116 protein-coding genes and 3 tRNA genes (1 of these 119 running past the window's edge) are annotated in these 114857 nt (G+C 38.4%); 56 read left to right on the forward strand and 63 right to left on the reverse strand.

What is annotated here, in order from left to right; translation table 11 throughout:
* Nucleotides 1-853, forward strand: partial view of a P83/100 family protein gene (locus EHQ47_RS11380; protein WP_135777213.1) — the 3' portion only. It extends 824 nt beyond the left edge of the window; the window shows 853 of its 1677 coding nt (coding positions 825-1677); the start codon falls outside the window, past its left edge; its stop codon occupies nt 851-853.
* A gap of 112 nt (nt 854-965) precedes the next feature.
* Here EHQ47_RS11380 and EHQ47_RS11385 read toward each other — a convergent pair whose 3' ends face one another.
* Nucleotides 966-2072, reverse strand: a complete 1107-nt coding sequence (locus EHQ47_RS11385; protein ID WP_135746664.1) for a tetratricopeptide repeat protein — start codon at nt 2070-2072, stop codon at nt 966-968.
* Between the two features lie 111 nt (nt 2073-2183).
* On the opposite strand from EHQ47_RS11385, the gene ilvB reads away from it, so the two are divergent.
* From ilvB to EHQ47_RS11400, 3 genes are all read left to right on the forward strand, one after another.
* Complete coding sequence (ilvB, locus tag EHQ47_RS11390) at nt 2184-3890, forward strand: biosynthetic-type acetolactate synthase large subunit (protein ID WP_135694956.1); 1707 nt, start codon at nt 2184-2186, stop codon at nt 3888-3890.
* Complete coding sequence (gene ilvN, locus EHQ47_RS11395; protein WP_135777214.1) at nt 3887-4375, forward strand: acetolactate synthase small subunit; 489 nt, start codon at nt 3887-3889, stop codon at nt 4373-4375. The genes ilvB and ilvN overlap by 4 nt, the downstream gene beginning before the upstream one ends.
* Before the next feature lie 65 nt (nt 4376-4440).
* Entirely contained in the window at nt 4441-6192 is a 1752-nt protein-coding gene (locus EHQ47_RS11400) for a peptidase MA family protein (protein ID WP_135777215.1), read from the forward strand.
* On the opposite strand, the gene trxB is transcribed toward EHQ47_RS11400, so the two are convergent.
* Nucleotides 6189-7130, reverse strand: a complete 942-nt coding sequence (gene trxB / locus EHQ47_RS11405; protein WP_135777216.1) for a thioredoxin-disulfide reductase — start codon at nt 7128-7130, stop codon at nt 6189-6191. The two genes, EHQ47_RS11400 and trxB, sit on opposite strands and share 4 nt — an antisense overlap.
* A 60-nt stretch (nt 7131-7190) precedes the next feature.
* Nucleotides 7191-7712 (reverse strand): tetratricopeptide repeat protein, encoded by a 522-nt coding sequence (locus EHQ47_RS11410; protein WP_135746660.1) that lies wholly within the window; start codon nt 7710-7712, stop codon nt 7191-7193.
* Between the two features lie 97 nt (nt 7713-7809).
* Between EHQ47_RS11410 and xerD the strand changes: the two genes are divergently transcribed.
* Genes xerD through hslU form a run of 4 tightly spaced genes read left to right on the forward strand, consistent with a single transcriptional unit; the run spans nt 7810 to nt 11149 of the window.
* Nucleotides 7810-8718, forward strand: coding sequence for a site-specific tyrosine recombinase XerD (gene xerD, locus EHQ47_RS11415; RefSeq protein WP_135746659.1), 909 nt, complete (start codon nt 7810-7812; stop codon nt 8716-8718).
* The gene (locus EHQ47_RS11420; protein ID WP_135746658.1) at nt 8718-9149 is read left to right on the forward strand and encodes an ATP-binding protein; all 432 of its coding nucleotides are present in this window, start codon (nt 8718-8720) and stop codon (nt 9147-9149) included. Before xerD ends, EHQ47_RS11420 begins: the two co-directional genes overlap by 1 nt.
* Nucleotides 9150-9195: 46 nt before the next feature.
* Nucleotides 9196-9729, forward strand: coding sequence for an ATP-dependent protease subunit HslV (gene hslV, locus EHQ47_RS11425; RefSeq protein ID WP_100744608.1), 534 nt, complete (start codon nt 9196-9198; stop codon nt 9727-9729).
* Nucleotide 9730: 1 nt separating this feature from the next.
* Complete coding sequence (gene hslU / locus EHQ47_RS11430) at nt 9731-11149, forward strand: ATP-dependent protease ATPase subunit HslU (RefSeq protein WP_135777217.1); 1419 nt, start codon at nt 9731-9733, stop codon at nt 11147-11149.
* Between the two features lie 56 nt (nt 11150-11205).
* On the opposite strand, the gene EHQ47_RS11435 is transcribed toward hslU, so the two are convergent.
* Both EHQ47_RS11435 and EHQ47_RS11440 read right to left on the reverse strand, forming a co-directional pair.
* Nucleotides 11206-13062 carry a chorismate-binding protein gene (locus EHQ47_RS11435; RefSeq protein WP_135777218.1) on the reverse strand — a complete coding sequence of 619 codons (1857 nt, stop codon included), beginning with the start codon at nt 13060-13062 and terminating at the stop codon, nt 11206-11208.
* Nucleotides 13059-13895 carry a hypothetical protein gene (locus tag EHQ47_RS11440; RefSeq protein ID WP_135694963.1) on the reverse strand — a complete coding sequence of 279 codons (837 nt, stop codon included), beginning with the start codon at nt 13893-13895 and terminating at the stop codon, nt 13059-13061. Before EHQ47_RS11440 ends, EHQ47_RS11435 begins: the two co-directional genes overlap by 4 nt.
* 87 nt (nt 13896-13982) lie before the next feature.
* Between EHQ47_RS11440 and EHQ47_RS11445 the strand changes: the two genes are divergently transcribed.
* The 6 genes from EHQ47_RS11445 (at nt 13983) to EHQ47_RS11470 (ending at nt 19233) form a co-directional block, all read left to right on the forward strand.
* A complete protein-coding gene (locus EHQ47_RS11445; RefSeq protein ID WP_100744612.1) occupies nt 13983-14225 on the forward strand; it encodes a biotin/lipoyl-containing protein in 243 nt (80 codons plus the stop codon).
* Nucleotides 14222-15085, forward strand: coding sequence for a metallophosphoesterase family protein (locus tag EHQ47_RS11450; RefSeq protein WP_135777219.1), 864 nt, complete (start codon nt 14222-14224; stop codon nt 15083-15085). The genes EHQ47_RS11445 and EHQ47_RS11450 overlap by 4 nt, the downstream gene beginning before the upstream one ends.
* An 11-nt stretch (nt 15086-15096) precedes the next feature.
* Entirely contained in the window at nt 15097-16149 is a 1053-nt protein-coding gene (locus EHQ47_RS11455) for an Mrp/NBP35 family ATP-binding protein (protein WP_100718354.1), read from the forward strand.
* Between the two features lie 47 nt (nt 16150-16196).
* The gene (locus EHQ47_RS11460) at nt 16197-16889 is read left to right on the forward strand and encodes a hypothetical protein (RefSeq protein ID WP_135694966.1); all 693 of its coding nucleotides are present in this window, start codon (nt 16197-16199) and stop codon (nt 16887-16889) included.
* A 104-nt stretch (nt 16890-16993) separates the two neighbouring features.
* Entirely contained in the window at nt 16994-17326 is a 333-nt protein-coding gene (locus EHQ47_RS11465) for a peptide chain release factor family protein (RefSeq protein ID WP_244290324.1), read from the forward strand.
* Nucleotides 17308-19233, forward strand: a complete 1926-nt coding sequence (locus EHQ47_RS11470; RefSeq protein ID WP_135777220.1) for a PP2C family protein-serine/threonine phosphatase — start codon at nt 17308-17310, stop codon at nt 19231-19233. Before EHQ47_RS11465 ends, EHQ47_RS11470 begins: the two co-directional genes overlap by 19 nt.
* A 95-nt stretch (nt 19234-19328) precedes the next feature.
* Here EHQ47_RS11470 and groL read toward each other — a convergent pair whose 3' ends face one another.
* From groL to EHQ47_RS11485, 3 genes are all read right to left on the reverse strand, one after another.
* Nucleotides 19329-20975 carry a chaperonin GroEL gene (groL, locus tag EHQ47_RS11475; RefSeq protein ID WP_135777221.1) on the reverse strand — a complete coding sequence of 549 codons (1647 nt, stop codon included), beginning with the start codon at nt 20973-20975 and terminating at the stop codon, nt 19329-19331.
* A 22-nt stretch (nt 20976-20997) separates the two neighbouring features.
* Nucleotides 20998-21288: a co-chaperone GroES gene (gene groES / locus EHQ47_RS11480; protein ID WP_004784852.1), complete on the reverse strand. Its 291-nt coding sequence runs from the start codon at nt 21286-21288 to the stop codon at nt 20998-21000.
* 137 nt (nt 21289-21425) lie between these two features.
* Entirely contained in the window at nt 21426-23009 is a 1584-nt protein-coding gene (locus EHQ47_RS11485; RefSeq protein WP_135777222.1) for a helicase HerA-like domain-containing protein, read from the reverse strand.
* 163 nt (nt 23010-23172) lie between these two features.
* On the opposite strand from EHQ47_RS11485, the gene EHQ47_RS11490 reads away from it, so the two are divergent.
* Entirely contained in the window at nt 23173-25590 is a 2418-nt protein-coding gene (locus tag EHQ47_RS11490) for a hybrid sensor histidine kinase/response regulator (protein ID WP_135777223.1), read from the forward strand.
* Here EHQ47_RS11490 and EHQ47_RS11495 read toward each other — a convergent pair.
* A complete protein-coding gene (locus tag EHQ47_RS11495; RefSeq protein WP_004785732.1) occupies nt 25587-26207 on the reverse strand; it encodes a response regulator transcription factor in 621 nt (206 codons plus the stop codon). The genes EHQ47_RS11490 and EHQ47_RS11495 overlap by 4 nt on opposite strands.
* A 187-nt stretch (nt 26208-26394) precedes the next feature.
* On the opposite strand from EHQ47_RS11495, the gene EHQ47_RS11500 reads away from it, so the two are divergent.
* The 5 genes from EHQ47_RS11500 to greA all read left to right on the forward strand — a co-directional run bounded on the left by EHQ47_RS11500 (nt 26395) and on the right by greA (nt 31960).
* The gene (locus EHQ47_RS11500) at nt 26395-26865 is read left to right on the forward strand and encodes a cyclic nucleotide-binding domain-containing protein (RefSeq protein ID WP_004786276.1); all 471 of its coding nucleotides are present in this window, start codon (nt 26395-26397) and stop codon (nt 26863-26865) included.
* Nucleotides 26866-27017: 152 nt separating this feature from the next.
* On the forward strand, nt 27018-27254 hold the full coding sequence (locus EHQ47_RS11505; protein ID WP_002975368.1) for a DNA-binding protein: 237 nt from the start codon (nt 27018-27020) through the stop codon (nt 27252-27254).
* Between the two features lie 11 nt (nt 27255-27265).
* Entirely contained in the window at nt 27266-27982 is a 717-nt protein-coding gene (gene flaA2 / locus EHQ47_RS11510) for a flagellar filament outer layer protein FlaA2 (protein WP_004786860.1), read from the forward strand.
* Between the two features lie 16 nt (nt 27983-27998).
* On the forward strand, nt 27999-28985 hold the full coding sequence (gene flaA1, locus EHQ47_RS11515) for a flagellar filament outer layer protein FlaA1 (protein WP_135746649.1): 987 nt from the start codon (nt 27999-28001) through the stop codon (nt 28983-28985).
* A 209-nt stretch (nt 28986-29194) separates the two neighbouring features.
* Nucleotides 29195-31960 (forward strand): transcription elongation factor GreA, encoded by a 2766-nt coding sequence (gene greA / locus EHQ47_RS11520; RefSeq protein ID WP_135746648.1) that lies wholly within the window; start codon nt 29195-29197, stop codon nt 31958-31960.
* Here greA and EHQ47_RS11525 read toward each other — a convergent pair.
* The gene (locus EHQ47_RS11525) at nt 31933-33744 is read right to left on the reverse strand and encodes a M23 family peptidase (protein ID WP_135777224.1); all 1812 of its coding nucleotides are present in this window, start codon (nt 33742-33744) and stop codon (nt 31933-31935) included. The genes greA and EHQ47_RS11525 overlap by 28 nt on opposite strands.
* 123 nt (nt 33745-33867) lie before the next feature.
* Here EHQ47_RS11525 and EHQ47_RS11530 point away from each other — a divergent pair, with 123 nt between their 5' ends.
* From EHQ47_RS11530 to EHQ47_RS11560, 7 genes are all read left to right on the forward strand, one after another.
* Complete coding sequence (locus tag EHQ47_RS11530) at nt 33868-34422, forward strand: LPS assembly lipoprotein LptE (RefSeq protein ID WP_135746646.1); 555 nt, start codon at nt 33868-33870, stop codon at nt 34420-34422.
* Nucleotides 34423-34487: 65 nt separating this feature from the next.
* Nucleotides 34488-34925: a Fur family transcriptional regulator gene (locus EHQ47_RS11535; RefSeq protein ID WP_238838654.1), complete on the forward strand. Its 438-nt coding sequence runs from the start codon at nt 34488-34490 to the stop codon at nt 34923-34925.
* A complete protein-coding gene (gene tgt, locus EHQ47_RS11540) occupies nt 34925-36040 on the forward strand; it encodes a tRNA guanosine(34) transglycosylase Tgt (protein WP_135777225.1) in 1116 nt (371 codons plus the stop codon). Before EHQ47_RS11535 ends, tgt begins: the two co-directional genes overlap by 1 nt.
* A 93-nt stretch (nt 36041-36133) precedes the next feature.
* The gene (locus tag EHQ47_RS11545; protein ID WP_002975418.1) at nt 36134-36469 is read left to right on the forward strand and encodes an STAS domain-containing protein; all 336 of its coding nucleotides are present in this window, start codon (nt 36134-36136) and stop codon (nt 36467-36469) included.
* Between the two features lie 66 nt (nt 36470-36535).
* Entirely contained in the window at nt 36536-37939 is a 1404-nt protein-coding gene (locus EHQ47_RS11550) for a lipoprotein LipL71 (protein ID WP_135746644.1), read from the forward strand.
* 71 nt (nt 37940-38010) lie between these two features.
* Nucleotides 38011-38874, forward strand: coding sequence for a carboxylating nicotinate-nucleotide diphosphorylase (gene nadC, locus EHQ47_RS11555; RefSeq protein WP_135746643.1), 864 nt, complete (start codon nt 38011-38013; stop codon nt 38872-38874).
* The gene (locus EHQ47_RS11560) at nt 38874-40928 is read left to right on the forward strand and encodes a RelA/SpoT family protein (RefSeq protein ID WP_135746642.1); all 2055 of its coding nucleotides are present in this window, start codon (nt 38874-38876) and stop codon (nt 40926-40928) included. The genes nadC and EHQ47_RS11560 overlap by 1 nt, the downstream gene beginning before the upstream one ends.
* On the opposite strand, the gene EHQ47_RS11565 is transcribed toward EHQ47_RS11560, so the two are convergent.
* The gene (locus tag EHQ47_RS11565) at nt 40918-42246 is read right to left on the reverse strand and encodes an alpha-amylase family protein (RefSeq protein WP_135746641.1); all 1329 of its coding nucleotides are present in this window, start codon (nt 42244-42246) and stop codon (nt 40918-40920) included. The genes EHQ47_RS11560 and EHQ47_RS11565 overlap by 11 nt on opposite strands.
* A gap of 54 nt (nt 42247-42300) precedes the next feature.
* On the opposite strand from EHQ47_RS11565, the gene EHQ47_RS11570 reads away from it, so the two are divergent.
* From EHQ47_RS11570 to EHQ47_RS11585, 4 genes are read left to right on the forward strand one after another with little or no spacing between them, the layout of a single operon-like run.
* A complete protein-coding gene (locus EHQ47_RS11570) occupies nt 42301-44148 on the forward strand; it encodes an extracellular solute-binding protein (RefSeq protein WP_208727429.1) in 1848 nt (615 codons plus the stop codon).
* A gap of 30 nt (nt 44149-44178) precedes the next feature.
* On the forward strand, nt 44179-45240 hold the full coding sequence (locus EHQ47_RS11575; protein ID WP_244290332.1) for a hypothetical protein: 1062 nt from the start codon (nt 44179-44181) through the stop codon (nt 45238-45240).
* Between the two features lie 3 nt (nt 45241-45243).
* Nucleotides 45244-46800: a hypothetical protein gene (locus EHQ47_RS11580; RefSeq protein ID WP_135746640.1), complete on the forward strand. Its 1557-nt coding sequence runs from the start codon at nt 45244-45246 to the stop codon at nt 46798-46800.
* Nucleotide 46801: 1 nt separating this feature from the next.
* Nucleotides 46802-47551 carry a purine nucleoside phosphorylase YfiH/LACC1 family protein gene (locus EHQ47_RS11585; RefSeq protein WP_135777227.1) on the forward strand — a complete coding sequence of 250 codons (750 nt, stop codon included), beginning with the start codon at nt 46802-46804 and terminating at the stop codon, nt 47549-47551.
* Here EHQ47_RS11585 and EHQ47_RS11590 read toward each other — a convergent pair.
* Genes EHQ47_RS11590 through EHQ47_RS11605 form a run of 4 tightly spaced genes read right to left on the reverse strand, consistent with a single transcriptional unit; the run spans nt 47532 to nt 52004 of the window.
* On the reverse strand, nt 47532-47942 hold the full coding sequence (locus EHQ47_RS11590; RefSeq protein ID WP_004785265.1) for a response regulator: 411 nt from the start codon (nt 47940-47942) through the stop codon (nt 47532-47534). The two genes, EHQ47_RS11585 and EHQ47_RS11590, sit on opposite strands and share 20 nt — an antisense overlap.
* A 17-nt stretch (nt 47943-47959) precedes the next feature.
* Nucleotides 47960-49039, reverse strand: coding sequence for a 3-isopropylmalate dehydrogenase (gene leuB, locus EHQ47_RS11595; RefSeq protein ID WP_135746639.1), 1080 nt, complete (start codon nt 49037-49039; stop codon nt 47960-47962).
* Complete coding sequence (locus EHQ47_RS11600) at nt 49036-50253, reverse strand: aspartate aminotransferase family protein (protein WP_135746638.1); 1218 nt, start codon at nt 50251-50253, stop codon at nt 49036-49038. Before EHQ47_RS11600 ends, leuB begins: the two co-directional genes overlap by 4 nt.
* The gene (locus EHQ47_RS11605) at nt 50250-52004 is read right to left on the reverse strand and encodes a phospho-sugar mutase (protein WP_135746637.1); all 1755 of its coding nucleotides are present in this window, start codon (nt 52002-52004) and stop codon (nt 50250-50252) included. The genes EHQ47_RS11600 and EHQ47_RS11605 overlap by 4 nt, the downstream gene beginning before the upstream one ends.
* A gap of 46 nt (nt 52005-52050) precedes the next feature.
* Here EHQ47_RS11605 and EHQ47_RS11610 point away from each other — a divergent pair, with 46 nt between their 5' ends.
* Both EHQ47_RS11610 and EHQ47_RS11615 read left to right on the forward strand, forming a co-directional pair.
* Nucleotides 52051-53139, forward strand: coding sequence for a pyridoxal phosphate-dependent aminotransferase (locus EHQ47_RS11610; protein WP_135746636.1), 1089 nt, complete (start codon nt 52051-52053; stop codon nt 53137-53139).
* On the forward strand, nt 53121-53879 hold the full coding sequence (locus EHQ47_RS11615) for a ribonuclease H-like domain-containing protein (RefSeq protein ID WP_135746635.1): 759 nt from the start codon (nt 53121-53123) through the stop codon (nt 53877-53879). Before EHQ47_RS11610 ends, EHQ47_RS11615 begins: the two co-directional genes overlap by 19 nt.
* Here EHQ47_RS11615 and EHQ47_RS11620 read toward each other — a convergent pair.
* From EHQ47_RS11620 to hemW, 4 genes are all read right to left on the reverse strand, one after another.
* Complete coding sequence (locus tag EHQ47_RS11620; protein ID WP_004786810.1) at nt 53876-54307, reverse strand: CBS domain-containing protein; 432 nt, start codon at nt 54305-54307, stop codon at nt 53876-53878. The two genes, EHQ47_RS11615 and EHQ47_RS11620, sit on opposite strands and share 4 nt — an antisense overlap.
* Before the next feature lie 74 nt (nt 54308-54381).
* Nucleotides 54382-54454, reverse strand: a tRNA-Ala gene (locus EHQ47_RS11625).
* A gap of 9 nt (nt 54455-54463) precedes the next feature.
* A tRNA-Ile gene (locus EHQ47_RS11630) sits at nt 54464-54537 on the reverse strand.
* An 80-nt stretch (nt 54538-54617) separates the two neighbouring features.
* Nucleotides 54618-55790: a radical SAM family heme chaperone HemW gene (gene hemW, locus EHQ47_RS11635; protein WP_135746634.1), complete on the reverse strand. Its 1173-nt coding sequence runs from the start codon at nt 55788-55790 to the stop codon at nt 54618-54620.
* A gap of 19 nt (nt 55791-55809) precedes the next feature.
* On the opposite strand from hemW, the gene EHQ47_RS11640 reads away from it, so the two are divergent.
* The 5 genes from EHQ47_RS11640 to EHQ47_RS11660 all read left to right on the forward strand — a co-directional run bounded on the left by EHQ47_RS11640 (nt 55810) and on the right by EHQ47_RS11660 (nt 58880).
* Nucleotides 55810-56277, forward strand: a complete 468-nt coding sequence (locus tag EHQ47_RS11640; protein WP_244290326.1) for a hypothetical protein — start codon at nt 55810-55812, stop codon at nt 56275-56277.
* Between the two features lie 61 nt (nt 56278-56338).
* Nucleotides 56339-56412, forward strand: a tRNA-Ile gene (locus EHQ47_RS11645).
* Between the two features lie 26 nt (nt 56413-56438).
* Nucleotides 56439-57014 (forward strand): bifunctional nuclease family protein, encoded by a 576-nt coding sequence (locus EHQ47_RS11650; protein ID WP_100719440.1) that lies wholly within the window; start codon nt 56439-56441, stop codon nt 57012-57014.
* Between the two features lie 132 nt (nt 57015-57146).
* Complete coding sequence (locus tag EHQ47_RS11655; RefSeq protein WP_004785784.1) at nt 57147-57512, forward strand: phasin-related domain-containing protein; 366 nt, start codon at nt 57147-57149, stop codon at nt 57510-57512.
* An 87-nt stretch (nt 57513-57599) separates the two neighbouring features.
* Nucleotides 57600-58880 carry an MFS transporter gene (locus EHQ47_RS11660; protein WP_135746632.1) on the forward strand — a complete coding sequence of 427 codons (1281 nt, stop codon included), beginning with the start codon at nt 57600-57602 and terminating at the stop codon, nt 58878-58880.
* Here the strand turns inward: EHQ47_RS11660 and EHQ47_RS11665 are convergent.
* Both EHQ47_RS11665 and EHQ47_RS11670 read right to left on the reverse strand, forming a co-directional pair.
* Nucleotides 58877-59500: a hypothetical protein gene (locus EHQ47_RS11665; RefSeq protein ID WP_135694994.1), complete on the reverse strand. Its 624-nt coding sequence runs from the start codon at nt 59498-59500 to the stop codon at nt 58877-58879. The two genes, EHQ47_RS11660 and EHQ47_RS11665, sit on opposite strands and share 4 nt — an antisense overlap.
* 122 nt (nt 59501-59622) lie before the next feature.
* Nucleotides 59623-60780, reverse strand: a complete 1158-nt coding sequence (locus EHQ47_RS11670; protein ID WP_135777229.1) for an Lsa36 family surface (lipo)protein — start codon at nt 60778-60780, stop codon at nt 59623-59625.
* A gap of 108 nt (nt 60781-60888) precedes the next feature.
* On the opposite strand from EHQ47_RS11670, the gene EHQ47_RS11675 reads away from it, so the two are divergent.
* The 3 genes from EHQ47_RS11675 (at nt 60889) to thiC (ending at nt 64744) form a co-directional block, all read left to right on the forward strand.
* Nucleotides 60889-61260 carry a PilZ domain-containing protein gene (locus EHQ47_RS11675; protein ID WP_135777230.1) on the forward strand — a complete coding sequence of 124 codons (372 nt, stop codon included), beginning with the start codon at nt 60889-60891 and terminating at the stop codon, nt 61258-61260.
* 166 nt (nt 61261-61426) lie between these two features.
* Nucleotides 61427-62944 (forward strand): hypothetical protein, encoded by a 1518-nt coding sequence (locus tag EHQ47_RS11680; protein ID WP_135750077.1) that lies wholly within the window; start codon nt 61427-61429, stop codon nt 62942-62944.
* A gap of 288 nt (nt 62945-63232) precedes the next feature.
* The gene (gene thiC / locus EHQ47_RS11685; RefSeq protein WP_135748460.1) at nt 63233-64744 is read left to right on the forward strand and encodes a phosphomethylpyrimidine synthase ThiC; all 1512 of its coding nucleotides are present in this window, start codon (nt 63233-63235) and stop codon (nt 64742-64744) included.
* A gap of 405 nt (nt 64745-65149) precedes the next feature.
* On the opposite strand, the gene EHQ47_RS11690 is transcribed toward thiC, so the two are convergent.
* From EHQ47_RS11690 to EHQ47_RS11705, 4 genes are all read right to left on the reverse strand, one after another.
* Nucleotides 65150-66280 (reverse strand): acyl-CoA dehydrogenase family protein, encoded by a 1131-nt coding sequence (locus EHQ47_RS11690; RefSeq protein WP_135694998.1) that lies wholly within the window; start codon nt 66278-66280, stop codon nt 65150-65152.
* A 51-nt stretch (nt 66281-66331) separates the two neighbouring features.
* Complete coding sequence (locus EHQ47_RS11695; protein ID WP_135748461.1) at nt 66332-68485, reverse strand: cAMP/cGMP-dependent 3',5'-cyclic-AMP/GMP phosphodiesterase; 2154 nt, start codon at nt 68483-68485, stop codon at nt 66332-66334.
* A gap of 18 nt (nt 68486-68503) precedes the next feature.
* Nucleotides 68504-68815, reverse strand: a complete 312-nt coding sequence (gene trxA, locus EHQ47_RS11700) for a thioredoxin (protein ID WP_004786415.1) — start codon at nt 68813-68815, stop codon at nt 68504-68506.
* 73 nt (nt 68816-68888) lie between these two features.
* Nucleotides 68889-69698 (reverse strand): hypothetical protein, encoded by an 810-nt coding sequence (locus EHQ47_RS11705; RefSeq protein ID WP_135748463.1) that lies wholly within the window; start codon nt 69696-69698, stop codon nt 68889-68891.
* A gap of 86 nt (nt 69699-69784) precedes the next feature.
* Here EHQ47_RS11705 and EHQ47_RS11710 point away from each other — a divergent pair, with 86 nt between their 5' ends.
* Complete coding sequence (locus tag EHQ47_RS11710; RefSeq protein WP_004787634.1) at nt 69785-69997, forward strand: hypothetical protein; 213 nt, start codon at nt 69785-69787, stop codon at nt 69995-69997.
* A 70-nt stretch (nt 69998-70067) separates the two neighbouring features.
* Here the strand turns inward: EHQ47_RS11710 and EHQ47_RS11715 are convergent, their stop codons facing one another.
* The 3 genes from EHQ47_RS11715 to EHQ47_RS11725 all read right to left on the reverse strand — a co-directional run bounded on the left by EHQ47_RS11715 (nt 70068) and on the right by EHQ47_RS11725 (nt 71874).
* Nucleotides 70068-70922, reverse strand: a complete 855-nt coding sequence (locus tag EHQ47_RS11715; protein WP_135748464.1) for a hypothetical protein — start codon at nt 70920-70922, stop codon at nt 70068-70070.
* A 65-nt stretch (nt 70923-70987) separates the two neighbouring features.
* Nucleotides 70988-71344, reverse strand: coding sequence for an aspartate 1-decarboxylase (gene panD / locus EHQ47_RS11720; RefSeq protein ID WP_004785828.1), 357 nt, complete (start codon nt 71342-71344; stop codon nt 70988-70990).
* Complete coding sequence (locus EHQ47_RS11725) at nt 71341-71874, reverse strand: type II toxin-antitoxin system antitoxin SocA domain-containing protein (protein WP_135748465.1); 534 nt, start codon at nt 71872-71874, stop codon at nt 71341-71343. Before EHQ47_RS11725 ends, panD begins: the two co-directional genes overlap by 4 nt.
* Here EHQ47_RS11725 and lipB point away from each other — a divergent pair.
* The 4 genes from lipB to murJ are packed head-to-tail and all read left to right on the forward strand — an operon-like array spanning nt 71857 to nt 76061.
* Nucleotides 71857-72516, forward strand: a complete 660-nt coding sequence (lipB, locus tag EHQ47_RS11730) for a lipoyl(octanoyl) transferase LipB (RefSeq protein WP_135748466.1) — start codon at nt 71857-71859, stop codon at nt 72514-72516. The genes EHQ47_RS11725 and lipB overlap by 18 nt on opposite strands.
* A gap of 60 nt (nt 72517-72576) precedes the next feature.
* On the forward strand, nt 72577-73557 hold the full coding sequence (locus tag EHQ47_RS11735) for an LIC_12071 family protein (RefSeq protein WP_135748467.1): 981 nt from the start codon (nt 72577-72579) through the stop codon (nt 73555-73557).
* Between the two features lie 3 nt (nt 73558-73560).
* A complete protein-coding gene (locus tag EHQ47_RS11740) occupies nt 73561-74424 on the forward strand; it encodes an STAS domain-containing protein (protein WP_135748468.1) in 864 nt (287 codons plus the stop codon).
* Between the two features lie 11 nt (nt 74425-74435).
* Nucleotides 74436-76061 (forward strand): murein biosynthesis integral membrane protein MurJ, encoded by a 1626-nt coding sequence (murJ, locus tag EHQ47_RS11745; protein ID WP_135748469.1) that lies wholly within the window; start codon nt 74436-74438, stop codon nt 76059-76061.
* 164 nt (nt 76062-76225) lie between these two features.
* On the opposite strand, the gene ileS is transcribed toward murJ, so the two are convergent.
* The 3 genes from ileS to EHQ47_RS11760 are packed head-to-tail and all read right to left on the reverse strand — an operon-like array spanning nt 76226 to nt 81842.
* A complete protein-coding gene (ileS, locus tag EHQ47_RS11750) occupies nt 76226-78967 on the reverse strand; it encodes an isoleucine--tRNA ligase (RefSeq protein WP_135748470.1) in 2742 nt (913 codons plus the stop codon).
* Between the two features lie 57 nt (nt 78968-79024).
* Nucleotides 79025-79654 carry a leucine-rich repeat domain-containing protein gene (locus EHQ47_RS11755; RefSeq protein ID WP_135748471.1) on the reverse strand — a complete coding sequence of 210 codons (630 nt, stop codon included), beginning with the start codon at nt 79652-79654 and terminating at the stop codon, nt 79025-79027.
* A gap of 13 nt (nt 79655-79667) precedes the next feature.
* A complete protein-coding gene (locus EHQ47_RS11760) occupies nt 79668-81842 on the reverse strand; it encodes a hypothetical protein (protein ID WP_135748472.1) in 2175 nt (724 codons plus the stop codon).
* 196 nt (nt 81843-82038) lie between these two features.
* Here EHQ47_RS11760 and EHQ47_RS11765 point away from each other — a divergent pair, with 196 nt between their 5' ends.
* Entirely contained in the window at nt 82039-83568 is a 1530-nt protein-coding gene (locus tag EHQ47_RS11765) for a methyl-accepting chemotaxis protein (RefSeq protein WP_135748473.1), read from the forward strand.
* Complete coding sequence (locus tag EHQ47_RS11770; protein ID WP_167483283.1) at nt 83555-84118, forward strand: hypothetical protein; 564 nt, start codon at nt 83555-83557, stop codon at nt 84116-84118. Before EHQ47_RS11765 ends, EHQ47_RS11770 begins: the two co-directional genes overlap by 14 nt.
* Nucleotides 84119-84124: 6 nt before the next feature.
* Here EHQ47_RS11770 and speD read toward each other — a convergent pair whose 3' ends face one another.
* A complete protein-coding gene (gene speD, locus EHQ47_RS11775; RefSeq protein WP_135748474.1) occupies nt 84125-84886 on the reverse strand; it encodes an adenosylmethionine decarboxylase in 762 nt (253 codons plus the stop codon).
* An 81-nt stretch (nt 84887-84967) separates the two neighbouring features.
* Between speD and EHQ47_RS11780 the strand changes: the two genes are divergently transcribed.
* A complete protein-coding gene (locus tag EHQ47_RS11780; RefSeq protein WP_208727430.1) occupies nt 84968-86599 on the forward strand; it encodes a glycoside hydrolase family 13 protein in 1632 nt (543 codons plus the stop codon).
* Here the strand turns inward: EHQ47_RS11780 and EHQ47_RS11785 are convergent.
* The 7 genes from EHQ47_RS11785 to EHQ47_RS11815 all read right to left on the reverse strand — a co-directional run bounded on the left by EHQ47_RS11785 (nt 86588) and on the right by EHQ47_RS11815 (nt 94712).
* Nucleotides 86588-86881 carry an STAS domain-containing protein gene (locus EHQ47_RS11785; RefSeq protein WP_135748476.1) on the reverse strand — a complete coding sequence of 98 codons (294 nt, stop codon included), beginning with the start codon at nt 86879-86881 and terminating at the stop codon, nt 86588-86590. The two genes, EHQ47_RS11780 and EHQ47_RS11785, sit on opposite strands and share 12 nt — an antisense overlap.
* A gap of 119 nt (nt 86882-87000) precedes the next feature.
* On the reverse strand, nt 87001-87759 hold the full coding sequence (locus EHQ47_RS11790; protein ID WP_135748477.1) for a polyprenol monophosphomannose synthase: 759 nt from the start codon (nt 87757-87759) through the stop codon (nt 87001-87003).
* 26 nt (nt 87760-87785) lie between these two features.
* A complete protein-coding gene (locus tag EHQ47_RS11795; RefSeq protein WP_135695015.1) occupies nt 87786-88100 on the reverse strand; it encodes a hypothetical protein in 315 nt (104 codons plus the stop codon).
* Nucleotides 88097-89704: an ArnT family glycosyltransferase gene (locus EHQ47_RS11800; RefSeq protein ID WP_135748478.1), complete on the reverse strand. Its 1608-nt coding sequence runs from the start codon at nt 89702-89704 to the stop codon at nt 88097-88099. The genes EHQ47_RS11795 and EHQ47_RS11800 overlap by 4 nt, the downstream gene beginning before the upstream one ends.
* Before the next feature lie 432 nt (nt 89705-90136).
* On the reverse strand, nt 90137-91657 hold the full coding sequence (locus tag EHQ47_RS11805) for an SDR family oxidoreductase (RefSeq protein ID WP_135748479.1): 1521 nt from the start codon (nt 91655-91657) through the stop codon (nt 90137-90139).
* 69 nt (nt 91658-91726) lie between these two features.
* Nucleotides 91727-92851 carry a methyl-accepting chemotaxis protein gene (locus tag EHQ47_RS11810; protein WP_135777232.1) on the reverse strand — a complete coding sequence of 375 codons (1125 nt, stop codon included), beginning with the start codon at nt 92849-92851 and terminating at the stop codon, nt 91727-91729.
* A gap of 58 nt (nt 92852-92909) precedes the next feature.
* Nucleotides 92910-94712, reverse strand: a complete 1803-nt coding sequence (locus tag EHQ47_RS11815; protein ID WP_135777233.1) for an ABC transporter ATP-binding protein — start codon at nt 94710-94712, stop codon at nt 92910-92912.
* Nucleotides 94713-94829: 117 nt separating this feature from the next.
* On the opposite strand from EHQ47_RS11815, the gene EHQ47_RS11820 reads away from it, so the two are divergent.
* On the forward strand, nt 94830-95561 hold the full coding sequence (locus tag EHQ47_RS11820; protein WP_135777244.1) for a pseudouridine synthase: 732 nt from the start codon (nt 94830-94832) through the stop codon (nt 95559-95561).
* Here the strand turns inward: EHQ47_RS11820 and EHQ47_RS11825 are convergent.
* Both EHQ47_RS11825 and EHQ47_RS11830 read right to left on the reverse strand, forming a co-directional pair.
* A complete protein-coding gene (locus tag EHQ47_RS11825; RefSeq protein ID WP_135777234.1) occupies nt 95551-96381 on the reverse strand; it encodes a thioesterase family protein in 831 nt (276 codons plus the stop codon). The two genes, EHQ47_RS11820 and EHQ47_RS11825, sit on opposite strands and share 11 nt — an antisense overlap.
* 79 nt (nt 96382-96460) lie before the next feature.
* On the reverse strand, nt 96461-96901 hold the full coding sequence (locus EHQ47_RS11830; RefSeq protein ID WP_135748500.1) for an LIC_13387 family protein: 441 nt from the start codon (nt 96899-96901) through the stop codon (nt 96461-96463).
* 92 nt (nt 96902-96993) lie between these two features.
* Between EHQ47_RS11830 and EHQ47_RS11835 the strand changes: the two genes are divergently transcribed.
* Nucleotides 96994-97818 (forward strand): helix-turn-helix transcriptional regulator, encoded by an 825-nt coding sequence (locus EHQ47_RS11835; RefSeq protein WP_135750079.1) that lies wholly within the window; start codon nt 96994-96996, stop codon nt 97816-97818.
* Here EHQ47_RS11835 and EHQ47_RS11840 read toward each other — a convergent pair.
* Both EHQ47_RS11840 and EHQ47_RS11845 read right to left on the reverse strand, forming a co-directional pair.
* Nucleotides 97798-98328 carry a MepB family protein gene (locus tag EHQ47_RS11840; protein ID WP_135748589.1) on the reverse strand — a complete coding sequence of 177 codons (531 nt, stop codon included), beginning with the start codon at nt 98326-98328 and terminating at the stop codon, nt 97798-97800. The two genes, EHQ47_RS11835 and EHQ47_RS11840, sit on opposite strands and share 21 nt — an antisense overlap.
* Before the next feature lie 9 nt (nt 98329-98337).
* Nucleotides 98338-98664, reverse strand: coding sequence for a DMT family transporter (locus tag EHQ47_RS11845; protein ID WP_135748590.1), 327 nt, complete (start codon nt 98662-98664; stop codon nt 98338-98340).
* A gap of 222 nt (nt 98665-98886) precedes the next feature.
* On the opposite strand from EHQ47_RS11845, the gene EHQ47_RS11850 reads away from it, so the two are divergent.
* From EHQ47_RS11850 to EHQ47_RS11860, 3 genes are read left to right on the forward strand one after another with little or no spacing between them, the layout of a single operon-like run.
* Nucleotides 98887-99267: an ArsR/SmtB family transcription factor gene (locus tag EHQ47_RS11850; protein ID WP_135748591.1), complete on the forward strand. Its 381-nt coding sequence runs from the start codon at nt 98887-98889 to the stop codon at nt 99265-99267.
* Nucleotides 99230-99709 (forward strand): SRPBCC family protein, encoded by a 480-nt coding sequence (locus EHQ47_RS11855; protein ID WP_135777235.1) that lies wholly within the window; start codon nt 99230-99232, stop codon nt 99707-99709. Before EHQ47_RS11850 ends, EHQ47_RS11855 begins: the two co-directional genes overlap by 38 nt.
* 45 nt (nt 99710-99754) lie before the next feature.
* Nucleotides 99755-100225, forward strand: a complete 471-nt coding sequence (locus EHQ47_RS11860; RefSeq protein WP_135748593.1) for an SRPBCC family protein — start codon at nt 99755-99757, stop codon at nt 100223-100225.
* Nucleotides 100226-100292: 67 nt separating this feature from the next.
* On the opposite strand, the gene EHQ47_RS11865 is transcribed toward EHQ47_RS11860, so the two are convergent.
* Entirely contained in the window at nt 100293-100688 is a 396-nt protein-coding gene (locus EHQ47_RS11865; RefSeq protein WP_135748594.1) for a DoxX family membrane protein, read from the reverse strand.
* 61 nt (nt 100689-100749) lie between these two features.
* On the opposite strand from EHQ47_RS11865, the gene EHQ47_RS11870 reads away from it, so the two are divergent.
* Nucleotides 100750-101187, forward strand: coding sequence for a MarR family winged helix-turn-helix transcriptional regulator (locus EHQ47_RS11870; protein ID WP_135748595.1), 438 nt, complete (start codon nt 100750-100752; stop codon nt 101185-101187).
* Between the two features lie 125 nt (nt 101188-101312).
* Nucleotides 101313-101930 (forward strand): glutathione S-transferase family protein, encoded by a 618-nt coding sequence (locus EHQ47_RS11875; RefSeq protein ID WP_208727431.1) that lies wholly within the window; start codon nt 101313-101315, stop codon nt 101928-101930.
* Here EHQ47_RS11875 and EHQ47_RS11880 read toward each other — a convergent pair whose 3' ends face one another.
* The 19 genes from EHQ47_RS11880 to EHQ47_RS11970 form a co-directional block, all read right to left on the reverse strand.
* Nucleotides 101931-102584, reverse strand: a complete 654-nt coding sequence (locus EHQ47_RS11880; RefSeq protein WP_135748213.1) for an SOS response-associated peptidase family protein — start codon at nt 102582-102584, stop codon at nt 101931-101933. It lies immediately after the preceding gene.
* A gap of 39 nt (nt 102585-102623) precedes the next feature.
* Entirely contained in the window at nt 102624-103187 is a 564-nt protein-coding gene (locus EHQ47_RS11885; protein ID WP_135748212.1) for a DUF4256 domain-containing protein, read from the reverse strand.
* 411 nt (nt 103188-103598) lie between these two features.
* Nucleotides 103599-104174 carry a YdeI/OmpD-associated family protein gene (locus EHQ47_RS11890; protein WP_135777236.1) on the reverse strand — a complete coding sequence of 192 codons (576 nt, stop codon included), beginning with the start codon at nt 104172-104174 and terminating at the stop codon, nt 103599-103601.
* A 509-nt stretch (nt 104175-104683) separates the two neighbouring features.
* The gene (locus tag EHQ47_RS19965) at nt 104684-104851 is read right to left on the reverse strand and encodes a restriction endonuclease (protein ID WP_135777245.1); all 168 of its coding nucleotides are present in this window, start codon (nt 104849-104851) and stop codon (nt 104684-104686) included.
* A gap of 155 nt (nt 104852-105006) precedes the next feature.
* On the reverse strand, nt 105007-105135 hold the full coding sequence (locus EHQ47_RS19925; protein ID WP_279638207.1) for a hypothetical protein: 129 nt from the start codon (nt 105133-105135) through the stop codon (nt 105007-105009).
* A gap of 254 nt (nt 105136-105389) precedes the next feature.
* Nucleotides 105390-107267: a DUF262 domain-containing protein gene (locus EHQ47_RS11900; RefSeq protein ID WP_135777237.1), complete on the reverse strand. Its 1878-nt coding sequence runs from the start codon at nt 107265-107267 to the stop codon at nt 105390-105392.
* Between the two features lie 319 nt (nt 107268-107586).
* A complete protein-coding gene (locus EHQ47_RS19850; RefSeq protein ID WP_341867460.1) occupies nt 107587-107772 on the reverse strand; it encodes an integrase core domain-containing protein in 186 nt (61 codons plus the stop codon).
* A gap of 1713 nt (nt 107773-109485) precedes the next feature.
* A complete protein-coding gene (locus EHQ47_RS11915; RefSeq protein ID WP_135603138.1) occupies nt 109486-109686 on the reverse strand; it encodes a toxin-antitoxin system, antitoxin component in 201 nt (66 codons plus the stop codon).
* A 1-nt stretch (nt 109687) separates the two neighbouring features.
* A complete protein-coding gene (locus EHQ47_RS11920) occupies nt 109688-109981 on the reverse strand; it encodes a BrnT family toxin (protein WP_135746756.1) in 294 nt (97 codons plus the stop codon).
* 238 nt (nt 109982-110219) lie between these two features.
* Entirely contained in the window at nt 110220-110501 is a 282-nt protein-coding gene (locus tag EHQ47_RS11925; RefSeq protein WP_135750083.1) for a BrnA antitoxin family protein, read from the reverse strand.
* Nucleotides 110473-110787, reverse strand: coding sequence for a BrnT family toxin (locus EHQ47_RS11930; RefSeq protein ID WP_167483284.1), 315 nt, complete (start codon nt 110785-110787; stop codon nt 110473-110475). Before EHQ47_RS11930 ends, EHQ47_RS11925 begins: the two co-directional genes overlap by 29 nt.
* Before the next feature lie 303 nt (nt 110788-111090).
* Nucleotides 111091-111351: a toxin-antitoxin system HicB family antitoxin gene (locus tag EHQ47_RS11935; protein ID WP_135636116.1), complete on the reverse strand. Its 261-nt coding sequence runs from the start codon at nt 111349-111351 to the stop codon at nt 111091-111093.
* Nucleotides 111344-111781: a putative toxin-antitoxin system toxin component, PIN family gene (locus EHQ47_RS11940; RefSeq protein WP_135748507.1), complete on the reverse strand. Its 438-nt coding sequence runs from the start codon at nt 111779-111781 to the stop codon at nt 111344-111346. The genes EHQ47_RS11935 and EHQ47_RS11940 overlap by 8 nt, the downstream gene beginning before the upstream one ends.
* A 210-nt stretch (nt 111782-111991) precedes the next feature.
* Nucleotides 111992-112417 (reverse strand): type II toxin-antitoxin system HicB family antitoxin, encoded by a 426-nt coding sequence (locus tag EHQ47_RS11945; RefSeq protein WP_135748508.1) that lies wholly within the window; start codon nt 112415-112417, stop codon nt 111992-111994.
* Nucleotides 112414-112593 carry a type II toxin-antitoxin system HicA family toxin gene (locus EHQ47_RS11950; protein ID WP_135750085.1) on the reverse strand — a complete coding sequence of 60 codons (180 nt, stop codon included), beginning with the start codon at nt 112591-112593 and terminating at the stop codon, nt 112414-112416. Before EHQ47_RS11950 ends, EHQ47_RS11945 begins: the two co-directional genes overlap by 4 nt.
* Before the next feature lie 263 nt (nt 112594-112856).
* Entirely contained in the window at nt 112857-113294 is a 438-nt protein-coding gene (locus EHQ47_RS11955; RefSeq protein ID WP_135747084.1) for a type II toxin-antitoxin system VapC family toxin, read from the reverse strand.
* Nucleotides 113294-113572 carry a type II toxin-antitoxin system Phd/YefM family antitoxin gene (locus EHQ47_RS11960; RefSeq protein ID WP_135747083.1) on the reverse strand — a complete coding sequence of 93 codons (279 nt, stop codon included), beginning with the start codon at nt 113570-113572 and terminating at the stop codon, nt 113294-113296. Before EHQ47_RS11960 ends, EHQ47_RS11955 begins: the two co-directional genes overlap by 1 nt.
* 292 nt (nt 113573-113864) lie before the next feature.
* A complete protein-coding gene (locus tag EHQ47_RS11965) occupies nt 113865-114341 on the reverse strand; it encodes a PIN domain-containing protein (protein WP_135747082.1) in 477 nt (158 codons plus the stop codon).
* 7 nt (nt 114342-114348) lie between these two features.
* Entirely contained in the window at nt 114349-114603 is a 255-nt protein-coding gene (locus tag EHQ47_RS11970; RefSeq protein WP_135747081.1) for a UPF0175 family protein, read from the reverse strand.
* Nucleotides 114604-114857: the final 254 nt, after the last annotated feature.

The following is a 114857-nucleotide window of genomic DNA, read 5'->3' on the forward strand; positions in this document are numbered from 1 at the left end:
CAGTCTTAATGAGTTAAAAAAAGACCCGGTCAAAAACAAAGCAGAAATCGAAAAGAAAACAGAAGAAGTCAAACAAATCGAACAAGAAAAAAAAGACACTGAGAAAAAGTCGGAAGCGGTAGAAGCCAAAAAAGAGGAACTCAGTAAAAAAGAAGAACAAATCGCTAAAAAAGAAGAAGCAAGAACCGGAACCACTTCAGGTGACACAGCTAAAAAAGAGGATACTGTCCAAAAAGCGGAAGCAAAAGTAGAAGAGTTAAAAACGGAACTCACACAAGCCAAAGAAGAACTGAAGAAAAAAGAAGAACAAAGTGACAATGTTGTGAACAACAAAATTCTTTTTATGAAGTTTATTAAATATGATACAGATGGTCACTATTCGAATGAACTTTGGGCCATTGATCCTGCAAAAGATGATGCTCTTTATAAAAGTTCCTATAACAATATTTGTTCCAAGGAATTTAAAGAAATCGCCAACCAAGGAGTGCTTGTTCTAGGTTATGACGGAGAAAAAGTCGAAAACAGAAAACACAAACTAGTGTTACTTGATCCAGATAAACTCGGTGTGAAAAAAACAAGTGAGTCTGCGGATATTTTTTGGAGAACACCAATGATCAATCGCGAAGATAAAATCTATGTGATTGAAAAGGTAAAAGACAAATACCATGTTTCCCGTTTTAAATCAGACTTAACCTTTGAAAAAAGAACGGAAGAAGCAGTAGAAGAAAACTCAGAACTCACTTTTTTTGGGGACAAAATTTATGTGACCGGCAAACCAAAAGAAGGTGATAAAACCACCATTAAGGTATTTAAAAAAGAAGATTTAAGCCTACTCAAAACCATCGCTCCGTAAGGAGGGTGGTTCCCTTCGTTTTTGAAATTCATATCAAAAACAGTTTGGGAGTGTTTACTCTTTTTGTTTTTTTATACTTTTTAACGACAAAGATTTCCGAAAATTCAGAATCTTAATCTTTTAAGTATTCGATTCTTTCTCGGATGGCTTCGTTAGATGGATTTTTCTTCGCTAAATCTTCCAGGAGTTTCACGGCTTGTGTTTTTTTACCCATAATGTCCCAAAGATCCGATAACTCCAATGCAGGCCTTGGATCGCTTGGAGATTTGGTGAGAAGTCCTAAATAAATTTCTTCTGCTTTCTCAAGGTCACCAATCAAACGTAAGGCGGCAGCTTTTCCTAATAGGGCAAAGTAATCGTCGCCGCTGGCAAGAATTTTGTTAAAACATTCCAAAGCTTTGTCGTAATTTCCAAGACCTCGGAGGGAATCCGCATACCGGTTGATGATGAGTTTGTTTTCAGGATCGGACTCAAGAATTTTTTCCCAATAGGTGATGGCAGTTTTAAAATCTTTTTTACCACGGTAAGATTCGGCAAGGCCATAGAGGGCAAAGAAGTTTTTTGGGTCGAGATCTTTGGCGCGATCGTAATAGAGAATGGCTTTATCGAAGTCTTTAATTTTGCGGTAACTGTTTCCAATCTCTGTTAGGATTTTGATATTGTTTGGTTGGCTTGAAAGTAATTTTTCCCACCACTGGATGGCATCCACATATCTTTGGCATGCAAAGTATAAATGTCCAAGTCCCACAATTACATACTGGTCATTTGGATTGATTTGAAGTGCTTCCATATAATACACTTCAGATTCTTTGAAGTTTTTTAATTTTCTATGTGCATCGGCCACTCGGGAAAGAATACTAGCGTCTGTGATTGTTATGTGGTGAAATTCTTCCGCTACTTCAATGATTCGTTTGAGGCTATTTAAATCTCTGTAGGCATTCATAAGTCCCATAAGTGAGAACTTATTGGTTGTATCTCCTGCCAAACATTTGCGGTAGTATTGGATTGCCTGTTCTGGTTGTTTGGTTTTTGCGTAATAATCACCAAGGCCAACAAGGCCGTATGTATTGGAAGGGTCTTCATCAAGTAATATGTCTAATCGTTCTTTTGCTTCTTTGAAACGTCCCTGATCAAGAAAACGATAGGCCTCTTTTGCAAGGGCTTTTATTTTTGTGAACTTTTCATCTTCTTGTGGCTTTTCAATATCTGTATTTTCCATATCCCTGTCCAATTTTCAGCATTCTTTTTTAGACAGTAAAAATCGACTCAAAAACGTGAGAACATTGACAACAGGCTCTTTTTTGCAGAAATGACAAAGAGGGGGAAACGTATGTCATCTACAACCGAAGCAATTACTGGCGGCCGACTGATGGTCGAATTATTGGAAGAAGCGGGTGTGGAAATCGTCTTCGGATACCCTGGTGGGGCCATCCTCCCTTTTTACGACGAACTCTATCATAGTAAAAAAATTAAACATATCCTGGTTCGACACGAACAGGGTGCCATCCATATGGCAGAAGGGTATGCTCGGTCTACAGGTAAGTTAGGTGTTTGTATTGCCACTTCCGGTCCCGGTGCTACCAACTTGATCACAGGCCTTACCGATGCAAAATTAGATTCCATTCCCATCCTCGCCATCACAGGCCAAGTGGCAACAGATGCCATTGGAACCGATGCCTTTCAAGAAGCTGATATTTTTGGAATCACAATCCCCATTACCAAATACAATGCACTGATCAAAAAAGCTGACGATCTTTCTCGTCATTTCGAAGAAGCCATTAAAATTGCAATGGGAGGAAGACCAGGTCCTGTGCTTTTGGATTTTCCAAAAGATGTGCAATTAGAAAAAACAACTGTCAGAAAAGCAACTTCGCTCAAAATTGCTCCCCATCATTATGAAAGGCCAAAAGTAAAAGGGGATCCACAAGAATTTGCGGAGGCTCTAAATGGGGCCAAACGCCCGTTACTCTATGTTGGTGGTGGTGCTATCAATTCTTTTGCGTCTGCAGAAATCAAGGCACTCGCAGAAAAGGCAAATGCCCCGGTCACTACCACTCTTATGGGTCTTGGTGCTTTTCCTGGAACTCATCCACTTTCTGTAGGTATGCTTGGAATGCATGGAACTGCTTATGCCAACAAAGCAGTGTTAGAATGTGATTATATTTTAAATTTAGGTGCCAGGTTTGATGACCGTGTTGCCAAATACCAAGACTTTGCACCGAATGCAGTTCGTGCGCACGTAGACATTGATGCAGCTGAGTTCAACAAACGAATCAATGTGGATTATATCCTTCATGGAGATTTAAAAGATGCCATTCGTGAAATCCTTCCATTTGTGAAAGGGGGGGACCGAACTTCTTGGATTGAAAACATCCAGTCCTTAAAGAAAAACCATCCACTTGATTTTGACAATAGTGGGGACAGCATCAAACCACAAGATTTTTTACAAAGAGTGTATGCCAAAACCAAAGGAGAAGCCATTGTTTCTACCGATGTGGGCCAACACCAAATGTGGGCTGCGCAGTATTATTTATTTGATAAACCAAATACTTGGTTAACCTCAGGGGGACTCGGTACAATGGGGTATGGACTTCCTGCAGCCATTGGTGCTAAATTTGGAAACCCAGATAAAATGGTCATCTGTGTGACGGGAGACGGGTCCTTTCAAATGTGTATCCAAGAGTTGGCTACTATCGCACAATCTCAGTTAGGTGTGAAGATTTTACTTTTTAATAATAACTTTCTTGGAATGGTTCGCCAATGGCAGGAACTATTTTATGAAGAGAGATTCAGCGAATCACAATGGACCTACAATCCAAACTTTGTCAAATTAGCTGATGCATATGGGATTCCAGCCATGCGAATCGAACATAAATCAGAAATTGATAAGGGTGTTGAATTTTTCTTAAAAGACAATGGATCTGCTCTCATTGAAGTAATGATCCCCGCAGAAGAAAAAGTTTTTCCAATGATCCCTGCAGGAAAATCTCAACAAGATCTAATCGAATTCAAAGACTTGGGGAAAATGAAAAAATGAAACACACTCTAAGTATTTTAGTAAATAACCATCCAGGTGTGATGAGCCATGTTTCTGGACTTTTTACACGTCGCGGATACAATATTGATTCCATTGCTGTTGGTGTGACTGACAACCCTGATGTTTCGTCTATGACCATTGTATTGAATGGAGATGATTTTATCGTTGGTCAGGTAAAAAACCAACTCCTTAAACTTCCAGACGTTCTAAAAGTCCAAGATATGGCTTATGCTAGTTCCGTACAAAGAGAACTGGTGCTCATTTCATTTTCGATTACCGAAGTCAATCGAAGTGAAGCTCTTACGATTTGTAATGGATTTGATGTCAAAATTTTAGAAATGACAGAAGACTCCCTTCTCATTGAATTTTCTGGAAATTCAAGACAAGTAAGTAATATCATCTCAGTTCTCAAACCCTTTGGAATTCGGGAGATTTCTCGTACTGGCCAAATTGCCATTGCCTATCGAAACCAAAACTCCGTTTAGAATCCACTTGACAGTGGCCAAATTTGGGGAAAACATTGGGTCGTTAAGTGGGTCAATGTTTCTCCATGGTTCGCAAATCAATTGTATTTTGTCTTCTTCTCCTAACTATTGTTATCTACGCTGAATCTGAACGTCTGACCATTCCTCTCAAACGAGGGCAAGGTTCCGATGTTTTGTATTTTGACTTCGGAGAAACGGCTCCTACCTCGTTTCTGGCAGTGGAAAGACTCCAAGAACCAAAACTAGAAGATTTAAAACTAGGTTTTTTAGATCCAACTCCCGGATACTTCAACGGACCAGACGGTGGGGAAGTATACCAATGGTCTAAAAACCACTACCAATGGAAACGTGCGGATGGAAGTGTTTACACCGAATGGGCCAACGGAACTTTTAAGTTGGATTTTCCTTCTGGTATTGGTTTTATTTCAGCACCCATGTCTTGTAACGGATGTTTGTCGACTCTCGTATGGAATTATCCGGATTTAACCAAAATCACAAAGTATTGGATTTCGCATCGAAAGGAATACGATTATATTTACCAAAAACCACATAACTTTGAAAACTACCTCCTTGTTGATGAAATCAAATACGGAAAACCCAAATTAGAATTTGGTAATTATGTGTTTTATGGATCAGACAAATGGAAGGAATACTTGCGTGTGTTTGGTGATAATTTTAAAATGAAATCTTTTTTACAATATGTGAAATCAGAATTTCAATTGGAAAATCGAGGAAAAATTCCCGTTTTACTTTTCGATCAGTATGAGGATTCCAAGGAATACGTAGGTGTTGAAATTCCTGGAGGAATTGAAGATGGAGGGTTTGGGGGAAGGGATTCTGTGACTCTTTGCTGCGGCGAAAAAATGCCACAAACCACAGGGGACATAGAGTTTGATTCAGATGCACTTCGTCGTATTCATTTTGGGACTTTTTACCATATTGCTCTTCATAATTTAGAACAAGTAAGTTGTTTTAAAATTCAGTCAGAAACGGGAAAAATTCCTCCTGCTGAAATCTCCGATCCATGGTTCGAAGCGGGACTTGCAAGTTACATCGAAGCAAAATTCTTCGAAAGAAAACAATTCTATATATACAATGATGCTGAAAAGTTAATTCGAGAAAATAAAGTTCCAAAAACATTCAAATCATTGTTAGATGCAAAATATAAAGATTTAATTCCTTATTCCATTGGACCAGTTCTTATCAAACACATTCATGAAACCTATGGAAAAGAAGCCATCATGTCCTATCAAAAGGACACATGTTTGGGAACCTCTCCATCACTTGCATTACAAAATGCAACAGGAGTTTCACCTGACCAAATTTTAAAAGATAGTTTATTGCGTTTTGAAAAAGAAAAAGACCCTATTTTAAAAATGGGAAAAAAATTGCAACTTTCCGGTTATTCCACTATGAATGCAAAGTTTCCCGCCGAGTTTAAAAATTTTTTAGAAAAAGGTTTTGAACTCCCCGAATCCGCATTGGATATCAAAACCTATACTGAACTTCCCGACTTACAAAAAATCTTTCCTGCTCATGTGGAATCTTTTTCAGGAAAACTGGAAGGTGATTTTTTAGGACCTAATTCCAGTTATTTTTATCTTTGGAAAAAAGGAAACTACCGTTGGTATGGAGATTCTTGGGAAGCCAATGTGTTTCCCGGAAACCAAATTCTTTACAGAGGTTCAAACTTTACTTTGATTGAATGGGAAGGTGGGAAAAAACAATATATATCACCGAAAGGAGATTCGGTGATATTTTTTAATTTGGAATCCAAATCATATTTGGATGCAAGCGGAAATCAAATCACTCCTTAGTGACCTTCTAACCAACGTTCGGCTTCGAGTGCCGCCATACAACCGCTACCTGCTGCGGTAATGGCTTGGCGGTACACTTTGTCCTGAACATCTCCTGCAGCAAAAACACCTGCCACATTGGTTTGTGTGGTTCCTGGTTTTGTAACGATATAACCTGTTTCGTCCAAATCCAATTGTCCTTGGAACACTTGTGTGTTCGGAACATGTCCAATCGCATAAAAAAGTCCACCCACTTCTAAATCTTTTTTGGATTTGTCTTTTGTGCTTTCGAGAACAATGGAGGTTAGACCTGCGGGCCCACCTTTGGCTTCAACTACGGTTTGGTTCCAAAGGATTTCAATTTTTGGATGTTCCATTGCCCGTTTTTGCATGATCTGGGAAGCACGGAGTTGGTCCCGTCTCACCACTAAGTACACTTTGGATGCAAACTTCGTGAGGTGGTTTGCTTCTTCTACGGCAGAGTCACCTCCACCCACAACAGCGAGTGCTTTGTTTCGGTAGATGGGGAGGGCACCATCACAAACGGCACAGGCAGAGATCCCGCGTTGCCAGTAGGTTTCTTCCCCTGGGACGTGCATCCGTTTTGCAGTGGCTCCTGTGGCAATGATCACAGATTCCGCTTTGATTTCTTCGTCATCTGACCAGATGGTAAAAGGGCGTTTGGAAAAATCCACTTTGGTGATGGTTTGGGTGTGGATGGTGGTTCCGTATTTAGAGGATTGTTCGCGGAACAGTTGGGTGAGTTTGGTCCCGTCGATTCCTTCTGGGAAACCGGGAAAGTTTTCTACTTCCGTTGTGGTGGTGAGCTGTCCACCGGCAGCCACTCCACCTGCCATAAATCCTTCATACATCACCGGGTTTAGATTGGCTCTTGCGGCGTAAATGGCTGCGGTATGTCCTGCGGGACCGGATCCGATGATGACAACTTTATGGTTCATAATTTCTCCTATTCTGTATCTTGTTCTTTATTGTTTAGACGGGATTTCCAGGTTTCCTGTCTATTTTGTTTCGCAAGCCCGGACCCAAGGTGCATAGTAGGGATCCCCGGAAAGTGGGCTTTTTTCCAAGGTCAAAAGATAGTCCTTCTGTTTGAATCCTCTGGTTAGGCAAAGGTAAGTGGTTTCGAAAAATTCCAAAGTTTCTTTTTTCCCTTGGAAACGAATTTCTTCCAAAATTTCCAATGCTTCTTTTTCGTAACCTGTGGTAAGATAAAGCCGGAAGAGTTCACGTTGTACTTCCGTGTCGTCTTTTTTTAGTTTGTGATATTTTTCCAAATAAAAAATGGCTGTGGCAATGGACTGGTAACTTTCTGCAAGAAGGAGTCCCATTCTTTTCAAAACGGGGTCATATTCAGGATTTTCACGGAGAGACAGTTCGTAGTAGTAGAGGGCTTTGGTTTTTTCTCCCACCATTTCCCATTTTTTTCCCTCTTCAAAAAGGGACCTTTCCTTTCGACCGCAATTAACGACTAACAGGGCAGCAAACGTGAGTAAAAAAATAAGGGAGTTTCTATGAACCACATCTCCTTTTTTCCTGACATAGCCATTTGTGGCAAAAAAAATAATAAGTCTCTTTAAGCTTTTTGTCCGACTCTTTAAGTAACATAAGAGAGTAAAGATGGGTTCCAAATTGCCAGTTTCTCAAAATCAGCTTTTACAAACATTCCAAGAGTACCTGTCCGTAGAAAAAGGACTGAGCGATAATTCGATATATTCCTACGGATACGATCTCAATAAGTTTGCGATCTTCTTGGAAAAAGAACATATCAACTTCTTAGAAGTAAAAGCAAACGACATTATGCGTTTTTTAGAAGAAGAAAGAGAACGCAAAATCTCTGCAAAAACACTGGCTCGCGAAGTGGTGGCAATCAGACAGTTTTATAAGTATCTACGAGACGAAAAAAGATTAGATTCTAATCCAACTGAAAAAATTGAAACTCCAGAAGTTGCTAGAACCATCCCCGATTATTTAACTCAAACCGAAATTGATGAACTCTTTCGTAACATCAAAGAGGACAATTTGTACGAACTTCGTGACAAATGTATCTTTGAACTTTTATATTCTTCTGGGCTTCGTATCTCAGAAGCATGTAATTTAAAAATGACTGATATCGACATGGAAAACATGACGATCACTGTAGAAGGAAAAGGGGGACGCCAACGCCTCGTTCCTTTTGGTGAAAAGTCATTGGAAATTTTAAAAAAATATCTTGCGGAAAGCCGCACAGAAATTTTGAAAAAAAGAACTTGTGAGTTTGTTTTTGTTTCTAAAAAAGGATCGTATATCAACCGTAAGTCGGTTTGGCGCCTTTTGAATCATTACATCAAACGTACAAAAATAAAGAAAAAAGTAACACCACACACTCTTCGCCACTCTTTTGCTACTCACCTACTTGAGAACCATGCAGATCTCAAATCGGTTCAGGAACTTTTGGGTCATATCGATATTTCGACGACTCAGATTTATACTCATATGGCAAATAAAACTCTGAAGGAAGTTCATAAGAAATTCCATCCGAGAGGATAATGTCGAACCAAAAGAAACCCACGGACTACGGAAAAGTAGTCCGTATCCAAATTCCTTCCAACCCCCGTTTTGTTTCTCACACCCGTAATTATTTTTTTAATCTTTGTTTAGAACATGGATTTTCTCTTTTTGATTCTCTCGACCTGAAACTGGTGATCGGGGAAGCCATTGTCAATATCATCCGCCATGCCTATTCCGGAAATACAGGAAAACCCATTTTTATTGAATTCCAATTTGATAAAGACCGAGTGGAAATTCGGTTGAGGGATTATGGAAAAAAAGTGGAACCAGGCGAACTTCGTAGTTTTGATCTCAGTGATTACCGTGAGCATGGGATTGGACTTTTTATGATCAAAGAACTCACCGACTATTATTTTCTTGACCAATCTTTTGAAGTAGGGAACCAGATGGTTCTCATCAAAAGAAAGTAACCTCCATTTTTCTCGACAACACTCACCAATTTGGAATTTTATCCGTATGGAAACAATTCACGCAACGACCATCCTTTCTGTTCGTAAAAACGGTAAAATAGCCGTAGGTGGTGACGGTCAAGTGTCAATGGGAAATACCGTGATGAAACATACCGCTAAAAAAGTCAGAAGACTTTACAACGGTAAGGTGATCGCCGGATTCGCTGGAAGTGCTGCTGATGCCTTTACTCTATTTGAACTCTTTGAAAAAAAATTAATCGAACATGGTGGCTCAGTCTCTCGGGCTGCAGTGGAGCTTGCACGCGAATGGAGGATGGACCGGATGCTTCGTAGACTTGAGGCACTTCTGATTGTTTGTGATGCCAATGAATCTTTTTTAATTTCAGGAACAGGAGATGTGATCTCACCGGATGATGGAGTGCTTGCCATTGGTTCTGGTGGGAATTTTGCTCTTTCGGCCGCTCGTGCTCTTGTACAAAATACGGATATGGATCCAAAAGATATCATTACAAAAGCAATGGGGATTACTGCTGATATTTGCATATACACTAACCATAATTTGGTGATTGAGGAATTATAAAATGACATACCCTACTATAATCGCAGAAGTTGCCGGATCTCAAAATCCAGCCGAGGAATTAACCCCTCGTCAAATTGTAGAAAAATTAGATGAACATATCATTGGACAAACCAAAGCCAAACGAGCTGTGGCTGTAGCGCTTCGGAATCGTTCCAGACGTCGTAAACTCGATGAGTCTCTTAGGGAAGAAATTTATCCTAAAAATATCATTATGATTGGGCCAACGGGTGTTGGAAAAACCGAAATTGCACGTCGTCTGTCAAAGTTATGTGGTGCACCTTTTTTAAAAGTAGAAGCCACTAAGTATACAGAAGTAGGTTATGTTGGTCGCGATGTAGAATCCATGATTCGTGATTTGGCCATGGGTGCATTGAATTTGGTGAAATCCGAATTTCGGGACCGAGTCAAAGACAAAGCCACAGAAAAGGCAGAAGAAATTGTTCTCGATGCCATTTTACCACCCATCTTCCATAAAAAAGAGGAAGATCTAAATCCGGAGGAAAAAGAAAGGCAGTCCAGTTATCAAGAATCTAGAGAAAAGTTTAGAGAAAAACTTCGTAAGGGTGTCTTAAATGAACAAGAAATCGAAATTGATATTCCCAAACCTTCGGCACCTGCAGGAATGCCCATGTTGCAAGTGTTTGGTGCTGGGAATATGGAAGATATGGACAACCAATTACAAAGTTTACTCGGTGATTTGATGCCTAAAAAAACCGGCAAACGAAAGGTAAAGGTTTTGGATGCTAGTAAACTTCTCACCGAATCGGAAGCAGAAAAACTGATCGATGCTGACAAAATCCAATCGGAAGCCGTCAGGCGTGTGGAAGAAATGGGAATTATCTTTTTAGATGAAATTGATAAAATTGCCGGTCGGGAAGGAAGACAAGGTGCCGACGTATCCCGGGAAGGAGTCCAAAGAGACTTACTGCCGATAGTCGAAGGATCTACTGTGAATACAAAGATTGGTCCGGTCAAAACCGATCATATTCTTTTTATTGCGGCAGGTGCTTTCCATATGACAAAACCATCTGACCTGATTCCGGAACTCCAAGGTCGGTTTCCCATTCGTGTGGAACTGGAAACATTAACAGAATCTGATTTTATTAAAATCCTTACCACTCCTAAGTCTTCTCTCACCAAACAATATGAAGCTCTTCTTGCCACAGAAGGTGTAAAAATCAATTACACAACTGACGGGATTGCCGAGATCGCCAAACTAGCGTTTCAGATGAATGAAAAAAATGAGAACATTGGTGCCAGAAGACTCAATACGATTATGGAAAAACTTTTGGAAGATACAAGTTTTGATGCACCTGACTTGCCTGCAGACCAAAAAGAAGTTGTCATTAACGAAGGTTATGTGTCTTCCAAATTAAAAGGAATCATCGAAGATAAGGACTTAAGCCGTTTCATTTTATAATTTGAATTGAGGCAAACCACCATTTGCCTCATTCGATTTCTATTAACGTTTATCTGTTAAAGAATCAGATCCACTCTTTCAAATCCGCGAAGGGAATTTCCCACAAGGATTTCGTCCGCATCTAACAAATCTGATTTGAAAAGTACCGTTTCTTTGACCCAGCCTTTTCGGATGAGGGCTTCCCGAAACACACCGGGGAGACCTCCTGTTTCGAGAGTTGGGGTAAACCAAAACTTTCCTTTTTTCAAAAATAGATTTCTAATATTGGTTTCTAGAATCCGTCCATCCCGATTAAACAAAATACAATCATCTATGGATTTGGTTTTACATTCTTCTAACATTTTTTGATAAAACGAACGGTTCGTTGTTTTATGGTATAAAAACAAATCGTTGGAATCGATTGGGTGATCCGCAAGTCCTAGTCGAATGGTGGGGCGAATTTTTGGATTCGAAAAAGAAAATGTTTCTCCGCGAAATTCTCCCCTTTCTCCGAGTAACAAACGAATGCGTAAGGTATCATCGGATCCATCTGTGAGAGTTTTTAAAGTGGATTCGGCTTTTTGTTTAGAAAAGGGATAACCAAAACGATTTGCCGTTTCTTCCATTCTTTCTAAGTGGAGATCTTTTAAAAAATAATGTCCATTACGGTATCGTAATGTTTCCAAAATTTCAAAACTGGGAAGGTTGGGGTTTGTGATGAATTTTAATTTTGATAGGCATTCCTTGTATTCTGCCTCGGCATCAGAAAGAACTGTAATTCCACTCCCCACTCCATAATTCCCTGTCCAGAGATTCTCATCTTTTTTTAGATTTAAGGTTCTTATGGAAACATTGGAACGAATCCATGGGGCACCATCTAACATTTCTGAGACGAATAGGGATCCTGTATACAAACCTCTGTTTGTATTTTCCAATTCTCTTAAAAGTTCAAACGACCTTTTTTTTGGAGCTCCAATCACAGAACCAGAAGGAAAAAGAGCCTTAAGGACGGGAAACCAGGCAAAGGGATTTTTTAATTTGGCTTCCACTTTGGAAACCATCTGCCAAACCGTTTCCAGACCTTTTACAATAAAAAGATCAGTGACTTGGACTGTTCCTTGTTTGGCGATCCTTCCTAAATCATTTCGATACAAATCGGTAATCATTACATTTTCTGCTCTCTCTTTGGCAGATGATTGTAGGATGGTTTTGTTATCTTTATCTTGTTTGGATGTAAGACCTCGAAGGTTGGTTCCTTTCATTGGTTCTGTTTGGATCTCGTTACCTTTGACTTCAAAAAACAATTCCGGTGATAAAGATAAAGTCCTTGTATCTAAAAAAGGATAATAAACAGAGTATTTGGTTTTTTGTTTTGCCTTTAGAGAATGGTAGTACAAAAACAAATCCCCTTCGATAGAAATCGAAACGGGAAAACATAAATTTAATTCGTAACTTTCACCAAGTAAAAGTGCCTCTCTTGTTTTTTCGAAACGTTCTTTGTATGTTTCTTTATCCCATAAGACAGTAATATTTTTTAATTCTAGTTTCCCAAGGTTGAGAGAAGAAGGATTGGGGTATTTGATTCTTTTTTTTTGTTTGTAAACAGAATACTGAAGGAGGGGAGTCCCTTCTGCAAGAGGAGATTTGTTTAGATCCAATCCTTCGATAAAAAAGTATCCAAGTTCGAAAAAAAGGGCACCACAAGGATAAAATCCTTTTTCTCTATAGTCATCTAACTTGGATAAGTTGGCTTTGATTGTTTCTGCGACTGGTTCTTTTTCTGTATAGAGGATTTCTATTTCTTCTTGTAAGTCAAAATACCAATCGCAAAGAGTATAACCTGGTTCGGACCGGGAATCTTCAAAAAGAAAACCTCCAATTTTTCGGTATTCTTTTTCAAAAGACTCCCAAGTAAGTTCTAAAACCTGTATCAAAACTCCATCTTTTGGAGAGCCTCTAACGGATAGTTGAGGTACACCGTAGTTGTTTTTTTACTAGTTTGGATATCAAAACAATCCAATGGATCAAGTCCTAAGTTATAAAAACCTTCATCAATCATTGCAATCCCAAACCCGGCACTTTCTTTTTCATCCAAAAAGTCAGGCCTGAAAAATTCTGCTGAGTTGCCTTGTTTTGCAAGTTCCGCATGTCTTTCTCTACTTTTACGAATTCGATTTAGATCCATTCCCATAATGGGGGAATCATTCCGGATTCTGATGTAAACAGAAGTAGGTCTGATTTCAATTTTCATTGAAATTTTGAGATCATATTTTTTTACTTTTTCTCTAACGATTGTTAAGAATTCTTTTTCGTCGATGGAGAGGTTGTGTTTTTTTGATCTTTTTTTATCCGATAAAGTTAGAATCTTTTGAACCACTTTTTTGATTTTATCAGGAACAATGTAACGTTGCATTGCATCCCGAAGTGGTTCTGTTTCTAAAATAATGTCGAGTAACTCTTCTGCTTCTTCTTCTGGAGTTTGTCCCTGTGCTGTAAGTTTATTCAAAAGTTCATCTTGAAAAATCACAAAACGTGTGTTTGCTTTTACAGCATTTAATAGGGCTTCCATTAGACCGCTAAACAAATGAAATGAAGTGAGTGGATTTGCACCAACTCGGTTTAAGATTCCTTGAACTACTTCATTGACGATATCTCTTGTTGACTTGGTGAGTCCTTTTAGTTCAAAATGGAAATAGTCCTTTTGAATCAATTGGTCCAAGTTTTCGATGATTTCGGTGCCTTTATATTTGATTTTCTCGTTTCCCATTGAGGTTCGCTAAACTTTTATGTTAAAAAAACGGGAAAACATGGTTTTGTAAACCAGTTTTCAATTCCGTGGCAAAGGATTGTGTCCATGAAAGAATTCCTCTTAAAAACTCCTGATTTGGGTGATACAGAAAAGATCGAATTGGTTCGTTGGCTCCGAAAGGTAGGTGATTCCGTGTCAAAAGGGGACGAAATGATCGAACTTGTCACCGACAAAGCAGCTTTCCCCGTCGAATCTCCCTATTCGGGAATCTTAAAAAAAATCATAATGGAAGAAGGATCTGTAGTGAAAAAAGGAGATATCCTCGGAATCATGGATATTAACGAATGAAAATCCTACACATTTCCGATTTACATTTCCCGAAGAAACTTCCTTTGTTTTCTCTTCGTGGAAAGGCAATCGTCGGTTATCTCAGCTATCGGTTGAGACGAAAATCAAAACATCCACTTGTCTTGGTTTCGGCAATGATTGAGGCCATTAGTAAATTAGAATATGATGCACTCATCATTTCGGGCGATTTGACAAATGTTTCACATCCTGGTGAATTTCAAAATGCCAAAGAAATTTTACGTCCTCTTCTTACAGACAAAACGTTTTTAATCCCGGGAAACCATGATCGTTACCAAAAACGAGCCATTGGTCCAAATCCCTTATTTGAAAAAACATTTAGTGAATGGATGGGAGACTCTCTAGATACAAAGTTATACATTCGCTCCAAAAAAATTGGTGGAAAACTTTTTATTGGTTGGGATTCCAATTATGCCATCCCTCGCATCACAGCCAATGGTTATGTTGCACCTGAAGTGATTGAAAAAACGATACATTTGGTTCAGGAACCTTATGTACTTGTTTGTCACCATCCACTTTGGAATCCCAAAACAGAAATCGAATCCAAAGCGCACCAAATGACAAACCGAACGGAAGTGGTTGATAAACTAAAAGTTTGTCCACCAGAGTTGTATTTGCATGGACATACGCATACCAATTGGGTCAAACTTCCTGGACCTAGTGCTTCTTTTCCCATTGTCAACTCAGCATCCAGTACGAGACTTTCCGATCGGAATCACGAATGTGGATTTCATTTGATAGAGATGGAAAAGTCTATTTCATACCGTCGTTTCATTTATTCAGAAGACAAATTCATTGAGACCAATCCAATTTTTTATGAAGAATCGGAAGGAGTCATTTAAAAGGACAAACCATGGCAAATTCAAAAGTTGATTTAACATCCATCCAAAGACAACTCATGCAGGTAAAACACCCTGAGTTAAAAAAAGACATCGTAAGTTTGGGAATGGTCGCATCAGTAACACCAACTGATGATGGAATCGAAATTTTAATCAAAACTCCAAATGCGGACAGACGATTACAAATTGGACTGGAAGCACAAACAAGACAGCTCATCTCCAAAATCGAAGGAGCAGGTAAGGTCAAAATCAAATTCGAAGTAGACCAAAACCTAAAAATGGAAGATGGAAATCGTATCATCGGTGTTAAAAAAGTCATCGCTGTTGGATCCGGAAAAGGTGGTGTTGGAAAATCAACTGTCACTGCAAACCTTGCTTCTACCCTCGCACGTAACGGAAAAAAGGTGGGAATTCTTGATGCAGATATCTACGGACCTTCCCTTGGAAAAATGTTTGGAATCAATGGTCGTGTTGCTTTAAAATCCGAAGAAGATAAAATTTATCCAATTGAAAAACATGGAATCAAACTCATTTCGTTTTCTTTTCTTGTGACGGAAGACCAACCTGTGGTTTGGAGAGGGCCTATGCTTGGTAAGGCCATCGAACAGTTCTTATACGATGTTGTTTGGGGAGAGTTGGATTATCTTTTTATCGACTTACCTCCAGGAACAGGAGATGTCCAACTTTCTCTTGCCCAACTCATTGATTTGGACGGGGCAGTGATTGTGACAACTCCGCAAGAAGTAGCGGTTCTTGATGCAGGGCGGGCTGCGGCCATGTTCAAACAAGTAAAAGTACCAATCCTTGGAATTGTGGAAAACATGTCTGGATTTGCTTGTCCGAAATGTGGTCATGTAACGGATGTTTTTTCGAAAGGAGGAGGGGAAAAACTCTCCAAACAAGTCGGTGTACCAGAGCTTGGCTCAGTTCCATTGACACTAGACGTCATGAGTTCTGGTGAGTCAGGAAAACCGGCACTCCTAGAAGCAGGGGATTCTCCTTTAAAAGAAGCATATTTCCGCATTGCAAAAAATTTGGAAAACCAAATCGCCGAGTGGGAAGATTAAAAATCACTTGTTTCTTCAGAGCTTTTTCTTAGTCTAAAAGATACACTATGAATTTTGAACGCGGTTCCAAACCAAACCCTACCGGTAACTTGATCGCATACTGCCATGTATTCGGTGAAAATCCGATTGCACCCGGTGGTAAAATCATAGCATCGAATGTGGTCGTAAGTTTTTTAAAGATTGGCGACAACTACCCTGTGGTCACCTTTCCTCCTGTGGGTTTACCTTCTAAAGAGGAACTCATGAAAATTCTTTCGGACAATATCCATCTTTATGATGTCGTACAACTCCCAGACTTTCAGATGCCTGAAAACAAAGAGTTGGCCAATCAGTACATCCAAGAGAGGATGGAACAGTTCAATTCAATGGTCATGCGTTATGTGGAATTTTGTAAGGCCAAAGAAAAGAAAACGCAAACCACAAGCCTCACAGAACATTTAGACCAAGTCAGTGAACCCTTAGAAACTTTAGCAAGTCTCTCTTTAGAATTTCGAAACACTTCTGGAATTGCTAGGGAAGCTACTAGGCTTAAGATGGAACGTATCGTTGATTACTTCCATAACAACCATCCCACTCTTGATATAGATAACTTTAAAAAAGCATTGTCTGTTCCAGGAAAGATGGGAGATGAACTAGTGGGATTATACATACAAAAGTTTAACGCCATTCAAATTGAAAATTATGAAACTGCTTCTGATTTGCGAAAACGCATTTTAGAAATAGAATCTACATCTCCTTAACTCTTTAGGAAAAAAATTTCTTGACCAATTTTCTCTAAGGCCTATCCTAAATGCCCTTAACCTTTCCCGTTTCTGTTGAAAAAAATTTATCACTACAGAGACGGATGGAAGTACTAGGAATTTCTGAAAAAGATCTAAACGAACGATTCATTCAGTCCGGTGGTAAGGGTGGACAAAACGTAAATAAAGTTGCCACGGCAGTGCATTTGGTTCATATACCTTCGGGTAAACAAATCAAATGTTCCGTCTATAGAACCCAAGGTCTCAATCGTTATAAAGCGAGAGATTTGTTATGTTTGGAATTAGAAAGAGAATTGGATCCAACAAAGTCTGAATCCTCTATTCAAAAACTTCGTAAGAAAAAACAAAACAAATATCGTAAGGCTATCAAAAAGAAATTGGAGAAAGAAAAACTGGAATGGAACGATCCTATGTAAAACGAATCTTCATTTCCCTATTTCCCTTTTTTTGTTCTGTATCTTGTTTTGATTCATTTCTCCCTTATCAATCTCTAAAATGGTCCCATGAATGGGAATTTCGATTTCTCACAGAAGAGGAGTTAGTTGGTTTTCGTCCGGCCATAGAAGATCTTTCTCTCGAATACCAACACTATTCTATTCCTTACATCAGTTTGGAAAAACCAATGCCCAAATATCTTTCTGCCCGGATCCGTTTCCGGGATCGTTTTGGGTATGAAGAACCAGCACTGTTATTGCGTGGACTTGTTACTTTTTTTGATTCCTATTGTGGAGAGACGAAGTTACAAACCCAGTTTTTTCGTGTCCCATCCCAAGATCCATCGACCACCCAACCTTTGATTGTTTACAATCGGAGTTTTATTCCTATTGTACCTTTGCCCAAAGAATGTTTGGGAAATTATATTTATATTGTCTTTTTTTCAGATGGAATTTTGCCGATTGGTTTCTCCGAACCTCCTTTGTTTGGTGATCCCACTGACCACTACAAAGCAATTGCCAATCGGACTCAGTCATTTGCTTCACTTGGATTTTTCTTTTTGATTTTGGGCCTTTTTTCTTTTTATCTTTATGAAAGGAGAAAGAAAAAACAATTATTGGCTTTCACTTGGTTTTCGTCCATTTCAGGAATTCATTTTTTATCCCAGTCTGGATTTTTTGGACTTTTTTATTACGATTCCATTCATCCTAGTTTTATCATTTTTATCCTTACTTTGTTTTTAATTCCCATCAGTTGTTTGTATTTTTTTGAAAAGTTGGTTGGATCGGGTCGTTGGAATGTCATTCGGATGATGTGGCAGTTTCATGTTTTGTTTTCTATTGTGATTCTAACCTTAGCATTTACTGATACGATTTCTATGTCCGTTGGGATATTAACATTTGTTTGGTTGTGTTTGCCAACCCTGGTCATCCAGATCATTGTGGCTTGGGGGCAAGTTGTTTTACGAAAACCAAAAGCCAGTTTACTTGTCATTGGTGCATCGGCGTTATTTGTCCTGAATGCACACGATATTTTATCCTCGCTTGGAATTTTAGATTCAGTTCCAAGAGCATCTCACTGGGGATTTTTTATTTTTGTGGTTTGTCTTACACTTTATGGAGAAAATTTGTTTCGGAATTCGGAAATAAAGTATGGAACTCTACAAAGAGAAATTGTCACAGCGGCAAGAATCCAAAGTGCCATCCTTCCTCCTTCCGCTCCTCATTGGGACCAAATGGATATTTCTGTCCACTACCAACCATCTCATGAAGTCGGTGGGGACTTTTACGACTTTCAAGCATTAGGTGGTAGAAAATTTGGAATTCTGATTGCTGATGTAGTGGGGCATGGACTCGGTGCTTCCATCATTGCTTCTCTTTCCAAATTTGCTTTTTTTAAAGCATACAAACATTGGTCGAACCCTTCGTTTTTACTATCAGCAATGAACGAGGATTTGGTGAAAAAATCTTTTGGTCGATTCACAACTGCCACTTACTTTTATATCGATTTGGAATCGAGGAAGTTTATGGTTTCGAGTGCCGGCCATCCTTCTTTTTTTCATTGGAAATCCGAATCAAATGAACTTGTCGAAATCAAACCCAAAGGAAAACCACTCGGAATTATGCCTGGACTTACCTATGGGGAAGAGGAATATCCATTTAAGGTTGGTGATCAGTTTTTATTTTATACAGACGGGTTAACGGAAGAAGAAAATGCCGACCGGTTAGAGTACGGAGAAAAACGTCTTGCCAAATCCTTTTTGGAAACGATCGCCAAACAATCGATAAATCCCATGACTAGTTTACTAGAAAACTTTCATTACTTTACAGGCCTTTCTGGGGCACCGCATGATGATATCACAATCATTCATTTGCATGTAAAAGCATAAAAAAAGCCTTGGATTTGACTCCAAGGCTTTGGTCTTTCGGTCCGCCGACTTCGATAAGAGATCAACAGAACCTGGAAAGAGAATGTGCGAATGATTTACATCATGCCGCCCATTCCTCCCATACCACCCATTCCTCCCATACCACCCATGCCAGCACCTGCATCTTTCGGTTCTGGTTTGTCAGTAATGGTGACTTCAGTGGTGAGGATCATTGCTCCAATGGAAGCTGCGTTTTGAAGTGCAGAACGAACCACTTTTGCAGGGTCAACGACACCAGCTTTGATTAGGTCTTCCCAAACCATAGTGAGTGCGTTGAATCCTTCGTTACCTTTACGGGCACGAGCTTGTTCCACAATCACAGATCCTTCTAGACCAGCATTGGAAGTGATCATACGAATAGGCTCTTCTAACGCACGTAAGATGATGTTGGCACCTGTTTGTTCGTCACCAACAAGTTTAAGAGCTTTTACTGCATCTTGTGCACGAAGTAGTGTGAGTCCACCACCAGGAACAATTCCTTCTTCCACAGCAGCACGAGTTGCAGAAAGAGCATCTTCTACACGAGCTTTTTTCTCTTTCATTTCGACTTCAGTCGCTGCACCAACGTGGATCACAGCCACACCACCAGCAAGTTTTGCAAGGCGTTCTTGGAGTTTTTCACGATCGTAATCAGATGTAGTATCTTCGATTTGTTTTTTGATTTGGTTGACTCGGCCTTGGATGTCTTTAGAAGCACCAGCACCTTCGATGATGGTTGTGTTTTCTTTGTCCACTACCACTTTTTTCGCGCGACCAAGCATCTTCACATCAGCGTTTTCTAGTTTCATTCCGAGGTCTTCAGAAATCACTTGTCCACCAGTGAGGATGGCAATGTCTTCAAGCATTGCTTTTCTTCTGTCACCAAAACCAGGAGCTTTTACAGCCACACATTGGATGGTTTTACGAAGTGTGTTCACAACGATAGTCGCAAGAGCTTCGCCTTCTACTTCTTCTGCGATGATAACAAGAGGTCTTCCCGCTTGTGCAATTTTTTCAAGCACTGGAAGAAGGTCTTTCATCGAAGCAATTTTTTTGTCGTAAATTAAGATGAATGGATCGTTAAAAGTAGCGATCATTGCTTCTGGATCTGTTACCATATAAGGGGAAACATATCCACGATCAAATTGCATACCCTCTACGATATCAAGAGTGGTTTCAATTGATTTTGCTTCATCAACAGTGATCACACCTTCTTTACCTACTTTGTCAAAAGCTTGCGCAATGAGGTTACCGATTTCTGGATCATTGTTTGCAGAGATAGTGGCAACGTTTGCGTATTCTGCTTTGCTATTGATTTTGATAGCATGTTTTTTGATTTCTTCTACAGCTGCAAGAACTGCTTTGTCAATCCCGTGTTTGAGAGCCATTGGGTTTGCACCCGCAGTTACGTTTTTCAAACCTTCGTTGATGATGGCTTGTGCAAGAATGGTAGCAGTTGTTGTTCCATCCCCAGCGATGTCGTTAGTTTTTGTAGAAACTTCCTTCACCATTTGCGCGCCCATGTTTTCGATTGCGTCTTCTAATTCGATTTCTTTAGCAACCGTCACACCGTCTTTTGTGATGGTAGGTGCTCCAAATTTTTTGTCGATGACTACGTTACGACCTTTTGGTCCAAGAGTCACCTTTACTGCGTTAGCAAGTTTGTTTACTCCGCTAAGAAGTTTTCTACGTGCTGATTCATCAAATTCAATTGTTTTAGCCATGATTGATTATTTCCTTCTATAATTAGTTTGTCACAACACCGAGGATGTCGCTTTCACGGATGATGAGTAAATCACGTCCGCCTTGTTTGATCTCAGTTCCGGAGTATTTTCCGTAGAGAACTGTATCTCCTACCTTTACTTCTAAAGGAACGAGTTTTCCGTCTTCATAACGACCTTGTCCTACAGCGATGACTTTCCCTTCTTGTGGTTTTTCTTTCGCTGTGTCCGGTACGATGATGGATCCGATTTTTTCTTCCGACTCATTCTTTGGCTCTACGACCACTCGGTCGCCTAAAGGTTTGATTGATGCCATGAGTAACTCCTTGTATGCAATCTACTAATGATTCCGAGTTTAGCAACAATCCAAAAAGAGTGCTAAACTCTAGCACCATAAAATGATTCGGCCAAGGATTCGTCAAGCACTTTGAGCCAAAGAGTGCTAATTCGGGGTTAGAACCCGAAAAGTCCGGTTTTTTTGCGTTTGGAGCCTCGTTTGGGAGTGACCCCGAGCATTCCTAGAAGTCCTCTTGTGACCTCTTTGGCAACCGTGCGACCCACTTCCCGGGCCAGAGGGTTTTTCGAAAGGGTTTCTACAAAACTAGGATCTTCCTTTTCTTTGGCCCGTTTGGACTTGGTTTTTTTCTCACCTGACTCTTCTTCGGCGGCCTCGGTTTCCTCAGCGATGGTTTCCATTTTTTTAGAAAGCATTTCGTGCGCACTGTCGCGGTCGAGAGTGGTCTCGTATTTTTTAACAAGATCCGATTTTTTAATTTTGGCAGCTAGTTCGTCAGGATCCAAAGTTCCCATTCGCGAAGCCGGTGGAGCAAGGAGGGTATGGACGAGGGGAGTGGGACTTCCTTTGGGACTCAGGGCCGTGATAAAAGCTTCCCCAATTCCCAGTGTGGTGATCACTTCTTTGGTGTCATAAAATTCTGTTTCAGGATAATTTTCAGAAGCGGTTTTAATCGCCTTGCGGTCGTTTGCTGTAAAGGCCCGAAGTGCATGTTGGATTTTTAATCCCAATTGTCCTAAAATTTCTTTGGGTAGATCTGTGGGAGACTGAGTGCAAAAAATAATCCCTACACCTTTGGAACGAATGAGTCGCACCATGGTTTCTAGTTGTTTCAGTAAATCATTCGAAGCTTCATCAAAAACTAAGTGGGCTTCATCAATGAATAAAACAAGTTTCGGTTTTTCTAAATCTCCTTCTTCCGGAAAGGTCGCATAAATTTCTGTGAGTAGGGACAACATAAAAGTGGAGAAAAGTCGAGGCTTGGTTTGAATGTCTGTTAGGCGAATGATAGACACATTTCCTTTTTTGGATTCTGAAAGCATAAGATCATTCACATCAAAAGATGGTTCCCCAAAAAAAACTTCGCCCCCTTGGCCTTCGAGTTCGATTAGTTTTCGTAAGATGATGGAAATACTTTGGGAGGAAACGGTCCCATATTCTTTTTCTAATTCTTCTTTTCCGGCATCATTGATGTATTGGAGGGCTTTTTTAAAATCTTTGGTGTCGAGGATGGGTAGACCCAAATCATCACAGTATTTAAAAACAAGGGAGACCACACTGCCTTGTGTATCATTTAATTCTAAAATTCGTGAAATGAGGACAGGGCCAAATTCCGCTATGGTGGCCCGAAGCCTTACCCCAGGTTCTTTGGATAAAGATAAAAATTCTACCGGGTAGGAGGAAGGTTTCCAATCGAATCCAAGGGCCTTCGTTCGTTCTTTGATTTTATCATTTTCTTCGCCAGCCTCGGCAAGGCCTGAAAGGTCTCCCTTGATGTCCATAAGAACCACGGGAACTCCTGATGCAGATAAACCCTCTGTTAAAAGTTGTAGGGTTTTGGTTTTGCCGGTTCCTGTGGCCCCAGCAATCAGTCCGTGCCGATTGAGAGTGGAGAGGGGGATGGAAACGGTTGCTTCCTTAAATGTTTCTCCATCAAACACTCCGGAACCTAGGTAGAGTGCCCCTTGAGATGGATACCCTTCTTTTATTTTTGAAACAAATGCATCTGATTTTTTAGCCATTACTTCCCCCGAATCCTCTATTCCTAGGGGTTTCGAATCCTTCGTCAATGTTTTCTAAGGCGGAGGAGATGAGGGGAAGCAATCGAAACATTCGGGGCAGAAAGAATAAATTTCTCGTACTCGTACTAATATGATTTGAGTTTTTCGAAATTCTTTTTAAGGTTTGGATGTGGTACGTCTCCCTATCGTTTCTCTTTCGAAATACGTTCTGATCCCTCTCTTTTTTTCTGTTTTTGTCCAATGCAATCGCTCCATACCTTCCTTGGCCCAAGCGAAGAACATTTCTGCGGGTGTTCTTGATCTTTCCAAGGAAGACCCAAAAACTTTGGATCCCTTTCCCCTTGCTGGTGAGTGGGATGCATTTCCAGGAGAACTCCCCGAAACGGAAGAAGAATTCAAAGCTCTCGAGAATCAGGAACCTACAAAATTAGCAGTTCCCGCATACTGGGTGAACCAAAACCTCCCCGCTCATGGTTTTGTTACATATCGTTTAAAACTAAAGGTAAACGAACCAATCAACCTAATGTTTTATTTAAGGGAAACTTCCTCTGCCTACCGGGCCTATTACCATAACGTTGAACGAGGACTTGTGTTACTTGGTTCTGCTGGAAAGGTTTCCAAAACCAAAGAAGGGTCGATTGGTTATTATTTAGAAACTGCGCGGTCATTTCGAGCCACTCCTTCCACAGTCATCTACTTACAAATTTCCAATTACCTTTACTCACGAGGTGGTCCTTATTATTCCCCTGTACTTGGTGAAGTGGGAAAAACCCTGTTGTATCTAAGATTCAAAGAACGAAAAAAAGCATTTTTCTTTGCGACGTTTTTTGTCCTGGCACTTTCTCATTTGTTTCTTTTTATCCATCGTAAAAAAGATAAGTCTCCTCTTTGGTTTTCCTTACTTTGTCTTTCTTGGCTTCTTCGTATTTTACTCTTTGATCGAGTGTCTAGGGATTGGTTTGTGGCTTCCGATTGGCTTGAGATGTTGCAGATCCGGTTGGAATACATTGCCTTTTGTGGGATCCAAGTTTTTAGTCTTTTGTTTTTCTTTCAAAACCAAACAAACTTTTTTCCTCAAAAATACAAAAGGTATCTTTTGTTGCCAATTCTCATAGAATTTTTAGTAATTCTGACCACACCGTACGCTGTGTACACAAAACTTCTTATCTTTAGCCAAGCCTACATGGCTTTCATTCTTACACTAGCGATGGTTGCTTCCTTTCGTTCTTGTTTAGAAAAGGAAACCAGATACATCGGAAGTATCATTTTGTTTGGGACATTTGTCATTCTTTCTGCAACAATTTATGACTCTGTTGTCTTTTTCAAAAGATGGGACTTGCCCATGCTTACAGAACTTGGGTTTGCTATTTTTTGTATGTGCCTTGCCATCGTGATTTCCAAACAAAATGCACATACTTGGGAAACCGCCGAATACCTAACACTGAATTTACGAAAAGAAGTAGAATGGAAAACATTAGAATTAAAAAAAGAAAAAGAAAAAGCTGAAAAAACAGGGGAACTCAAGGATAAATTTATCTCCATCGTTTCTCATGACATTCGTTCTCCACTATTTGGAATTTCATCTGTTTTCAATTTACTCACAGAATCTCCTCCTTCCCTTTCTCCTGAAAGAGCAAAGCAGGTGCTCGGTGAGGCGTCTACTGGACTCAAAAATATCCTGAGTATGGTTGAAGAACTGATCAAATATTCAAGGTTTCAGAACGCATCTGTTTTTCCTGATTACCAACTTTTTGATTTTCGCCAAATCACAGACCAACTGATCGAAAGAGTCCAAGAAATGGCTGGTCCCAAAAATATCTCCATCATCACTCATATGGAAGAATCCTCCATTGGAATTGGAGATCCCAATCTAATCGAACATCTGATTTGGAATTTACTCACCAATGCTGTAAAATTCACAAAAGAATCGGGAACCGTTGAAATTTCTTTAACAGAATCCAATAAACATTGGAGTTTGAAGGTAATTGATACGGGGATTGGAATGCCTCCGTATTGGGCAGAACACATTCTAGAGGAAGGGTTCCTGTTTGTCAGGAAAGGTACTGCAGATGAGATGGGAGCCGGTGTTGGGATTGCTTTTTGCAAAGAAGTGGCAGAACGTCACGGAGCCGAACTCATTGTCCGCTCAGAAGAAGACCATGGGACTTCAGTTGAGTTACTCCTTCCAAACTTTGAGAAGATTGTTTTGGTTTTGGACGACAATCCAGGTTATCGAAAACAAATCCGAAAGGTTTTAAAAGATCTACCTTGTATCCTTTGGGAAGAGGAATACCCAGACCATGCCCTCCTGTCCGTGGGCCGCTTGAAACCTGACCTCATCATCGTGGATTATTCCATGCCAGAAAAAACCGGCCTCGATTTTTTACGTGATTTGTATTCCAACTCGGAGATGGAAGAAATTCGTTCTCTCCTCGTTTCCAGTTCCCATACAGATCCTAACACTGGTTATAAACTAGAAACAACAGTGATTGAAATTGGAGGAGATGCTTTTTTAACAAAAACATCCCCTGATGAAAAAATGGTAGAAGCTGTAAAACGACTGTTAGACCTAGAAATTTAGATTAACATCTGTTCTTTGGCACGTCCAATGAGTTCCGCTACTGTTTTGGCATTGAACCGGTCTTTGAGGCGGCCGACATGGTATTCCACTGTTCGTTTGGAAAGGCCAATCTCTGTTCCTATTTCTTGGTAGGTTTTTCCGTGTCCAAGAAGGGTCAAAATTTGTTTTTCCTTTTTGTTTGCCACTTTCCCATCTTGGGGTTTCCGGTTGAAACTGAGTTTTAGATTTTTGGAATATACAGTTTTTCCAGATGCAATTTCGTTTAGGTTTTTTGTTAAACTGCTAAGGTCATCGCTTTTTAAAAGATATCCATCCACTCCAGCTTCAATGGCTGAATGAACAATGGGTTGTTCATCAAGCATCGTGAGGGTGACCACTTTTAAATTGGGATGTTCTTTTTTCCAATCCTTCACCATATTGAGCACGTTTTCACCCGGGATTCGCAAATCGAGGAGGACAAAGTCGGGCCTAGTATCATTTAAGAGAGGGGCAATTTGAGACGAATGTTCCGCCTCCCCCACGACTTCAAAATCAGTCGAAGAGTTCACAACATGTTTTACGCCTACGCGCGTAACGGCGTGGTCTTCAACCAGTAATACCTTCTTTTTAGGTGTCATAAATTTCCCTTTGTTTGGAACCAGGAACCTTTTGTCCCTAGCGTTTCCCCCTAGTAGACGAGGAGAATTGAAAATATTAGTACTATCCCGTCCCATTTGTCCATAAAAAATCATGGGTCATTCTACTTAATTTTCTCTTGCAAATTCGCGAATTTCCCCCATTTTCAGAGAAATCCTAGGAGTATGAATGAATACTAAAGTAGAGAGTCTCAAAAAAATATATCTCTTCCAAAAGTTAAACCAAGACGAACTGTTACACATTGCTGAAAAAATTCGGGAAGTCCACCTGCCTCCTAGAAATGTTTTGTATGATATGGGCGAAGATGCAGAGTCCATGTACATTGTGAAGTATGGAACTTTACAAATTTCCACAGCCACAAGCCACGGGGACGACGTGAACCTCATCACCCTCGGAGAAGGGGATCACTTTGGGGAATTGCCTTTTTTTGATGATGAAAAACGTTCCGCAAAAGTAGAAGCCAAAGAAAATTCCGAACTCTATGAACTCCGTTACGCTGATTTACACGATATGTTTTCCAAAAACAAAGAAATGGAGCTCAAATTCTATAAAGAAGTGACCCATTATTACATCCGAAGACTCCGAAAGCTAACGCATGACCTGGCATATGCTCGGGAGCTTCGGAAACGATTCGCGTAAGTCCACAAAGAGACAAAATTCATACAAATCGGGATTTTTTATCGACTACTATCGAAAAAACCTTTTCCATTCCTCAGTTTCTACTTATTACAGCTAAGGAATGGGTTTCGGAATCCGATACTATTTACGTAGGCAGGGAGAAGGAATGCATGGTGGACCCCGAAATCCTAACCGAGAAGATCGTAACACAAAATAAGACCTTCTTGGTGGATTTGAAGAAAAACCAGGCTGGATTCTACCTGAAAGTATCGGAATGGTCGAATAGCAAAAAATCCTCGATCTTTCTTCCGGCAGAAGGAATCGATCGAATGATCGAAATCTTGAATCAATTTAAAAGCCGGATATCCGATAATGAGAATACGAAAGACCCGGAGTTAGGAGCCTTTTAGGAGTGAGTTTCATGGGGAAATTAGGAATGACCAAACTGTTGTTAGGCCTCTTCCTTTCAATAGGAATGTTGTACGCACAGGCAGATACTGGCGGACAAAATACAGCTAACACTGCAAATGATGAGGATAGCCCTCTTAGAAAAATCGTTTTAGATGATTTTGAAGAGGCTGAGGATTGGAGAGTAAAAGCTACCACTCCACTCGGAGAAACAAGAACTTTGAAACTCGTTCAACGCGGGCTCATCAAAGATGTATTCGATGAAAAAACTGTTCCAGAGGATGGCGGTGATAAAGTCGAAAAGAACCATATTTTAGGAGTCAAAACACATTTTGCTGCTAAAGGTTTGGATCGGGTTGAATTATCCCCTCCACATGAATACATCATCAAAGGGAAAGTAAGACAAATCTCTGTTTGGGTTCTCGGAAGAAAATACAGACATACTTTATTTGCAAAATTTAGAGATTATAAAGACGTAACACATAATATCCGTTTGGGTCGTTTGGATTTCTTCGGATGGAGAAAACTGACTGCGACCATTCCAGGTTTTATTCCACAAAGTACAAGATTTGCACTTTTAGATAAAAACCTTCATTTCGTTTCTCTTTTTGTGACATCTGATGTTCACGAAGTAGCAGGGGACTTTTACTTTTATGTAGATGACCTCCAAGTGAGAACCGACAGATCCGAAGCTAAATACCCTGGATCTGAAATTAAGGACAATTGGTAAGCGGGAGAAAGGAACAATGGAAAACAAAAAAACAAAAATCCTAACATTACTTGCTATATCGTCCATCGCATTGATTGGTTTTGCCCAAGCACAATACAAAGTATCCAATGGAGTGGCAACACCGATTGGTAACGATATTGGAGCACTGGAACTCAAGGCAATTACAATTGAATCTTGGGACTCTCCCGTTTCTTCTGCGCCATTTGGCTGGGAAGTGTTCACCGATAAAGATGGTGTGAACAAAGATGGTACAGGGGACATGAAATATGATGAGAACAATAAATATTCACCTGTTCTCAATGACCCTGTGAAATCTCCACTTGTGATGAGAGAAGTGAAACTGATTCCTGGAAAACCGGGAGACGTGAAAAACGTAGATGCAGGAAATGCAAAAGTTTTAGCTGTGAAGTTTCAATTCACTTTTCCTGGAAATAACGTAGTAACGGTTCGCCCTCCGCGTGCTCCAGAATATGAAGTCACTCGTGCAAGACCTTATATCGATGCAGACAACAAGAAGAAAATCGAAAAAGTTTACGGAATCGAAGCTCCAGGAAATGTAAAAGCAATTTCTGTTTGGGTTCTTGGCCGTGGTAACGAATACGATTTAGAAGGTTGGATCGAAGACTACAATGGCAATAGCCATATTTTCCCTTTCGGATCTTTGGACTTTGTGGGTTGGAGACCTCTCCACATCATCATCCCTCCAGGAATTCCGCAAGAGGCGAATGCTTTCCCTGCGACAAGAAACCTTATCTTCAAGCAGTTCAAAATTCGTTCCAGACACAACACAGGGCCTGAAGCAGTATACCTTTTCTTTGATGAACTCCGAGTCCTTGCGGATACGTTTGAAGTTCATTTTGATGGGGCAAACCTTGACTTTGATGAAGAAGATTGTAAAAGCAAAGTTAAGATGGAGCAAATGCTTCAGAAGTCCGGAGCCATCTCCACAGGAGCAAAAATTCGTGATTGTGGTGGAAGCAACGGTTCGTCCCAAAACAAGTAGAATCCTCACTCACTCTAAAGAAAGGTTCCTAAGGAACCAAAGAAAACCCAGTCAATCGGCTGGGTTTTTTGACTTTACAGAATCGAACGGACCTGAAAAATGAACTCTAGGACTGTTCTTTTTGCGGATTCATCGCTAAATTTACCGTAACAACTTTATAGGAACAATGAACACCCTTTATTGGAAATACGAAGAGGGAGATTCTTTTCATGCCTGATACTATCACCGAAGACAAATCAAACAAAATCGCCGAAAACGACAAACTAACTCCTCTTTTTAATGAGGAAATTTATGTACGTGCTGATGCAGGAACGGTTCCCGTTTCTAAATTCAAAATCTTTGACGATGTCATTGATGCATATAAGGCAGAAAATCGTTTAGCAGAAGCTAAACAAAAAATTGAAGACCATTTCAAAGAACATCCTGAGTCTATCTCCGCCAAATATATGTTAATGATTATCTCTTTCATGGAAGATTCCATGGGAGATGCCAATTTGGTGAAGAACATTTTGGATTCTTTCAAATCTCACGCCAAATGGACTATTATTGAATACATTACAGATTCTATTTTACGATTCGGCGATCATAGACTTGCCCTCCGTGTGAAAGCAGAGGCCCTTGACAAACTCAAGAAAAACAAAGAACTCAAAGTTGTTCTTGAAAAACTAGCAAAACAAGATCGTAAGAACCCTGAGATTGCAAAAAAATATGGTTTTTCCATTATGGAAGAGGACAAACCAAAAGCCATCTCTTATCTCAAACTCGCAGTTGAGATGTATGCCAAAAATAAAGAATACGTTCAGATGGAGGAGATTTGGCCTACCATCGTTCAAAACAATTACGAGGATGTTTCTTTCTTCGATAAAATTGAACGTATCCTTCTTGGCCAAAGAGAAAAGACTCGGTTAGTTGGTCTTCTTTATCCAATCGTAGAACCTTTTAAGGCAATGGAAGATTGGGATCATGTGATCTACTTCCTTAAGAAAATTTTAGAACACGAACCTGCTTCTCAAAAAGCAAGAAACGAACTCATTCGTGCTTACAAACAAAAATACGTTGCACACTCACTTCTTGAAGATTTCCTCAAGATGAGTGAACTCGGTAACAACCGTAAACCTGTTAAACTTTGTATCACTAACTTCGAAAGAAATATTGTATTTGATACTGGTAACTATGTAATGCATAGAAATTGGGGTGTGGGTAAAATCACTTCGATCTCCCAAACTGGTGACTCTATCTTTGTTGATTTTGAAGAAAAGAAAGACCATAAACTTTCTATCCAAATGGCGATCACTTCACTCAAACCTTTGAAGAAAGATCATATTTGGGTGCAACATTACGAAGACAAACAAGCCATCAATACAATGTTTGCTGAGAACTTGGCAGAGTTCTTAAAACAACTTCTTACTTCTTACGACAACCGAATGATCATTGCTGATATGAAGAACGAACTTATCGGAACCTTCTTAAAAGCTGACGAATGGTCTAAATGGTGGGCGAAGGTGAAATCGGTTCTGAAAAAAGAAGCGAACATCGGAATGAACCCTAAGAAAAAAGATGAAGTGGTTTATCACGAAAAACCAATCACACATTCAGAAACACTCACACAAAAATTTCAAGCAAGCAATGATGCTAACAAAAAACTAGAAATTGCGATGGAAGCAGTTCGTGATGCTGATGAAGCAGCGGAAGCAGGTGAGTTTTTTATCTCTCATTATAACGAAGAAGAATCGGCTAAAGATCCAATTCGTCGCCTTTCTGCTTATTTGTATTTAGAAGAAGCAGGGAAAGCATGGCCGACAGAAGAGTTTTCTCATAAAATTCGTGATCCTGAACTAAAGGCTCTCATCCAATCTTTTTCCAAAGAGGATGCTTTAAAAATATCCAAAGCTTTGGAAAACACGGATATCAAAAAAGGATTCAAGGATCTGATTCGTACCCACCATCCAGAAGCTATCAATATTTTGATTGGGCTTCTATTTGAAGTTCCTGTCAAAGTAAATCGTTCTGTTTTCCAAAACCTTGTATCAGATGATAAGTTTGCAGAACTCAATTTGTTTGTGGAAACAGTTTGTAACAAATCTAAAGAAAACCCTGAAGTTTTCCTTTGGGTTGCCAAATCGATTTTATCTCATACTTGGAAGTTTGATTGGTTAAAGGTAAGCGAAGAAGATTTAGTTCTCCGTGTATTCCGTATCTTAAAACCTCTTGCGAAGATTGAAGACAAGGGAACCAAACTGAAAAACCAAGCTATGGACATTTTGTTCGGAAAAGACAATAGTCTTCTTCGTGACATTCTATCCAATGCAGATGATGAATACGTTCGTAAACTTTTTGCATTATTCAAAGAAGTTCCTTATGTAACTGATTTGGAAAAAGACCAACTCTATGCTCTCATCAACGAACTCAAACCAAACATTGTTTGGGATGAATACGATTCGGAAGAAGATGCAGATGATGATCCTTTGGCAAACCTTCCAAGTGATGTTGTACTTGTCACTCGTCGTGCTTTCAATGCAAAGAAACTTGAATTTGAACACCTTGTGAATGTAGAAATGGCTGAAAACTCTCGTGATATCGGAGAGGCCCAAGAAAAAGGGGACTTAAGAGAAAACGCAGAATACAAAGCAGCTATGGAAAAACAAGCTCAGTTGCAAGCGGCCATCAAACGTTTGGAAGCTGAATTAAAAAGTGCAAGGATTCTCGACCTTAGTGATGTCAAAACTGAGAAAGTAGGAATTGGAACCACAGTGCGTTTGAAAAACAAACAAACTGGGGAAGTGGTGACTTATTCCATCCTTGGTGCATGGGATGCGGATACAGAAAAGAATATCATCTCTTACCAATCTCCGCTCGCAAAATCACTACTTGGAAAACACTCAGGCAACGAAGCAACATTGGTATTCGGTGCAACTGAGACTGTTTACGAAGTATTGGATATTGCTCGTTATTCCATGACAGGACAAGAGGCCTGAAGTTCTTCTTTCCATCCGCGAGTAGAAATTAAATCCACAAACGGTTCGGAAACATTTCCGGCAAAGTCAAAGGCCTTAGCTTCCAAAAGAAGATAAGGCCTTTCTTTTTGTAAGCTTTTCGGAATGGTCACTCGAATGGCTCGCCTATCGGGATCATACTCATATGGATAGGATTGCCCATCAATCGTGAGTTCTACGTTTGTTCGAAATCCACTTCCCGTATCACCCAAAACATAATACCTTTCCTCAAAACATTGGTTTCTGATTTCTGGAAGTTCAATGTAACGAGCAAGAGATGTCATTGGAAAAATTGTGGGAGGTGTTTCGTCAGATAAAACCATAACAAAACCAAGTTTTGTGAGTTTAAAACTAAATCCGTTTGATTTTCTTTTTTGGGTTATTGATTGGAATTTTCCAATGGAAGAATCATAGAAATAAAGAGATTCTTTTATTGGGACCTGGTAACCTAGGTTCCATTCTCCTGATCCTTCACCCTTCCAACTCAGCTTCTTTGTATCCAATTGGTAGATTTTTCCTTTGAGGGGAAGCCCACTTGGAATTTTAAAAGGAATGTTTTGCGAGTTGATTTCAGTAATTTGTAGAGATCCATCTCCAGAAACTTCTACCTTAGATAAATCAACCGTTAGTTTGCCATCTAAAGAATTGTAAATGTTTCCGGACTTTTTGTTTTTCGATAACCTATCGCTGACTTTTTCTTCTTTTTCATGAATAACAGTGAAATAAACAGAAGATTTGTTTCCTGTGGCATCACGAAGGGAAACTTCTAAAGATAAATTTTCCTTTGGTTTGTATCCATCCAAATCTAAGGAAAAACCTTCTTCTTTGAAATTTTTGGACTGTTCATACATATGATAAAAATAAACAGGAGGGGCAAGTGATGACCTATTGATGTCGTAGAACTGGTGTTTTTTGGAGCCATCTTCATAAGCTAAAAAATCGAAATTACGGCTGAAGGTCGTTTTTCCATTCACTGCCAAATCCATTCCGTAAACATTGTTTTTGTTGCGTGAACGAATGAAGTCATACCCACTCATCCGAATGCGAACCTTACCCGTGAGGGCTATGGACTCAAACAAATCCCCTTTATCAGTATATAAATCATACTTACCTATTGATTTTTCTTTTGCAGTGAGAAGGATCGGGTTTTCTAAATGATCACCTTCTAAATACAAAGAAAGGATGGTAGGGGGAGTTTTATCTTTTTGGTGGATTTCGGGAAAGTATAGGGGGTTGATGATTCCTTTTTCTGCACGAAACTCGAGGTGGAGGTGAGAAATCCCCGATCCCGATTCTCCTGTTTTGCCAAGGGAAACTCCTTTTTTTGCCGCAAACATTCCTGGTGGAAGTTTGAGTTGGAACCCAGTGGGGTCTCCCATCAGAAGGATGGCCCGTCGAAGGAGTTCTAAATCATTTAGGCTCCCGCCAAAGGAATGTAAGTGGGCGTATTTTGATTTGAGTTTGTATTTGGGACTATAAAGATTTAGGGAAAGTCCATACCCAGTTTTCGAATAACTAATTTCTTCGATATATCCGTCAAACGTGGCTAAGATGCTATGACCATTTAGTCCATAGGATTTAAAATCAGAACCCAAATGTAAGTTGTGATTTCGGATTTCAGCAAAGGTTCCAGAAACTGGAGAATAGTAGGGAAGTGGAAAACCCACTTCGTCTCGAGGGATGTCTGGAATTTTTGACTCACCCCATAGAAGACCGGAAGAAAAAAAGAGAAGGACCGCCAAATTACGCAAGTGAGAGAACCTCATGGGAGAATCAGAATCCTCCCACTTCCTTTGTCATGCCTTTCCCGAAACCCAGAGAATTTCCCTTCGTTTCGATTCCCTTGACAAACTAGACTTAGGACCTAAGATGACAGGGAACATTTTTGTATGAAACAAGGCATTGTTTTCTTCTTCTTCATTTTCGCCTTTTCTGGTTGTGCCTTTTTGTTTAAGGAACCGGGCCGACCTCCCAAAATTGACGGGGTTCCTATCCCTGATTCTAAACGTTTGATTTACATCCAAAATGTCAGAAACAATACCTATTCCCCGGGAATGCACACTCGTCTGACTCAAATGATCATCGAAGAAATTGACAGACGGGGAAGGTTTATCACCACCCGTGAAAAAACTCTCGCGAAATACCGGTTGTATGCAGAGATTGTCCACTACCAACAAGTCGGAGATCTTATGGATCTTGCTGACAGACAAATTACCTCGGAACTATTCGTAGTCACTCGAGTGGAAATCATTGAGGCGGAGACGGGAAATAAAATCCCTATGGAACGCAGTGAAATTCCTGGAAGGGTCCATTTTTCGACCCAAGTTGGATTTCGGGAATCAGAGTTAGAAGCTCAAAATCGCCTACTTCGGGTGATGGCGCTTCGAATTGCAGAAGAATCAGAAAGAGCATGGTATTATTCTCTTTCTGGAGTTTTGAATTAAGTTGAATCATTAGGAGATAAACCTTGCAAAACGATCCTATTTCCAGCGACGACACAAAAAAAGAGATGCTCGCCTTTGAAGAGTATCTCAAAGAAAAAGGACTAAAAATCACCAACCAACGTTTGTTAGTTGCGCAAAAGATTTTTTCTTCACATAATCATTTTACTGCCGAAGGTCTTTTGGATGAACTAAAAGACAATAAAGATCGAATTTCCAAGGCAACCATCTATAGAATCCTCGCGATTATGGTAGAGGCGGGATTACTCGAAGAACATGACTTTGGCAAAGATTATAAATATTATGAACATATCATTGGTCACGAACACCATGATCATATTATCTGTATGCAGTGCGGACGGATTGTTGAATTCATAGATGAACGAATTGAAGAACTACAAAACAAAGCGGCTTCTGAAAATGGATTTACCATCACAGGACATAGTTTGAATATTTTTGGTAATTGTTTGAATTTTGCCACTTGCGAACATAAAACAAAAAAATAGTGTCCTCTATTTTTAAAGAAAAATCGAAGGACCCTGGATCTTACGCAAGAACCGGCACTCTCCACTTAAACGGAATTCAAATTGAAACTCCCATCTTTATGCCGGTGGGAACGAGAGGGAGTATCAAATCTCTTTCCTCTTCGGACATTGATGAGTTGGGATATAACTTAATCCTTGCCAATACCTATCATTTATATTTAAGACCAGGAAAAGAAGTTTTGGACCACTTCCATGGGCTTAAAAATTTCATGTCATACAAACGGGCATTACTCACGGATTCGGGTGGGTTCCAAGTGTTTAGTCTTGCGAGCCTTTTCAAATTTGAAGAAGATGGAGTCCGGTTCCAATCTCATATCGATGGTAGCCACCATAAATTCACTCCTTCCTCAGTCATTGATATGCAACGTTCCATAGGCTCTGATATTATGATGGTTTTGGATGATTGTGCTCCCTATGGGAGTGATCTGGGACGGTTGGATTTGGCCTTGGATCGTACCCACCGCTGGGCCAAAGAATCATACAACTATTGGATGGAAAACCCAGGTGGACAGAATGTATTCCCCATTGTCCAGGGTGGTGTGAACGAATCCCTTAGAAAACGAAGTTTAGATACATTACAAAATATAAATTTTCCAGGGATTGCCATTGGGGGCTTAAGTGTTGGGGAACCCAGGCCAGAATACATTCGAATTTTAGAATGTATGGCACCATTTTTTGATGCAGCTCGCCCTCGTTACCTAATGGGTGTAGGGACCGTTGTTGACATCTTGGAAGGTGTAAAGAATGGAATCGATATGTTTGATTGTGTTTTGCCGACAAGGAATGCGAGGAACGGCCAAGTGTTCACTTCTTTGGGCAAAATCAATTTAAGGAATGAATCACATCGATTGTCAGATGGCCCCATTGACCCAGAGTGTGGATGTAAAGTTTGTGTAACATATAGCCTTGGATACATTCGGCATTTACATAAAGTGAAAGAATTGACTGCTTTTTCGCTCTCAACGTACCATAACTTATTTTTTATGCAAAGCTTCATGGAAAAGATGCGAAAGTCCATAGAAATAGGCAATTTTCAGGGTTTTTATGACCATTGGAAAAATTTGTTTGGTAGCTAAAATTATTAGGTTGACGTATCTCTTTTTTTTGAATGCAATTGTACCGTCATTTCTACATTGATTGTAGCTTCATTGAGGAGTCTCTAGACACACATGGAAATCACCAGAAGGGAAAAAGATAAAATCGTAGTCCTTGATATTAACGGGGAAATCGACCTTTATAACGCGCCTGAGATCAAGGATGTAATCGCCAAATTGATCGAAGAACAAAAATATTGCATCGTCATCAATCTCGAGAAGGTTTCCTACATCGACTCTTCCGGAATTGGAGCTTTAATTTCAAGTTTGTCCAACTTGAAGAAATACCAAGGTGGGCTTAAAATCATCAACGTAGCTGGTTCAGTTCGTAAGGTATTTGAACTCACAAAGTTGACTTCATTTTTTGAAATTTTCGACAGCGAAGACGAAGCCGTCACAGCTTTCAAGTAATTGGGGAAGCGTGTTTTGCGCTTCTCTCTTACAAAATCCCCCGAAGAAAAATTTAAGGAGTTTGTTATGTTAAGAAAGAAAAAGACAGCAGTCTTTCTCTCTGGTTTGGTATTGTTTTCCATTGGATTTGTTAATTGTGCGCAAGAACTACCACTAAAAGAACTGGAGCTTGCGAAGTCGCAAGTAGAAAGAGCAGAAAGACTTTCAGCAGAAGAATATGCCCCTGAAGAATATTCGGAAGCCAAAAAAAGTTTAGTGTCTGCGAATGAATATGCATCTGAAGAAAAAGCATCTGATTCTAAAAAAAGTGCGGACTATGCGATTTCTAAAGCTTACGATGCTTTAGAAAAAACCTTACCAAAACTTGCTGCAAAATCTCGCGAAGAAGCAGTGACTGCCATTGATGCAGCTGATGAAGCCTACGCTTCTGAATACACTCCTGAAGAATTTAAAAAAGCTGTAACGGCACGTGATGCAGGTGAATCTAAGTTGGCACAAGCAGATGCAAGCCTTGCTTCTTACTTACGTGAAGACAAAGACGAAACCGCAAAAGAACTAAAACGAACAGTTGCCTTACAAGAATATGAAGATGCACATAATAATTTTGTGGAAGCAGCGAAGATCAGCCAAAACGCAAAAAAAGTAGCTCTCGACAGATCGGGTTCTGTTCGCCAATCAGCTGATGAAGTGGATGCAGTATTAGAAAAAGCTTATACTTATTCCAAAGGTGGAAATCCTGCCATCGATGAAGAAAAAGCTAGAGTTGCTTCTGCTCGTGAAGACATTGAAGCTGGACGTTTGAAAACTGCTGACGAAAAAATTAAAACAGCTCGATTGGCTTCTGCCTCTTTACTTGCCACTGCAGTCAAAGACCACGCAAAAAACCGCAACTTACAAGCTCGTGAAGTAGTGGAAGATGCCAATGCGCGTTTTGGTGAATTGAATGCCGAAACATATTTGAAATCAAATGCAAAAGAATCATATGCAAGCACACAAGAAAACTTAGGTGCTTCCAATGAATCCCTTCAAGCTTCCGGAAATCTTTTGGAGCAAGAAAAGTTTGATGATTCCATTTCTCAATCGGAAGAGGCCATTCGATTGGCAGAGATTTCGATTGACCAAATCGAAACTTTGAAAGGAAAAACCACTGTAGCGAAAAAAGATCGCAAAACTACAGAACCGGAAACAACAACTACCACTACCACCGAAGAGACAACAGAGAAAGCATCTTCTTCACAAGTAGAAGAACTTTCTGGCGGCTGGAAACGTTACACAGTTGAAAAATCAAACCCTGCTGATTGCCTTTGGAGAATTGCTGATAGAGAAGACATCTATAGTGATGCAAAACTCTGGCCAAGAATTTTTGAAGCCAATCGTAAATCAATTCGTAACAAAAATTTGATTTATCCAAAACAAAAATTGAATATCCCTCCAAAAACAGGGAAAATCGGAAAAGCTCCTAAACAATAAACATGGTTTAGGTGAATGGAAAAAAAGCTGTCGTAAGGGCAGCTTTTTTTTTGTCTAAATAATAGGACAATATGATCAGAGGATACACAACACCTGTCACAGAAATTTCAGAAAAAGACTTTGAGGCATTGGTAACGCTTGCCTTAGAAGAAGATTTACCTACGGGAGATATCACCACAGATTCTCTATTCAACTCGAGTGAAACTTGTAAGGCAGAATTACTTGCCAAAGAAGAAGGGGTTTTGTGTGGGCTTGCGGTATTACCTTGTCTCATCCGAAAAACCGGGGCCAATGTGAAATGGAATCAAACTCTTTCCGATGGCGCAGCCCTTTCCAAAGGAACTATCATTGGAACTTTGGAAGGATCACTTGTAGACGTTCTGAAAATGGAACGGATTTTATTAAATTTTATCCAATACCTCTCTGGAATTGCAACAAATGCTAGTAAGGTGGCAAAAGAATTTCCGAATCTCCTGATTTTAGATACTAGAAAAACTTTACCCGGTTATCGGAAACTTGCTAAGTATGCGGTTTATACAGGTGGGGGAGCCAATCACCGCTTAAATTTGTCTGAGATGGCGATGTTAAAAGACAACCATGTAGCAAAAGCTGGATCCATCCAATCCGCTGTACAAATTGTTCGAAATGCTAATCCAGGTAAAAAAATAGAACTAGAAATCGATGGCCTATCACAATTAAGTGAAGCTATCGCCTCAAATCCTGATATTATTTTGTTAGATAATTTTTCCGATTCAGATACAGAAAAAGCAATTGAACTTATCAAAGAGCAATCACCAAAAATTCGTATTGAATGTTCAGGTGGAATCACTCCTGGTAAATTAAAATTTCTATCTAAATTTCAAGATATAGGTGTGAGTATGGGTTACTTAACTCATACCGTAAAATTTTTAGATATAAGTTTGGATATTAAATAATGGGATTATACCAAGACATCAAAGATAAACAGGAGTTATTCGAAGCAGTCCAAAAACGACTTGGGCCAGAAAAAGCCACATTAATTGAGAAGGCATACAATATTGCGGACAAAATGCACGAAGGCCAAAAACGTTTATCGGGAGAACCTTATATCATCCATCCTATGAATGTGGCTTCCGTTTTGGACGAACTTGGTTTGGATGAAAGAGCCATTGCTGCGGGACTTTTGCACGATGTTGTAGAAGATACAAGTTATAGTAAAGAAGATATGGCCCGTGAGTTTGGGGAAGATATTGCCGCCCTTGTGGAAGGTGTGACCAAAATTTCGGAAATCAAATCCCAGTCCAAGGAAACAGAAGCGGCCGAAAATATCCGCAAAATGTTACTGGCAACCATCAAAGATGTGCGTGTGATGCTCATCAAACTTGCTGACAAAACTCACAATGTTCGCACATTAAAATTCCAACCAGAAGAAAAACAGAAACGGATTGCGAAAGAGGTTTTATCCCTCTATGCGCCCATTGCAGGAAGATTGGGTGTTTATAAAGTTAAATTTGAATTGGAAGATTTGGCTTTCCAATCTTTACACCCGGAAGAATACCAAGAAATTAAAAAACGAGTTTCAGCTAAAAAATCAGAACGCGATGAATATATTGAAAAAATAAAAATTATCCTAAAGCAAAGGTTAGCTGAAATAAGTATTGATGCTCGAATTGATGGTAGGGCCAAACATTTTTATTCTATTTACAGAAAGATGGTCACAAAAGAAAAATCATTTTCTGAAATTTTTGACCTTCGTGCGGTTCGAATCATCACCAATGAAATTAAAGATTGTTATGGAGTTCTTGGAATTGTACATACTCTTTGGACACCCATTCCTGGAAGGTTCAAAGATTATATTGCCACTCCGAAAACGAACCTTTACCAATCCTTACATACAACTGTCTTTGGGCCTGATGGTCGTCCAATGGAAGTACAAATCCGAACCAAAGACATGAATGCCATCGCAGAGAATGGGGTGGCTGCCCACTGGGCTTATAAAGAATCCACCAACCTTTCCAAAACTTCCGTCATTCTGCAAAATGGTGTAGAAAATGCCTTCCGAATGAAGTGGTTGGAAATTTTAAAATCTTGGCAAGACCCAAGCCTTGATTCCAAAGAATTTATGGAGGAACTACAATATGATCTCCATGAAGATGAGGTCTTTGTTTTTACTCCTAAAGGTGAAATCATTGAGATGCCAAAAGGAGCAACGGTTCTTGATTATGCATTTCGAATCCATACTGATGTGGGTTTACATGCTCGCGGTGGTAAGGTCAACGGAAGAATGGTTACACTTCGTACGGAGTTAAAGTCTGGAGACCAGGTTGAAATCATCACTGAAAAAAGTTCGAAACCATCTCCTATTTGGTTACGGATTGTAAAAACATCTGGCGCCAGACAGAAGTTACGTGCTTATTTTCGAAAACTACAGGAAGACTCACAAAGAGAAACCATTGGTTCTGTTTTGGAAACGCAAACACCTGCTGTTGATGAAAACACAATCAAAGAAATCAAAAAAGTAAAAATTAAAAAACCTCATAAAACAAATCCACACCAAGAAGAATCCAAAGAATTTGGAATCTCCGTTGCAGGTTGGAATGATGTGCCTGTCCGCGTGGCTTCTTGTTGTACTCCTATCCCTGGAGATGAAATCATTGGATTCATCACAAGGGGAAGGGGGGTGAGCGTTCATAAAAAAGATTGTACGACGGCAAGCAAACAACTTGAGTGGATGAAAACCATTCCCGTTCGTTGGGAAGGGCCAGGGGAACCCATTCCAATTCAAATTGAAGTGCGTGCAAAAGATGTACAAGGGATCTACCTTTCGATGGTGGAATCAATTTCCAGCACAGAAACTAATATTTTGGAAGCCGGGGCCTCTTCGCATCCTAATGGAACACTTACCGCCAAATTTATGTTAGAAGTAGACCATTTAGACCAACTCAAAGAAATTTTAGAAAATTTACGGATGATCCAAGGTGTGGTTTTTGCCGAAAGGGTTAAAAAATAAACCACTGCACTTGGTTGGGTCCTAATTTGAAATAAATTCCTTCATCCGATTTGGTTTGTGGGAATTCTACACCAGTGACTAAATCGGTTAATGTTTTTCTTGGTTGGATCCCTTCTTGGAAAGGAATCCAACCTGAGACTTCTCTATTAGTTTCATTCCATAAAATCAGTTCCGTTTGGTTTTCCGTTTGGATGGCTTTGATAAAAATGGGCAAACCATTCCATTCTTTGTAATTTGGTTGGAAGGAGATGCTACTCGAATTTCGTTTGGCAGTGATCTTTAATGCTCGTTTGTAAAATTCTTCTGTGATAGGATTTACATTTTCTGAATCCGTCTGAATCATTTGGATGGGAATTTTTTTGGTTAAACCCAGATTTTGGCCTTCGTGGAATAATAAAATACATTCGCTCGCTAAAAGTAAACAAAAGTAAGGTTCTGAATTTTCACCAAACATGAGTTTGGCTCTTTCTTCGTCGTGATTTTCTAAAAACCTAATTTTGGTTCTTTTTCCATTTTCTTTTAAACTTTCAGAAACAAAAGGGAAATGATTCTCTTTAAGAGCATCATAAATAGATTTGTCATAAGCAGCATCAAACCCTAGTTCGATTAATCTATTTTCCATTCCCCAGTAGGCTTCGGCATAAAATTTGAAATCGGGAAAGTCTTGCCTTATTGTTTTTATGACTCGACTCCAATCATAAACTGATTTTTTTCCATGAGTCCTTTCAAATACATCAGGAAGGAGTAACATCGCCATATCACAGCGAACACCATCGCATTGTTTTGCGATTTCCTTTAAAATTTGAATGTGTTTATCTTCAACACTAGGATTTGAAAAATCCCATTGGATGGTATCGGTCCATCCATCAAAATAAGGATCGCGGCCATGAACATAACGATTCCCATTCGGATGTAAAAAAGAATTTTGTGTAGAGACAGATTCGCTGGCGATCAGAAATAAATGAGGATCTGATTCAATGAGAGGGGAATCAATCGCCATATGGTTTGGCACAAAGTCTAGGATTAATTTTTTATTCCACTGGTGGATGAGTTCATATACAGGAGTTAGGTTGTCATTAGTGGAAACTAAGGGATCTGGTGTGTAAGAATAAATAGAATAAGGTGATCCATAAACATCTTCTGGAAGGAGTGGGCGTTTGGCTCTTTGGAATCCAGGTTGCAGTTCCGGCATAGAACGAGCAATTGACTGCGACTTTGGGCTATTTTTCCAGACACCCATTAGCCAAATTTCATCAGCCCAAAGGAAAGGCAGGGAATTCTTTATGGATGGGAGAGCCGATTCGATAGGTTCCTTCATTTTTGTACAAAAAAGCCTTGAGCCTATCTCGTACAAATGGATTTGATGGAAGGGATGTTTCATAACAAAGTTCAAATATTCAAGTATAGTTCCTCCCTACGCAAGATAGTTTTGTTTGGTTTGACAGGACTTTTGTCATTGGTCTTTTTCCACCATTGTTCGGAAGAGGATACAAAAGAATCCTTGTCCAAGGTAAATGATCTTCCTTGGGAAGGGGATGTGGCCTCCATTCCCAATGCCCTTCGTATGAAAAATCCAGTGGCAGACCCTTTGGCAAAGAAGGGGGGAAGGATTCGAATTTATTCTCATCAATTCCCAAAATCTTTGAATTATTATTTGGACCAGTTTACAACCACTGCAAGGATCTTTACCAGTTTGTATGAACCACTCACTGGATACCACCCACTGACATTGGAAACCATTCCTCATCTTGCAAGAGAGTGGAAAATTTCTCCCGATAAAAAGAAATTTACATTCTATTTAGATCCGAATGCGAGATGGTCCGATGGAAAGGCTGTGACTGCTGATGATGTGATTTTTACTTATGACACCATTATGAATCCCAAAAATGGAACAGCAGTGTTTCGTGTATCATTGTCTAGATTTTTAAAACCTGTGAAGTTAGATGATTTAACCGTTGTTTTTGAAGCAAAGGAAGTTCACTGGAATAATTTTAATGATATTGCTTCGTCCATTTTTATCCTACCAAAACATCATTTCGAGGGAAAAGATTTTAATAAGGAAAATATGGAGTTTCCAGTTGTTTCGGGTCCTTATAAAATCACGGAAGTGAAAAAGAACCGTTATATCAAACTAGAAAGAAGAGGGGACTGGTGGCAAAGGGCTTATCCTTTCAATGAAGGTCGCAATAACTTTGATCAAATTGTTTATAAGGTTTATAACGAAGAAGCTGTGGCGCTCCAAGCCTTCAAAAAGGGAGATATCGATATTTATCCTGTTTACTCTGCTTTTGTTTGGGTGGAAGAAGCCAAAGGAGATGCTTTTGATAAAAATTGGATCGCCAAACAAAGGATCTTCAATTTAAAACCAATCGGATTCCAAGGTTGGGCGATGAACTCAAGGCGTGCCATCTTTTCCGATAAACGAGTGAGAGAAGCTATGAATTTACTTGTCGATCGCAAACTCATGATCGACAAACTTGCGTATGGTGAATATGATCCAACGAACAGTTATTATCCTGATTTTTATTTAGGTGGCGAAAAAAATCCAAACCAACCTACAGAATTTAATATTGAAAAAGCAAGGAAACTTTTGGCAGAAGCTGGTTGGAAACCGAATGCAGAAGGAATTCTAGAAAAAGATGGAAAACCATTTCAGTTTTCTATTTTAGATCGAGATAAAAAAACAGAAAAGTATTTCACTGTATTTTTAGAAAAGGCCAAGGAAGTCGGAATCCGCGCCTCTATCGACACTTTGGATTTGGCTGCTTGGAGTGAACGAGTGGATAAATATGACTTTGATATGACCTGGGCTGCTTGGGGGTCCGGTATATTTAAAGATCCTGAATCACAATGGCTTTCTAAATATGCGGATGAAGAGGGGCAACCAAACTTACCTGGATTAAAAATTCCCGAAGTGGATAAACTCATCGAAAGGCAAAAAACAGAATTTTCTGTTACCAAACGAAATGAAATCTTAAAACAAATTGATCGAATTGTTTATAAAGAATACCCTTATGTTTTGTTATGGCACTTACCAAGCACGAGACTTCTTTATTGGCAAAAGTATGGAGTTCCTAATTTGCCTTTGGGTAAATATGGGGACGAAAGTTTTTCTTCAGACTACTGGTGGTATGATGAAGAGAAAGATAAAAAATTATCAGATGCCGTTTCTCGAAAGGAAAAATTTTCAGATTACGAAGCTGTTGTTCGTTGGAAGTAGAATTTAGAAGTGTCTGAAAAAAAGGGCCCGATCAAGGGGATCCGTGATCGGATCACACAACTGTGGAACCAATATCCAAACTGGGGAAAAATCCCCCAGTTTTTGGAACTTTTGGAGAAAGGTCTCGACAAAGAGTTGTTTGTCGATCCTGACAAAAAAGAAATCCCTATACCCATTGAGGACCTTCCTGTCGATGAAGTATTACGAAAGTCAGGTTTTTTTCGTAATCTTTATGAAAAACTTTTTCCTGTTTCCCATGTTTTTCGAATCACCTACCGGTATGATCGTGAATTTTTAGATAACTTTATGCCTTTGTCTCAAAGTGGATACATTGGACGCGGATCTTATAAATTTGTTTACCAACTACCCTGGAACCAAGTGGTCAAAATTGGAAAGTCCAAGTTACCTTCTGATGCAATTTTTGGATCTTTGTTCAAAGAAGTTGGCAAAGACCTTTCTCGGTTTTTAAAACCGGAAGAGATGGAGTTACGAAATTTTTTAAAAAACCAAACCTCTCGTGATTCCAAAAAAGATGAAATCGATTTTAAATTCAAACGTTTGGGTCTAGAAAGATTACATTATTGGAAACTAAAGTCCCTCATCCCCGACTTAGTGGTACCCACTCGTTTTTTTATGGGAATGCGAGTTAGAAACAACCCCTTTGGAATTCCTAATGTCACTTTAACACCTTGCGACCAACAACCATTACTCGCCGGTAAACATTTAAAAGAATTTACCATTCGCAATGAAAAATTGGATCAAAATCCAATTTTGGATAAATTTTTTCCCAAGTGGAAATTAAACTTTGATTCTCATAGGTTTGGTGTCATTTCAAAATCCAAACTAAAAAAAATCGCAGTGGACTTCAATCGTGTGATTGAAGTTACAAAGTATTTGGCCGAAGAAGAAAAGTTGATTTTTGATATTCATGCAGAAAATATCATCATCACATTACCAGACTTTGAGTTAAAAATTTTTGATTTTCACGTTTTTGATGATTATTTGTATGAACCTTCCGAAGAAAATCCAACTCCAGAGATGGATCACATTCAAATCATTGAAGAATTTATCAAATCATTCGAACTGGACTAATCCATGTTGTTTTTGAAACGAAACCTAATATCCTTTTACATTCTCTCTTTTGTTTTTTTTCTTTTTGCCGTTTATCAAACTTTCAAGTGGAAGTGGATCTGCGATGACGCATATATTAGTTTTGTTTACGCAAGAAATTTGTATGAAGGCTCAGGACTTGTATTTAATTTAGGAGAAAGGGTAGAGGGTTATACAAACTTCCTTTGGACTCTTATCCTTTCCCTAGGGTATTTTTTAAAACTAGAACCTCAATTTCTTTCTCTATTCCTTGGGATTTTCTTTTATTTAATGACTCTTTTGGTTTTCTTTTATGAAGAGAATCGTATCTCCTTCGGCAAAATTTATCCCCTCCTTTTGGTGCATTTGGCATTATTTTTTCACCTTCATATCTTTGCCACTTCGGGATTAGAAACTTCCCTTTTTACATTTTTAGTCTGTTTCGGGTTTCTTTTGTGGGAAAAGGAAAGTGACTTTCTTTTTTTACTTTTTTTCCTTTCCGCACTCGTTCGTCCCGAAGGAGCACTTTTTTTATCCATTGCCTCCCTTGATTGGCTCTATCGAAGGAGAAGTGGGAAACCCATTGTATTCTGTATTTTGTTTTTAGGATTTTTATGTTTTCGTTTTTTTTATTATGGAGATTTCCTTCCGAATACTTTTTACGCAAAAGGAAATAAGGGAGCCTATTTTTCCCAAGGGATTTATTATCTTCTTTATTTCTTAAAGTCCTATCCTCTTTATTTTTTCGTATTTGTTCTTTGTGGAATTCAAATGTATAAGACCTTTTTGGATCGAAAAGAATATCGATTCCTTCTTTCCTCAGTTGTTTTATACATCCTATATGTTTTGTATGTGGGTGGAGATTTTATGGGGATTCGATTTTGGATTCCCATTTTACCCTATCTCTCCTATTTGGCATTTCGAAAAATTCATGAATGGGATATGGATTCTCAAATTGAATCTCAAAAAAAAACATTATTTTTTCGATTCTATGCAAAAAACCAAATCCTTGTGGCATTTTTATTTATTTTATCAACAGCAGTATACACTGATCCTCTAAAAATAAAAGGAACAAGGATTCCTGATTGGCATGGAATCGTCGAAGAACGAATGTTTTATGAGGATCATTTGATTCGAACTTCTGGCTATGATATAGATGCACTTTCAGATTTCCGTGTAGCCTTTTTTGGTGCGCAGGCTCATTTTATTTATTATCTAAGACCTTTATTTGCCTTTGAAGCGGAATCAGGTTTAACAGATCGGGAATTTGCAAAAAAGAAAGTTAGAACTCGGGGAAGGATTGGCCACGAAAGTGAATTGGAGTTAAAAGATTTACTCGACAGAAAGATCGAGATCTTACTCGACAATCGACTCCATGGATTTACTTTTCCTCATATCGAATATACTTGGAGAAATATTCCGATCAAATTTTATCTTTTATCTTATAACCCAGAAAAAATGGAATCCCTCTGTGAACGTAAACATTGGAATTGTTCTGATTTATTCCAAACATTTCAGAAGAATCATTGGGACAGAACCAAACCAAAATCTTTTGTGGAGTAAAATGGAATACTACAATAGGGAAATCGCTGTTTCTTACGGGAAAATCAAATTGGGAACGGCCGGCAAACTAAGTTTAGTTGGATTAAAGGAACTTTATCCCTCCTACCCTAAAGATCCACAATCTTGGAAAGATTATACAGAAGATTGGGCAGAGAAGGAATGGACACACAAATCGCCAAATATTGTGACCCTCAATCAAATCCATGGTGATTCTATCCATCAAGTCAGTACAGATTCACTTGGAGAAGAGGCAAAATCGAACTTCATTTGGGAAGGGGATGGGTTATATACTGAATTACCGAATCAATTGCTTGTGGTTCGCACAGCAGATTGTGTTCCTGTATTTTTATATTCCACTAAACGACCGTTTGTTGCCATCATTCATTCTGGATGGAAGGGCGCAAACCTTGGCATTACAGAACGAATGTTGGAAAGAGCCATCGACATTGGTTATGCGCAAGATGAGCTTTATATGGAAATTGGTCCTTATATCCAAGGATCTGATTATGAAGTTGGAATTGACGTTGCCAATTTTTTCTCTGAGATAGGGGAAGAGGTGTGCTTCCCCAAGGGAAACGAGAAGTTTTTACTAGATGTGGGACTTGCGATAGAGAAGAGGGTAAAAGAAAAATTTCCGAGTTTAGGTGGAATCAAAAATTCCCATATCAATGTTTACAAAAGCCCTCTTTACTTTAGCCATAGAACTAAAGAAGAAGGCCGGAATTTAAATTTTATACTTTGGGAATCTTAAGTAAAGTTTCCTTAATTTTTTCTAGGATTTTTTCTCGTTTGATAGGTTTGACAATATAATCCATCGCGCCATTTTCGAGAAGTGCCTTGATCACTGAAGGTGTGTTTTCTTCGGAGATAAAAAGAATCCTTGGAAGAACTCCCATTTCTTTCATGTCCCAGAAAGCAGCATAACCATCGACCTCAGGTAAAAAAATCTCAATGGTCACAAGATCAATCTGTTGGCGATTGTCTTTGTACATTTGCAAAAGTTCTTTTCCCGTTTCGGCAACTCCTATGATTTTGAAACCTTCCGATTCCAAAATTTGTTGGAGTTGTTTTGATTGGAATTTGGAATTCTCAGCAATGAGAATTTGGTAAGGTCTGCCTGTCGGTCCGATGCCTGTTTGCATAATAGTTCTTCCGTAGTTTAGCCAAGTGCCTTTTCGATTTCAACACCAATTTCTTTCGTACCGAGGACGGATGTGCCTTCTTCGGCGATATCTCTTGTGCGAAATCCCATCTTTAGGACCGTTCGAATGGCATTTTCAATTGCCACAGCCTCGTTTTCCAATCCGAAGGAGTATCGTAACATAAGGGCCCCCGAAAGGATTTGAGCGATAGGGTTTGCGATTCCTTTTCCAGCAATGTCTGGAGCCGAGCCACCTGATGGTTCATAGAGCCCAAACCCTGATTCAGAAAGAGAGGCCGAAGGTAACATTCCAATGGATCCAGTGATGATGGAAGCTTCGTCCGATAGGATATCTCCGAACATATTTTCACAGAGCATCACATCAAATTGTTTTGGTTTCACGATGAGCTGCATCGCTGCATTATCTACATAAAGATGTTCCAAAACACAATCCGAGTATTCTGCTTTATGAAGTGCGACTACCACTTCCCGCCAAAGAACCGAAGTGGTTAATACATTTGCTTTGTCGATACTGGTTACTTTTTTATTTCGTTTTCTTGCGGCATCAAAGGCTGTGCGTGCAATTCGTTCGATTTCACGCCGAGAATATCTCATTGTGTCGAATGCAAATTCTTCGGGTCCACTCCCTTCTCTTCCTTTTGGTTTTCCAAAATAAATTCCCGATGTTAATTCCCTAAGGATTAAAATATCGAGTCCATCCCCGATAATGTCACCACGGATGGGGCTTGCTTTTTTTAATTCTGGATAGATGATCGCCGGACGAAGGTTGGCAAATAAATCAAAATGTTTTCGAAGTGGAAGTAGGGCACCACGTTCTGGTTGTCTATCGGGCGGAAGGGTTTCCCATTTGGGTCCACCCACAGATCCAAAAAAGATAGCACTGGATGATTCACAAAGTTTAAGGGTTTCCTCAGGAAGGGGAAATCCTGTGGCATCGATGGCTGCTCCACCAACTAATGCATGTTCAAAGGTAAATTCGGAAGATTTGTTTCCTAATGCTTTTTTGACCACTGATAGGGCCACATCCATTACTTCTGGTCCAATTCCGTCACCGGCAAGTACTGCTACTTTTTTCATTTCATATCCTTTAATACTGATTCTAAAATATCCAATCCTTCTGTCGCTTTTTCGATGCTTAAGATGAGAGGAGGTATAATACGAATGACATTCCCCGCTGTGCTATTCACAACAAGCCCACGTTTCAAACATTCTTCTACAACGGGTCTTGATTCGGAATACAATTCCACACCAATATGTAAACCTCGTCCTCTGACTTGTTTGATTTTTCCTGTTGATTCCATCATGGTTTTCAAACGGGCAAACATTTGTTCTGAGATGGTCGACACATGGTCGAGTAAGTTACGTGATAATATGATTTTGAATGTTTCGTAGGCGGCAACGCAGGCCAAATGGTTTCCGCCAAAGGTGGAACCATGCATCCCTCGTTCTAAAATACCTTCGTATTCTTTGGCTACTACAAGAGCACCAATCGGAAAACCAGAACCAAGTGCTTTTGCGAGAGTAAAAGCATCAGGATACATTCCGTAATGTTCAAAACAAAACATCTTTCCGGTTCTACCCATTCCTGTTTGGATTTCATCGAACACAAGGAGGGAACCCGTTTCTTCTGTGAGTTTGCGAGCTAAGTTGACAAACGATTGGCTAAGCGGAATGACTCCACCTTCCCCAATGATAAGTTCCATAATGATTCCAGCAACAGAGTCACCATACTGTTCGAAGGCTTGGATGAGAGAATCTTCGTTATTGGCTTCCACAAAGTAAACATCAGATGCCAAATCGCCAAATCCAGAACGAACGGCTTCGTTTCCTGTCATGGTCATGGCAGAAAGAGTTCTTCCGTGAAAGCTCGAGTGGAGGGCAAGGATCACTGGTTTATCAATATTTTTTTTCACTCCATGTCTACGCATGAGTTTGAAGGCAGCTTCGTTTGCCTCAGTTCCTGAATTACATAAAAATACTTTTCCAGGAATACTATTTTCGATTATGACCTCGGCAAGTTTTGCCTGTTCTTCCGAATAATAAAGATTAGATGAATGGAGAATTTTGTCCATTTGGTTTCGCATGGCTTCAATTAAATCCGCTTCTCCATGTCCTAAATTGGAAACGGCAATCCCTGCTAAGAAGTCAATATAACCTTTGCTATCTTGGTCGAAGATCATCTCTCCCACACCATATTCAAAAGCAACCGGATAACGGTTGTATGTGTTTAAAAGATACTTGTCAGAAAGTTTTTTGATTTCTTCAAATTTGGTTTTTGTATCGTTACTCATTTTAGACCTGCTAATTGTAAAAACTCTGTTTCTGCCCTAGAGATTTCTTGTCCGAGAGAATCCCAAAGTCCTGAGATTTCTGATTGTTTTTTCGGTTTTTTTAGAGAAGCAAAGGAAGAATACACTTTTACCTTTGGTTCGGTTCCCGAAGGACGAATGGTCAGTTTGGCATTTCCTTCTAGTTCCACTTGGATGACATTGGATTTTGGCATTCCTTTGAACATAGAGGCCTTAGCTTTTCCATCCGCTTTTTGTGTTTCGTAATCAAGGGCTCCGACAACCTTTCTTCCACCAATGATTTTCCCAATTAAGTTTTCCGACCGAAGTGTCTCGATGGATTTTTTAATTTTGTCTTGGCCAGAACTTCCTTCTAAAGTAAGTGAATACAAACTTTCACGATACAATCCGTATTTCAAATAGATAGCATCCAAGTAAGAAAGGAGGTCACCTTTTTCTGCAAGGATTTCTACAAAAAGTAAAGCACTCGAGAGAGAATCTTTGTCCCGAACAAAGGGTACTGGCAAATATCCATAGGATTCCTCACCACCAAACAAGAAGATATTGTTCTTCTTTTTATCAATTTGTTTCATCTCTTCTGCAATATATTTAAATCCAGTGAGTACGTTTTTGATTTTGATTCCATTTTTTTTGGCAATCGCTTCTTGTAAGTCCGTAGTCACAATGGTTTTTACCAAATGATAGGTTTTGGTTTTCGATTTTTTTCGTTCCGATAGGTATGCTGCCATAATGGAACCAATTTGGTTTCCATTTAGGTATTCATATTCTCCATCGGGCCGGCGAACTCCCACACCCAGTCTATCCGCATCTGGATCTGTGGCAATGAAAGTGGCAGCCTTTTTCTTTTTGGCGTGAAACTCACATAAGGCGAGAGCTTCTTTTTCTTCAGGATTAGGATATTTTACAGTTGGAAATTCCCCATCTGGTTTTTTTTGTTCAGGAACTAAAAATACAGATTTGTATCCAAAGAAATTTAACATTTCTTTCATATAATCTCCACCAGTTCCATGTAACGGTGAATATACGATCCCCAGATCATTTCTTGTTTTGGGTTTGACCGAAGATAGAATTCCTGCTTGTTTTAAATCCTTTAAGTAGGTTTTGAAAACAACTGGTCCTACCGGTTTTACGAATTTTTTATAATCTTTATCTGTTTTACTGACAAGGGGAATGGTCGACCAATCGTTTATCCCACTAATCCTTCCTATGATGAGAGAATCATCCGGGGGAACCAGTTGTCCTCCATCCGCAAGATAGGCTTTGAATCCATTATATTCTGGTGGGTTATGCGAAGCAGTGATGACAATCCCACCACTGGCTTTGTAATAACGGATGGCATAAGAAAGAAGTGGGGTAGGTGTCACTTTCGGAAAAATAAAAACTTTTACTCCCAGTCTGGCACCAATGCCTGCAGAGAGTTCTGCAAATTCTTTAGAGAGTCTTCTCGAATCGTAAGCAATGACAATCGATGGATCTTTTTGTGTATCTCGTAAGTAACTGATAAAACCAAGGGCAGCACGACCCACCGTATAGAGGTTCATCTTGCCGATTCCATTTCCAATTTTCCCCCGAATTCCTCCCGTTCCAAATGTAAGGGGGACAGCATAGGAATCTACGAGTTCGGAGCTCTTTCCTTCCTTCCAATCTTCGTAAGCCTTTTTGGCTTCATTCTGGATTTCCGATGAAAAAGGTGATTTCGTCCAAGATAGGATATTGTCTTCTGGTTTCAACATAGCTTACATACTAGTCTTTTGAAGCTAAGTAGTCTGGAAATCAATTTTGGAACCTAGAGAATTTTTCATTGAAGATCGATTGGAACGATTTCGCTTAAAGGCATTTTGCAATTTAGGTGAAAGTGGGCTTGGTTTTTTTCGTTTAGAAGAAGTGCTAGGGATGGCAAATATTTCTTTTTCTGACCTTCTCGACCTTCCCATGAACGATGCACCGAACCAAGGTTCCCTGGAACTGCGCCGTGCTATCGCCAACCTCTATCCCGGAGTTTCACCCGAACAGGTGCTTGTCACAACAGGAACTGGTGAGGCCTTGTACTTAGCATTTCATATGATGGTAAAACCCAAAACCAAGGTGGCACTCATTTGGCCCGCCTTCCAAGCTCTCTATGAAATTCCAAAAATGCTAGGTGCCGAAATCATCCCAGTCCCACATGAATCTGCATTCCTTGCCTCTACTTGGAAAGAAATTGAAGCTGATCTTTATATCCTTAACCATCCTCACAATCCTACAGGAAAAACTTTTCCAGATGCCGAATGGGAGAAACTCCTCAGTTGGTTTCGGGAAAAAAAGAAACTAGTTCTTTTTGATGAACACTATCGTTTTTTACCGGGAGAGGGTTCTCTTGGAAAAACGGGAGTGGATCCCAATCATTCTTTTTATGGAACAGGTTCCTTTACCAAATGTTTTGGAGTCACAGGTCTTAGGGTCGGATGGCTTGTCGCAAAAGAATCTTTTGTACAAAGGGCACGTTCTTTTAAAGACTACTTAACTCATACTGTTTCCCCCATATCCGAAAAAATTGCCCTTGGACTTTTGGAAAACAAAGAATCGTTTTTACCTGGGATCCAAACACGGGTGAGAAACAATATTGTTAAGTTTACTTCCCAATGGAAGGAACTCCCCCATGCCAAAGACTTTACGACACCAAAAGGGGGACTTGTGGGTTGGCTTATGTTAGAGCCGAGTATATCTTCTGAAGCATATGCCGATAGGCTTTTTGAAAAAACAGGTGTATTTGTTTTGCCTGGATCTAATTTTGAAGAAGAAGGTTTCCTTCGGATTGGATTTGGGGAAACGGAAGAGCGAATGGCAGAAGGCCTAAAGCGATGGAGTGAATGTACGGATCTCATTTAAAGTCTAGTTTACAATTGTTTCCAGGAATTGGTGAAAAAAAAGAGAAACAACTGTTTGGTGTTGGAGTATATGATTGGGCATCTCTCCTCCAATACCAAAATCAAAAAAACGATCCGCTGCTTCCTTCTGTTTCCATTTTAGAGGAACGAAGAGAAGAATTAGAACACGAACTATCCGAAGCCAATTTTTCTTTTTTTACCAATGAACTTCCAAGCCTTGAATACTGGAGGCTTTGGCAAAACTTCCCTGAACGATTTTGTTTTTTAGACATTGAGACCACAGGAATCTCCGAATCCTCTGTCACCACGGTTGTGAGTCTCTATCAAGACAAACGGATGTTAACGTTTGAAAGAGGAAAGGACTTAGAATTTCTTTTTGATTCCATTTCTCCAGAAGATATTCTTGTGACTTACAATGGGAAAAGATTTGATGTTCCCTTTTTAGAAAGGGAATTTCGTTATCGCGTCAGCAATCCCCAACTTGATTTGATGAATCTTTTGCATTCTATTGGAATCAAAGGGGGATTAAAAAAATCAGAAGTGATTCTTGGTCTTGTTCGTCCAGAAGAGATTGCAGGGATGGATGGAAGGCAAGCCCCTTTGTTATGGTTTGAATACCAAAGAACAAATAACAAAGAAGCTTTGGAAAAACTAATTGCTTACAACAGAGAAGATACTAAAAACTTGGAAATTGTTTTGGAAAAAACGATTGATCGCCTAACAGAAAATCGATTGTTTTAGTGTGGCCCGTACATATACTCTCTGAGTATACTCATTTCTGCCTGTGTCCTGGTCAGTTTGGTTTTGACTGCGTCTCCAATGGAGATAAGACCAATGATTTTATCACCGTCAAGCACTGGCATATGGCGGAAACGTTTGGTGATCATATTATTTAAGATATCATCCACGTCTTCATCGGGTCCAGCCACGGTGAGTTGTGTTGTCATTACATCTTTTAACTTGATTTTGTCTAGGTTGGCATGGTCTTTGGCAACCACTCGCATCAAATCTCGTTCCGTAAAGATTCCTACCAATTTTCCTTGGAAGGTAACAATCAGAGATCCTACTTTCGCACCCACCATCATTTGGGTGGCTTCCAATACATTTCTATCTTCTTCGATGGAAAGAACAGAGGACGCTTTGTCTTTTAGAATATCTTTTACGGACATGTCTCAAGGTTTATAGGAATTCTAACTAGATAGCAAGAAATTTTTAAGATGGTGGGGAAAGGGAAACGGGTTTTTGGAGCGTATCGGGATCGAACCGATGACCTTCTGAATGCAAATCAGATGCTCTCCCAGCTGAGCTAACGCCCCGTTTCTTTATGGGCCTGACAAGACTTGAACTTGTGACCCCTCGCTTATCAAGCGAGTGCTCTAACCAACTGAGCTACAGGCCCGGGATACGAACAGTATTTTTCGAGAGGGGTCTATGGGCAATCTTTTTTTAAGATAATTTTAAGAAAGAAATCTGAAAAATTTAGAGTGAAATTTCTAATATCAGATCATCTAACAAGAGTAATGCCTGTGGTTTCCATTGAAAGATTTCATTTTCAATCGAACATAAACCTTTTTTTTCCCAACCTTCAATGGTTCTTAAGTATTTGGATTTTGATTTTGTATCCAAATACGTTTCTATAAAATCCAAATACCGAAAAGGAGAAAAGAGCCGAAATAAGGTAAGACTCAGTTCTGTAGAAGGATCGATTTTTTCATACTTAGTGGATGTTTCTTTTCTCTGATAGAGAGTAGCATTTCTTGGATTGCCATACCTATGCCCTGCAATCATCCCATGCGCTCCCGGACCAATCCCCAAATAGGGTTCATAAGTCCAATACTTCAAATTGTGTAAGGATTCAAATCCTGGTTTGGCATAATTGGAGACCTCATACCAAAGGTATCCCTGTTCTTTTAAAATGTTGGGTAACTGTGTGAGGATTTCTGATTGGAGGTTTTCTTCAGGTTCCGACTTTTTATGGTCTGTCACATCACGAGAATACTGGGTTCCTTTTTCTAAAGTTAAGGAATACAAACTCAAATGGGGAAGGCCCGCTTTTAAAAATAGATCTAAATCTGATAAAAAAGATTCTTTTGCGACACCGGGAATTCCATACATCAAATCGATTCCCACTCGTTTGATGGGAGATTTGGAAAGCACATCCACAAGAGAATGGTAACGATCTTCATCATAATGACGACCGAGGAATTCGAGTCCCTTTTTTTCTAAGGTTTGGACACCGACATTCACTCGGTTGATCCCGATGGAATGGTAATTCGCAAGGAGTTCTGAACTTAAATCTTCTGGGTTTACTTCGATGGAAATCTCTGGGTTTTCCGAAAAAGAAAACTCGGAACGTAAAAAATCTAAAAGGTTTTTCCAATGTTCAGGTGATGCTTTCGAGGGAGTTCCTCCACCAAAAAATACAGTATCGATGGTGCGTTTTTTAATTTCAGGAAAATGTGAGATCCTATCTAAAATTTCTTTTTGGTATGATTGGAAAAGAGACTGTTCATCGTTAGCTGGTGCGGCTCCAATCCCCTCTGAATAAAAATCACAATAATCGCATTTTTTAAAACAGTAGGGGAAGTGGACATAGACTCCCAAATAGGAATTTCGGACTTGCCAGATAGATTGTTTGTCTGCTATTTTCATGAGTATGAAAGGGTTTTGGATGGTTATTCTATTTTTGGGAATCTCTACCTTTTCGATCCTTTCACAGACAGTTGTAGAACCAAATCAAAAGTTTGTTTGGGAGACTTTTTCTTTTGTTTTTCCCGAACCTGTGGTGGTAAAATTAGAATCTACCACAAACAAAAAACTCACCGTTTATCCTGCCAAACGAGATGGATTTTTTATGGTGGTACGAACACTTCCTTGGAACGAACCATTAATGGACAAATTTCTTTGGAAAGAATCCGTTTTTACTCGGGGAATTGAACCCAAAGAAATCCAAAAGACTTTTGGGAAACTCAACTTCCAAGTTTTCCAGGCCGACCAAATTCGTAACCAAAATGCCCTTCGCAACCAAGTTTGGATTAGCCTGGATACCAAACCTGCATTGTGGATCTGGATCCAATGGAAAAGTGATCGTAAAGACCTTACCGACTTCTTTGAATCCAACCTGTTTCTTTCGCTTTAACGTCTAATCTTTTGTTTTATGCTTGTCTCTACTTATTTCCTCGAAAGATTGGAAGTCAGTGGGGCCTATAGCTCAGTTGGTTAGAGCAGCAGACTCATAATCTGCGGGTCGAAGGTTCGAGCCCTTCTGGGCCCACAAAACAGGAAAGGTAACGATATTCTATGGAGTTTTATGAAGTAAAAATCTCTGATATCAGCCTGACCAATGTGGGTTTTGCTGTATTCCTGCGTCCGAAAGATTCGGAAGACAAACGTGTGGTTCCCATTTTCATCGGACCACTGGAAACTCATTCCATCACCACAGTCATTGATGGAACAAAACCCCCAAGACCAATGACACATGACCTTATGTTGTACATGTTGACTTCTCTTGGTGCCACAGTTCTCAAAATCACCATCGAAGAAATCATCGATAGTACGTTTTATGCCAAAATCCAACTCCGTAAAGACGAAGAGATCATCACATTGGATGCAAGGCCTTCTGATTCGATTGCCCTTGCCTTAAGGGCCAACGCTCCCATCTATATCGCTAAATCTGTGTTAGACGAAACTGGGATTATTATGAAAGAAGATGAAATCCAAGGGGATAGTATTTCTTCTGAGAAAAAAATCCAAGCTCTGCCAAAATCAAATCTTCAAATTCTAGAAGAAACTTTGGAGAACGCTTTAAAAACAGAAGATTACGAAACAGCAGCAAAGATCAGAGACCAAATCAAAAAGCTCATCGAAAATAGTTGACCTTTCGTTCTTCTCTTAACTATGTCACATAGAAAATCCGTACATTCGAATTTTTTAATTGTAATCCCATATCGATTTTCCTAAACTTAGATTCCAAAAATAGGTGCGTTCGCCCTTCGATAGGAAAGTTGTATGGAAAAATTGGTTATGGATGTTGTCAATGCTGGGATTGCTCTCTTTCGTTCTGGAGAAGAAAAGTTAAAAACAGCAGTTGTTGATTTAGAAAAAGTTTATAATGATCTAAAGTCGAAAGGGGAATTGGATAAATCCGCTGAGTCCCAAAAGATTCGTGACCTTTTAAGCAAAACGATTGCTGATGCACAAGGTGCCATCGGAAAAACAAATGCTAGTTATGACGAAGTTCTTGCAAAACTTCAGGCAAATTACCAATCAATTTATCAACAAATTGATACGGCAATCCCTCCTCAAGTGAAAGAAAAGTTAAAACAAACGTTAGATGAATTAAAAGTCCTAATCGAAAAAGCAAAATCGAAATAAGATATTTCGTTTTTGTCCTGGAAATTTAAGAAAAAAGCCACAGAGTTTTCTGTGGCTTTTTTTATTTGTTTTTGGAGAGTAGCCTAGATGAGTACGTCCCCAAAACGAATCAAATTCATTCTTTTCCTGATTGTTTTTACGGACATGATGGGTTTTTCCCTCTTGTTTCCTTTGTTCCCCAAAACCTTAGAATTCTTCTTATTAAAAGGTGATGATGCTTTGTTCAGAATGTTCTATTCTGCAGCAAACCATTTGTCTTTTGGCGGGGATACAAAATACACCTTTGTATTGTTTGGTGGAATTTTGGGGAGTATTTACAGTTTTTTACAGTTTATCGCAGCACCAGTTTGGGGAAGATTTTCTGATCACTCGGGAAGGCGCGCCATTTTACTTTTTACAACCCTTGGAAACACCATTGGATATATCCTTTGGTTGTTTTCCTCCCAGTTCTGGATGTTTGTTCTCAGCCGCGTGATTACGGGAATGATGGGAGGAAACTTATCTGTGGCCTCTGCCGCAATGGCCGACCAAACCGATGAAAAATCTAGAGCGGCAGGGATGGGGTTCTTGGGAGCCGGAATTGGTCTTGGGTTTGTGATGGGTCCACTTCTTGGAGGGATTAGTTCGCAGTGGAATTTTTTGGACTCCTTTTATAAGGAAGGTTCGATGGTCGTGTTTCCTGCTTCTGCTTTATTTGCGATTCTTGTTTCGCTTCTGACTGTCATTTTGGTTTTTGTTTTTTTACCACATAACAAACCGGAAGTGGTTCCAGAAAAAGAAATCCATCCATTTTTATCTTTAAAGAAAATAGAATCTCGAAATTTGGTACGTATTTCTTTATTAAATCTACTATTTGTTCTTAGTTTTTCTGGATTTGAATTTGTTGTGAATTTTTTTCTTTCTGATACCTTTCAATTTTCTCCCAAAGAGATCGGATTTACTTTTTTATACATTGGAATCATCATCATACTGGTGCAAGGTGGGGTGGTGCGGAGACTTTCTGGAAAAATTTCAGAAAAACGAATTTCTCTTTATGGGGCAGTCCTTGTCGTGATAGGAATGGGCCTTCTTGTTTCCTTTGGAACCAATTTCCCAGGGCTTTTTGTTTCCTTATTCTTTTTGGCTTTTGGAAGTGCGCTCGTCAATCCAGGATTATCTTCTTTTGCTTCATTAGAAAGCGGAAAAGGGGATCTCGGACGATCCCTCGGACTCTTTCGAAGTTTTGGTTCCCTCGGAAGAGCCGTCTCTCCTGTCGCATTCTCTTTGTTATACTTTCAAAAAGGACCAAACTTGGCCTTCTTTGTATCTTTTGTCCTTCTTGTTGGATTTGGATTTTTACTGTTTACACAAAAAGAAAAAACAACTTAAAGAAAAGATTCTAACTTGGCACGAAGCATGGGAAACATCAGTTTCTCATCTAACTTCTCACCAGTAAGGGAAGTGCGGAGTAGGAAACTATCTCGGATTTTACCGTCAAAACTATTGGCGGTAAAACTAATGATATCGATTCCTAAGTGATAGAGAGATTCCGTAATTTGAAATAGAATTCCTGGAGTGTCTTTCATACGCAAATCCATAACAGTAAAATCAGAAGAGATGGGATTGTAAAGTTTGAGTGTTGCTTCAGAATCTCCAATTTTACGAACAAGGACTTCTTCTTTTGCATTTTCTCTTAAATACATCGCCACCGTTTTTCCCTCATAAAATAGAGAATAAAGGTCGGTTCTGATTTGAGAGAGAAGTTCTTCTGTCATTTCTCCCCCATCCCAACTGCGGATCACAAATAGATCTTGGACATGTCCATCACTTGCTGTTTCTGCCACCGCTTCTAAAATATCCCAACGATGGTTGTAGAGGACAGAGGTGACCCGGTAGAGGATCCCTAAATCATCTTGTGAAAGAGAAATTTTCAGTAGGGTTGTATCCTTTCTTGGAACACAAGACACGTGTAGGATGGGTTTTTTGATTTCTTGTATTGTCTGTGCCATAGAGCTCTCCCTTAAAATCGGCATTCTGCTTAGAACGTAAACAATCGGTGGCCGGAAATGCCCGGGCCGGTTCTAAAACATCCGTTCTCTAAAGAAATTGCAAAAAAGATGCCAAGTATCGCTTAGAAGGAAAATTTTGCACCGACCATCACCGATTGGACATTTGGTGCGACAATGGCTTCTACGGTGAGTTTGGTGATGAGGGCATTGATTTCAATTCCAGCGATCAGGAAGTTTGTGGTGTTGGGAGCTTGGGCCTTTCCACTCAAGTCCATGGTAAGAGTTCCCGTTTTGGTTTGTCCGAGAGCAGATGCCGGGATGAGAGCAGCAATCTCCGGAGAAAGCGAAGCTGAAATGGCAGCAGAATCCAAAGCCAAAGTCAATGGACCAGAACGAGATAGATTAAGACTGGAACTTCCAAAGTTCATAGAAGCTCCGGCTCCTGCAAAGATCGTAAAGAAATAAAACATCCGAAATCCAGTACGAATGTCAACGGGTACGCTTGTTACCGTACTTGAGTAGTTGAAAGTAGTGGATCCACCCCAAGTTCCGATCGCTGGGCCAAGTGTTAGGGATTGTGTTTTTTTATCATTATAAGTGACATCGATTTCTTGTCTTTGGTAGTGAAGCCCAAGCCCCATAGAGATCCCAGAAAATTCAAATAGTCCAATTCCATCTGAATAGTTTTCTATGATATGGAATCGTAAAGTGAATCCACCAGTGGTAATGTCTCCACCAAGTTCCACGTTTTTATTTTGTGATTCAACCGCCTTTTGGACATCCCCTTGTGCAAAGTTGAATTTAAAACCATGTAAGTACAAATTGAACCGATGGAGGAAGGTTTTGAGTTCTGGCTCTGTATCGGATGGTCCTCCTCCCATAAGCCATCCCAAATTTACCGCCACTACAAAGTTTGGTGCAAGAGATGCCCCAACGTTGGGAAGTTTTTGAAAACTTAAATTTTGATAAGCCACATTGATGTCTTCTTTTTGTTGGCCGGCGACAGTCATTCCCGCCCCCACTTGGAATCGATTGACTAGCCCTGGTCCCATCAATGAGGAGTTGATATTGGAAATCACTGCCGCTTCAGACATTGTCGCAAGGACTTTGTCTGTGTATTGGAGTTGGAGGGCTGTGTCCAAACTATTGATCTGTGATTGGATGGATGCGGGCAAAATGGTACAAGCATCCCCTGTACAGGTTACTTTTGCCTGGACGGAACCGCTTGGAATCAGGCCAAAACAAATGGTGCAAAAAAAGATACCAATACGGAATTTCATGTCGTCCCTAGTATACCAAATATCGGAGATTGGTCTATGCTTTCTTAACAAATGGAGCCCATTCTATTTCCTAGTTTACAGACAAGAATTTGTAGAGAACATAGAAGCATGGCACCCATCCAAGAAAAGCGGAAACATGTCCGAGTACAACCACTAGAAAAAGAACCCGTTGAAATCCATTTGATGGGGACAGCCCTCCTGGATGTCCTAAAAGCAAGTGACATAAGTTTGGGAGGAGTTGGGGTCATTGCGCCCAACCATTTTGATGAATGGGATATGAATGAAACAGTTGAAATCCTTGTGGCTCTCCCAGGAGATTTGGAAGACTTTTTAGCCCGTGGTGTGATCAAACAAATTGGCAAAAAATCAAAAGAAACGGGGCTTTATGGGGTTCAGTTCACTGAAATAGGTCCCAAAGGAAAACAAGACCTGCAAGTTTACGTCAATCGTATGATTCGTCAAGGTCGCGAAGTAAAATAATCCCAGCCGCACTTTAGTTAGTGGCCATTTGTTCATAGAATACCTTTGTGAAATCAACATGACTATTTAAACTTATTTTTTGATAAATAGGTTAGAATAGTTCTAATATTTTTTATTTACAATTAATTTCAAATGTTAGTATATATTAATGTTTGGAGGTAACTGTATGGCAATGTTTCGACTATCAGGTGTTTCTAGATTAGATCAACTCAAAATATACGCACCGATATTTTTGCAAAACTTAGAAGATTCTCATAAACGAGAATTGATGATCACAGACCAAGCCTCTAAAGTACTTTCCACACTTAGAAAACTTTGTGTACCCGATTTAAACCAAAGTTATTTTGCCTTCCAATTAAATGCAGATTCTATAAAAGAAAATGAATTGAAAGTCTATGGAAAGGCAATGGTTTCATTCATCCAGAATTTATTAGACAACCATTTAGCAATGCCAATTTTTTATTTAACCAGAGTAGAGGAAGAGGAAACTGCAAATATAATTCCATCTATTTCCCAAACGATTGGTCCCATCCAAGTAGAATTGGCTGTTGTATCATATTCTGGTGATAGGTTCGAAGAAAAGTATGCATTGGCCTTTAATGCAATTGCCACCAGATCCTTTGTAAATCTTCAAAACTTTTTAGTAGATAATTATAAGTGGGAAGCTTCCGATTTTTTCCAAGTAACTAAAGAAGTCTTAAATTCAAAACCATATTCTATCATTCGTCAATTACTAGAGGAGTTTGAAACCCCCTTTGGCATTCAGTTGGAATTCAAAGAAGAGTTGATAGAATATTTGGAACAAGGGTTTCTTAATTCTGAAATTTATTTTTTTATCCCTCATGTTGGTTGGATTTATTTTGATACAACAGACCCAATTCAACAAGAAGCAGAATATTCTCCTTTTTTCGAACAAACGATTGTACCTTATCTTTTAGAATTAGAACCATCTTTGAAAGAATCTTCCGATTTAATGAAAACCAAAATTTCTGAAACAAAATTTGATGAACTAAGAAGTAAAACTTACTTACCTCAAATTGAATTTGCCGAAACTGTTGGATCGATTCTTTATCAAGAAACCACACCGGTAATGGAGTTTGTTAAAATTTACCATTTACTTTGTGTTAAAGCAGAAAAAATCTCTGAAGAAAAAGCAGAAAGAGAGGCCAAACAACATTTTGATATTTTATATACGATGATGAAAATGGGAGATAATTTCATCAGTCGATTTTTATTAATTGGTCAAACATTGTATTCTGGAAGGGATCGCGTGATTGAGGCACTAAAAAGTGCAGATGATGTGATGCACTGTGAGTATTATTTTAATTCGACATTTTATTGGGTTTTTCTTTCAAAAGATTTAGATTCCGCATTGATTGTATTAGATAAAATTATCGAACAATATTATGAAGGAGATCATACACTTTATATATTTGAGGTGCTAATGGAAAAACATCCAGAAGTGAAAAAAAGTTTTTTAAACAATCGAAAGTTTAAAACTTTGTATAAAGTTGCAAAAAATACAGTTTATTGGAAACAAGTTTCCATTTTTCATCGATTGTTTCGATTTTTTATCGGTGATGAATTTCCGGCCGATTGGGAAAAAAGTATCTTATCAAAGGTCAAATACACCCAAATGAAAGCTAAGTATCTACCTCGGGTCAATAAAACGAAACCTGCCTGAATTCCTTTGGTCCGCTAATATTGACTTGCCAAAAAAAACTTTTGTTATCATTTGAGAGATAACCGTTAGGGGTGCTGTTTCCTGTCACAATGATCATTGGGGCAGGGGTTGGCTGAGAAATACCCTTTTTGAACCTGATCCTGGTAATGCTTGCGAAGGGAAACGTGAAAAAATGAAGAAATTCAGATTAAGGTTTATTCCTTAGTTTTTTAGGATAGAGTTTTTCTCTCTGTTTTTGCTTTCTCAAGTTTTGTCCATTGGGTTAGGTCCGGTTAAGGAAAACTCATTATGGAAACAAACTCCACCCATCCCATCACCATTCCAGAAACCACCATAACACTTTCTAACAATACTAAGTTTCAATCTTACCGAACGGAAGGTATGTTTTGTATTCATGAAAATGAATACGATTATAAAAAAGGAATTCCTAAACTCCGAGAACCTTGGATCCAAACAAGAGAATCGAGAGGAGATAGGAATTTTTCCCAACTCTATTATGCCAAAAGAGATATCATCACAGAAGAAATGATGTATGTGGCCAAAAGGGAAGGGATGACTCCAGGGTTTGTTTTGAATGAGGTAAAAATTGGCCGGGCCATCATTCCATCAAACAAACGTCATACGGAACTAGAGCCAATGATCATTGGTAAAAAGTTTTTGGTCAAAATCAATGCCAATATCGGAAATTCAGCGATTCTTTCTTCTATTGATGATGAAGTAGAAAAACTTCGTTGGTCCTTACATTGGGGAGCAGACACAGTGATGGATTTATCTACCGGAAAAAATATCCATGAAACAAGAGAATGGATCATTCGAAACTCTCCAGTCCCGATTGGAACTGTTCCTCTCTACCAAACTTTGGAAAAGGTAAAAGGAAAGGTAGAAGATCTAAATATTAATGTATTTTTAGAAACTTTGGAAGAACAGGCGGAACAAGGTGTGGATTATTTTACCATCCATGCGGGAGTTCTTCGGGATTATATCCATCTAACAGACAAAAGAATCACAGGGATTGTGTCTCGAGGAGGGTCCATCCTTGCGAAGTGGTGTCGCCACCATAAAAAAGAAAATTTTCTTTATGAACATTTTGATGCAATTTCTAAAGTCATGCAAAAGTACGGAGTTTCCTATTCTTTGGGGGATGGACTCAGGCCCGGTTGTATCAATGATGCCAATGACGAAGCTCAGTTTGCCGAATTAAAAACATTGGGAGAACTCACAAAACGTGCTTGGGCCGATGATGTCCAAGTGATGGTAGAAGGACCGGGTCATGTTCCCATGCATCTCATCCAAGAGAATGTCCGTCTCCAAGAAGAGATTTGTATGGAAGCACCTTTTTATACACTGGGGCCACTTGTGACAGACATTGCTCCGGGTTATGACCATATCACTTCGGCCATTGGGGCTGCGATGATTGCATGGTATGGAACGGCTATGCTTTGTTATGTGACACCCAAGGAACATTTGGGGCTTCCAAACAAACAAGATGTTAAGGACGGGGTGATTGCCTATAAAATTGCAGCCCATGCGGCCGATCTTGCCAAAGGACATCCCGGTGCTAAAGAAAGAGATGATCTCCTAAGCAAAGCTCGATTTGAATTTCGATGGGAAGACCAATTTGCACTATCTCTTGATCCAGAACTCGCACGTTCCTACCATGATGAATCCCTTCCACAAGATGGAATGAAAAAGGCACATTTCTGTTCTATGTGTGGCCCTCATTTTTGTTCGATGCGGCTAACTACCGACTTACGAAAAGAAACGGAAGAAGAAGTGGGTGCAGTAGAATCGAAAGAATAGGTTGAAGCTTTTTTGGATTTGGATGAGCTAAGCTAACCGATGTAAATTGGCCCGGAGTCCTGAATGGGACTATCGGGTTTTGGTAAGATCCCTTCTAGGGAATAAAAGAAGCAGTGGTTATCCACCGTTTCTGATTTTTACGTTATAAATGAATATCTCTAATTCTAAGTTTATTTTTTGATAGAACTACAAACTTCCAACTAAATCGCTGCATCTTTCTTTTAAAAGAAAGTCCAGAGATTGGAAAATAGCAAATAAATCATTTGAATGGTAACGAAGAAGAATGATTCCATTGGAGTATTCTTTAAGTAGCTAAATAAAAAACCCGGGCGTTAAGCGCCGGGTTCTAAAAAAGACTTTTGCCAATTCTATTTTGAAAATTGGTAATTTTGGTTTCGTTGGAAACTAAAGTCCTAAACTGCGACCAATGATTTCTTTCATAATCTCTGTGGTTCCTGCATAGATAGTTTGGATCCTTGCATCGAGGTAGGCTCTTGCAATTGGATATTCCATCATATAACCGTATCCACCAAAGAATTGTAAACACTCATCGGTATGGCGTTTTTGCATCTCTGTTGTATACCATTTACACATAGAGGCTTCGGCAGTTGTGTTTTCGCCTTTCATATGTTCCATGACCACTTTGTCACAGAACACTTGTGCCATTTCCAGTTCCGTTGCCATTTCCGCCATTTTGAATTTTGTATTTTGGAACGAACCAATCTTTTGACCGAAAGCTTTTCTTTCTTTGATGTATTGGAGGGTTAAGGATTGGACAAGTCTTGTTGCTTCCACAGCGGCCACAGAAAGAACCAATCGTTCCTGTGCTAGTTTTTGCATCAGGTAACGGAAACCTTGTCCTTGTTTTCCGATGAGGTTTGATTTGGGAACAATCACATCGTTGAAATACAATTCAGAAGTATCTTGGGCTTTGAGTCCGATTTTATCTAAGTTACGTCCTCTTTCAAATCCTTTCATTCCTTCTTCAATCATCACAAGGGATATGGTTCCATTATCATGTTTCACTGCAGTGATGATAAGATCTGCCAATTGTCCGTTGGAGATAAATGTTTTTTGTCCGTTCACCACAAAGTGGTCACCTTTGTCGACGGCACTTGTGCGAAGGGATTTTAAGTCAGATCCAGCACCAGGTTCAGTCATCGCAACCGCTAAGATAGATTCACCAGTAGCGCATTTCGGAAGCCAACGTTTCTTTTGTTCATCACTAGCAAAAGCAGAGATATAAGGAGCGATGACATCGTTATGAAGGGAGATAAAAAATCCACTATTTCCCACACGAGAAGATTCTTCGATGATGATGATGTTATAAAGAAAGTCGGCTCCAGAACCACCGTATTCTGCGGGTACATCGGGACAGAGTAGGCCGTTTTCACCCGCCTTTCTCCAAACTTCTTTGGGTACGATATGGTTTTTTTCCCATTCTTCGTGGTGTGGTTTTACTTCTGTTTCAAAAAATTTCCGAGCCATCTCGCGGAATTGATGGTGTTCTTCAGTAAAGGGGAGGATACGCTCCATATGATTTGTGACTCCTTGATATGGAAATGTTACAAAAATGGCGAATTGAGGTCAATTATAAACAGTGTTCAGCTTCATGTAGACACCGGGATTTTTCTTGATGTATTGGATGGCATCTTCTTCGGAAAGGACATAGAGTTCTGTTCCCGGCCAGGCCACAAAGCTGAAATTGGAAGGAAGGTTTTTGGTGAGAGAATAGATTTCCCCAACAAAGTCCCCGGCACCCAGCTCCCGGATGGTTTTGTGGTTTTGCATGACCACAACCGTTCCCGACCTAACGATAAAGGCATTGTGAAAGGTTTGTCCTTCTTCTATGAGGGCCGCTTCTTTTTTCACAGTTTCCAGTTTGAGAATGAGTTCGAGTTGAGTGACTTGGTAGCTGGTAAGTCCACGGAATGTTTGGGACTCGGTGAGGGTTTTCCAAGTATTGGTCTCTCGGATACTATTCAGTTTAGTTAAGTTTTCGTGGAGTTTGGATCCGCGGATGAACTGGAAAAATCTGGTTTTTTCAATGGTAAGGGCGAGGACATCTGTTTCTGCATAAACATCCGCTTGGCGGGCCGTATCTAAAATTAAAGATGCTTCCCCAAAGTATTCATAAGTTCCGTATCGTTTGACTGCGGTTGGATCTCCCGACAATCCTTCAAATCGAACATTCCCCGAAGCAATGATAAAGAACCTGTCCCCGTGAGTTCCTTTTTTGATGATCTGTTCCCCTCGGCGAAACTTTTCTTCCTTTACGATTTGTAAAAATTCTTTGGCCTTCTCAATCGGGAATCCTGAAAAAATATCAATCTGCGAAAGAATTTCTAAAAGTTGAAAAGCCTCTTGGTGTTTAGGGGGAGTGATTTCCGGATACAAAGTATTTTCAATTCCAAACTTAGCAAGTGTAAGGTGGTTTCCTTCTGGCATATCTTTGGCAGCAATATGATAGACTGTGATTCGTTTTTGTACTTCTTCTGGTAAAGATGCCAGGTAACTAATCTTTGTATGAAGAGGAGGAACACCAGCTTCGTGGTAAATGATTTTACGATCCCAAGGAAAATCTTTTAGAAACTGGTATCTTGTTTCTGGAAATACCCCTTTTTTGTACATTTCATCCAAGGCATCTGGGTCATTTAGGTGGTCCGAAGTATAATAAAAGGACTGGTCTTGGAAAAAGAATTCAAATCCCACGGATGGAATGGAATGGAGTGCGTAGTGAAAATAAAATTCCCCACCGTTAATGATGGTAGGCCTTCCAATGACAACAGGTATAAAATCAAATAGGTCTGTGATTTCACGGCGCGGAATCTTTGTGAGACTACAATATTTTTTGAGAAAGGATTCCATCACAGTGGCAGTTGCATAGATCGTGATTTTAGATTCTTCTAAAATCTTTTGGAAAGTTCCCGCATCATGGTCGGCATGACAATGGGTGAGGATGATGGAGTTGATAAACTTCGGATTGACATTGGATTCTCGTAACCACTCGGTTGAGTTCACCGGTGGGTCCACCATAATCCCTTGGCCATTCAACCAAATGATAAATCCAGAAGTATTGTCTGTAGGATCAAACCCGTGCGATGGTCCTAGACAAGTGATTCCAATGAGTGGTGGTTGGAAAGGTTCTTCGAGTCTTTTTCCAATATCGTACTTCACATGGAAGTCAACTTCACCTGGAGTTTTGATATGTTTCTCTCCGTCCACAATGAGAAACTCATTGGAGGGAAGTTGTTCAATGGTGATCTTTCCAAACTTGGCTTTGTGGTTTTCATCAAAGAGAACAAACTCAACCACTTCTTCCATTGTTTTGTAACTCCGGAAATGGGCCATTTCTGCTTTGATATCGGGAAAACCAAAACTTTCGGTTCCATCGATAAACTCGGATGCGAGGTTTAGTTCTTGTGGACCCATAAGAGATTCCCCAAGAACAATGGTTAGCTGTTCTTTTTGTTCAGGAGAACAAACGATAAAAGTCTTTTTGCCACCCCGAAAGAAGAAATTGAAGTAAATGGGGAATTCTAACTCCGCTATGGAGATGCCTTTTTCGACATGAAAGAATTTATTAGGAAGAACAAACACCAAAGGGGTTTTCTTTTCGAGCCCCATGGTGTCTTTAATTGTTTCCGGAGGGGATCCAATTTGGATATACCCTTCGGATGTATCGACTAAATATCCCCCTCTAGGGAGAGCGGTAAAACCATTCGGTTCAGAACTGACCATTAGGGGATAATTTATTTCCTACTTGTGATTTTCTATAAATTTTTTAATTTGTGGTTTTGGTAAAGCACCAATTGCTTTATCCACTAAAACTCCGTCTTTATAGAGAAGAAGGGTAGGGATGGACTGGATTCCCAATTCCTGAGCCGTCTTCTGATTGAAATCAACATTTAGCTTTGTAATTTTGATATCAGCCATTTCTTGTGATAATTCATCAAGAACAGGAGCCACCATGCGACAAGGTCCACACCATTCCGCCCAACAATCCACGAGTACTACGCCCTTAGCAGTTTCTGCTTTGAAATTGGCGTCTGTGACTTCCGTTAGTGCCATATTTCGATATCTCCTTTTGAAAAGTATTGCCCTTTCTATAAACTAGACTGGGGATTCTGGGGAAAAACGTCGATTATTGTTTCTTTTTTTTCTTTTTATCGTCTGATTCGAGGTCGGTAATTTTTTGTTGGAAAGACTCAATGAGTGTTTTTGTTTTTTCCAAATCCTCATTTTCGCCAGTAATTTGGAAAATTTTGCGGTTCATCTCTAACATTTCAACAGAATGTTTCAAATCTGTGGAATCTTGTGTAGACATTTCAAATTTTGTCCTATAATCCTGGGCTGCTTGGTTAGCAAGTTCAATGACAAGATTGAAATGTTCTTTGCGAATATAGTAATACGGATTTTCTAAATCTTGTTCTCTTTCATAAGCAATGAAGTCAAAAAGATTTTTTGTACAAGCTGCCACTCTGAAATTGATATCTGGCCAAGACCATTTCCATTTGGAGTTAGTTCCAAAAGCTGTGATTGTCTTTTTCATAGCTTGGATTAGGCCTTTGATAAGGTTCAGTCTTTGAGTAGGAGTAAACCTTTCAATCTTTGCCAATTGTTCTTTGTTTTCGGATAGAGAACCGTCTACGTTGTTTCCCACAGTTTTTTCAATATAGGAAATACAGTTATAAATTTCCTTTCTTGCTGTTTCCAAATAGTTGTTGTTATTGATTTCTAATATCGCCGTAGAAAGTTCATTGATCACAATACAGGTGTTAATTGTTTTGATGGAGTTGATGGCGAGGGAGAGATTAAAATAAGGCTCCATATCCTTACTTTTTTTGGCCTGTGCCTTGAAGATATTGGCTTCTTTTTTCAGTTCTTCTAGGTAGTTTTTGAAATCTACCAGTTTGTCGTTGAAATCAGCCTTTTTTTCCTTTGTGATCGCCATGGTCTGGTATCATTTTCGGCAGATCCGAGTGGATTTGTCCATAAAAAACGTCGACCCGGCGGGTAACTTACCGAAACTGGAATAGAATGGAAAATTCACCACGGAAACAAAGGGATCTACTCGATCTCCTCGACACCTACAAATACATGAACCAGGCAATTTTCTGGGATTTTTTGGATTTGGATGGTCGTTGGGATTTTGCAAACGGTTGGTTGCATTTGAACCATCCGGAAGACGAGTGGAGGGTGAGGGCTTCGGAACAATTTCCCCCCATCCGCCCGGAAGGCACTGACCACTAAAAATCCAAATGGATTTTAAATGGCCAGTTGTCGGAACTCCAAGACCAAACCTGGTCTTGGAAACAATCACTTAATAAGTAATTCTTAAATCAGAGATATCGATGAACTTTCTAAAAAGAAGGCTATTGGTTGGTTTTTTTGTATCAAAAACCAAAACTGCCACTTTGTTGAAAGAAAGGAAGTTGGGACGGTATTGTGTGTAATGGTGGCTTGTAATGGTTGTACGATATTTGTTATTGTAGATCGTATAGGTATGTTTGGGAAGAGTTTCATGCACTTGGCGTTTTTTCTCATCCTCTGTTTGTGCCACATAGTTATACATCACTTGTTTTTCTTTGGAAGGACCTGTTTCACCAAATAATGTGAATGGAAGTGCTTTTGCATTGTTTTTACAAAGATAATCCACTACTTCTGTAAACGTTGGCTCTGGCATCTCTGCTTCGAACCCTGCGTAGTGACGTTTTTCTACTTCTGCTTTTTTCTTTGCATAAGTTTCTTCTCCCCAAATTTCTTTGGCAGTCACAGGAGTCGGCATTACATTGGAAAAGTATAAAGTTCTTTCATCCTTTTCTGGATCGGCTTTTCTCCAAGTAGGATAAGGAATTAGTTTTCTTTCATCTGGATTGGAACGGTCTCCCTCAAATCCAGCAAGAACATAGATCGCATATTCATTGTTTTCTGGAACTCTGGATTCTAATTCCACTTGGACATCCAAAAATTCACCTTTTCCTGTATCCGCATGTCGCCTAACAAAGTTTACACCTTTTAGGCGAATCCTTGCATCATACATAGAGAGTGGATACAAGTCACGGTTGTCTTTGGAAGAGGCAACTGCGTTCCCCGTCCCTTGGGTATTCCCCGATTCTTGGGCAAAGAGTGCGCAAGTGAGCAGGGTGAATGAAATGGCAAATATTGTTTTGTTCATGTTCCGACTACCAATTTGGTTTATACAGATAGTATCGAAGAAAAGCCCTGGAAAAATTAGGGAAATTAGGCTTTTTTCGGGCGATTGTTCTCATCCACGAAAACTACTTTGGGTTTGTAATCTGCGGGAAGGTCTTTTTCATCTACCTGGCCGTAGGTAATGATGATGACTTTGTCCCCTTTCATTCCAAGCCTTGCCGCTGCTCCGTTCAAACAAATGGTTCCCGAACCTCGTTCCCCCACGATTAGATAGGTTTCGAACCGGGCCCCGTTATTTACGTTCACGACGCTGACTTGTTCATAGGGCTTCATTCCTGCCAAGTCCATTAGGTCTTGGTCAACCGTGAGGCTACCTTCGTAGTGGAGTTCCGCCTCAGTGACGACGGCTCTATGGACTTTGCCTTTGCAAACAGTGATGATCATTCTGACCTCTCAAATAAAACTCTAAACATTTTGCCCGATAGATTCAAAAGGCTTTTTTGGACAAGAACATGGATTTTCGTATTGATCCGATCCACAGAAAATGGGATCGCATCGAAGAGCGGGGTGACTACGTAGTTTTCATAAAGATTGGGATAATGGCGATTTTCATCTACCACTCGGCCACGGAATGCTTCCACCACCTTCATCATCACTCGTTTGTCTTCGCGAGAAAGAACAAGTCCTTCCAACGGCTTTAAAAAACGCAAAGTAAACCCTTGGATTCCATTTCCTTCAATTTTGGGAATGGCATCGATATGGCCATTTTCTTTCAAAAATAAAAGTGCTTCGTTCAGTTTGACGGGGTAAGGGGAGTCTTCTAAGTGGATATAGTCTCCTCTTGTGATCATCTCCGCATGTTTTTGGAAATGAACACCATCCGCATAGTAGAGCAGTTTCGCCAAATCCAGGCGAGCTCTCCCATTGGGTGATTTTTCGAGGATCCAAAGGATCGCATGACAAAGTTTCTCCATCGAAAAGGACTTCCTTCCTACCTGTTTCCTTCGATCGTTTCGTACCAAAGATACGTGAAATTCCAGGAAAATTCCAGGAAAAATCGAAGGGAATCCATGCTCTTTTTAGAACACAGTCCATGTTTGACAGGGGGCATTGGTGCGAAAGCGGAAAATCTTTTGGTTTCACCCGCACATCTTTCCTCTCTCGGTGTGGAGCTTGTCACTTTGTCTCGAGGGGGAGATTTTACGGCCCATGAACCGGGCCAAATTGTGGGGTATTTACATATCGATTTGAAAAAAAGGAACTTAAGTTTGGGTGATTTTTTACATATCTTAAACCATAGTTTGGTGGCATCGATTGAAAAAACTTGGGATTTGATTGTGGAAGAAAATCCGAAAGCACCTGGCCTTTATACTGTAGAGGAGCCCAAACGGAAATTGGTTTCGGAAGGGATCTATGCGAAGTCCTATTTCACAAGCTTTGGGTTTGCCTTAAATGGTGTGAACAATCTCTCTACCTTTTCTCTCATCAATCCTTGTGGGGCCAAGTCAGAAGATATGACCTCCCTCCTTCGGTTGGGAAAAGATAAGGATTTCCCGAAGAAACGAAAGGAGTTTGTCCTAAATTTTACGCAAATCTTCATAGACCAACTCCCTTAATTTCCTTTGTATTTTCCTCTGTAAATCTTGGGATTTGGCCGAAAGGTATAAGGGGGATCTATGAAATATTCACGTTTTTTTCTATCCTTTATTCTTTTCTTTTTCCTCTGTGAAACCTTGGCACTCAGTGCTGTGGTTTGGACTTTTTATGAATCTTTGCAAAATGCTCTCACCCAAGAACAATTTGTTTCTGACCATAGAGCTCGTGATTTAACCATGGCGTTGGCAAAAAGTTCGGAACAAAGGCTACAGAACGAAGGTTATGTGGAACTGGAAAAAATGTTCCATCGTTATGTGGAACAATCTAAAAATGATCCCGAAGAGTTTTACATCAAAAAGATCAGTTTGTATTCTGTGGATGCCACTCTTCTTGTTTCTACGGATACCATTTACACTCCAGAGGAATTAAAAAATAGAAAACCCGATGAGGCACTCCTTCATTCCACTTTTTTCAAAAAAGGGATTCGGATGAAAAAATGGCAATGGTCAGAACCAGAAAACGGAGAGAACCCAATCCTAAATTCCAAACGAGATCCGAAAGTTAGGTCTGGGTTTGAATGGGTACTTTCTTATTTGCCACTTGCCAAATCAAACACAGTCAGACTCACTTCTCCACTTTATAAACCAGGAACACTTGATGTTTCGGGGCTTGTGATTTTAGTATATGAAAGAGGAAACTTAGGCTTACTCTTTGAAAACCAATGGAAACTTGTGGAATGGATGGTTTTCAATTATGTTGTTTTTGCTTTTGTTGTCAGTTTGATTTTAACAGGTGCTTTTGTGATCTATACAATGTTAGTGGCAAGAGACTCTTCTGTGACCCCAAAAGAATCTACGAATCTCCCTCTTTTTGAGAAAAAAACAATCGAAAGAAAAGTTTCGGAAATAGAACCGATTGTGGATTTAACAGAAAACCCAGGGCAGGTGACTACTTCTGGAGAAGAGAGTGGTGTAGAGATTTTGTCTGAAGGACCACTTGTTTCAAATGTTTCTCCAGATTCCCACCAAACACCGATTCGCGATGCGATCTTTTTAGGATAGATTATGGAACCAAAAGACAAAGTATTTTCCATTCAGTTGAAAGGTGGTTTGGACGGAACCAGTGCGGAAGATTTTTATCGATATTTCGAATCACAACTGAACAAGGGATATCGTAAGTTTTTATTTCAGTTTGGGGCATTGGATTTTATCACTTCCAATGGAATCAGTGTATTGGTTAAAATTCATAAACAAACTAGAAAACTGGGAGCCGTGTATTCTATTTACGGAGTGAAACAGGAAATCGAAGATGTCCTAGGCCTCGTGGGACTTTTTGATAAATTACCGATCTTTCGTGACCATACCCAAGCCGAAGCATTTTTATTACAGGCAGAACTAAGACAACCAGTATCAAGGGAACCAAAACCATCTGATTCAGAACTAGGCCCGAGTCCCACATCTTTCAAAGAAGAAAACAGAATCAGGTTTTATTTTACTGGAAAATCTAAGGGCGGTGATCCTTCGATTGGTTCTAAAGAACCGGTTTCTCAATTGGAATCCATACCCGAGGTAGAGGAAAATCCGAACACTTTGCAAAAGAGTTCTTCTCCTATGGAATCATTATTGGAAGAGAAACTGAATAGCCTTCGGTTGGAAATCAAAGACACTCTCAACCACGAGTTAGAAAGGCGATTTGCGGTTTATAAAACAAATCCCGAAATCCAAGAAAAACCAATCACAATCCCAAGTTATATCCAATCCAAAACAAAACAAATGGAGGCGGTGGAGCGGATCATCCAATGTGAAGTTTGTGGGACAAGATTACGAATCCATAAGTTTGGAAAACATGAATGTCCCGGATGTTCCACGCAGTTCCAAATGAGTCCGAGTGGTTCTATCCGTTTTCTTGAAAAATTGAATCCCATCTAAAACCTGGTCTTATGACAAAACAAGCCAAGGGAAATGAGTCAAGTGCCAAGCGGTCACTTGCTCTTTCGTTTTACACTTTTTTATCCCGGATTTTGGGTCTTGTTCGTGACCATTTTATGGCTGTTAGTTTTGGAACCGGTATGGTTGCTTCCGCTTTTAGTGTGGCCTACCGCCTCCCGAATATGTTTCGGAACTTACTGGCAGAAGGAACTCTTAGCCAATCCTTTATGCCTATTTTTTCTGAATACGAAAAGATAGGTGTAATGGATGCCCGTGTGATGGCGGGAACCGTTCTTAGTTTCCTTTTCCTTTGTTTGTCTTTATTTGTGGCTTTGTTTTGGTTTTTTGCTGCAGGTTTTTTACCCGCACTTGTGGGTGGGTCACCTGAATATGGAACACTTGTCGTTGAACTTTCGTTAGTTTTGTTTTTTCTCATTATGACTGCTAGTTTGTCTTCGATTTTTATGTCGATTTCTAACTCGCATCATAATTATTTTGTTCCTTCCTTATCTCCCATCATCCTTAACTTTAGTTATTTGATAGTTTTTATTTTTATATTTCCTTTTTATCATGAGATTCGGGATAAAGTTTTTGTTCTTGCTTATGGAATTGTGACAGGCGGGGTTTTACAACTTCTCGTCCAGGCTTGGTATGTGTACAAAAATGGATATGGTCCAATCTTTCGTTTGAATTTGAAACATCCTGCCATTCGTAAAATCTTTAAATTGATGTTACCAGCAGCCCTTGGGGGAAGCTTTTATCAAATTGGACTTCTTGTAGATATTTTCCTAGCAAACTACATCCAAAACCAAAACCCAGGACTTGGGGCTGTGGTGAGTTTGGATTATTCCCAAAGACTTGTCCAACTTCCGACTGGAATCATTGGAGTGGCCCTTGCGACGACCATCCTGCCTTCCCTTTTGAAAGACCTTCGAGAAGGAAGAGAAGAAAATGTTCCCAAAGAAATATCTGATGTATTATCGTTTGCATTTTTTTTAACACTACCAGCAAGCATTGGTTTGGCGGTTCTTGGGGAAACAGTTTTGGATTCGATTTATTTCGGGGGACGTTGGGACCATTTAGCAACGATCACTGCTTTTTATCCTTTGGTATTTTATTCTTTTGCGATTCCGTTTTATAGTATCAATAAAGTTTTGGTTTCTTCCTATTACGCTTTTGCTGACACAAAAACTCCATTAAGAATCCAATTGGTTTCTTTTTTCCTAAGCATTTTGGTGAGCATTGGGCTCATGTTCTTTTTGAAACATTCTGCCATTGCTTTGGCCTCGGCTCTGAGTGCTTCTGTGACCTCTTCCTTATTATTGTATTATTTGAAATCCCACCAAGTGAAAATTCCATTTCTAACTGTATGGTTTCGCATTTTGAAAATGGTGCCTGCACTCTTTGGGCTTTTCCTTTGGTTAGTGTTCTCTGAATGGGTAACAAAACCCATCTTGGTTTCGTATCTATCCGAAACGTTAGGACTTGGTTTTGCCAATGTGAGTCGGCTTTGTCTTGTGGTTTCGATTCTCCCAGCAGTGATCATTTATTTTACGGTGGCAGGGATTACAAAACTACCTGAAGCAGATATTATTTTGGGAAGGTTTTTTAGAAAGTTACGAAAAAAATCCTCTTAAAGAATTTGACACCAAACTTTTGATTGGTGAGGATGTTTCTTTTATACAGCGAAAGAATCGTAACAGATAAAAAAAACCGATGGTGGTTTGACTTTTTTCAAAACATCCATCGGATTTTTAGTTTTGTGTTTCTTGTAGGCAGTTATTTTGCCTACAACCTAACTTTAGAGTTTGGACACAACAGATTCGCAGCGTTTACAAAGTTTTCCTTCTGTTTCGGAAACATGGCGCCAGCACCTTGGGCATTCATGGTGGCGAGGTTTACGAATTTGGATGGAATCTTTTTCTCCCTTCCACTCAGAGAACACTTCACTAATTTCATTGCGATCAAATGACACTTCGGATACCACAAAGAATAGGCTAAGGTCGTCTTTGGAAAACTTTGTATCTTTTAAGGAATCTCCAGAGATCAAAACTTCTGCTTCCAGTGACTTCCCAAGTTTTCCCAATTTCCTTGCTTCTTCTAAGGCTTTTTGCACCACTTCTTTTGTTTCAAAGATTGGTGCCATTTGGGATTCTAAGTCGGAATCAAGTAAGGAAGATAAGTCTGAAAAATCAGAATAAAAAACAGAATCTTTTAAACCAAATTCTGTCCATACTTCTTCTGTTGTAAAAGAAAGGATTGGTGAAAGGAGTTTGGTTAAGGTTTCTAAAATGACTGCCAAAACAAATTCGGAAGATTTTCTTGTTTTCGAATCTTTGCCATCACAGTACATTCTGTCCCGAATGATTTCAAAGTAGTCTTGGGATAAATCCACCGTACAGAAAACTAGAACTCGATGATAAACTTGATGGAACTGGTAGTTCTCATACAATTTTTTAACATCTTCGTTCAGTTTGGCTAACTTATGCAGATAATATCTATCAATCGGTTCTAAGTCTTCTTTTTTTAGATTCCAATTAAGAGTTTCTGCCTTTGTATTTCCTAGAAGATAACGGAAGGTATTTCTGATTTTACGATAGGCTTCGGCTACGGTTTTGATCGAGTCTTTTCCGATTTTAACATCGTCTCGGAAATCTTGTGTGGAAACCCAAAGCCTAAGGATATCTGCTCCGAATTGGTTGATGATGTCTGTTGTGGGATTGATCACGTTTCCAAGTGATTTGGACATAGCGTGACCTTTTTCATCTAACACATAACCATGAGTGAGGACAGATCTATAGGGAGGTTTTTTGCGTATTGCCATGGATGGCCAAAGAGACGATTGGAACCATCCTCTATGTTGGTCAGAACCTTCTAAATACAAATCGGCAGGTTCATGGTCAAGAGAATCACCAAACACAGCAAAGCTGGAAACGCCTGAATCAAACCAAACATCCAAAATATCTTTGTCTTGTTTTAGGTCATCGGAGCCGCATTTTGTACATTTGGTTCCTTCCGGCAAAAGGTCTTTCGCTTCTCTTTCATACCAAACTTCGATCCCTTCTTTTTTGACAATTTGGATGAAGTGTTTTATTGTTTTGTCATCTAGGTGTGTGAATCCGCAAGATTTACAAGTAAAGGAAGGAATGGGAACTCCCCAGTTCCTTTGTCTCGATAAACACCAGTCAGGTCTTGATTCCACCATAGAACGGATGCGAGTGATTCCCCAATCGGGAATCCATTGTACTTTGTCAATGGCTTTGAGAGAATCTTCTCTGAGGCCTGCGTGGTCGATGGAAAAAAACCATTGTGGGGTCGCTCGAAAGATCAGTGGTTTTTTACTCCTCCAACTATGTGGATAGGAGTGAGTGAATTCAGAATAATGCACGAGGGAATTTTTTTCTTTTAGGAGTTCTACAATTTTAGGATTGGCATCCCAAATTTTAATTCCCTTCATCATTTCAAATTCGTCCGTATAACGGCCGTAATCATCGACTGGAGAAAGAGGAGGAAGCCCTGCTGCCGTTCCGACACGGTAGTCATCCGTTCCGTGACCTGGAGCTGTGTGCACACAACCTGTTCCTGCATCCAAGGTGACATGATTTCCAAAAAGAGGGATGGATTCACGATCGATAAACGGGTGTAAGAAGGTCATCTTTCCCAGTTCGGCGCTCGTTAAAGATTTGATCTTTGTGAGTGTGATTCCTGTTTTTTGTTCGACAGCTTCTTTTAATCCATCTGCCAAGATCAGCCTTCCGTGGGATTCGGATTGGAAAAGAGAGTAGTCAAGTTCTTCATTAAAACAAATCGCAAGGTTTGCCGGAAGTGTCCAAGGAGTTGTGGTCCAGATCAAGCAGTAAGTGTCGGTTTCACCTTTGACTGCAAACTTTACATAGATGGAAGGAGAAACATGGTTTTGGTATTCGATCTCCGCTTCCGCATGAGCCGTTGCCAAATCGATACACCAATACACTGGTTTTTTCCCTTTGTAGATATATCCTTTTTCGAAAAGAGATCCAAATACTTCCACAATCCTTGCTTCAAATTCAGGAGCCATGGTGAGATACTTTTTATCTTCTTCCCAGAAACATAAAAAACGACTTAAGTCTTCCCCTTGTTTTCCAACAAACTCAGCTGCATACTCACGGCATTTTTTTCTAAGTTCACTAGGGCTAGTGTTTCTTGCTTCTTTTCCAAGATTCTTTAACACCTGTACTTCGATAGGAAGTCCGTGGCAATCCCAACCAGGAATCATATCGGTTTGGAAACCGGAAAGAGTTTTGGATTTAACAATGATATCTTTTAGAATTTTATTGAGAGAGTGGCCCACATGGAAATTTCCATTGGCATAAGGAGGTCCATCGTGTAATACAAACGAAGGTTTGGATTTACGAATTTCCTTCATCTTTTGGAAGACTTTTTTCTCCTTCCAAATTTTAATTTGACCTGGTTCACGATTTGCCAGGTCGGCTTTCATGGGAAAGTTGGTCTGTGGTAGGAGAACCGTTTTAGAATAGGGATTTTCCGTTTCTGGTTTGGCCATAGTAAGACCAATGTTTGTGGTCTAGGCCAAAGAGAAAACGGAAAAAAATCGGTAACCCTAGAGTTTGACTCGGACATTGGGGAGTTCGTCCCGTAGTCTTACCACATCGGATTTTTCGAGTAGGGTTTTTTGTAAAACAAGTTGTTTTAGATGGTTTAGTTTTGTCAGGTTTTTGGGGAGAGTTTTGTACTCTCGCATTAGGCTTAGGTCAAGGATTTCCAAATGGGGGAGTGCGGCGATCACTTCCACATCAGCTTCTGTTAGTTGCACTTTGGTTTCGTCCAGAGCCAGAGTTTTTAATTTTTGCAAACGGCTAAGAACCGGCGGAATCTCCCGTAGTTCCGTTCTTCCGAGAAGGAGTACTTCTAAGTTTTCCAAATTTCCGATTTCTTCTGGTAAAGTGGGGAGGGGGTTTCCAAAAAGATTGAGGATCTTTAATTGTTTGAGGTTTCCTATTTCTTTTGGAACTGATTTGAGTGAGTCGTATTGGAGAGTTAGTTCTTCTACCTTTGTCAAATTCCCGATGGATGCAGGTAGGACTCCTACTTCTTTATTCGAGAGGTTTAGGACTCGGTCTTCTTTGTGGTTTTCAAACCATTCCTCCGCATTGACTACATCTTTATTCGTACAATGGGAAAAGGATGTTAGAAATAAAATAGTAAGTGTTGCGTATACAAAAGACTTCATAAAACCAAAATTATCATTTCAGATATTTATTATAGCCAAATTCTAATTCTCGAATGATAAACTGGATGTAATCCATTTGGTCTCGGTCTGATTTATAAATGCTTGCTTCTTTTCGATAGTATTCTGCAAGTTGGGTTCGAAATAAAATGGTGCGAAAGTCCGCTTTGGAAAGGATGAGTTCCTTCGGCCTATTTTTTAATTGGATGGCTTCGGGGATTTTCATCACTACAGAGATTTGTAAGATGGCATGTTCAATCTCTGCTACAATTTTATTGGAATCTTTTTTTTGATCAACGGCAGGAAGTTGGTTTTTGATATCTTCTACACAGTCTTCTATATGATTGCGTAAGCGTTTGAAATCATAAACTTTTTCGGCAATGCTATTAAATTTTTTAGGATAAATAAACCCTTCCGCAATTTTGGCGATACTCTGTGATCGATTCTCTTTGGGAGAGGTTGGAAAAGATTGTTTTTCTGGGATTTGTTTCTTTTTCCCGTCACTTCTGTAGAGATAACCTAACGTAAGTCCCACAAGGAAACTGAGGATAAAGCCACTCACAATGTATTCCAAAGAACCAATGATAAGTGAGATAACAGTGATTAAAGAGGCTAATGTTAAAAAACTAAAAACTCCAATGGGCACATGGAATTTTTCTTGGAGCGCTGAAAAAGAGATCCGAGGTTCACTGGAAATAATTTGGTTTGTGTCTTTTTCTTCTTCGAATTCATTTTCTGGGATTTCTTCTTTGTCGATATTTTCATCGGACCTGTTCTTTAAGATCATGCGGATTTGGTCGAGAATGGGAAGTTCGTTTCTATAATTCGAATCTGTTTTTGCCAGTGTTAAGGTATTTGTTTCTACTTTAGAAAGTTTTTTTTGGTCCAGGGCAAAAAGAACATGAAAGGTATCCTCTTTCATTTCCAAACAACCATAAGTTTCGGATAGTGAGGAAACTATCTTAGAAATGGCATCTGCAATTTCCTTTTCAGTTTTTAGGCCTAAAGGTTTTACTTCCGCTTTCAAATCTATTTTTGTAAGGGTGAGGGTATTTGTTGTATTGTCTTCGATTTTAGTTCCCAAATGTTTGATGAGAGTTATGACTGCTTCTTCGGCATCTTCTTTTTTTTGTTCTCTCAGTCGTTTCGAAAGTTTGTCCAAAATGATTAGGCTTTCTCGGATAGAAAAACTGACCCGTTTCCCTTCGTCGTTTGTGATTTTATCAAAAGGAAATTCTTCTAGAAGCGCAGTTATTTGAGGGACAAGGTTACTTCCTATTTTGAGGAGTTCTTCTGTCCTGTTTGGAATTCCAATTTCTAGTTGGGTGAGTTTTTCTAAAAAACCAATATATTTGTTTTCATTGGCAATTCGTTTGAGATAAGGAAAGGAAAAATTTTTAAGCCCATCCAGTTGGACGGCGAGATGGCGCACATATTCTGGGTTATGTGAACCATTGGGCAAAATCAAATGATATCCAGGAATGATCTCCACCAGTTTTGCTGTTTCTTTTCCTCTTGTGATCACGTCTTGTATAAAATCTTTCATAGGAATGTATCCAAAAGACTCCATTGTTTTACGGATCATAATTTCGAGTTCTGTTTCATAACTGAGTTTGGTAGGAAAAAAATAAGTATTTCCTTTTTGGTCCGTTCGAACGAGGGATGCACCTGGATTTTCTTCTTCTAAAATAAACTCTCGGTTAACTCTGTTTTTGAAAAGTAGATCGATCAAATCAATGCTGTATTTGAAGCAGGCACGACGAAAAGGAACAATGTCCGTCTTTTCTTTGTTTTGTGGTGCAATCATACTGATTCGCATGGTGAGTTTTTGGTCCACTTGCAAGAAAAATGGATAAAAATAAACCACTGGTTCTTTGTTATGCTCTGTAAGACCGGCAAGTTCCTTAAAGGCTTCCGCAATGGCAACTTGTGATTTTTGGGCTTCTGTGAGTTGCACTTGTTTCGAAAGTAATTCAGGGATGGAGTCAACAGTCAAAAGAAGGGAAGGAGTGATCTCAGCACTTCCATGCATTTCTAGTCTTCTATGGCGCACTCGGAGTTCTTCCAATATGGCCTGCGACGTTATGGAGTAACTGGCGATATTCTTAGGCAATTGGATAAAGAAAGAAGGATCTGTTGTTTCGCCTGTGAGTGGAGTTTCTGAATCTGAGGGATTTGAAAATGGTTCCAAAATATACCTTCTGCGAACAAGTATCAAAATCTATTTTCCCCAAAGCAAGAGAGAAAGTTCTCCTGACTATGATTATTAGTAAGTTTCCGTAGATTGTGTGAAGAAAGATGGATTCTTTGACTGAATTCATTTAATTATTAATAATCCGATTGATAATGAATCTGTTATTTTCGTATATATGCTTATGGATATTCGATTGGCTGAGGTTCTATCAGAACGCCAAAAAAAAGTAGATACATTTTTTATTTGGGCCATTTTAGCCCACACTCCTCTTGTATTTTTTCTTTCCTTAGGTTATGGTGCCACAACTATTGTCAGCCTTTCTGCAGTAGTTATTTCCTTAGTTTCCTTTCTATTTTATAAGATCGCTCGTGGTTCTTTTTTCTTACGAGCTTGGAATGGGGCAACACTTATGATGTTTAGTGCTCTTATGATCCAGGCTCAGTTTGGCCGGATCGAGATGCACTTCCACGTATTCAGTGCTCTTGCCATTCTCTTTGTTTATGAAGATTGGAGAGTTTTGTTTGTTGCCGCTGCCACCATCGCCGTACACCACTTAGTGGGAAACTATGTCCAAGAATTTGGTACCGTGATTTGGGGAACCAAGGTGATGGTTTATAGTTACGGAACAGGACTTGAAATCGTTCTGACCCATGCTTTGTTTGTTGTATTTGAAACAGGGATCTTAATTTATTTTTCCATTCGTTCCGTTTCGGAACTAAAGAAACAAATCGAAACACAGACCAATTTAGAAACTGTGATTGCCGGTGTTACCTCCGCTGTGAATGAGGTTTCTTCTGGGACAAAAACTTTTATTGAAAATTCCAACTACCTTTCCCAGAAGGTTAAGGAATTTCAAACTTCTTTTCAAACTCAATCCTCTTCTATCGAGGCCATTTCTGCGGCCACTGAAGAAACAGCAGCTTCCAGCCAATTGATTTTAGAAGGATCCAACCGCCAAATTGGTGAAGTCAAAACGGTCGAAGAGTTGAACCGAAATTTATTTAGTTTGAGTGAAGGATTTGTCACCTCCCTCGAAGTGATGCGTTCCAAAATCCAAGAGTCCGCTGATAGTGTGAAAAAAACAGAAACAGAATTCACTGGTCTTTACCAATCAATGGAAGTAGCTGTAGATGATTCAGAAAAAATGGAAGAAATTTTAGAATTAATTTCTGATATTGCTGAAAAAGTCAACTTACTATCGTTAAATGCGTCTATTGAAGCGGCACGTGCGGGTGATGCAGGTCGTGGATTTGCTGTGGTTGCATCTGAAATTTCAAAACTAGCAGATTCAACAGCAGAAGCTACAAAGAATATTTCTGCCATCTCAGGAAAAATCAAATCGGCCATCCAAGTTAGTTTCAAACAATCCAACCAAATCAACCAAACGGTTCAAAGTTTTGTGAAATCCATTCTTTCTTCGGAAGAAGGGATGCGAGAACTCACAGTCAAAATTACAGGAACTCTTTCTGCTTTTGAAAAACAAGAACAAGCCTTACTCACGTTAGATCATATTGCTCAAGAGATGCAAGTTTCCAGTAAGGAACAATCCACAAGTATGGATGATATTTCCAATTCCATCCTTGACCTAAATGTCAAAACACAAACAAATTTAGGAACTTGTGCCAATATGATTGGGCTGATTGATAAAGGCAATGTGATCTTCAATGGATTGAAAGAATCCGTAGATTCCTTAGCTGCCATCATTGACGATGACAAATCATAATCGATTTTTGGTTAGGTTCGGGCTTTTTGGTTTTGGACTTTTGTTTCTTTTGGTGATGAGTTTTGTCATCACTTCCTTTGGTGGGAAGTTTCGGTTTGTTGATTGTCCTTTCTGTTTAGAAAAATTTTCAAAAGAACCAAAAGACACGTGGGTTTGGATTTATCCGGGCCTTGTGGGCTGTGGGAAAAAATGTCCCTTGGCCTTGGAAGCCCTTCGTAGTTTCAAAGAAAGATTTCCAGAAATCCAATCTTCCTTTTATTTTTTAGTCACTGATCCAGGTGAATCAGAAGAGGCGATAAACTCCTATTTGGCCTATTACCAAAAAAGTATAGAAATCAAATCACTAAAACCAGATTCAGAGGTTGAGATTGGTTTTTATCGAAAGTTAGGTGCTTATATGCCAATCCATCCTTCCTTAAAACAAAGAGATGAACATGGGACTCAGTTTTTTTTAGTCCCGCCCAATCGCAAAATCATGTATTTAATTCCGAAATTGGGAGAAAAAGAATGGTTAGAAATTCAAAAAGAAATAAAGTCTAATGTCCATTAACAAATTTTAGTGGATCATGTGGTAAACTTCTTTCATTTCCTCTCTCAGGAGTTTCATTTTGTTTGGAACATCAGGATGGGAAATATCAGCAGGATTCAGTAAATAATTCTCAGGACCAAGTTCTCGGATCATCATTTTTGTTTGCCAAGTATTGTCTTGTGGCATATTGATATCAGAAAGAAAAGTATAGTTTCTTTTGATTTCTGGTTTGATAAAATCCAAAATTGAATTGAAGTGGTGGTCGTTGTAAATTTTTCTTCCGTCCGCCAAACGAGTGTATCCGCGAACTACGTAATCAATGTAAACCACATCACATTCAAAGGCTTCAAATAAAAAATTAATGGAGTCTAGTGGGATGATCTCACCACAAGTAGAAATATCAATGTCCACTCGGAAGGAACAAATTCCATCTGTATCGGCTGCATCTGGATAGGTATGTACAGTGATATGTGATTTGTCTAAGTGCATACTGACCTGTGCCGTAGGGATTGGATTGCCACCACCTTTGACATCACTCATAAGAACCATAGCAGAAGCACCTACAGGATCGTAGTCTTGTGCTGAGACCGAAAGGATATTGGCATCAATTCGTTTGACAATCTCTTTTGAGATTTCTGTAATTTTGCTAGCATTGTATTTGTCGTGGATATAACTTACGTATCTACCTTTTTGTTCGTCATCCAAAGTGATGCAAAAATCGTAGAGGTTAAAACTCAAAACTTTTGTCAGATTGTTGAAACCGGAAAGTTTGATTTTTTCTTTATCCATTGCTACCTGCTTGTATAAAGAACAGAAATTCGGTATTTAGGTAAGAGGCAACTGAAATAACGAGAAAGTTTTAGAAAAGTCATGGAAAACAAAATGGAATGGTGGAAACAAACTTCAATTTATCAAATTTACCCTTGGTCCTTTCAGGATTCCAATGGTGATGGAATCGGCGATTTACAAGGGATTCTTGGGCGTTTGGACCAAATTCGTGATTTGGGTGTGGAGACCATTTGGTTTTCCCCTTTCTACAGAAGCCCGGGCGAAGACTTTGGATACGATATTTCCGACTACACCGCCATTGACCCTCGATTTGGGACAATGGAAGACTGCGACAAACTCATTAAAGAAATCCACAAGCGGAAGATGCGAGTGGTTTTAGATATGGTGATGAACCATACTTCAGACAAACACCCTTGGTTTTTAGAATCCAAATCTTCGAAAGAAAATCCCAAAAGGGATTTTTATATTTGGAGGAAGGGGAATGGGAAAAAGCCAAACAATTGGATTTCTATGGTGGGAACATCTGGTTGGAACTACGACAAAACCACGGATGAGTATTTTTATAGTAACTTTTTATCTTTTCAGCCGGATCTCAATTACCGAAACCCAAATGTAAAAAAAGCTATGTTTGGGGTTTTGGACTTTTGGTTAAAAAAAGGAGTCGATGGGTTTCGATTGGATATCTTTAACTCCATTTATAAAGATGAAAGTTTTCGAGACAATCCTTCTAGTTTGCGATACTTCCCCACACCAGATAACCATGATGAGGCGTTTTTTCAGAAAAAAACTTACAATCTCAACTTACCCGAATCGTTTCAATTCGCAAAGGAAGTTCGAAAACATATATCCAAATACAAACAAAAACCATTTCTCATTGGAGAGGTGAGTGGGTCGGATCAAGTTTTAAAATCCTTTTTGGGAGAAAAAGCTGATGGGCTCAATTTGGTATTTCAATTTGAGTTAATTCATTTTGATTATCATGCCAAATTTTTTAAAGACCTCTTGGAGAAAAACGAAAAAGAGTTTCAGGCACCGTTCACTCCTACTTATGTTTTGGGTAATCACGACCAAAGACGATATATTGATAGGTTAGGTGGTGATATTCGTAAGGCAAAAGTTCTTTCAGCCTTTCAGTTTTTAGCAAGAGGGGTTCCCATTGTGTATTATGGAGAAGAAATTGGAAGAAAAGAAGGAAGGATTTCCAATTTCCTCGGAAAAGATCCCATTGCCAAAATGAATCGCTTTGTTCCTTTGTTTTTGTCTAATCTTCTAGGGATTTATATCAACAGAGACAATTGTCGTCTGCCTATGTTATGGGACACAGTTGAAAATGCGGGATTTTCAAAAGGTAATCCTTGGTTGCCTATTGGCAAAGTGAAAGATACCGATACCGTAAGCGACCAAAGAAAAAAAGAGGATTCTCTCTGGAACCATTACAAGTCGCTATTTCAGTTACGAAAGGGATCAGCTGTATTAAAAGAGGGGGCTGTCAGAACGAAAGATACGAACAAGAGTGATCTATTGTGTTTTGAGAGGGTTCTTGGTGCAAAGGGAATCACTGTGTATTTAAACTTTGGTGAGAAGGAAAGTTTGGAGCCTATCATCAAAGGATCCAAGGTATTGTACAAGTTTGGTGGTGCAGCGGTTGTCGGGGATGTATTTCAGTTGCCTCCTCATTCGGGCCTTGTTTTAGAAACCAAACTAAAGAAGTAGGTGGGCATTAAGATTTAGAATTTTTAAAATCTTTTGAATCTGCGGGTTGACGTTGATGAGTAAAAGTCTTACACCTTGTTTTCCGTAGATCATCTTTTTGTATAAAAGAAGTCCAAGAACAGAAGAAGAAACCTCCTCTACATTGGAAAAATCTAAGTAGAGAGAGGTGACTCCTTTTTCTAAGATACTTGCCATGTCTTCTTCTAAACTTGCGGCCGAGTATACATCCAGGCGATTGGACTCAATTCGATAACAATTTTCCTCTACCGTTTTTGTGACCATGTTTTCCCTCACAAAACAATGGACGGTAAAACTAAAAAATACCTGAGAGTTTGGAAAAGAAAAACGATTCGAAATATTTTTTATAGCTCTACTTTTTTCAAATTTCCCCTAAAGTTTGATTACGGATGGATATGTGAATTTCTTCTTTTGGAACGGAACTGAAAAGAGTGGGAAGACCTCCACTGATTCCATTTAATCGAAATTAGGTCCCAAATAAAATAAAAGATCACACCCGAATCCAGTTTTGATTGTCCCCAAGTGCGAAGGCCAAAGGTATACCCAACCTCTGCGATTTTTTCCGTACGGACTGAACCCAAGATTTCAAATAGAATTTTATAACCTCTGGGATGAAGTTTCTCTTTGGTTTCTAAATAAATTGACTTTCGAATTCCAAAAAATCCACTCATGGGATCAGAAATCGGAACAGGGAACAACCACTCAGAGATTTTGGTTGCAAACTGACTTGCTAACTTTCTTAGAATGGGAAAATTTCCATAACCACCATCGGCACTGCGTCGTGTCGCAACAACAATGTCGTTTTCGTTTAGCAACCGAATCACATCTGGAATTTTGGTATAGTCGTGTTGGAAGTCCGCATCCACAACCACCAAATTATCACCTTCAGCTTTTTCATACCCGTACGTTACGGCAGAACTCAGTCCTCTTTCGGTAGTGCGAACAAAGGGTTTGATTCGTTTGTCGTATTCTGCAAGGACTTTGGCGACTTCAAATGTTCCATCAGGGGAGTTATCATCCACAATGACAATTTCAAACTCTAAAGATTCTTTTTCTAAAATTTTGGAGATGGTTTCAGCACAGTTTTTAATATTACCGGCTTCGTTATAAGTTGGGAGTATAATACTTGTTTTATTTTGCATGACTGGTCATTTAACTTCTTTTGTTTTTAAAAAAGCCCCTTTGTTTGATTTTTGATACATAACTCACCACTTTCACAAGAGGTCGCGATTGCTTTGGAACATTCGCCAAACAATTGGAATTGTTTGGTGCAAAGAATTTCGCAGGCAAATTGGTACATCTTAGGATCTTGTAATTGTTTTTGGTCGTCCTTTAAACAATGACTTGCCCTTTCACAAAGTAATTTGCATTCCGATGATTGTTCTAATTTTGCCTTCTGTCCAAATTTAGGAGCGTTGTCTTTGGAAATATCCCAAAGAGAAACGATTGCTAAAAGGAAAAGAAGGAATCCGTATTTTTTCATAGATTTTCCTCCTTTTTCCAAACGCTCACTTCCGATTGGAAAGAACGTTTATCCATTTTTAATAAGGCTTTTATTGTTTGATTAGAATCTATGTTCAAATGTTGTTTCCATTGGAACCAAGAAGAATCCTTTTTCCATTCTTCGCCGAAACTTGTTTCTTGAAATGCTACCATAACAGTGCTTGAAGCACAGGTCTCACGGTAAGTGAGCGGCAATGCAAAATATACTTTTGAACTTTTCAGTTTGTTTTGTACGTCCATAGCAGTCCAAGGGTTTTCTGCGATAACACAGATCTCTTTTCCTTCCAACCCAACGAGTTGTTTCGTGATATCTGGATCTGCCATTGGCCGAATGAGAAAAAACATTGTGATTGGAACAAGTAGAAGTTGAGGAATTAAAATTCCATAAAAACGTAACTTTTGATTTTGGAAGGCAAAGATCGCACTAACAGAAATAATAATTCCTAAAATTGAGACTAAAAATAACAAAGGAAGTCTTAAGATGATGGCAACCGCAACAAACAGAAAGTAAATGAAAGGAATTGAAAATTGATTTAGTTTAGAAAGTATCAATGTATTCCAATTTGTCTTTTTAATTGCAGGTAATAAAAACAATAAAGTTACAAATGGAGTTACATAATAAGGATCTTTACGGTTGGGTAATAAATGAAAGATTGTAACAAGTAACAAAAATACAATCACTACCATGGACCAAACTTTGTTTTTTTCATTTGTTGGCTTTGAAATAGTCAGCCAAGTGATATGCAGAAGTGGAATGGTAAACGGGATTGTATAAAGAAGCCAACCTCCCCATATTCTAAGCCCAGATTGATTTGCTGCATAAAATTTTCCCATGTTCTCTGTAATAAAAAAGAATCTTAATAATTCTTTTCCTGAAGTTGTAAATAAATACAAATAGGAAATCCAAAGTAAGGGAATGATGAAGGAAAGTGAAAACAAAAGAAGAGTTTGTTTTTCATCGATGATTGGTTTGAAAGATATATGAAATTGGCCCTTTCTGATTCGAATCATTTTTACATAGAGGTAACTGATTAAAAATAAAACGATATAGATATGAAGGATCGGCCCTTTGAGCAGATATCCAAAGCCAATCAAAAAACTTCCTAAGACTAGATAAACTTGATTCTTTGTTTTTTTTGATTGGTAAAAAAGAAATATGTAGAGAAGGGTGAAAAACACCATCGCACCTTCCATCATCAGAAGACCAAAGAATTTTAATGAAAGGAAAGATAATGCAAGGGTCAACGTAGCAAGTTTTGTTTCTTTTTGCGATTTACTAAAGGAAAGATAAAGCTTATAAAACAAACCTAAAGTTCCGAGTCCTAATATAAAAGAAACAAATCGTTCTGCAAAATAACCGATTCCAAAGATTTTATCAAAGAACATTCCCATCCAGAAGAGAAGTGGTGGTTTGTAAGGATTTGGGAGTCCAGATAAAACAGGTAGGGTATAACTTCCCGCTTCCAAACTTTCTCGAATGGAACGAATGTGCATGATTTCGTCACCCTGTGGGAAGGTGGCATCGGGAATACCGAGGGTCATTGCAAATAAAGTAGAAAGAAATATGAAAAGTACGAAATACATTTTCACCCCTTTTATCCATAAACGAAGATACTGACCAGTCAGTCAACGTGTTTAAGTTTAAAAATGTGAATGGATTAATTCTAAGAAAGTTAGTATAGTTTTTTTGTTCGGAAAGGGAGGGGGATCAGTTGGAATTTAGACTGAGTTTGTTGCAACCTGAGGTCCTTTTTGTTAGGAAATGAGGATTTGGCAGTGGAAAAAGACCTTCAGAAGGGCAAAATTTTAGAATTTGGTTCGGAGCGTAAGGTCTCTTTTTCACCCCGTTCTTTTTTGAACGCCAAATTTCTTTGCCAAGTGGTGAGTGTGGTCAAACTTTTTTATAATTTTATATCGCACGAAAGATATAAACTACCGGTAGTTGAATTCAATTATTTTAGGAATTAGGTTTTGATTGAGTTCGTATTGTTTGGTAGGTAGTTGATAAGTGTTTACTTACCAATCAATAGGAAAATAATCTTTGAGAAATTTTCCAATCCAATGTTTTCCCGTGTTGACGCCGTCAAACAAGGGATCAACGACCCTGGCAGCACCATCAACTATATCGAGAGGTGGTTGGAAATCATGAAGATCCTGTTTTCTTTTTGCAAGTTCAATTGGATCTTCATCGGTGACCCAACCTGTATCCACAGCATTCATAAAGATTCCATCTTTTGCAAAATCTTCCGCAGATGTATGGGTCATCATATTGAGAGCAGCTTTTGCCATGTTTGTGTGTGGGTGGCGATCCTCTTTTTTAAACCTATGGAATTTTCCTTCCATCGCAGAAACATTGATAATATGTTTTTTTCCTGTATTGTCCCTTCGCATAATGCCAACAAGTCGATTGCAAAGTACAAACGGGGCCACTGCATTCACTAACTGGACTTCTAACATCTCAGATGTATTGATTTCTCCGAGTTTCAATCGCCAACTATTTGTTTTGCGAAGGTCAACTTGTTGTAGGTCTGCATCGAGCTGGCCTTCAGGAAATACAGCTTCTAATTCATTGGAATTGTCATGTGAATAAGGAATTTGCGATAAAGCTGCCGAGGAACGAATCCCTACACCTGGTGTTTTATGATTCCAACTCACAGCAAGTGCAGTGGCTGTATCTTTCATCTCAGAGTCTGATCTGTAAGAATCTAGCTCTTGTTTGCAATGTTGGTAAAAACTGAGTAATTTTTGTGCCTCAGGAGGTAATTCCGATAGAGACAATTTTTCCGTATCAAGCAGATGACCATAAAAGCCGGGAGGTCGTCTGACAGTTTGAGCTGCGTTGTTGATTAGAATATCCAATCGTTCTAAATGGTTTTCTAAAAACTTACAAAAAATTTCTACACTTGGAGTGTGTCGTAAGTCGAGTCCAAAGACTTGTAACCGGTCTTTCCATAAATGAAAATCAGTTTCTTTGGAAAAACGAATCGCCGAATCATTGGGAAATCTGGTTGTTGCTATGACCCTAGCACCTGAACGTAACAAGAGTAAGGTTGCCTGATACCCAATTTTTAATCTGGAGCCAGTAATAACTGCAACAGTTCCGCGGAGGTCAGCTGTTTGGAACCTTTTGGAATAGTTAAGCTCTGCGCAGTTAGGGCACATCGCATCGTAAAAAAAATGTAGTTTCGTAAATGGAGTTTTACAGATGTAACATGGTTTAGGATTTGTTAGTTCTTCGGCTTTGTCCCAGGACCATCCGGCAGTATTTGAGATTTGTAATGGTGCTTTGAAAACGGCAGTTTCTCTTGCTCGCCTGATCCCTGTTAACGCAGTTTTTTGTTTTTCTTGAATTTTAAGAGTTTGTTTTTTTTCAATGCGAACTGTTTTGTTTCTTTTGCGGACTTCGTTTCGGTCGGGACGAGATATTTTTCCGCAGAGGATCATCAGTTCTAAGCGTTTTTCCTCTGAAATTGTCACAAGTTCCTTCGGCGAATCCAAAAGATTTTTTAAATCCTGTAACAAGGAATCAATGTCCATACAACCAGAGTTTTGATTCGCGATGGCGAATCAAGTATCTAATCGTCTAGCTTGGAAGGGTAGGTATGATTACTTTTTAAGAATCGAAAGTAAGTTGAATTCTACTAGGATACTCCAAGGTCGTTTACTTTGTCCAATTCGAACAGGCTTTAAAATTCTTGCTATGTTCGATTTGTCGATATAGGTAAAACTTTCACCTCTCTGGACTGCGCGTTTGGCCTCTTCGGTAAGTGCTCCTGCAGGGGTACCTAAAAAATCGATCTCCGGATGTGAGGCATAGTTCCCGTTATAAGTGATAAGTGAAGTTGTACCAAATCCAAAAAGTTTTTTTGGTGATAGTTCTGATTGTAATTGTTCTAGGGAAAAGTCTGCGCCAAGAATACCAGCAAATTTGGAATGTAAAAATAAATTAGTCATAAGGCTTGTCATTTTTACAGTTTTACCTTCGATTGGATAATCATAAGGTTCCATCATAACATCTTCACCTAAATCTCGGGGGAGAGTATACCACTCGTTTTCACCTAGTATATCATAACCCTGTAATGGTTCAATGGATATCCTGCCTGTATGCCTATGGCAATAAGGAACAAATCTACCTTGAGAATCATGACCTTCTTTCCCAGAATACTCTGAATCCATAATATCAATTACATTTGGTTCACAACAGATTGCATAAGCCAGTTGTTGTTCATTCTGAATCAAATATTCTTGTAGAATGAGCAGTAAATGTTCTCTTTTCATTCCAATATTTGCATGGACTAAACTTTGAATCAAAAATTTCAAACCATATAGCGAGGTAGCCATAATATAAAATTTTGATTCCAGTTCTTTTGCGATGTTGTTTGTCCAAAGTTCAGCGTATTCAACAATGGATTGTTTTTCCATTTCCATGACATCTGCATTGGCAGATTGATTTTCAATATTAATGCGAGATAAAATATCTGAAATTTTTTTGGTAGCTTCTGAGGTTTGAAAAGAAAGTTTCGTCACTTCATTGGCTACAATTTCAAAGCCACGTCCGTGTTCTCCAGCTCGTGCGGCTTCAATCGAAGCATTTAGCGCTAGTAAGTTGGTCTGTTTTGCAACCTGTTGAATAGATGCTGCGACAGAACCGATTTCTTTAGATCTTTCTCCAAATGAATCGATCAGGTCTTTTAGTTTTCGCATCCCCAAATTAGAGTAACTTTCTTCCATGTATAGTCCTTGTTTTACCGACTCACTTACTCTTAAAGTATCGGATATTTTGTATCCGCTATTGATATCCTGCTTGCTGCAATCGAAATAGTTTTTCGTATTTTCCTTTATTGATCAGAAGTTCTTCATGACTTCCCCATTCTGTTTTTTTACCATTTTCTAGTACTAAGATTTGATCTGCCATTCGTACAGTGGAAAATCGATGAGAAATTAGAATGACTGTTTTTCCTTGTGTGTGTTCTCTGAAATGTTCAAAAACTTTCATTTCAGCTTCTGCATCAATGGCAGAGGTTGGCTCATCTAAAATTAAGATGTCTGCACTGGAACGCATAAAGGCGCGAGAAAGAGCTACTTTTTGCCATTGTCCTCCAGACAATTCGCGTCCATCTTTAAACCATTTACCAAGTCTTGTTTCGTATCCTTGTTCTAAGTTTGTTACAAATTCATGGGCCATTCCTAACTTTGCAGCTGGAATCCATTCGGCTTCTGATTGATTTTTTTGTAAATCACCCATTCCAATGTTTTCACCTACTTTGAATTGGTACTGAACAAAATTTTGAAAAATAACACCGAACCTTTTACGTAAGGCTTCTTCATCCCAGTCTTCTAGGTTAATTCCATCTAAGTATATTTTTCCTGATGTGGGCGAATACAATCGAGTTAAAAGTTTAATCAGTGTTGTTTTGCCTGATCCGTTTTCTCCAACAATTGCTAGTTTTTCTTCTGGTTTTAATTCAAAGCTAACATTGGATAATGAAGGTTGTTTGGAACCAGGATATTGAAATGAAACAGAATCAAAAACAATTCCAAGTTTTTTATGATTTCCTGTGTGGTTCCCATATTGTTTTAAGATTGGTAGATCTAAAAATTCCAATAGGTTTTCGATGTATAAATGGTCTTCATAAATTCCTCCAAAGGCAGAGAGTGCATTGGAAAAAGTATTTTGTCCTTGTCGAAAGATGACTAGATACATAGTCATTTCACCTAAGGAAATCTTGTGTAACAAAGCCAAACATACAATCCAGATATAAGAACCGTAAAATGCAAATTGACTGAGTAAACCAAGTAGGAAACTGAAAATCCCTTTATAGATTGTTAGTTTTTTATCTTCTGTATAGATTCGTTGAAAGTTGTTTTTGTATCGATTTAAAAATTCTTTTCCTAAGTTAAACAGTAGAATTTCTTTGGCATTGTCTTCTCTCGCCATGAGTGTTTCTAGATAAATTTGTTCTCTAGTTTCTTTCGCTTTCCATCGAAACAAACGAAAACTATGATTTGAAAATTTTGTTTCTGCAATAAAAGAAGGAATGGCTGCAATAACTAAGATGAATGACGCGAGTGGCGAAAGTTTTACGAGTAGACCAAAAAAACTAATAATTGTTACGGATGACTGTGCAATTGTAAAAAACCTTGTAACCATTGACAGTGGTTTTGAGGATGCTTCTGTCCTTGCCTGCGTCATTTTATCGTAAGTTTCTGAATCTTCGAAATGGGTAAGTTCCAAATGAATTGCTTTGGAAAGAATTCGTTCATTGACTTCTTGGCCCAAACGAATTCGAAGTAAGGTATAAGAGATGTTGTATATTTTTTGTGATCCGAAAAATAATATTGTGAGTATTGCTTCTAAATAAACCAATTGAACTGCATCTGATTGTAATAAATCCATCCAATGATTTGTTGCTGTTTGCGAGAGTAAGATGGAATCGATGATTAGTTTTCCAATCCATACAAGTAAAGAAGGGAATAACCCGTTTATTACAGTAAGAACGGAAATGAAAACGGTTAAAATCGGGGAACTTTTGTAGGCCAAATCAAAGGCAGTGCGAGAAGTTTTCAGAATCCTTAAAAAGGTATCAAACATAGTAGTTAGATTGTTTTTCTTATTTGTTTTCGAAACCTTTTTTTGTTTCAATCGGTAGATAACTCCTAGAATTCCTGATTGCAATATCTCTTTAGGATTTAGAAGTTGAAACAGAATATGGCAAAAGATCGGTTGGATAAGGTTCTTGGAAATTTTGGACTTGGTTCTCGTTCAGATGTCAAAAAGGAAATCCATCAGGGCCTTGTGAAAGTCAATGGGATTGTAACAAAGGATCCCGGTTTTAAAGTATCTCTTGCTGATGAAGTCACTTATTATGAAGAAACTTTAATTCGTAAAGAGTTCTACTACTTCATGATGAACAAAGCCCCCGATTGTATTACGGCAACGGAAGATCCAAGGGAAAAAACAGTGATGGATTATTTAACGGAAAGGCATCAGAATATGAACCTTTTTCCGGTGGGTCGTTTGGATAAAGAAACGGAAGGTTTGTTACTGTTCACTACAGATGGAACTTTGGCGCATTATTATACTTCGCCCAAACATTTTGTTGAAAAAGAATATTATGCTGAAATTTCAGATCCTGTCACAAATGAGGACATCCTTTCCTTCGAGAAAGGAATTGTTTTGGATGATGGTTACAAAACGTTACCGGCAAAACTGGCCATACCCGATCCAAACAAACCAAACGTTGTCACTGTATGGTTAAAAGAAGGAAAATATAGACAAATTCGAAGAATGTTTCAAAGTTTAGGTAAGGAAGTTGTTTATCTCAAACGAATGAAAATGGGAAATTTGGAATTGGATCCTTCCCTTACATTGGGTTGTTATCGGGAACTTACATTGGCTGAAGAAACTTTACTCAAAGAAAAAACGCCAATCATTCAATAAATCGTTCTATTTTATCAAAAAAAGCCGCAGGTGCTCTCCTTGGCCTTGAACTTGAAAGAGAGACAAACAGTTGTTCGTCTTTCATGCTCACTAATAAATTGCCTTGAAGATCCACGATGTCTTGCCTAAAATAAAAACGAATTTTTTCAAAACTTTCAATCCAACTTAAGATTCTTACATGAGAGCCTGGTTCTGGTTGTTTGTGGATGAGAATTTCACCACCCATAAAAAAAGTAGTGGAGTCTGTTTCTTTAATTAAATTTAAATCAACGATTTCCTTAAAAAAAAGAAAACGACCTTCCTCGAAAATTTTCCAAATGGAATCCGATGGCAAATTCCAAAAACAATTCATATCACTAAAAGGAATGTAATAATCATGTTCTACGGTATTTTGTGTGCTCGGTTTGGGATGAATGGTAAATTCATAAGAAGGAACATTGATTTTGGGAATATTGTCGATTTGGATGTTTTTGCCATCCTGAACCAAACGAGAAGTTGTTTCTAATTCACAGGCTTTTTTTCCATCTGGTCCCAAAACCGATTGTTTCCAAAGGAGTGTTCCATCTTCCAATTTGTACACATGAGATTCTACTGTCATCTCTGCATTTACAAATTGTTGGTTTAGGAAACGAACATAAGTGGAACCAGGAACATAACTTATGTTTTCATTTAACATTTGTTCTATAGGGTATCCGTATTCTTTTAATACTTCGCACCTAGCATCATAACCAAATTTTTCATAGGTTCTACTTGTGACATGGCGGTTCCAGTCCAAATCAAAGTGTCGAGTAGATAAAGTTTTACGAAAAATTTGGCTCATTCCACCTTTCTTTTGATTTTAAGAGAATGGTAAAGAAAAATTCAGGAACCAATTTGACTTCTCAAAATAACTTAATTTGTCAAACATTCTTGGGAAAAAACTGAACCATATACCATTCTAAGGATAATAGAGCAGCGCAAATCAGACAAGTGAAAGCAGGGACAGGAAAGATATAAAGAAAACTTAAAACTGAAATACTTGTGGTCCAAAAGATTACAAATAAAAGAAGTTTGCTTTTTGACCGACTTTGAAGTTGCCCATCAGTCAAACAAAGGACTAAAAGTCCGATGATAAGTAGGATCGATGCATCTAACGAAAGACTCATTCCTTGATAAAATTCGTCAACAGAATGATCTGATAAACCACCCGGGAGTTCGACAAACGTAGTTTCCATCGCATGTAAGGTTTGAATTGAGTTTTCAAGTTTTAAGTCCTTTCTCGTAAGACTACCGATTGTATGACCAATAAGAAAAAAAATCATTAATCCAATTGCGGCGTAAAGTCTCCATTTCGATTTCATTTTTTAAACTTCCTTTGATTTGAAATATTTGAATTATGGTTTTAGTTTACAATAGAATTGAGGAAACGTATTGTAAAAAAGGGAACTAACTTTTGAAAATATTATCACTTAAGATCCGCCCTGAACTTGCCCAAATTATCGAAAGTATTTGGTGGTTTGAGAGTGAGGTAGGTATTCCAATGACTGATAGTTCAATTGTTGTACCACACAGTAGTGCAAAGTTAATCGTTCCTGTTCGTGGAAAACTAAAGACAGAAGAATTTGACTTAATGAGAGAATATCCAATATCAAAAATTTTGGTTACTGGGATTTGGGATCATCCAGTTTCAATTCGATCATCAGATTTTCAAATCAATACACTTATTTTTCGATTTACCACTATAGGCGGTTATCAAATCTTTCCGTTCCCCTTACATGAATCAACCAATAAGATTTTATACTTCTCCGATATTTTTGGTAAGTCAGCAGAAAAATTAGAAGAAACTTTGAGTAAAAGTAACGATCCTTATCAGATTTCAGACTGCATTCAAGAATTCTTAATTTGCTCAAAAAATTTATTAAATAGAGAAAATCGAATCGTGAATTTTGTAGTTGAACAAATTCAGTTACAAAGAGGGCAGCATTTCATTCAGGATATTTTTGAAGATATCGGATACAGCAAACGTTACATTGATAAATTATTTTTATCTTATGTCGGTGTTTCTCCAAAGATAGTATCATCTATGGAAAGGTTTCAGTCTATCTACAAAACTTGGGCAAAAACGGATATCCTTCATTTTCAAAAACTGGGGTTGTTGGATTTATATTATGATCAGGCTCATTTTATAAAAGAATTTAAAAAATATACAGGCCAGACTCCTGGCCGATTTAGTTCCAACAACAATCAATTTGGTAAATTATTCTATAAAAATCTTTAAATGTCTTCTCAGGGAATCTAAATCATTTTTATCTTCAGACCTTTCAAGAAAATATGACAATTGCCAATTTTGGGTGGACATTCCTTGTTTGTTGTTTGGTTGATCCCAAGTTGGATAAACTCTAAATCCACGTTTTCCTTCATATTTACCAAAAAGAATTCCCTTTTCATTTAATATCTCTTTCGTGAAAATAAAATATCCAAGATGATTATTATGTTGAGTTTCGATAATATATAAATCCATTTTGTCATTATAGTGAAAAGGTTCAATGGGTCCTTTTTGACTTCGTTTCCATAATGTTACAAATTGTCCTATTTTTTTGGGAGTAACTTTGGCACTTCGAAAGGTTATTTTTTTTCCATTACATTGAAAGTGGCAGGCATTGTAATCCGCACTTTCTTCTTCTAAAGAGACATTTGTAATGATTAGTTTTAAAGGATCAAATAATGCCTTTTGTGCATTTTTTAAAAATGCCGGTAGTGTTTTTTCAAAATGAGGTTTTGGTTTCAAGATTTGCCTTTAGTGTGATACGAATTTAAGTCCAACAACAGAGATTACTAAAGTAGAAAGAAAAAAAATCCTCCAAAATTCCATTGGCTCTTTGAAAAATATAATCCCTATCAAAACTGTTCCAAAAGCGCCAATTCCGGTCCATACCGCATAACTAGTTCCAATTGGTAAGTCTTGGGTTACTTTGATGAGTAAACCCATACTGATAAGTAGGGAAATAAAGAAACCCAAATACCAATAATAGGTTTGATATCCCGACGTTTCTTTTGCCTTGCCTAAACAAAAAGCAAATAAAACTTCAAAAAGGCCGGCCACTACGAGGAAAATCCAGTTCATACAAACTCCCTGGAGTATATTTTTCATTTGGTCTTTCGTTGTAAACTCCATACGTAAGGACCATTTCGACGGTATCCTTTGTCGTTTGTCATCGGACAATTTCCATTCAATGGCGATATTGTAAGTACAAGAATTTGTCAGAATCGGTTCAGGTTCATAAAAATATTCAACTATCTGGTTTAATAATTGACTAAAAAAAAGGGTTAAAATTAATTCAACTAAATGGTTGAATTAAAAAAGAAAGAACAAATTCTGGATCGAGTTTTTGCTGCACTTGCTGATCATTCAAGAAGGCAAATGTTGGCAAGGCTTAGAAAAGGATCCTTGAGTATTTCTGAACTTGCAGAACCCTTTTCCATGTCATTTGCTGGGGTTGCCAAACACATAGAAGTGCTGACGGAAGCGCAACTGATTCGAAAAGTTCGTGCTCCTGAAGATGGTCGTAGTTTTCGTTTGGAACTGCAAAATCAGACTCTTTCAGAAGCAACGGAATGGATCACTTATCACCAAGAGTTTTGGACTAACAAATTGGCAAGGCTTGAGGCATTTATAGAGGAGAAGGAAAATGAATCCAAAGGTATTAAGAATAGAAAAAAGAATTAATGCTGAACCATCAAAACTCTTTCGGGCATGGCTTAATGCAGAAGATTTTTCAAGTTGGTTTTTATCGGGTGAGGGAATAGGTATCGAATCTGTTACCTTAGATGCAAGGCCAGGTGGAAAGTTTTTAATCAATATGTCGCTCGATGGAAAAATTCTCCCGCATGAAGGTGAGTATATTAAAATAGAAGAACCTACTAAATTAGTTTTTACCTGGCGTTCACAAGCTACTGAGAATAGAGATACACTGGTAACAATTACATTTCAGGAAATATTTGATGATCTTGGAAAAAATACCAATGATTCGAGGCAAAAACCGAAAACATTGATAACTCTGATCCAAGAAGAACTTGTCACTGATATCCAAGTAAAAATGCATCACCATGGTTGGACTTGCATTCTTGAAGGTTTAGATTCTTGGATGGGTGAATATCTCAAAAAATAAGCAATAGAAATGGTTTTTAAATCATAGGATAAAAAGAGGGAATGTATGAATGGAATATATCACAAAATAGGCGTTAGATCTTCTGAAAAAGAAGTTCTGAATGCTCTCACAACAAAAGTAGGTTTATCAAATTGGTGGACCAAGGAAGTCGATGGTAGTTTTTCCTCAGGGGTATCCTTGGTAGGTGATTCCATATTTTTTGGATTTGGACATGGAAACGCTATGGAAATGAAAGTTCAGGAAATTAGTACCAAACGAGTGTTATGGGAATGTATTTCTGGACCAGAGGATTGGATTGGTTCTCACATTGATTTTCAGTGGGACAATGGCAAAGCTCCAGATGGAGGAAATATGACAATTCTCTACTTCCGTCATCAAGACTGGAAAAAAGAGTCTGAATTTACTGCTCATTGTAGTATGAAATGGGCAATTTTTTTGCTAAGTTTAAGAGATTCAATTGAGGTGGGAGTGGGTAGGCCATCGCCCAACGATATAAAAATCGATGACTTGAATTAAATAAAATCAGGGTTTCTTTCTAAGTTACCCTGATTGCTAATCATTGGTTATGAAAAAGTTTTTTTTGTTACAACGAATGATTGTAAAACAGCGTTAACCATTGTTTTCTTCTTTGCCATGCTAGGAGACTGGAGCTAGACAACAAAAACAATATCATGATGAACGGAGCCGGCCCAATCGTATATTGTAAAAATCCTAAATATAGTATTATATTTACAATGATAGGGGCTAAGATCGTTAATCCAAGAATGGTTGTTTTTGGGAAGATGACAAGTAGTCCTCCACAAATTTCCAAAAAGCCAACTAGTTTCCATAAATAGCCAGTGGTAATGATGGCCGCAATAAAATTTGCTGCTGCGGGTGTCATTGGTGGGGTTGGCATAAAAGCGTAAAATTTACTACTCCCGAACAGAATAAAAATAATCCCTAACAACATACGAAAAACCAAATCAATTTGTTTCATTTTGAACTTCCATTTGCTTGTCTAGACAAGTAAATGAGGCCATAGAACCCTAATCAATATTATGTTTTTACTTGATGATCAAATCGGCTTTAATTTAAACCGAGTTGCGCTTCTCTTTCGAAGAGAATTAATACGTTGTCTCAAAGGCTTCCAATTATCACCTGAGCAGTGGCAGGTATTGGCAATGCTTTGGCAAAAGGGTACTCTGAGTCAAAAACAGATCATAGAATTGACCCTACAAGATGCACCATCTGCTTCGAAAATGATTCGTCGTATGGAATTGGCGGGGTTGATTCAGGTGGAGGTTTCTAAACTTGATAAAAGATCTACGCTGATCAGTCTTTCCACAAAAGGTAAATCATTAGAAACGGTTTTACCAAAAAAAATCTTATTACACTTTGAACCTTTCCTGAGCGCAATTTCTGAAAAAAACAGAAAGACTTTTTTGATTCTATTGAAAGATTTTCGAACGGTTTTTGGCGATGAGACAAGGAAATAATTTTTTATTAGAATCTATGGATACAATTTTTTTGAAAAAAGCGAATGTTATTTTGCATTGTTCTTAAGGTTTCTTTTATAATTTAAAAAAATTATTGCCAACTCTTAATCTTACGTTGAATTGAAATGGATATGATTGAATTATTCGAATTTTCTCTTTCTGGAAATAGCTACAAAATAAGGCTAATGTTATCATTTTTAAATCTTAAATATGAAAGTAGACTTTTTAATCCAATAGACAAAGAACATAAATCGGAAAAATTCCTAGAGTTAAATCCTTTTGGTCAAGTTCCAGTGCTGAAGGATGGAAATTTGATCCTTCGTGATAGCCAAGCGATTTTAGTATATTTGGCTCGTGTTTACGGAGAAGATCATTGGTTTCCTGGTGATCCTACAAAGTCAGCTGAAATCGTAGCTTGGCTTTCCACGGCTGCCAATGAAGTATCTCGTGGTCCCAGTGCATTAAGAGTTCACTATTTGCTTGGACGTACAATTAATTTAGAAGAAGCAAATCAGGTTACAGAAAATCTTCTCAATTTGCTAGAAAAAAGATTAACTTCGCGAAATTGGTTAGCAACGGACGAATTGAGTATTGCTGATATTGCTATGTATCCTTATATCGCCCTGTGTCATCAAGGAAAGGTAGATCTATCAGAATATAAAAATATAAAAAAATGGATGCGTAGGATTGAAACCCTGCCCAATTATATTAGTATGCCTGGGATTGAACTACAGATTACGTAATCAATCGAATAATGTTTGTTCGTAGTCTAAATCTTCTGTAGTTATGTCATTCGCCTGAAACTGAGTAATTAATTTTTTTATTTCCTCCTCAGAGTTTACTTTGGGGTTTAGCCATAACCTTTGATTTTCTTTTCTGATTACGATGGGTTGTCTATGTTTATTATCCCCGTAATTATGAATTTCTGCCGTTTTCCCATTTGCTGTTTGCGTAAGAATCGTGACCCAAGTCAAATTTTCTGGTAATGGCCCCCAAATTCCTCCAAAGAATGAGTTTTTATCTTTAAACTCAATTTTAAACTTATGTTTTTTTCCAGTCCTTTGCATTTGCCATTCAAAATAGGATGCAATGGGAATCAAACATCGATTTGCTGAGAATTTCTTCCAGAAAGATGAAGAGTATAAATGTTCAGATTGCGTTGTTGTGATCAATCGATTTGCAAACGATTGTTTTGTTCCCCATATTCCAGCGGAGAGCAACACTTTATTTTCTATTTCTCTTATATACCAAAAGATATCATTTGGCCTTACTGCAAGTTCTAGTTTACCATTTTGTTTGTAAGTTTGATTATAGGTGGTGTCAGGCACCAAGAAATTGTTCCATTCCAAACGATAATCCTCTATAGGTACCAATCGATTGATAAACAAATTTGACATGAATATTCTCTTTTTTTCTATAACAATAAGTATTAGTTGCTATATTCTGAGAGATCCTCGAAATCCTCTTGCTGCATAGTAGGATTCAGCACCATTGTGGTAGATAAATACTTGGTCATACCGAAAGTCTGCAAAGAGAGCTCCACCTAAATCTCTGATATGTGTTGGTGTTAAAATCCAACTAGATGTTTTTGTGTCGAAGTTTCCGAAAGATTGTAGTTCCCTGTATTGTTCTTCAGTAAGCAATTCTATCCCCATTGCACTAACTAAATCGAGAACGTTATTCTTCGGTTTATTTTCTTTTCTTGAATCCAATGCTTTTCGGTCATAACAAAGACTTCTCCTATCTTTTGGAGTTTCTTTCGAACAATCATAGAAGATATATTGGTTCCTTTTGTCGTCATACCTAATAACATCAGGTTCACCACCTGTTCTTTCCATTTCGAAAAGAGACCAGAGTTTTTCGGAGTTTGTTTCTATCTTTTTTTGTATTTCTGACCATTTTAAATTTTCATGACGATTCATATTCGCCTCAAATCGTTCTTTTAAGATAGTGAGAAGTTCTTCTGCTTGTTTCGGGGATAGTTTCCGTTTGATACTCATTTTGTATAGTTCCCTTTTTCTTGCTGGTGAATATTCTATATTTTAATATTTCTCTTTCAACTGTTAAGAATTATTCATTTTGGATTTATTTCTGCAATTAGTATTTCATGCTTTGGTATTAATTTGAAGATGATTTTCCGCAGGTAAATTTGGTTGCAATGGGTTTTGTATCCTGGTATCTAAAGATGAAACTTAATTGTTTACATAAAGAGAAAAAGGCAGGCTTTGATTTTTCCTGCCTTTCTTAAATATTCATTATATTGAATCTTCTTTGCCATTGAAAACTTTTGTAAAAGTAACTTGGCCTTCAAGAATACATATATTTTTAATTACTCTTAGTCTTCTTTGCAGACAGCGCAAAATTCAAACATAACACACCAAAATCAGTTGAATATTGCAAACATTAATTGGCTAAATTTTTTCTCCATCTGCCAATTTTTTAATAATTTCTTTTATACGTTTTACTCTTGTTTCTGTTTTTTTTGCAGTGTGAATTCGAAATCCAATAGAGAAAAGATTTGTTTTATTGAGTCCCTTAAAGAACTCTTCTGCTTCTTTGTTTTTATTTAATTCTAATAAAAAGTCATCTGGCACCGACATTTTACTTGGTGAATCGTATGCCTTATCCCATCTACCATCTGTTTTAGCTTTTTCTACAGCGATTAAACCGGGAGGTTTCATTTTACCTTGATTGATCAATCTTTCAACGTGTCCAGTATTGACTTTTGACCAAATGCTTTTTGCTGTTCTGGGGGAGAACTTTTGCAGCCAAGCTTGTTCATCAAACGTTTGTTTTTGACTATCTATCCAACCGTAACAAAGTGCTACATCAAGGGCTTCTGAGTAACTGATAGTTTTTATTCCAGAATCCTTTTTGAATATTTTTAACCAAATTCCGTTCGATTTGTCGTAATTCTTATTGAGCCAAGCCTCAAATTTATTTTGAGTTTTAAATTCTATCGTGTGTATAGTATTTAATTTAGTCATATGTATTTTTATTGCTTATTATATTTATTGGCTTGTTGCTAATCGGACAAATATGACAAGGCATTTTGTAGTTCATTGTAGTCTGGCCTGCGCAAATGCAAATCCTTATTGAAGAAATATTTTGAAAAATGTAAGCGTTGACAGTAAGAAATTTCCACTTTTCGATTAACGAACTAGATCTTAATAGATGAAACGGAGCGATAAGGTGCTGTTAGGGTAGGCGTCGTAAATTCCTTATAATGAATTTAAGTGAAGGTCTTGAAAAATAAAAATATTTGCCGGATCGGAAAATTTCTTTAAAGGACATCTCTATTTTTTTCGGAATGGTTTATTTATGTAATTTTTGTTACGTCGAAAAAATTTTGAGAATCCATTTTGTTGATCGGCCTAAATTATTTCGTGATAGTGTTAGCTATGTCAACAGTGCACTTTTGAAATTCTGAAGTAGTTATAAAGATACCACGATTATACTCATTGATAGTTGATGCACCTAAAAAGGAACGAATCTTTTAAACCTTAATTTTGTTTTTATATCTTTTTACTTGTATATCAATTATCCGGTTTTTTGAATCAGACAGAATAACATCTATTCCGCCATCTTTTGAGTATGTAGTTGCTTCACTAAAAAAGCCGATATCACGGAAGACACTTGATACAGTATCTTCAAATGGATGTATTGAAAAGCAAGAATCATAGCGAGCAGAAAGATAATTTCAAACTTCCCGAATAGGTATCTGAAGATTTTCTTTATCTAAATTTCTCAATCGCCAAGCAGTAGCAAAAATTAATTCTCAAATCTGCCAGACTTTGGCAGAAATCATTACTCTTTTTTCTAGAACCCACCAGCCGCAAGTTCTAAAAACAATTGAATGGCAAAATATATCGCTTCTCGGATCACCATTTTTAATTCTAAGTTATCAAGAAGAATACCTGTAAATTCCATATACAAATCGAAATTCATAAAATTTGATGAATTTTGATATAATCAGAGGGGAATGATCCAGAGATATGGAATTGTCTTTTTCTCCATTCCACTATGACAATAGATAGATGCAAATCGACTCTGGCGCATTCAGTAAGCTCAGATCAATTTCGTCTCCTGAAAGATCCTTTATGTATCCAAACTTCCATTTTACTTCTAGAATTTAGGGACTTGCGCAGGAAAGCGAGTGCATAAGTCCCGAAGCGCAGCGTTTCCATGCTATTATACGACGTTTACTTAATTTCAAAAGAATCGTAAAAAACCTTCTTCATTTCTTTGTGTCTGCTTGTTAGAAATTCAAGTAAATTGTCTTCTGATATATTCTTTCTAACTATACCGTTCAAATTTTCAATCTTTAAGAATATAAATTTTTCAAATTCTTTTGAAACTTTTTTGGCATCAGAATCTGGTATTTCAGATAAATACTCTTGTATTGTTTTATCACCTTTGTTTTTGTTTATTTCTTCGTTAAGTAGGCATAAATTTCCTATCGCACTGATCGGAAGTGCTGAATCCAAGTTTTGTGCTTTTTTCTTAAGTAAGCTAACTGGTATAATATGATCAATATGGTAATTTGTTTTAGATTTTTCAGATTTTGCGGAAACAATTTTTGAATAAAGATATTTCAAAAAGAGAATATCTTTTTTGCTAATATTTGTTCGTTCTTTATGTCTTCTTGATAATTGTTCATTGAAATACTTGTCCATCAGTAGGTCCCAGCTTTTTAATGAAATATCTTTTAAATATCTATCATTTCTTATTGTTTCAATTAATTGTGTATCCGTGGATCTATCCCACTTGCCATCGCAAATATCGAACCAATAGTATAGAAGTATGTTTCTCTTCAGTTTCGAATACTCGGTTTTGTCTATTGTTTTGAGCTTTAACTGTTTGTTGAATTTGAATTTAAATATACTTACTATTAACGAAATAATTTGAATTTCGCTGATTGGAACAAAAGTTAAGTTTTTACTTTTATTCTGATTTAGAGAAAAAGTTAGTATCGGAGCGAGGATGCTGTAAGTTTCTTCGATACAATGAATGATCGCATTTTCAAAAGAATTTTGATTAATCTTAGATATAAACTTATCGAGATTCTCCATTTTTACAATTTGATCATCCTCGTAAGCCTGGTAAACATAGTTTGTAATTACGAATATATAGGATTCAATATCTTGAAAATCGTCTTCACTTGTTTCTGGCTTAAATAAGGTTTTATATTTTTCATTCTCTAGGGTAAGAATGTATTTCCCTAATCCATATAAGTATTCGAAAATATTGAAATCCTTTATTATATCCAAATTTTCATCATTGCCAATACTTAAGCCTTTCTCGTTTATGTCTTCATACTTCTTTTTTATTAGCTCGATAATGTTGTTGTTTCTTATTTCAATTTTACTTTTTTCCCACATAGCAGCATAAATTTGATATTTGTTTAATTGGGTTCCTTGAGTGTTCAGCCTAGTAAAAATATCTGGTAAATTTTCGGAAGGACCACTATACTCTATAACTGGAATTTTAATATCATGAATGTCTGCCTTTTCCTTTAGTTTAGCAAGGATGTTGGAATATTCGGTGTTTAATGAGTCCAAAGGTAAGGCTTTTTCATTTAATGCCTTACTGTATTTGGATGATAAAAATTTATTTAGTTGAAAAGCCGAGTATCCTTTTACTTCTTCAAATCCTGATACGAGTTCTGAGCCGATGTATTCTTGGATAACATCTGCAAGTGTTTCGCTATCTAATTCCAAATACTTTTTTAATTTAGCAATTAACGCATCCAGTTCTGATTTACAGTGTTGTAAGTCGGTTGTTAAATTGTAGTTTGTTGTATTATCTAAGTAATCAAATATTGTTGTGGTTCTTTGCAAACCATCGATAATAAGGTAATTAATAACTCCATTTTTTTCACCTTGTCTATGGAGTAGTATTGCACCGACGGGAAAACCGAGTTTTAATGATTCTATAAATTTTTCTTTTTTTTGTTTTCCCCAAACCAAATTCCGTTGATATTTCGGTAATTCAATTTTCTCTTTTGTGTTTTTCCCTCTTATCGCATAGGCCAAATCAATTGCCGTTTTTGTAGTTACTTCACAGTAGTTATTAATCATTTTAACCTCGTATTTAAACTAATTCTATGGTATGACTTCAAGAGATAGGCAGCGGTTATGCTGCAGGAGAAGGGTAATATTTTTTTGTTAACTTTCTTGGTTTTAGTGCTTTGTGTGAGTTAGGATCAGAAATGAGCAAGAATAAATTTTGATCAATGAGGCCTAGTTTATTTGATCCGAACCAAATATTCGTTTTCTTTCTTAATCCCGACATTATAGCCATTGAATGGATTCCCGATCAAAATGGGATGCCCGAGCCAATTAATGTAACATCGGTCATTGACATGTCTTTACTTGAATCCGTATGGATATGAGATGGTTAATCGGCATTAGGATCAAATAGTCTTTCTGACTTCAAATAGACTGGTTCGGGAGTCATCATGTTCAGGGTCTCATGAAGTCTGAATCTGTTAAAATCGATTTTCCATTTGTCGAATAGCTTTTGTAAGAGTGTGCTGTTTTTAGCGATTTCACTTTGTAGTTCTCTTACCATATCCTTTTGCATTCTTTCATGAGCGCCATTCCGGTAAGGTTTCCCAGGTTCGATTCGATCGATTTAAATGCCTAGATAGAGAGCCACCAAACAGAAAGTTTCGTGAGGCCGATTAAAGATTGCATAGAAGTAAATGGAGGTCCATTGTCAGAGCGAATGATTTCAACTTTTACAGAAGGAATCTCCGCTGTACTCAGGGTTTTGATTGAGAGAACGTATTTTGAATAATCATCTCTGATAGTTCACGGATTGACCTTTTCTGAGTCAGCAGTATACCACCATCCCTTGAAGTCTACAGTCCAAATGTGATTAGAATGAGTAAACTTTTTAGGAAGAGAGATTCTTTCCCCGAAGTGTTTTACTCTTCTTTTTTTCTTAGGTAAAGTAAGCCCTGCTCTTTTGAAGATCCGATCAAGAGTTGATTTGTCGGGAGAATTAAGAAATAGAAACTGTCTCTTGTAGAGTTCGAGAATCTTCTTGGGTGAGTTTTTTGGAGTTCTCTTCCTATCTAGAAGCCCAGTCTTTCCACATTTTTATACGGCGTGACAATTAGAATACCTTTGAAGCGGAAATATAGAATCCTTTAATAATTTCTTTTCCATTCGATAGTTTGCTGTCTTGCATTAATAAACTATTGTTTAATGTAGAGTAAGAGTAGCTAAAATCGTTTAGATTTTCATATTTAAATTGTGCAAAATTCTGATTATAGCCAACTGCAATGTTATAATTCTCCATAAAATTATATTTCAGTGAAATATTTGCCTCATATCCTTGGAAAATTCCTATTGTTCTTCCATTTCCTTTTATGATTTCAAAATCAGAAAAAAGTCCAGATGGAAAGCTGTATAGATGGGAGTTTTAATATTGATAAGTTCTTTTTCCCTGAACATGGTAAAAATCTAAGCCTAAGTTTAACGATAATTGATCAGTAATTGGTATTTTTGACTTTAAGACAAGTTGAGGTCCGTAAGCGGCAATTGCAGTAAAGCTGTATTCAGAAATATTCCTAATCCTATTGCGAAATAGTCTTTTATTTCAGGAGTAGGGAAGAAAAAGAAGTTTAGTTTGTAATCACTTCTTTCATTGTTTCTTAGGTATTGTCGACTACGATCAAAGTAAAATTGATTATTAAACCTGAATATATAATCTTCATCGTAATGTGCTCTTTCGATTTGAATTTTTGAATGTTCAAATTCAATTCAAAACCCTTTGTCTAAATTTTTATAAATAAAGAAAAACGAGTTTATTGTCTTCTGATTATTCTTAATTTTGTTAATGTTAATATTCCAATAGGGATTTGCATCAGTAAAGTTTCTGCTATAATCGAAGGGAATAAATTCAGCTTTTTGAAATTTAATTCCGGTCTCGAGAGTTTGCTTACTTGACTGTGCATAAAAGCATAGAATTTAAAGAGATTAAGGGTAAGAGAATTGTTAATTTTGTTTTTTTCATATTAATGATTCATTTTTGTCATGTCGTATAAAGAACTAGTGGAGACGACGTTCCTTGTAGCTGAGTCTATGGAGCAAGAAGCGTGCCGGAGAGGAATGTGGCGTAGCCCGAACGAGGGCGTAAGTCCCGAAACGTAGCGGGAAGATGCTGTTATGCGAAGTCAGAGATCTATAGAATTATTTTTAATTAATTTATTGATCTCTTTTTTTTTATTTCTTCTGAAATAGAATTTGCTTAAAGCTTTTGGAATTGGCGTAGATTTTTTCTTATTTTTTAAGAAAGAGTATCATGAAGTTCCATTTCTTTCTCTAAAATGGTATTTACAATAGTATTTAGATCTATGTTTTTTTTAGTCGCTATTTTTTGATAATATTCTTCAAGTTTTGGATCTAGGTAAACTGGAAAATGTAGGTCTTTCAAGTCTCTAGAAAAGAGTCCTCTTTTACCTTTGGAAAAATCGTATTCATCTCTCATGTTAATTTATCTCTTCTGAATAGTATTGAGCTTCTTCATTTATAGTAGCTTTTCGAGCGGAGATTATTCTTATTATTTCTTCACTCTTATTTGATCTATCAACAAAAATTACGACTGCAATAGTAATATTTTCAATTTTTCCAAGGACAATTTCTCTAGTTTCTCCAACCGAGTGGTCTGGATCTGGCAAATAAATGGCTTTTGGGTCAGCAAATACTAAAGAAGCCTTTGAGAAGGTGAGTTGGTGTTTTGATATATTGACTTTTTCTTTTTCTTGATCCCATTCAAAACGCATATTTACTTTGTGTTTTAAAAATGGAATTTTGAACAGTTTTTAATTGTTTCTCTGATTTCGTATAACGAACTAGACTAACTGACGTTCCCTGACCCTGAGTCCCGTTAACGGGACGTTAGGGACTGGCACGGAGTTTGCGTATGCAAACGAGTGACAGAAAGGGGATGTGTCGTAGACCAAGCGAGGCCGTAAGTGCCGAAGCGCAGTGAGTAGCCGCTGTTATGCGAAGTAGAGGTAGTTAACTGACTTTCTTAAATTCTTCGTTCACTTTTTCTGAAAGTAAAATCTTGATGAGTGATTGATATGGTACATCATTTTTATTTGCTAAAGTTTTAAGTCTTTCGAGAAGGGCTTCAGGCAATCTAAGAGATATCATTTTGGTAGAATGTTTGAGATTCGGGAATGAAATTTTCTCTATATTTTGAAAATTGAAAAAATCAGTAGCATCATTCTTATCCCAGAATTCAATTTCTTCATCAGTGGATTTGAATTTAGGAATTTTCTTTTTGATAGTTTTCATAAATTTTTCTTTCCTTTTTACTCATATCTCTAACAGAAATAATTCTAATTTTATTATTTCGAATTGTGAATACTGCGAAAAGCCTTCTTGAATCATTTGAAATACCTAAGGCAGCAAATCTCATTTCTATTTCTGAATGATTTTCATCGTGTGCGATAAGTAAGGGTTCATTAAAAAATACTTCTTCAATTTCTCCGGCTTTTACCTGGTGCTTAAGCCAATTTTTGTTAATATTTCCTTTATCCCAGTCGAAACCTTCAATCAAGGTGAAATCGGGCAATTTCATGTATATTTCTAGAATATACAAATTTTAACAAATTACAACTATTTTTTTGACACTTTTTTCTTCTTTTAATTATTTAATCAAAAGTGTTACCCATGTCCTGAGGCATACACTACCTCTATTTCGCATAACGAACTAGGATTCTCGAAGTTCCCTGTAGCTGAGCCTACGAAGTAGGCGTTAGCGTCGGCGCGCCTTCTTGCGGAGCAAGAAGCGTGCCGGAAGGGAATTTGCCGTAGGTCGAGTGAGGCCTTATGCCGAAACGTAGCGGGAAGACGCTGTTATACGCTGGTTGCTACTATTAGATTAGAGTTTATCCCAGTTAGGAAGTTTATCTTTCTTTCCAACTTTCCCCATAACTTTCTTGAATCCATCTTCAATTGATTCTTTAGTTTTTCCTTGAATTCGTTTTTTGAGAAGGTTTGCAGTATCAATATCACTTATGCCTCTTGTAAAAGCATATAAAGCAAATTGATTAAGAGAAACACCTTGCGTAGCAGCAGTTTTTTCAATTCTCTCTTTCAAGTCTTCAGGAATGCGAATAGTTAAAACATTTTTCTTATTCATAATTTAATCTCCAAAATTTAGCAAAATCTGTAGGCGTTATAACTTTAAAAGAATCAAATTTGAGTTCATTTTTAAGATTAAAATCCTTAATATTTGAAGTAATCAAGTATCTACTGTTACTAGCAAAAGCAAGTTCGACAAAGAGATTATCGTTTTCGTCACTAAGATTAGGTCTAAGTAGATAGTTAATAGAAAAAGGCGTAGCCACAAAAGCTATGAAGTCCAAAACCAAGTTGATGTCCTTCTTTGACAAAGCTAGGTCAGAAAGTGACTTTTCTCTTAATAAAACATCCGAATATTCGGTAAAAACAGGTGTGGATAAGGCCAACTCAATTCTTCTGTTTTCAACTAAGTTGAGTATAAAATGCGAAGCACCTCTATTGTCTCTGAGAGCCTGATAAATGACATTTGTATCTATGGTAACTCGCACATTTAAATGATATCAAATACGCTATCATAAATACAGCAAAAATTTCCTAGAAATTCGTCATTCTTCCCAAAAACGGCATTTTTTTCCTAATAAATTGAGTTTTAGCAACTTGCGTATGCGAGCGAGTGACAGGAGGACAATTTGGCGTAGCCCGAGCGAGGGCGCAAGTCCCGAAGTGAAGCGGTTAGTCGCTGTTATGCGACGGTCGTGTTATACACTAATGAGATTTTCGTGAAAAACTTCTTCTAATCTTATAATAGTTTTTAGAGTAGGGTTGGATTTATGTGGATCCTCAAACTTTTGATAAGTTTGATAAGCAATGTTAAGTTTTTGAGCAATTTGCTTTTGACTCAAACCTTGTTTTTCTCTACTTTTCTTAAGCCAGATAGCAAAAGAGATATTTTTTTCAGGAGTAATGAATTTAATGTTTTTTCCTTTTAACTTTGAAGGTTCAGGAATGTTTAATTTTCTAGAATCGATTGATTCTAAGTAGCCATTTAAAGCTTCTTGAGCATTTAAAATAGCTTCGTTTTCATTGTCGCCAAAAGTTATGCATCCTGGTAAATCAGGAAATTCAACATTAAAAACTTTATCTTTTGAACTGTATTTAATAATTGCTGGATAAGAAATTTTCATTTGAGTCCTGCCTGTTTAAGTATTGCATTCATAGTTCCAGTTGGAATGTCTCGATTACTATGAACTGGAACTGAGAGAGTTTTATCTTTTTTCTTAAGAATATGATGTGATCCACTAATTCTATCTAATTCCCACCCATCTTTTTTTAGAATTCTTATTAATTCTTTTCCCGTCACAAGTAATAATACAGCATTTGGGCTGTATACGTCAATTGGTTTTTTATTTTACTTTTTGGTTTAGCTGTAATTTTCACGACTGTTCGCTTAACGAACTAGACTAACCGACGTAGGCTGTGCCCTGAGTCCCGGAAGGGGACGTTAGGGATTGGCACGACGCTTGCGTAAGCAAGAGGAGTGCCAAAAGCCTATGTGTCGCAGACCGAACGAGGGCGTAAGTCCCGAAGTGAAGCGGTTAGTCGCTGTTATACGAAGGTTCGCATTTACTTCCAATTATATATTCCGATATTTAACCCGTCTTTTTTGGCTGCGGTTGCCAGATTATCGTCTGCACTAAGAAAGAAAGTTTCTTCTTCTAATTCTCTGAATAGAAGAATCGCAGAAACGAGGTGAATGGCATCGAAACCTCGAAGTAGATATTTTGAATGAATTCTATCTAATTCCGAATTTATTGAATGATCTACGTTAATTTTGACAAGCTGATCCCAGTCAGATTTAAATTGTTTTATAATAGAATCTTTTACTTTGTCAGAGAACTTATCAATTTTTTGTTTTTTATTAATTGTGCCGAGGATTTCTGAATAGCCAACTTGCGATATTGCAAGATATCGATTATCCTTCCATATTTTTAATACAGTATTAGAGGCGAATTCATCAAAGTATTTTTTTACAAGAACGCTTGAATCTAAATAATAAAACATTAGCGATCATTCATTAAGATGTCGGATGCAGTGATTTTTGACTTTGTTTTTAAGGGAGGAGTAACCTTACTTTGCTTATCCTTACTTGGAAGTTGTATCATACCTTTCTCAGCTAAAAGATACATTTTCTCAATAGTAGATTTTTGTTTTATTGGTTCTTTTATTAGTCTAGCAATTGGTTTACCGTGATCGGTAACAATTACTTCGTCTCCGAGTCTTGCCTTATCGAGATATTCGCTGAGTTTTGCCTTTAGATCTCTTACTCCTACATATATCATCCTTTTGACTCCGAAGTTGTGGTTACAATTGTATGATAATGGTTACTTTTGAAGAAATCAAGACGAAAAAGTCCGAAATTTTTGCTTTTCTTCATTTTAAATAGATGTTTGCGAACTTTCGTATAACGAACTAGCCTTCCCGAAGTTCCCTGTAGCCGAGCCTCTGAAGGAGGCGTTGGCGTCGGCGCGACTTCTTGCTCTGGGCAAGAAGCGTGCCGGAAGGGAATTTGCCGTAGGCCGAGTGAGGCCTTGTGCCGAAACGTAGCGGGAAGACGCTGTTACACGCAGTCGCTTATTCGCCAGCAATTTCTAATGCTTTTTGTATTAAAGCTTTGGAAAGATGGATATCATGTTCTTCAAGAAGCATGAGTGAACTTTTAATTTCTGAAATTAATCGTTTATCTTTTGCAGTAATAAGAATGCCAATAGTTCCTATGACTTTTTGATTTTCCAATTTAGCTACTTTCCTTGCTTTTTTATCATCAAGTAGTAGAATACTATCTTTGAATTCTTTGGATAGGACGATCGCTTCTGATTCACCTTTTCCTAGCGAAAGTCTATAGGCGTTAAATGCTTCTATATTGTTACATTTTTTTATAAAGGGTTTAGCCCATTCTTGTAATGTGGAGCTGAATTTTTTGTCAGTCTGAACAATTTCCTCGTAAACAGAGAAGGGAACGATGATTTCCTGGAAAATGTCATCTAAAAGCTGTAGCTTATTAATAATTGCTAGTGAAATAAGGGGAGAAGAGTCAGCAATTATTATCAAAGTAGTTCTATTTTAACAGAGATAATTCGGAATCTAAGTCATCTGAATCGTAATCAATAACTGGTATTCCGTCTCGGGAGATCTTCTGCATGAAAGTTTTTAGATCTAAAGATGAGAACTCCGCCGCTTGAGTTAAAGTAAATTTACCCTTAGTAAAAAGGTGTTTAGCAAATTCAAATTTTAGGTCATTTTTTAATGAATCTTCTGTTTCGTTTATTGCTAAAAGTAGATGATCTGGAATTTCTATCTGCAGAAGGCTCATTGTTCGATTCTGATGTAGAATTTGGATTTGTCAAATTGATTTATTTGAGTATTTGTTCGTATATTGCCTTTTTTCTGGTTAAATTTTAAGCGATTGCGTGTAACGAACTAGACTAGCCGACGTAGGCTGGCCCTGAGTCCCTGAAGGGGACGTTAGGGATTGGCACGACGCTTGCGTAAGCAAGAGGAGTGCCAAAAGCCTATGTGTCGCAGACCGAACGAGGGCGCAAGTCCCGAAGTGAAGCGGTTAGTCGC

Origin of the sequence: Leptospira bourretii (assembly GCF_004770145.1) — a bacterium.
GTDB lineage: Bacteria > Spirochaetota > Leptospiria > Leptospirales > Leptospiraceae > Leptospira_A > Leptospira_A bourretii.

Bases quoted from the DNA above. Each gene is read 5' to 3' on its own strand.
- EHQ47_RS11385 (WP_135746664.1), bottom strand. From the start codon at position 2,072: ATGGAAAATACAGATATTGAAAAGCCACAAGAAGATGAAAAGTTCACA.
- ilvB (WP_135694956.1), top strand. From the start codon at position 2,184: ATGTCATCTACAACCGAAGCAATTACTGGCGGCCGACTGATGGTCGAA.
- ilvN (WP_135777214.1), top strand. From the start codon at position 3,887: ATGAAACACACTCTAAGTATTTTAGTAAATAACCATCCAGGTGTGATG.
- EHQ47_RS11400 (WP_135777215.1), top strand. From the start codon at position 4,441: ATGGTTCGCAAATCAATTGTATTTTGTCTTCTTCTCCTAACTATTGTT.
- trxB (WP_135777216.1), bottom strand. From the start codon at position 7,130: ATGAACCATAAAGTTGTCATCATCGGATCCGGTCCCGCAGGACATACC.
- xerD (WP_135746659.1), top strand. From the start codon at position 7,810: ATGGGTTCCAAATTGCCAGTTTCTCAAAATCAGCTTTTACAAACATTC.
- EHQ47_RS11420 (WP_135746658.1), top strand. From the start codon at position 8,718: ATGTCGAACCAAAAGAAACCCACGGACTACGGAAAAGTAGTCCGTATC.
- hslV (WP_100744608.1), top strand. From the start codon at position 9,196: ATGGAAACAATTCACGCAACGACCATCCTTTCTGTTCGTAAAAACGGT.
- hslU (WP_135777217.1), top strand. From the start codon at position 9,731: ATGACATACCCTACTATAATCGCAGAAGTTGCCGGATCTCAAAATCCA.
- EHQ47_RS11440 (WP_135694963.1), bottom strand. From the start codon at position 13,895: ATGGGAAACGAGAAAATCAAATATAAAGGCACCGAAATCATCGAAAAC.
- EHQ47_RS11445 (WP_100744612.1), top strand. From the start codon at position 13,983: ATGAAAGAATTCCTCTTAAAAACTCCTGATTTGGGTGATACAGAAAAG.
- EHQ47_RS11450 (WP_135777219.1), top strand. From the start codon at position 14,222: ATGAAAATCCTACACATTTCCGATTTACATTTCCCGAAGAAACTTCCT.
- EHQ47_RS11455 (WP_100718354.1), top strand. From the start codon at position 15,097: ATGGCAAATTCAAAAGTTGATTTAACATCCATCCAAAGACAACTCATG.
- EHQ47_RS11460 (WP_135694966.1), top strand. From the start codon at position 16,197: ATGAATTTTGAACGCGGTTCCAAACCAAACCCTACCGGTAACTTGATC.
- EHQ47_RS11465 (WP_244290324.1), top strand. From the start codon at position 16,994: ATGGAAGTACTAGGAATTTCTGAAAAAGATCTAAACGAACGATTCATT.
- EHQ47_RS11470 (WP_135777220.1), top strand. From the start codon at position 17,308: ATGGAACGATCCTATGTAAAACGAATCTTCATTTCCCTATTTCCCTTT.
- groL (WP_135777221.1), bottom strand. From the start codon at position 20,975: ATGGCTAAAACAATTGAATTTGATGAATCAGCACGTAGAAAACTTCTT.
- groES (WP_004784852.1), bottom strand. From the start codon at position 21,288: ATGGCATCAATCAAACCTTTAGGCGACCGAGTGGTCGTAGAGCCAAAG.
- EHQ47_RS11485 (WP_135777222.1), bottom strand. From the start codon at position 23,009: ATGGCTAAAAAATCAGATGCATTTGTTTCAAAAATAAAAGAAGGGTAT.
- EHQ47_RS11495 (WP_004785732.1), bottom strand. From the start codon at position 26,207: ATGACACCTAAAAAGAAGGTATTACTGGTTGAAGACCACGCCGTTACG.
- EHQ47_RS11500 (WP_004786276.1), top strand. From the start codon at position 26,395: ATGAATACTAAAGTAGAGAGTCTCAAAAAAATATATCTCTTCCAAAAG.
- flaA2 (WP_004786860.1), top strand. From the start codon at position 27,266: ATGGGGAAATTAGGAATGACCAAACTGTTGTTAGGCCTCTTCCTTTCA.
- flaA1 (WP_135746649.1), top strand. From the start codon at position 27,999: ATGGAAAACAAAAAAACAAAAATCCTAACATTACTTGCTATATCGTCC.
- greA (WP_135746648.1), top strand. From the start codon at position 29,195: ATGCCTGATACTATCACCGAAGACAAATCAAACAAAATCGCCGAAAAC.
- EHQ47_RS11525 (WP_135777224.1), bottom strand. From the start codon at position 33,744: ATGAGGTTCTCTCACTTGCGTAATTTGGCGGTCCTTCTCTTTTTTTCT.
- EHQ47_RS11530 (WP_135746646.1), top strand. From the start codon at position 33,868: ATGAAACAAGGCATTGTTTTCTTCTTCTTCATTTTCGCCTTTTCTGGT.
- EHQ47_RS11535 (WP_238838654.1), top strand. From the start codon at position 34,488: ATGCTCGCCTTTGAAGAGTATCTCAAAGAAAAAGGACTAAAAATCACC.
- EHQ47_RS11545 (WP_002975418.1), top strand. From the start codon at position 36,134: ATGGAAATCACCAGAAGGGAAAAAGATAAAATCGTAGTCCTTGATATT.
- EHQ47_RS11550 (WP_135746644.1), top strand. From the start codon at position 36,536: ATGTTAAGAAAGAAAAAGACAGCAGTCTTTCTCTCTGGTTTGGTATTG.
- nadC (WP_135746643.1), top strand. From the start codon at position 38,011: ATGATCAGAGGATACACAACACCTGTCACAGAAATTTCAGAAAAAGAC.
- EHQ47_RS11560 (WP_135746642.1), top strand. From the start codon at position 38,874: ATGGGATTATACCAAGACATCAAAGATAAACAGGAGTTATTCGAAGCA.
- EHQ47_RS11565 (WP_135746641.1), bottom strand. From the start codon at position 42,246: ATGAAGGAACCTATCGAATCGGCTCTCCCATCCATAAAGAATTCCCTG.
- EHQ47_RS11570 (WP_208727429.1), top strand. From the start codon at position 42,301: ATGTTTCATAACAAAGTTCAAATATTCAAGTATAGTTCCTCCCTACGC.
- EHQ47_RS11580 (WP_135746640.1), top strand. From the start codon at position 45,244: ATGTTGTTTTTGAAACGAAACCTAATATCCTTTTACATTCTCTCTTTT.
- EHQ47_RS11585 (WP_135777227.1), top strand. From the start codon at position 46,802: ATGGAATACTACAATAGGGAAATCGCTGTTTCTTACGGGAAAATCAAA.
- EHQ47_RS11590 (WP_004785265.1), bottom strand. From the start codon at position 47,942: ATGCAAACAGGCATCGGACCGACAGGCAGACCTTACCAAATTCTCATT.
- leuB (WP_135746639.1), bottom strand. From the start codon at position 49,039: ATGAAAAAAGTAGCAGTACTTGCCGGTGACGGAATTGGACCAGAAGTA.
- EHQ47_RS11600 (WP_135746638.1), bottom strand. From the start codon at position 50,253: ATGAGTAACGATACAAAAACCAAATTTGAAGAAATCAAAAAACTTTCT.
- EHQ47_RS11605 (WP_135746637.1), bottom strand. From the start codon at position 52,004: ATGTTGAAACCAGAAGACAATATCCTATCTTGGACGAAATCACCTTTT.
- EHQ47_RS11615 (WP_135746635.1), top strand. From the start codon at position 53,121: ATGTACGGATCTCATTTAAAGTCTAGTTTACAATTGTTTCCAGGAATT.
- EHQ47_RS11620 (WP_004786810.1), bottom strand. From the start codon at position 54,307: ATGTCCGTAAAAGATATTCTAAAAGACAAAGCGTCCTCTGTTCTTTCC.
- hemW (WP_135746634.1), bottom strand. From the start codon at position 55,790: ATGAAAATAGCAGACAAACAATCTATCTGGCAAGTCCGAAATTCCTAT.
- EHQ47_RS11640 (WP_244290326.1), top strand. From the start codon at position 55,810: ATGGTTATTCTATTTTTGGGAATCTCTACCTTTTCGATCCTTTCACAG.
- EHQ47_RS11650 (WP_100719440.1), top strand. From the start codon at position 56,439: ATGGAGTTTTATGAAGTAAAAATCTCTGATATCAGCCTGACCAATGTG.
- EHQ47_RS11655 (WP_004785784.1), top strand. From the start codon at position 57,147: ATGGAAAAATTGGTTATGGATGTTGTCAATGCTGGGATTGCTCTCTTT.
- EHQ47_RS11660 (WP_135746632.1), top strand. From the start codon at position 57,600: ATGAGTACGTCCCCAAAACGAATCAAATTCATTCTTTTCCTGATTGTT.
- EHQ47_RS11665 (WP_135694994.1), bottom strand. From the start codon at position 59,500: ATGGCACAGACAATACAAGAAATCAAAAAACCCATCCTACACGTGTCT.
- EHQ47_RS11670 (WP_135777229.1), bottom strand. From the start codon at position 60,780: ATGAAATTCCGTATTGGTATCTTTTTTTGCACCATTTGTTTTGGCCTG.
- EHQ47_RS11675 (WP_135777230.1), top strand. From the start codon at position 60,889: ATGGCACCCATCCAAGAAAAGCGGAAACATGTCCGAGTACAACCACTA.
- EHQ47_RS11680 (WP_135750077.1), top strand. From the start codon at position 61,427: ATGGCAATGTTTCGACTATCAGGTGTTTCTAGATTAGATCAACTCAAA.
- thiC (WP_135748460.1), top strand. From the start codon at position 63,233: ATGGAAACAAACTCCACCCATCCCATCACCATTCCAGAAACCACCATA.
- EHQ47_RS11690 (WP_135694998.1), bottom strand. From the start codon at position 66,280: ATGGAGCGTATCCTCCCCTTTACTGAAGAACACCATCAATTCCGCGAG.
- EHQ47_RS11695 (WP_135748461.1), bottom strand. From the start codon at position 68,485: ATGGTCAGTTCTGAACCGAATGGTTTTACCGCTCTCCCTAGAGGGGGA.
- trxA (WP_004786415.1), bottom strand. From the start codon at position 68,815: ATGGCACTAACGGAAGTCACAGACGCCAATTTCAAAGCAGAAACTGCT.
- EHQ47_RS11705 (WP_135748463.1), bottom strand. From the start codon at position 69,698: ATGGCGATCACAAAGGAAAAAAAGGCTGATTTCAACGACAAACTGGTA.
- EHQ47_RS11710 (WP_004787634.1), top strand. From the start codon at position 69,785: ATGGAAAATTCACCACGGAAACAAAGGGATCTACTCGATCTCCTCGAC.
- EHQ47_RS11715 (WP_135748464.1), bottom strand. From the start codon at position 70,922: ATGAACAAAACAATATTTGCCATTTCATTCACCCTGCTCACTTGCGCA.
- panD (WP_004785828.1), bottom strand. From the start codon at position 71,344: ATGATCATCACTGTTTGCAAAGGCAAAGTCCATAGAGCCGTCGTCACT.
- lipB (WP_135748466.1), top strand. From the start codon at position 71,857: ATGACAAAGTTTCTCCATCGAAAAGGACTTCCTTCCTACCTGTTTCCT.
- EHQ47_RS11725 (WP_135748465.1), bottom strand. From the start codon at position 71,874: ATGGAGAAACTTTGTCATGCGATCCTTTGGATCCTCGAAAAATCACCC.
- EHQ47_RS11735 (WP_135748467.1), top strand. From the start codon at position 72,577: ATGAAATATTCACGTTTTTTTCTATCCTTTATTCTTTTCTTTTTCCTC.
- EHQ47_RS11740 (WP_135748468.1), top strand. From the start codon at position 73,561: ATGGAACCAAAAGACAAAGTATTTTCCATTCAGTTGAAAGGTGGTTTG.
- murJ (WP_135748469.1), top strand. From the start codon at position 74,436: ATGACAAAACAAGCCAAGGGAAATGAGTCAAGTGCCAAGCGGTCACTT.
- ileS (WP_135748470.1), bottom strand. From the start codon at position 78,967: ATGGCCAAACCAGAAACGGAAAATCCCTATTCTAAAACGGTTCTCCTA.
- EHQ47_RS11755 (WP_135748471.1), bottom strand. From the start codon at position 79,654: ATGAAGTCTTTTGTATACGCAACACTTACTATTTTATTTCTAACATCC.
- EHQ47_RS11770 (WP_167483283.1), top strand. From the start codon at position 83,555: ATGACAAATCATAATCGATTTTTGGTTAGGTTCGGGCTTTTTGGTTTT.
- speD (WP_135748474.1), bottom strand. From the start codon at position 84,886: ATGGATAAAGAAAAAATCAAACTTTCCGGTTTCAACAATCTGACAAAA.
- EHQ47_RS11780 (WP_208727430.1), top strand. From the start codon at position 84,968: ATGGAAAACAAAATGGAATGGTGGAAACAAACTTCAATTTATCAAATT.
- EHQ47_RS11785 (WP_135748476.1), bottom strand. From the start codon at position 86,881: ATGGTCACAAAAACGGTAGAGGAAAATTGTTATCGAATTGAGTCCAAT.
- EHQ47_RS11790 (WP_135748477.1), bottom strand. From the start codon at position 87,759: ATGCAAAATAAAACAAGTATTATACTCCCAACTTATAACGAAGCCGGT.
- EHQ47_RS11795 (WP_135695015.1), bottom strand. From the start codon at position 88,100: ATGAAAAAATACGGATTCCTTCTTTTCCTTTTAGCAATCGTTTCTCTT.
- EHQ47_RS11800 (WP_135748478.1), bottom strand. From the start codon at position 89,704: ATGTATTTCGTACTTTTCATATTTCTTTCTACTTTATTTGCAATGACC.
- EHQ47_RS11805 (WP_135748479.1), bottom strand. From the start codon at position 91,657: ATGGACATTGATTCCTTGTTACAGGATTTAAAAAATCTTTTGGATTCG.
- EHQ47_RS11810 (WP_135777232.1), bottom strand. From the start codon at position 92,851: ATGGAAGAAAGTTACTCTAATTTGGGGATGCGAAAACTAAAAGACCTG.
- EHQ47_RS11815 (WP_135777233.1), bottom strand. From the start codon at position 94,712: ATGTTTGATACCTTTTTAAGGATTCTGAAAACTTCTCGCACTGCCTTT.
- EHQ47_RS11820 (WP_135777244.1), top strand. From the start codon at position 94,830: ATGGCAAAAGATCGGTTGGATAAGGTTCTTGGAAATTTTGGACTTGGT.
- EHQ47_RS11825 (WP_135777234.1), bottom strand. From the start codon at position 96,381: ATGAGCCAAATTTTTCGTAAAACTTTATCTACTCGACACTTTGATTTG.
- EHQ47_RS11830 (WP_135748500.1), bottom strand. From the start codon at position 96,901: ATGAAATCGAAATGGAGACTTTACGCCGCAATTGGATTAATGATTTTT.
- EHQ47_RS11845 (WP_135748590.1), bottom strand. From the start codon at position 98,664: ATGAACTGGATTTTCCTCGTAGTGGCCGGCCTTTTTGAAGTTTTATTT.
- EHQ47_RS11850 (WP_135748591.1), top strand. From the start codon at position 98,887: ATGGTTGAATTAAAAAAGAAAGAACAAATTCTGGATCGAGTTTTTGCT.
- EHQ47_RS11855 (WP_135777235.1), top strand. From the start codon at position 99,230: ATGAATCCAAAGGTATTAAGAATAGAAAAAAGAATTAATGCTGAACCA.
- EHQ47_RS11860 (WP_135748593.1), top strand. From the start codon at position 99,755: ATGAATGGAATATATCACAAAATAGGCGTTAGATCTTCTGAAAAAGAA.
- EHQ47_RS11865 (WP_135748594.1), bottom strand. From the start codon at position 100,688: ATGAAACAAATTGATTTGGTTTTTCGTATGTTGTTAGGGATTATTTTT.
- EHQ47_RS11870 (WP_135748595.1), top strand. From the start codon at position 100,750: ATGTTTTTACTTGATGATCAAATCGGCTTTAATTTAAACCGAGTTGCG.
- EHQ47_RS11875 (WP_208727431.1), top strand. From the start codon at position 101,313: ATGGATATGATTGAATTATTCGAATTTTCTCTTTCTGGAAATAGCTAC.
- EHQ47_RS11880 (WP_135748213.1), bottom strand. From the start codon at position 102,584: ATGTCAAATTTGTTTATCAATCGATTGGTACCTATAGAGGATTATCGT.
- EHQ47_RS11885 (WP_135748212.1), bottom strand. From the start codon at position 103,187: ATGAGTATCAAACGGAAACTATCCCCGAAACAAGCAGAAGAACTTCTC.
- EHQ47_RS11890 (WP_135777236.1), bottom strand. From the start codon at position 104,174: ATGACTAAATTAAATACTATACACACGATAGAATTTAAAACTCAAAAT.
- EHQ47_RS19925 (WP_279638207.1), bottom strand. From the start codon at position 105,135: ATGAATTTCGATTTGTATATGGAATTTACAGGTATTCTTCTTGATAAC.
- EHQ47_RS11900 (WP_135777237.1), bottom strand. From the start codon at position 107,267: ATGATTAATAACTACTGTGAAGTAACTACAAAAACGGCAATTGATTTG.
- EHQ47_RS19850 (WP_341867460.1), bottom strand. From the start codon at position 107,772: ATGCAAAAGGATATGGTAAGAGAACTACAAAGTGAAATCGCTAAAAAC.
- EHQ47_RS11915 (WP_135603138.1), bottom strand. From the start codon at position 109,686: ATGAGAGATGAATACGATTTTTCCAAAGGTAAAAGAGGACTCTTTTCT.
- EHQ47_RS11920 (WP_135746756.1), bottom strand. From the start codon at position 109,981: ATGCGTTTTGAATGGGATCAAGAAAAAGAAAAAGTCAATATATCAAAA.
- EHQ47_RS11925 (WP_135750083.1), bottom strand. From the start codon at position 110,501: ATGAAAACTATCAAAAAGAAAATTCCTAAATTCAAATCCACTGATGAA.
- EHQ47_RS11930 (WP_167483284.1), bottom strand. From the start codon at position 110,787: ATGAAATTGCCCGATTTCACCTTGATTGAAGGTTTCGACTGGGATAAA.
- EHQ47_RS11935 (WP_135636116.1), bottom strand. From the start codon at position 111,351: ATGAATAAGAAAAATGTTTTAACTATTCGCATTCCTGAAGACTTGAAA.
- EHQ47_RS11945 (WP_135748508.1), bottom strand. From the start codon at position 112,417: ATGAAAATTTCTTATCCAGCAATTATTAAATACAGTTCAAAAGATAAA.
- EHQ47_RS11955 (WP_135747084.1), bottom strand. From the start codon at position 113,294: ATGTTTTATTATTTAGATTCAAGCGTTCTTGTAAAAAAATACTTTGAT.
- EHQ47_RS11960 (WP_135747083.1), bottom strand. From the start codon at position 113,572: ATGATATATGTAGGAGTAAGAGATCTAAAGGCAAAACTCAGCGAATAT.
- EHQ47_RS11970 (WP_135747081.1), bottom strand. From the start codon at position 114,603: ATGAGCCTTCTGCAGATAGAAATTCCAGATCATCTACTTTTAGCAATA.